The 115,343-nt window shown below is 43.7% G+C and carries 124 protein-coding genes, 1 other RNA gene and 1 riboswitch (1 of these 126 running past the window's edge); of the genes, 24 read left to right on the top strand and 101 right to left on the bottom strand.

Annotation, left to right across the window (positions count from 1 at the left end; all coding sequences use genetic code 11):
* Positions 1-516, top strand: the 3' portion of a protein-coding gene (locus EJA10_RS14310) for a DMT family transporter (protein WP_125480695.1). Its footprint begins 423 nt before the window's first position; the window shows 516 of its 939 coding nt (coding positions 424-939); its start codon lies beyond the left edge, outside the window; its stop codon occupies positions 514-516.
* A gap of 21 nt (positions 517-537) precedes the next feature.
* Here EJA10_RS14310 and EJA10_RS14305 read toward each other — a convergent pair whose 3' ends face one another.
* A complete protein-coding gene (locus EJA10_RS14305; RefSeq protein WP_246017801.1) occupies positions 538-819 on the bottom strand; it encodes a DUF6123 family protein in 282 nt (93 codons plus the stop codon).
* 54 nt (positions 820-873) lie between these two features.
* A complete protein-coding gene (locus EJA10_RS14300; protein ID WP_125480720.1) occupies positions 874-1,335 on the bottom strand; it encodes a divergent PAP2 family protein in 462 nt (153 codons plus the stop codon).
* 157 nt (positions 1,336-1,492) lie between these two features.
* On the opposite strand from EJA10_RS14300, the gene sspL reads away from it, so the two are divergent.
* A complete protein-coding gene (sspL, locus tag EJA10_RS14295) occupies positions 1,493-1,624 on the top strand; it encodes a small, acid-soluble spore protein L (RefSeq protein WP_023627620.1) in 132 nt (43 codons plus the stop codon).
* A gap of 30 nt (positions 1,625-1,654) precedes the next feature.
* Here sspL and EJA10_RS14290 read toward each other — a convergent pair whose 3' ends face one another.
* From EJA10_RS14290 to EJA10_RS14265, 7 genes are all read right to left on the bottom strand, one after another.
* Positions 1,655-2,545, bottom strand: a complete 891-nt coding sequence (locus tag EJA10_RS14290; RefSeq protein WP_125480694.1) for a 5'-3' exonuclease — start codon at positions 2,543-2,545, stop codon at positions 1,655-1,657.
* A 120-nt stretch (positions 2,546-2,665) separates the two neighbouring features.
* Positions 2,666-3,502, bottom strand: coding sequence for a sulfurtransferase (locus EJA10_RS14285; protein WP_125480693.1), 837 nt, complete (start codon positions 3,500-3,502; stop codon positions 2,666-2,668).
* Between the two features lie 18 nt (positions 3,503-3,520).
* The gene (locus EJA10_RS23410; protein ID WP_170169142.1) at positions 3,521-3,697 is read right to left on the bottom strand and encodes a hypothetical protein; all 177 of its coding nucleotides are present in this window, start codon (positions 3,695-3,697) and stop codon (positions 3,521-3,523) included.
* A gap of 11 nt (positions 3,698-3,708) precedes the next feature.
* A complete protein-coding gene (locus EJA10_RS14280; RefSeq protein WP_125480692.1) occupies positions 3,709-7,362 on the bottom strand; it encodes a dynamin family protein in 3,654 nt (1,217 codons plus the stop codon).
* A 328-nt stretch (positions 7,363-7,690) separates the two neighbouring features.
* On the bottom strand, positions 7,691-8,260 hold the full coding sequence (locus EJA10_RS14275) for an isoprenylcysteine carboxyl methyltransferase family protein (RefSeq protein ID WP_125480691.1): 570 nt from the start codon (positions 8,258-8,260) through the stop codon (positions 7,691-7,693).
* 1 nt (position 8,261) lies between these two features.
* Positions 8,262-9,347, bottom strand: a complete 1,086-nt coding sequence (locus EJA10_RS14270; RefSeq protein WP_125480690.1) for a type III polyketide synthase — start codon at positions 9,345-9,347, stop codon at positions 8,262-8,264.
* Positions 9,348-9,614: 267 nt separating this feature from the next.
* Positions 9,615-10,388 (bottom strand): SDR family NAD(P)-dependent oxidoreductase, encoded by a 774-nt coding sequence (locus EJA10_RS14265; RefSeq protein ID WP_125480719.1) that lies wholly within the window; start codon positions 10,386-10,388, stop codon positions 9,615-9,617.
* A gap of 595 nt (positions 10,389-10,983) precedes the next feature.
* Between EJA10_RS14265 and EJA10_RS14260 the strand changes: the two genes are divergently transcribed.
* From EJA10_RS14260 to EJA10_RS14250, 3 genes are read left to right on the top strand one after another with little or no spacing between them, the layout of a single operon-like run.
* A complete protein-coding gene (locus EJA10_RS14260) occupies positions 10,984-11,133 on the top strand; it encodes a cytochrome c oxidase subunit 2A (protein ID WP_125480689.1) in 150 nt (49 codons plus the stop codon).
* Between the two features lie 25 nt (positions 11,134-11,158).
* On the top strand, positions 11,159-11,635 hold the full coding sequence (locus EJA10_RS14255) for a cytochrome c oxidase subunit II (RefSeq protein WP_125480688.1): 477 nt from the start codon (positions 11,159-11,161) through the stop codon (positions 11,633-11,635).
* Positions 11,635-13,284: a b(o/a)3-type cytochrome-c oxidase subunit 1 gene (locus EJA10_RS14250; protein WP_125480687.1), complete on the top strand. Its 1,650-nt coding sequence runs from the start codon at positions 11,635-11,637 to the stop codon at positions 13,282-13,284. The genes EJA10_RS14255 and EJA10_RS14250 overlap by 1 nt, the downstream gene beginning before the upstream one ends.
* Before the next feature lie 21 nt (positions 13,285-13,305).
* Here the strand turns inward: EJA10_RS14250 and EJA10_RS14245 are convergent, their stop codons facing one another.
* From EJA10_RS14245 to EJA10_RS14235, 3 genes are all read right to left on the bottom strand, one after another.
* Entirely contained in the window at positions 13,306-14,211 is a 906-nt protein-coding gene (locus EJA10_RS14245; protein WP_125480686.1) for an EamA family transporter, read from the bottom strand.
* Positions 14,212-14,258: 47 nt separating this feature from the next.
* Complete coding sequence (locus EJA10_RS14240; RefSeq protein ID WP_125480685.1) at positions 14,259-15,767, bottom strand: carboxypeptidase M32; 1,509 nt, start codon at positions 15,765-15,767, stop codon at positions 14,259-14,261.
* Between the two features lie 125 nt (positions 15,768-15,892).
* Entirely contained in the window at positions 15,893-16,126 is a 234-nt protein-coding gene (locus EJA10_RS14235) for a DUF2249 domain-containing protein (RefSeq protein WP_125480684.1), read from the bottom strand.
* 297 nt (positions 16,127-16,423) lie between these two features.
* On the opposite strand from EJA10_RS14235, the gene EJA10_RS23405 reads away from it, so the two are divergent.
* A complete protein-coding gene (locus tag EJA10_RS23405; protein WP_170169146.1) occupies positions 16,424-16,573 on the top strand; it encodes a hypothetical protein in 150 nt (49 codons plus the stop codon).
* A 39-nt stretch (positions 16,574-16,612) separates the two neighbouring features.
* Here the strand turns inward: EJA10_RS23405 and EJA10_RS14230 are convergent, their stop codons facing one another.
* A complete protein-coding gene (locus tag EJA10_RS14230; RefSeq protein ID WP_125480683.1) occupies positions 16,613-18,976 on the bottom strand; it encodes a nitric-oxide reductase large subunit in 2,364 nt (787 codons plus the stop codon).
* Between the two features lie 220 nt (positions 18,977-19,196).
* Between EJA10_RS14230 and EJA10_RS14225 the strand changes: the two genes are divergently transcribed.
* The 5 genes from EJA10_RS14225 to EJA10_RS14205 all read left to right on the top strand — a co-directional run bounded on the left by EJA10_RS14225 (position 19,197) and on the right by EJA10_RS14205 (position 22,012).
* Entirely contained in the window at positions 19,197-19,886 is a 690-nt protein-coding gene (locus tag EJA10_RS14225) for a Crp/Fnr family transcriptional regulator (protein WP_125480682.1), read from the top strand.
* Positions 19,887-19,987: 101 nt separating this feature from the next.
* Positions 19,988-20,227, top strand: coding sequence for a DUF2249 domain-containing protein (locus EJA10_RS14220; RefSeq protein ID WP_125480681.1), 240 nt, complete (start codon positions 19,988-19,990; stop codon positions 20,225-20,227).
* 1 nt (position 20,228) lies between these two features.
* Positions 20,229-20,444 (top strand): DUF2249 domain-containing protein, encoded by a 216-nt coding sequence (locus EJA10_RS14215; RefSeq protein ID WP_125480680.1) that lies wholly within the window; start codon positions 20,229-20,231, stop codon positions 20,442-20,444.
* A gap of 5 nt (positions 20,445-20,449) precedes the next feature.
* Positions 20,450-21,694 (top strand): hypothetical protein, encoded by a 1,245-nt coding sequence (locus EJA10_RS14210; protein WP_125480679.1) that lies wholly within the window; start codon positions 20,450-20,452, stop codon positions 21,692-21,694.
* 15 nt (positions 21,695-21,709) lie between these two features.
* Entirely contained in the window at positions 21,710-22,012 is a 303-nt protein-coding gene (locus tag EJA10_RS14205; RefSeq protein ID WP_125480718.1) for a metal-sulfur cluster assembly factor, read from the top strand.
* A 90-nt stretch (positions 22,013-22,102) separates the two neighbouring features.
* Here EJA10_RS14205 and EJA10_RS23400 read toward each other — a convergent pair whose 3' ends face one another.
* From EJA10_RS23400 to EJA10_RS14170, 8 genes are all read right to left on the bottom strand, one after another.
* A complete protein-coding gene (locus tag EJA10_RS23400; protein ID WP_170169145.1) occupies positions 22,103-22,270 on the bottom strand; it encodes a hypothetical protein in 168 nt (55 codons plus the stop codon).
* A gap of 520 nt (positions 22,271-22,790) precedes the next feature.
* Complete coding sequence (locus EJA10_RS14200; RefSeq protein WP_125480717.1) at positions 22,791-23,933, bottom strand: THUMP domain-containing class I SAM-dependent RNA methyltransferase; 1,143 nt, start codon at positions 23,931-23,933, stop codon at positions 22,791-22,793.
* A gap of 133 nt (positions 23,934-24,066) precedes the next feature.
* An RNA gene (gene rnpB, locus EJA10_RS14195) (RNase P RNA component class B) lies at positions 24,067-24,455 on the bottom strand.
* An 83-nt stretch (positions 24,456-24,538) separates the two neighbouring features.
* On the bottom strand, positions 24,539-24,838 hold the full coding sequence (gpsB, locus tag EJA10_RS14190; protein WP_125480678.1) for a cell division regulator GpsB: 300 nt from the start codon (positions 24,836-24,838) through the stop codon (positions 24,539-24,541).
* A 153-nt stretch (positions 24,839-24,991) separates the two neighbouring features.
* Entirely contained in the window at positions 24,992-25,552 is a 561-nt protein-coding gene (locus tag EJA10_RS14185) for an SLOG family protein (protein ID WP_125480677.1), read from the bottom strand.
* A 108-nt stretch (positions 25,553-25,660) separates the two neighbouring features.
* Entirely contained in the window at positions 25,661-25,972 is a 312-nt protein-coding gene (locus EJA10_RS14180; protein WP_125480676.1) for a CotD family spore coat protein, read from the bottom strand.
* A 388-nt stretch (positions 25,973-26,360) separates the two neighbouring features.
* Complete coding sequence (locus EJA10_RS14175; protein ID WP_125480675.1) at positions 26,361-27,641, bottom strand: ribonuclease H-like domain-containing protein; 1,281 nt, start codon at positions 27,639-27,641, stop codon at positions 26,361-26,363.
* Positions 27,642-27,659: 18 nt separating this feature from the next.
* Positions 27,660-29,936: a DEAD/DEAH box helicase gene (locus EJA10_RS14170; protein WP_125480674.1), complete on the bottom strand. Its 2,277-nt coding sequence runs from the start codon at positions 29,934-29,936 to the stop codon at positions 27,660-27,662.
* Positions 29,937-30,133: 197 nt separating this feature from the next.
* Between EJA10_RS14170 and EJA10_RS14165 the strand changes: the two genes are divergently transcribed.
* Positions 30,134-30,826 carry a Crp/Fnr family transcriptional regulator gene (locus tag EJA10_RS14165; RefSeq protein WP_125480673.1) on the top strand — a complete coding sequence of 231 codons (693 nt, stop codon included), beginning with the start codon at positions 30,134-30,136 and terminating at the stop codon, positions 30,824-30,826.
* Between the two features lie 51 nt (positions 30,827-30,877).
* Here EJA10_RS14165 and hcp read toward each other — a convergent pair whose 3' ends face one another.
* The gene (hcp, locus tag EJA10_RS14160) at positions 30,878-32,179 is read right to left on the bottom strand and encodes a hydroxylamine reductase (RefSeq protein WP_125480672.1); all 1,302 of its coding nucleotides are present in this window, start codon (positions 32,177-32,179) and stop codon (positions 30,878-30,880) included.
* Positions 32,180-32,398: 219 nt separating this feature from the next.
* On the opposite strand from hcp, the gene EJA10_RS14155 reads away from it, so the two are divergent.
* Entirely contained in the window at positions 32,399-32,872 is a 474-nt protein-coding gene (locus EJA10_RS14155; protein ID WP_125480671.1) for an Hsp20/alpha crystallin family protein, read from the top strand.
* A 177-nt stretch (positions 32,873-33,049) separates the two neighbouring features.
* On the opposite strand, the gene EJA10_RS14150 is transcribed toward EJA10_RS14155, so the two are convergent.
* Entirely contained in the window at positions 33,050-33,592 is a 543-nt protein-coding gene (locus EJA10_RS14150) for a YppG family protein (protein WP_125480670.1), read from the bottom strand.
* Between the two features lie 192 nt (positions 33,593-33,784).
* On the opposite strand from EJA10_RS14150, the gene EJA10_RS14145 reads away from it, so the two are divergent.
* A complete protein-coding gene (locus EJA10_RS14145; protein ID WP_125480669.1) occupies positions 33,785-33,982 on the top strand; it encodes a YppF family protein in 198 nt (65 codons plus the stop codon).
* A gap of 45 nt (positions 33,983-34,027) precedes the next feature.
* Here EJA10_RS14145 and EJA10_RS14140 read toward each other — a convergent pair whose 3' ends face one another.
* The 3 genes from EJA10_RS14140 to EJA10_RS14130 all read right to left on the bottom strand — a co-directional run bounded on the left by EJA10_RS14140 (position 34,028) and on the right by EJA10_RS14130 (position 36,132).
* Entirely contained in the window at positions 34,028-34,399 is a 372-nt protein-coding gene (locus tag EJA10_RS14140) for a YppE family protein (protein WP_125480668.1), read from the bottom strand.
* A gap of 86 nt (positions 34,400-34,485) precedes the next feature.
* Positions 34,486-34,731 (bottom strand): hypothetical protein, encoded by a 246-nt coding sequence (locus tag EJA10_RS14135; RefSeq protein WP_125480667.1) that lies wholly within the window; start codon positions 34,729-34,731, stop codon positions 34,486-34,488.
* 417 nt (positions 34,732-35,148) lie between these two features.
* Positions 35,149-36,132, bottom strand: coding sequence for a DUF2515 domain-containing protein (locus tag EJA10_RS14130; protein ID WP_125480666.1), 984 nt, complete (start codon positions 36,130-36,132; stop codon positions 35,149-35,151).
* A 123-nt stretch (positions 36,133-36,255) separates the two neighbouring features.
* Between EJA10_RS14130 and recU the strand changes: the two genes are divergently transcribed.
* Both recU and EJA10_RS14120 read left to right on the top strand, forming a co-directional pair.
* Positions 36,256-36,873: a Holliday junction resolvase RecU gene (recU, locus tag EJA10_RS14125; RefSeq protein WP_125480665.1), complete on the top strand. Its 618-nt coding sequence runs from the start codon at positions 36,256-36,258 to the stop codon at positions 36,871-36,873.
* A gap of 33 nt (positions 36,874-36,906) precedes the next feature.
* Positions 36,907-39,474: a penicillin-binding protein 1A gene (locus EJA10_RS14120; RefSeq protein WP_125480664.1), complete on the top strand. Its 2,568-nt coding sequence runs from the start codon at positions 36,907-36,909 to the stop codon at positions 39,472-39,474.
* A gap of 52 nt (positions 39,475-39,526) precedes the next feature.
* Here the strand turns inward: EJA10_RS14120 and EJA10_RS14115 are convergent, their stop codons facing one another.
* From EJA10_RS14115 to EJA10_RS14025, 19 genes are all read right to left on the bottom strand, one after another.
* The gene (locus EJA10_RS14115) at positions 39,527-39,877 is read right to left on the bottom strand and encodes a YpoC family protein (RefSeq protein ID WP_170169144.1); all 351 of its coding nucleotides are present in this window, start codon (positions 39,875-39,877) and stop codon (positions 39,527-39,529) included.
* 14 nt (positions 39,878-39,891) lie between these two features.
* Positions 39,892-40,545 carry an endonuclease III gene (gene nth, locus EJA10_RS14110; RefSeq protein WP_125480662.1) on the bottom strand — a complete coding sequence of 218 codons (654 nt, stop codon included), beginning with the start codon at positions 40,543-40,545 and terminating at the stop codon, positions 39,892-39,894.
* 256 nt (positions 40,546-40,801) lie between these two features.
* Complete coding sequence (locus EJA10_RS14105) at positions 40,802-41,509, bottom strand: DnaD domain-containing protein (RefSeq protein WP_125480661.1); 708 nt, start codon at positions 41,507-41,509, stop codon at positions 40,802-40,804.
* A 216-nt stretch (positions 41,510-41,725) separates the two neighbouring features.
* Positions 41,726-43,018: an asparagine--tRNA ligase gene (gene asnS / locus EJA10_RS14100; RefSeq protein ID WP_142999675.1), complete on the bottom strand. Its 1,293-nt coding sequence runs from the start codon at positions 43,016-43,018 to the stop codon at positions 41,726-41,728.
* Between the two features lie 134 nt (positions 43,019-43,152).
* On the bottom strand, positions 43,153-44,334 hold the full coding sequence (locus EJA10_RS14095; RefSeq protein ID WP_125480716.1) for a pyridoxal phosphate-dependent aminotransferase: 1,182 nt from the start codon (positions 44,332-44,334) through the stop codon (positions 43,153-43,155).
* Positions 44,335-44,415: 81 nt separating this feature from the next.
* Positions 44,416-44,901, bottom strand: a complete 486-nt coding sequence (locus tag EJA10_RS14090; protein ID WP_125480659.1) for a cell wall elongation regulator TseB-like domain-containing protein — start codon at positions 44,899-44,901, stop codon at positions 44,416-44,418.
* A gap of 75 nt (positions 44,902-44,976) precedes the next feature.
* Positions 44,977-45,147 carry a YpmA family protein gene (locus EJA10_RS14085; RefSeq protein WP_125480658.1) on the bottom strand — a complete coding sequence of 57 codons (171 nt, stop codon included), beginning with the start codon at positions 45,145-45,147 and terminating at the stop codon, positions 44,977-44,979.
* Positions 45,148-45,399: 252 nt separating this feature from the next.
* Positions 45,400-46,230 carry a ComEC/Rec2 family competence protein gene (locus tag EJA10_RS14080; RefSeq protein ID WP_125480657.1) on the bottom strand — a complete coding sequence of 277 codons (831 nt, stop codon included), beginning with the start codon at positions 46,228-46,230 and terminating at the stop codon, positions 45,400-45,402.
* 103 nt (positions 46,231-46,333) lie between these two features.
* On the bottom strand, positions 46,334-49,123 hold the full coding sequence (gene dinG / locus EJA10_RS14075) for an ATP-dependent DNA helicase DinG (protein WP_125480656.1): 2,790 nt from the start codon (positions 49,121-49,123) through the stop codon (positions 46,334-46,336).
* 203 nt (positions 49,124-49,326) lie between these two features.
* Positions 49,327-49,713, bottom strand: a complete 387-nt coding sequence (gene panD / locus EJA10_RS14070; RefSeq protein WP_125480655.1) for an aspartate 1-decarboxylase — start codon at positions 49,711-49,713, stop codon at positions 49,327-49,329.
* Between the two features lie 23 nt (positions 49,714-49,736).
* Positions 49,737-50,585: a pantoate--beta-alanine ligase gene (gene panC / locus EJA10_RS14065; RefSeq protein ID WP_125480654.1), complete on the bottom strand. Its 849-nt coding sequence runs from the start codon at positions 50,583-50,585 to the stop codon at positions 49,737-49,739.
* Positions 50,582-51,418, bottom strand: a complete 837-nt coding sequence (gene panB / locus EJA10_RS14060; protein ID WP_125480653.1) for a 3-methyl-2-oxobutanoate hydroxymethyltransferase — start codon at positions 51,416-51,418, stop codon at positions 50,582-50,584. Before panB ends, panC begins: the two co-directional genes overlap by 4 nt.
* Positions 51,419-51,663: 245 nt before the next feature.
* Positions 51,664-52,659 carry a biotin--[acetyl-CoA-carboxylase] ligase gene (locus tag EJA10_RS14055; protein ID WP_125480652.1) on the bottom strand — a complete coding sequence of 332 codons (996 nt, stop codon included), beginning with the start codon at positions 52,657-52,659 and terminating at the stop codon, positions 51,664-51,666.
* On the bottom strand, positions 52,620-53,831 hold the full coding sequence (locus tag EJA10_RS14050; RefSeq protein ID WP_342773924.1) for a CCA tRNA nucleotidyltransferase: 1,212 nt from the start codon (positions 53,829-53,831) through the stop codon (positions 52,620-52,622). Before EJA10_RS14050 ends, EJA10_RS14055 begins: the two co-directional genes overlap by 40 nt.
* Positions 53,828-54,967 carry an N-acetyl-alpha-D-glucosaminyl L-malate synthase BshA gene (gene bshA, locus EJA10_RS14045; RefSeq protein WP_125480651.1) on the bottom strand — a complete coding sequence of 380 codons (1,140 nt, stop codon included), beginning with the start codon at positions 54,965-54,967 and terminating at the stop codon, positions 53,828-53,830. The genes EJA10_RS14050 and bshA overlap by 4 nt, the downstream gene beginning before the upstream one ends.
* Positions 54,964-55,692, bottom strand: a complete 729-nt coding sequence (gene bshB1 / locus EJA10_RS14040) for a bacillithiol biosynthesis deacetylase BshB1 (protein WP_246017800.1) — start codon at positions 55,690-55,692, stop codon at positions 54,964-54,966. Before bshB1 ends, bshA begins: the two co-directional genes overlap by 4 nt.
* Positions 55,661-56,092: a methylglyoxal synthase gene (gene mgsA / locus EJA10_RS14035; protein ID WP_125480650.1), complete on the bottom strand. Its 432-nt coding sequence runs from the start codon at positions 56,090-56,092 to the stop codon at positions 55,661-55,663. The genes bshB1 and mgsA overlap by 32 nt, the downstream gene beginning before the upstream one ends.
* Positions 56,093-56,102: 10 nt before the next feature.
* Complete coding sequence (gene dapB / locus EJA10_RS14030; RefSeq protein ID WP_125480649.1) at positions 56,103-56,903, bottom strand: 4-hydroxy-tetrahydrodipicolinate reductase; 801 nt, start codon at positions 56,901-56,903, stop codon at positions 56,103-56,105.
* A 17-nt stretch (positions 56,904-56,920) separates the two neighbouring features.
* A complete protein-coding gene (locus EJA10_RS14025; RefSeq protein ID WP_170169147.1) occupies positions 56,921-57,235 on the bottom strand; it encodes a nucleotide pyrophosphohydrolase in 315 nt (104 codons plus the stop codon).
* 364 nt (positions 57,236-57,599) lie between these two features.
* On the opposite strand from EJA10_RS14025, the gene EJA10_RS14020 reads away from it, so the two are divergent.
* Entirely contained in the window at positions 57,600-58,472 is an 873-nt protein-coding gene (locus tag EJA10_RS14020; RefSeq protein WP_125480647.1) for a YitT family protein, read from the top strand.
* A gap of 29 nt (positions 58,473-58,501) precedes the next feature.
* Here EJA10_RS14020 and EJA10_RS14015 read toward each other — a convergent pair whose 3' ends face one another.
* The 32 genes from EJA10_RS14015 to EJA10_RS13860 all read right to left on the bottom strand — a co-directional run bounded on the left by EJA10_RS14015 (position 58,502) and on the right by EJA10_RS13860 (position 87,164).
* Positions 58,502-59,176, bottom strand: a complete 675-nt coding sequence (locus EJA10_RS14015) for a zinc metallopeptidase (RefSeq protein WP_125480646.1) — start codon at positions 59,174-59,176, stop codon at positions 58,502-58,504.
* A gap of 61 nt (positions 59,177-59,237) precedes the next feature.
* Positions 59,238-60,032, bottom strand: a complete 795-nt coding sequence (ypjB, locus tag EJA10_RS14010; protein ID WP_125480645.1) for a sporulation protein YpjB — start codon at positions 60,030-60,032, stop codon at positions 59,238-59,240.
* Positions 60,033-60,101: 69 nt separating this feature from the next.
* Positions 60,102-60,707: a lipoprotein heptaprenylglyceryl N-acetyltransferase LhaT gene (gene lhaT / locus EJA10_RS14005; protein WP_484177331.1), complete on the bottom strand. Its 606-nt coding sequence runs from the start codon at positions 60,705-60,707 to the stop codon at positions 60,102-60,104.
* A 127-nt stretch (positions 60,708-60,834) separates the two neighbouring features.
* Positions 60,835-61,593 carry a menaquinol-cytochrome c reductase cytochrome b/c subunit gene (locus tag EJA10_RS14000; protein WP_125480644.1) on the bottom strand — a complete coding sequence of 253 codons (759 nt, stop codon included), beginning with the start codon at positions 61,591-61,593 and terminating at the stop codon, positions 60,835-60,837.
* 67 nt (positions 61,594-61,660) lie between these two features.
* Positions 61,661-62,335, bottom strand: a complete 675-nt coding sequence (qcrB, locus tag EJA10_RS13995; protein WP_125480643.1) for a menaquinol-cytochrome c reductase cytochrome b subunit — start codon at positions 62,333-62,335, stop codon at positions 61,661-61,663.
* Between the two features lie 3 nt (positions 62,336-62,338).
* Complete coding sequence (locus EJA10_RS13990; protein ID WP_125480642.1) at positions 62,339-62,845, bottom strand: QcrA and Rieske domain-containing protein; 507 nt, start codon at positions 62,843-62,845, stop codon at positions 62,339-62,341.
* Between the two features lie 156 nt (positions 62,846-63,001).
* Positions 63,002-63,457 carry a YpiF family protein gene (locus tag EJA10_RS13985; protein ID WP_125480641.1) on the bottom strand — a complete coding sequence of 152 codons (456 nt, stop codon included), beginning with the start codon at positions 63,455-63,457 and terminating at the stop codon, positions 63,002-63,004.
* A gap of 269 nt (positions 63,458-63,726) precedes the next feature.
* Positions 63,727-64,281, bottom strand: a complete 555-nt coding sequence (locus EJA10_RS13980; protein WP_125480640.1) for a ReoY family proteolytic degradation factor — start codon at positions 64,279-64,281, stop codon at positions 63,727-63,729.
* Positions 64,282-64,318: 37 nt separating this feature from the next.
* Positions 64,319-65,584 (bottom strand): tetratricopeptide repeat protein, encoded by a 1,266-nt coding sequence (locus EJA10_RS13975; RefSeq protein ID WP_125480712.1) that lies wholly within the window; start codon positions 65,582-65,584, stop codon positions 64,319-64,321.
* 81 nt (positions 65,585-65,665) lie between these two features.
* Positions 65,666-66,571, bottom strand: coding sequence for a hypothetical protein (locus EJA10_RS13970; protein WP_125480639.1), 906 nt, complete (start codon positions 66,569-66,571; stop codon positions 65,666-65,668).
* Between the two features lie 203 nt (positions 66,572-66,774).
* Positions 66,775-68,061, bottom strand: a complete 1,287-nt coding sequence (gene aroA / locus EJA10_RS13965) for a 3-phosphoshikimate 1-carboxyvinyltransferase (RefSeq protein WP_125480638.1) — start codon at positions 68,059-68,061, stop codon at positions 66,775-66,777.
* A 17-nt stretch (positions 68,062-68,078) separates the two neighbouring features.
* A complete protein-coding gene (locus EJA10_RS13960) occupies positions 68,079-69,185 on the bottom strand; it encodes a prephenate dehydrogenase (RefSeq protein ID WP_125480711.1) in 1,107 nt (368 codons plus the stop codon).
* Positions 69,186-69,200: 15 nt separating this feature from the next.
* A complete protein-coding gene (gene hisC / locus EJA10_RS13955) occupies positions 69,201-70,304 on the bottom strand; it encodes a histidinol-phosphate transaminase (RefSeq protein WP_125480637.1) in 1,104 nt (367 codons plus the stop codon).
* Positions 70,305-70,410: 106 nt separating this feature from the next.
* Positions 70,411-70,767: a chorismate mutase gene (gene aroH / locus EJA10_RS13950; protein ID WP_125480636.1), complete on the bottom strand. Its 357-nt coding sequence runs from the start codon at positions 70,765-70,767 to the stop codon at positions 70,411-70,413.
* Entirely contained in the window at positions 70,764-71,855 is a 1,092-nt protein-coding gene (gene aroB / locus EJA10_RS13945; protein WP_125480635.1) for a 3-dehydroquinate synthase, read from the bottom strand. The genes aroH and aroB overlap by 4 nt, the downstream gene beginning before the upstream one ends.
* 2 nt (positions 71,856-71,857) lie before the next feature.
* Positions 71,858-73,030: a chorismate synthase gene (gene aroC, locus EJA10_RS13940; RefSeq protein WP_125480634.1), complete on the bottom strand. Its 1,173-nt coding sequence runs from the start codon at positions 73,028-73,030 to the stop codon at positions 71,858-71,860.
* 509 nt (positions 73,031-73,539) lie between these two features.
* Complete coding sequence (locus EJA10_RS13935) at positions 73,540-74,313, bottom strand: CheR family methyltransferase (protein WP_125480633.1); 774 nt, start codon at positions 74,311-74,313, stop codon at positions 73,540-73,542.
* Between the two features lie 158 nt (positions 74,314-74,471).
* Complete coding sequence (ndk, locus tag EJA10_RS13930) at positions 74,472-74,918, bottom strand: nucleoside-diphosphate kinase (RefSeq protein ID WP_125480632.1); 447 nt, start codon at positions 74,916-74,918, stop codon at positions 74,472-74,474.
* 91 nt (positions 74,919-75,009) lie between these two features.
* Complete coding sequence (gene hepT, locus EJA10_RS13925) at positions 75,010-75,972, bottom strand: heptaprenyl diphosphate synthase component II (RefSeq protein ID WP_125480631.1); 963 nt, start codon at positions 75,970-75,972, stop codon at positions 75,010-75,012.
* Between the two features lie 237 nt (positions 75,973-76,209).
* Positions 76,210-76,911 (bottom strand): demethylmenaquinone methyltransferase, encoded by a 702-nt coding sequence (locus tag EJA10_RS13920; protein WP_125480630.1) that lies wholly within the window; start codon positions 76,909-76,911, stop codon positions 76,210-76,212.
* 4 nt (positions 76,912-76,915) lie between these two features.
* Positions 76,916-77,743 (bottom strand): heptaprenyl diphosphate synthase component 1, encoded by an 828-nt coding sequence (locus EJA10_RS13915; RefSeq protein WP_125480629.1) that lies wholly within the window; start codon positions 77,741-77,743, stop codon positions 76,916-76,918.
* A gap of 354 nt (positions 77,744-78,097) precedes the next feature.
* Positions 78,098-78,331, bottom strand: coding sequence for a trp RNA-binding attenuation protein MtrB (gene mtrB / locus EJA10_RS13910; RefSeq protein WP_125480628.1), 234 nt, complete (start codon positions 78,329-78,331; stop codon positions 78,098-78,100).
* Between the two features lie 117 nt (positions 78,332-78,448).
* Positions 78,449-79,015 carry a GTP cyclohydrolase I FolE gene (gene folE, locus EJA10_RS13905; RefSeq protein ID WP_125480627.1) on the bottom strand — a complete coding sequence of 189 codons (567 nt, stop codon included), beginning with the start codon at positions 79,013-79,015 and terminating at the stop codon, positions 78,449-78,451.
* Between the two features lie 192 nt (positions 79,016-79,207).
* Entirely contained in the window at positions 79,208-79,480 is a 273-nt protein-coding gene (locus tag EJA10_RS13900) for an HU family DNA-binding protein (RefSeq protein ID WP_023627533.1), read from the bottom strand.
* Between the two features lie 495 nt (positions 79,481-79,975).
* Complete coding sequence (spoIVA, locus tag EJA10_RS13895; RefSeq protein WP_125480626.1) at positions 79,976-81,454, bottom strand: stage IV sporulation protein A; 1,479 nt, start codon at positions 81,452-81,454, stop codon at positions 79,976-79,978.
* 245 nt (positions 81,455-81,699) lie between these two features.
* A complete protein-coding gene (locus EJA10_RS13890; RefSeq protein WP_125480625.1) occupies positions 81,700-82,410 on the bottom strand; it encodes a hypothetical protein in 711 nt (236 codons plus the stop codon).
* Between the two features lie 28 nt (positions 82,411-82,438).
* Positions 82,439-82,639, bottom strand: a complete 201-nt coding sequence (locus tag EJA10_RS13885) for a DUF2768 domain-containing protein (protein ID WP_125480624.1) — start codon at positions 82,637-82,639, stop codon at positions 82,439-82,441.
* Positions 82,640-82,903: 264 nt separating this feature from the next.
* Positions 82,904-83,950, bottom strand: a complete 1,047-nt coding sequence (locus EJA10_RS13880) for an NAD(P)H-dependent glycerol-3-phosphate dehydrogenase (protein WP_125480623.1) — start codon at positions 83,948-83,950, stop codon at positions 82,904-82,906.
* Positions 83,951-83,969: 19 nt separating this feature from the next.
* A complete protein-coding gene (gene der / locus EJA10_RS13875; protein ID WP_125480622.1) occupies positions 83,970-85,280 on the bottom strand; it encodes a ribosome biogenesis GTPase Der in 1,311 nt (436 codons plus the stop codon).
* Between the two features lie 200 nt (positions 85,281-85,480).
* The gene (locus tag EJA10_RS13870) at positions 85,481-85,666 is read right to left on the bottom strand and encodes a capping complex subunit for YIEGIA (RefSeq protein ID WP_125480621.1); all 186 of its coding nucleotides are present in this window, start codon (positions 85,664-85,666) and stop codon (positions 85,481-85,483) included.
* On the bottom strand, positions 85,663-86,556 hold the full coding sequence (locus EJA10_RS13865) for a YIEGIA family protein (protein ID WP_125480620.1): 894 nt from the start codon (positions 86,554-86,556) through the stop codon (positions 85,663-85,665). The genes EJA10_RS13870 and EJA10_RS13865 overlap by 4 nt, the downstream gene beginning before the upstream one ends.
* The gene (locus EJA10_RS13860) at positions 86,553-87,164 is read right to left on the bottom strand and encodes a YphA family membrane protein (protein WP_125480619.1); all 612 of its coding nucleotides are present in this window, start codon (positions 87,162-87,164) and stop codon (positions 86,553-86,555) included. The genes EJA10_RS13865 and EJA10_RS13860 overlap by 4 nt, the downstream gene beginning before the upstream one ends.
* 297 nt (positions 87,165-87,461) lie before the next feature.
* Between EJA10_RS13860 and EJA10_RS13855 the strand changes: the two genes are divergently transcribed.
* Complete coding sequence (locus tag EJA10_RS13855) at positions 87,462-87,605, top strand: YpzI family protein (RefSeq protein ID WP_125480618.1); 144 nt, start codon at positions 87,462-87,464, stop codon at positions 87,603-87,605.
* Positions 87,606-87,719: 114 nt separating this feature from the next.
* Here the strand turns inward: EJA10_RS13855 and fni are convergent, their stop codons facing one another.
* The 9 genes from fni to prsW all read right to left on the bottom strand — a co-directional run bounded on the left by fni (position 87,720) and on the right by prsW (position 95,781).
* Complete coding sequence (fni, locus tag EJA10_RS13850) at positions 87,720-88,769, bottom strand: type 2 isopentenyl-diphosphate Delta-isomerase (protein ID WP_125480710.1); 1,050 nt, start codon at positions 88,767-88,769, stop codon at positions 87,720-87,722.
* Positions 88,770-88,781: 12 nt separating this feature from the next.
* Entirely contained in the window at positions 88,782-89,921 is a 1,140-nt protein-coding gene (rpsA, locus tag EJA10_RS13845) for a 30S ribosomal protein S1 (protein ID WP_125480617.1), read from the bottom strand.
* A gap of 158 nt (positions 89,922-90,079) precedes the next feature.
* Positions 90,080-90,661, bottom strand: coding sequence for a lysophospholipid acyltransferase family protein (locus EJA10_RS13840; protein WP_125480616.1), 582 nt, complete (start codon positions 90,659-90,661; stop codon positions 90,080-90,082).
* Between the two features lie 2 nt (positions 90,662-90,663).
* Positions 90,664-91,338 carry a (d)CMP kinase gene (cmk, locus tag EJA10_RS13835; RefSeq protein ID WP_125480615.1) on the bottom strand — a complete coding sequence of 225 codons (675 nt, stop codon included), beginning with the start codon at positions 91,336-91,338 and terminating at the stop codon, positions 90,664-90,666.
* 229 nt (positions 91,339-91,567) lie between these two features.
* Positions 91,568-91,750 (bottom strand): YpfB family protein, encoded by a 183-nt coding sequence (locus tag EJA10_RS13830; protein WP_125480614.1) that lies wholly within the window; start codon positions 91,748-91,750, stop codon positions 91,568-91,570.
* Between the two features lie 63 nt (positions 91,751-91,813).
* A complete protein-coding gene (locus EJA10_RS13825) occupies positions 91,814-92,473 on the bottom strand; it encodes a flagellar brake protein (protein ID WP_125480613.1) in 660 nt (219 codons plus the stop codon).
* Between the two features lie 345 nt (positions 92,474-92,818).
* Entirely contained in the window at positions 92,819-94,168 is a 1,350-nt protein-coding gene (gene ypeB, locus EJA10_RS13820; protein ID WP_125480612.1) for a germination protein YpeB, read from the bottom strand.
* Between the two features lie 12 nt (positions 94,169-94,180).
* The gene (gene sleB, locus EJA10_RS13815) at positions 94,181-94,996 is read right to left on the bottom strand and encodes a spore cortex-lytic enzyme (RefSeq protein ID WP_125480611.1); all 816 of its coding nucleotides are present in this window, start codon (positions 94,994-94,996) and stop codon (positions 94,181-94,183) included.
* A gap of 113 nt (positions 94,997-95,109) precedes the next feature.
* Positions 95,110-95,781, bottom strand: a complete 672-nt coding sequence (gene prsW, locus EJA10_RS13810; protein ID WP_125480610.1) for a glutamic-type intramembrane protease PrsW — start codon at positions 95,779-95,781, stop codon at positions 95,110-95,112.
* Positions 95,782-95,884: 103 nt separating this feature from the next.
* Between prsW and EJA10_RS13805 the strand changes: the two genes are divergently transcribed.
* Positions 95,885-96,856, top strand: a complete 972-nt coding sequence (locus EJA10_RS13805; protein ID WP_125480609.1) for an asparaginase — start codon at positions 95,885-95,887, stop codon at positions 96,854-96,856.
* A 439-nt stretch (positions 96,857-97,295) separates the two neighbouring features.
* Here the strand turns inward: EJA10_RS13805 and EJA10_RS13800 are convergent, their stop codons facing one another.
* The 7 genes from EJA10_RS13800 to EJA10_RS13770 all read right to left on the bottom strand — a co-directional run bounded on the left by EJA10_RS13800 (position 97,296) and on the right by EJA10_RS13770 (position 103,531).
* Positions 97,296-98,267, bottom strand: coding sequence for a YpdA family putative bacillithiol disulfide reductase (locus EJA10_RS13800; RefSeq protein ID WP_125480608.1), 972 nt, complete (start codon positions 98,265-98,267; stop codon positions 97,296-97,298).
* 172 nt (positions 98,268-98,439) lie between these two features.
* Positions 98,440-99,717, bottom strand: a complete 1,278-nt coding sequence (locus EJA10_RS13795; RefSeq protein ID WP_125480607.1) for a Glu/Leu/Phe/Val family dehydrogenase — start codon at positions 99,715-99,717, stop codon at positions 98,440-98,442.
* A gap of 297 nt (positions 99,718-100,014) precedes the next feature.
* Positions 100,015-100,596, bottom strand: a complete 582-nt coding sequence (locus EJA10_RS13790; RefSeq protein WP_125480606.1) for a genetic competence negative regulator — start codon at positions 100,594-100,596, stop codon at positions 100,015-100,017.
* 65 nt (positions 100,597-100,661) lie between these two features.
* On the bottom strand, positions 100,662-101,573 hold the full coding sequence (locus EJA10_RS13785; protein ID WP_125480605.1) for a MerR family transcriptional regulator: 912 nt from the start codon (positions 101,571-101,573) through the stop codon (positions 100,662-100,664).
* Positions 101,574-101,638: 65 nt separating this feature from the next.
* A complete protein-coding gene (locus tag EJA10_RS13780; protein ID WP_211340576.1) occupies positions 101,639-102,427 on the bottom strand; it encodes a metallophosphoesterase in 789 nt (262 codons plus the stop codon).
* A gap of 18 nt (positions 102,428-102,445) precedes the next feature.
* Positions 102,446-102,838, bottom strand: coding sequence for a hypothetical protein (locus EJA10_RS13775; protein ID WP_125480604.1), 393 nt, complete (start codon positions 102,836-102,838; stop codon positions 102,446-102,448).
* Positions 102,839-102,898: 60 nt separating this feature from the next.
* Positions 102,899-103,531 (bottom strand): CBS domain-containing protein, encoded by a 633-nt coding sequence (locus EJA10_RS13770; protein WP_125480603.1) that lies wholly within the window; start codon positions 103,529-103,531, stop codon positions 102,899-102,901.
* Between the two features lie 146 nt (positions 103,532-103,677).
* Here EJA10_RS13770 and EJA10_RS13765 point away from each other — a divergent pair, with 146 nt between their 5' ends.
* From EJA10_RS13765 to EJA10_RS13755, 3 genes are read left to right on the top strand one after another with little or no spacing between them, the layout of a single operon-like run.
* Positions 103,678-103,908, top strand: a complete 231-nt coding sequence (locus tag EJA10_RS13765) for a spore coat associated protein CotJA (protein WP_125480602.1) — start codon at positions 103,678-103,680, stop codon at positions 103,906-103,908.
* Positions 103,905-104,165, top strand: coding sequence for a spore coat protein CotJB (locus EJA10_RS13760; protein ID WP_125480601.1), 261 nt, complete (start codon positions 103,905-103,907; stop codon positions 104,163-104,165). Before EJA10_RS13765 ends, EJA10_RS13760 begins: the two co-directional genes overlap by 4 nt.
* 26 nt (positions 104,166-104,191) lie before the next feature.
* Positions 104,192-104,761 carry a manganese catalase family protein gene (locus tag EJA10_RS13755; protein WP_125480600.1) on the top strand — a complete coding sequence of 190 codons (570 nt, stop codon included), beginning with the start codon at positions 104,192-104,194 and terminating at the stop codon, positions 104,759-104,761.
* Positions 104,762-104,790: 29 nt separating this feature from the next.
* Here EJA10_RS13755 and EJA10_RS13750 read toward each other — a convergent pair whose 3' ends face one another.
* The 5 genes from EJA10_RS13750 to EJA10_RS13730 form a co-directional block, all read right to left on the bottom strand.
* A complete protein-coding gene (locus EJA10_RS13750) occupies positions 104,791-105,249 on the bottom strand; it encodes a YpbF family protein (protein WP_125480599.1) in 459 nt (152 codons plus the stop codon).
* A gap of 347 nt (positions 105,250-105,596) precedes the next feature.
* Complete coding sequence (locus EJA10_RS13745) at positions 105,597-106,310, bottom strand: LysM peptidoglycan-binding domain-containing protein (protein WP_125480598.1); 714 nt, start codon at positions 106,308-106,310, stop codon at positions 105,597-105,599.
* A complete protein-coding gene (locus EJA10_RS13740; RefSeq protein WP_125480597.1) occupies positions 106,303-106,905 on the bottom strand; it encodes a CPBP family intramembrane glutamic endopeptidase in 603 nt (200 codons plus the stop codon). The genes EJA10_RS13745 and EJA10_RS13740 overlap by 8 nt, the downstream gene beginning before the upstream one ends.
* Positions 106,902-108,404: a RecQ family ATP-dependent DNA helicase gene (locus tag EJA10_RS13735; RefSeq protein WP_125480596.1), complete on the bottom strand. Its 1,503-nt coding sequence runs from the start codon at positions 108,402-108,404 to the stop codon at positions 106,902-106,904. Before EJA10_RS13735 ends, EJA10_RS13740 begins: the two co-directional genes overlap by 4 nt.
* A complete protein-coding gene (locus EJA10_RS13730) occupies positions 108,395-109,264 on the bottom strand; it encodes a YpbB family protein (protein ID WP_170169143.1) in 870 nt (289 codons plus the stop codon). The genes EJA10_RS13735 and EJA10_RS13730 overlap by 10 nt, the downstream gene beginning before the upstream one ends.
* Before the next feature lie 470 nt (positions 109,265-109,734).
* Between EJA10_RS13730 and EJA10_RS13725 the strand changes: the two genes are divergently transcribed.
* The gene (locus tag EJA10_RS13725; protein ID WP_023627496.1) at positions 109,735-109,983 is read left to right on the top strand and encodes a ferredoxin; all 249 of its coding nucleotides are present in this window, start codon (positions 109,735-109,737) and stop codon (positions 109,981-109,983) included.
* 102 nt (positions 109,984-110,085) lie between these two features.
* Here the strand turns inward: EJA10_RS13725 and EJA10_RS13720 are convergent, their stop codons facing one another.
* Positions 110,086-110,667, bottom strand: a complete 582-nt coding sequence (locus EJA10_RS13720; RefSeq protein ID WP_125480594.1) for an ECF transporter S component — start codon at positions 110,665-110,667, stop codon at positions 110,086-110,088.
* 164 nt (positions 110,668-110,831) lie between these two features.
* Positions 110,832-110,966: riboswitch (FMN riboswitch) on the bottom strand.
* A gap of 462 nt (positions 110,967-111,428) precedes the next feature.
* Here EJA10_RS13720 and serA point away from each other — a divergent pair.
* Positions 111,429-113,003 (top strand): phosphoglycerate dehydrogenase, encoded by a 1,575-nt coding sequence (serA, locus tag EJA10_RS13715; RefSeq protein ID WP_125480593.1) that lies wholly within the window; start codon positions 111,429-111,431, stop codon positions 113,001-113,003.
* A 54-nt stretch (positions 113,004-113,057) separates the two neighbouring features.
* Here serA and EJA10_RS13710 read toward each other — a convergent pair whose 3' ends face one another.
* Together EJA10_RS13710 and EJA10_RS13705 are read right to left on the bottom strand one after the other, a co-directional pair.
* Positions 113,058-113,870, bottom strand: a complete 813-nt coding sequence (locus EJA10_RS13710) for a histidinol-phosphatase (RefSeq protein ID WP_125480592.1) — start codon at positions 113,868-113,870, stop codon at positions 113,058-113,060.
* 72 nt (positions 113,871-113,942) lie between these two features.
* A complete protein-coding gene (locus EJA10_RS13705) occupies positions 113,943-114,905 on the bottom strand; it encodes a M23 family metallopeptidase (protein ID WP_125480591.1) in 963 nt (320 codons plus the stop codon).
* Positions 114,906-115,343: the final 438 nt, after the last annotated feature.

The following is a 115,343-nucleotide window of genomic DNA, read 5'->3' as shown; positions in this document are numbered from 1 at the left end:
TCGGATGTTTCCAGCTTAAATATAGGAGATGCATTTGTTTTGATCTGTGCAGCAGGTTTCGCGCTTCATATTGTCTTTACAGGAAAGTACAGCAGCAGTTATCCCACTCTGCTATTGACCACTGTGCAAATTGCCACAGTAGCCGTTTTGTCGGGACTGTCTTCCGTCATATTCGAGGACTGGAAAAGGGCCTTCAACCCTGAAGTCATTTTTTCCGCTAATGTCATCATCGCCCTATTGGTGACGTCGATTTTGGCAACGGCCCTGGCATTCTTCATCCAGACGAATTTCCAGAAACATACCACTCCAACCCGGGTTGCTCTGATATTTGCGATGGAACCGGTATTTGCCGCCATTACTGCCTTCTTCTGGGCAGATGAAAGGCTCGCGTTCAGTGCATTGATCGGCTGTGCCCTTATTTTTGCAGGAATGATTTTTGCAGAGTTGCCGCAAGGGAAACTTGAAAGCTGGTTCCGTAAAAAACTCGAAAAAAAAGAAGCTGACCTCAAAGCGTAAATGCTTTGAAGCCAGCCTTTTTTATACGGCCAATAGCTCGATTTTTTTCACAAACTGCAACGCTGCTTTGCGCGAATGAATTTTATTAGAAGCGAACGTTTCAAGCAGCGAGATAAAAAAACTTCCGTCAAAGCCTTTTTGGGCTTTAAGAGTGATTTCAATTGCTGCATTGGTGATTTCATCTGTGGAATTGGTATACTGCTGCCCAAAATAGATAAAACCGATCGCATCCTCGCCCAACTGAAATCCTTTGCCCTTCAAATGAAGCAAGTAATCTTCTACTGTCCGCACTGACTGAATCAATCCTCTCTTCAAGCCATCTTCTAGTAAAATTTTACCGCATAATTCGAGCTTTTTCTACCGTTTTTTTGTTAAATAGTAACCAGCAAATCCCATAGCCATGCCTAAAAGGGCTCCGCCAAGCACCTCTTTTGGCTGATGGCCAAGCATTTCCTTTAAAGGATCTGGCGACTTTTCCTCAAATTCAACCGGATCATCCTCATTGATTTTATCAATCAATTCATCAAGATCATTCACCTTCAATGTGAGTTCTCCCGTCTGCCTCCTGATTCCCTGGGCATCATACATAACGATCATCCCATACACAAGCGACAGGGCAAAATCGTTCGATTGGAAGCCTCTTGTAAGGCCGATATACGTAGTCAAAGACGAGACACCCGCAGAGTGCGAGCTCGGCATTCCACCTGTCGCGATGAATAAATTCGGCTTCCATTCTTTTGTTTTAGCATAATGAATCGGTATCTTTAAAGCCTGAGCCAGGCCTATACTCGAAAGTGCAATTGCCACACCTTTGTTCATCATCCGTCACCTCCATATTATTTTGAAGAAAAATGAGTGCTTTTATTCCCGGCTGCCCATAATAACCTTTAGGCTGTACCAGGCAGACAACCTATACAGGTTATTTCACAAATCTCGGCATTTTTAAACAAAAATTTTTCAGGAGGGAGCAAACAAGATGAGTAAAAAAGGCAACCGAGGAACAAAGGCGCCAGGTGTCAATCCACAGGGCTATGGACAGGATGCGGAATTCGCTGAAGAACCGAAATCAAAGCTTGAAAATGCTGCTAAGAAAAAGAATACAAAATAAAAAACGGCTGATTTTTCAGCCGTTTTCCTTTTACGCATACATCGTATCATTTTCAAACAGGCGGTGAAGACCCCTCAGTTCCACTTCCGTGAATTTGGCAAGAACCTTTTCCCTGTCGACCCTGAAAAGGGCCTCGTCTATCTTACATTCTACAGGCACATCGCATTTGATTTCAGCAAGCTGTCTGCTCATGTGGAGCATCTCCAAATCGGCTTCGATTTTGGCACGCTGAGATTTTGTCAGCAGATGCAGGTTTGCAAGGACTCCTTCCACGTTGCCATGTTCCTGCAGCAATTTAATAGCTGTCTTTTCGCCAATTCCCCGGACTCCAGGGTAGTTATCGCTCGGATCTCCCATAAATGCTTTCAAATCGATCATTTGTTCAGGCCAAATGCCTTTTTCGGCATAAAGAGTTTCACGATTATGGACAAGATAGTTCCCATATCCTTTTTGGAGCAGAATGACTGAGACACGGTCATCAATCAATTGAAGGATGTCCTTGTCCCCTGTCAGGATGGATACCGAGTCCACTTCCATAGCGGTGCGTGCAATTGTGCCGATGCAGTCATCTGCCTCATATCCCGAAAGTCCTATATTCGGGACGTCGAGCGCTTCGACGACCTCTTTGACGAGATCAAATTGCGGCAGGAGCTCGACAGGCGCTTCCGGCCGGTTTGCTTTATAATGACCGAACATTTCCGTACGGAAGGTCTTGCTGCCCATATCCCAGCATACTGCCGTATGGGTCGGCTTGAATTTATCAACCGCGGTCGCGAAGTGCTTTACGAAGCCGTGAATTGCGTTTGTGGGAACACCTTTTGAATTTATCATGAATTGTCCGGTAACAGCTGTTGCGTAAAAAGACCTGAACAGCAATGCCATACCGTCAACAAGCAGTAGTGAAGTTTTATTTTGGTCCAAGTTGAAACCTCCAATTGAGATTATTTGAGCACGAGCTGCCCGTTTTTAATCAACCTAAACATTATAACATATCTAAGAGCTCACCTTGATAAATTCCAAAAAAACCAACCCAAATGGAAATTATTCACCTTTTTCTACAGGGTTTTCCTCATATGAGACCCAATCGCTGTAGCTGCCAGGATAAAGCCTGACATTTTTAAAACCGGCTGCCTTCAAAGCAAGGTAATTTGGGGTCGCTGTGACACCCGATCCGCAATAGACAATGACTGGGCGCTCCTTATCCAAATCTGCGAACCTCTTCTCCTGTTCCGCAGGGGATTTGAAATATCCATTTTCCATTCCTTCCATCCACGGCTTGTTGATGGCTGTCGGTATATGTCCTGCAATTCTGTCAATGTGCTCCTCGATCCCCAGATAGCGCCTGCTTTCACGGGAATCGATCAGGATGGCATCCCCGCTTTTTTCAAGGGCAATTTTCCTTACTTCGTCATAGGATGCAAGCATTTCCTTATTTTCCGAAATGGTATACTCTGTTTTCTCATAGCTAGTTTCTGCCCTATCGACAGGATATCCTGCCTTTTCCCAAGCTTCAAAGCCACCATTCAAAATATAGACTTGCTGATGTCCTGAATAGTTCATCAGCCACCAAAAACGCGAAGCAAATGCCCCTTCTTTTGCATCATAAGCTACCAGAACCGTATCTTTTTCGATTCCAGCCTCTTCGATCCTTTTCTTCAGTTGGCTGGACTCAGGAAGCGGGTGCCTGCCCCCATGTTTTTGAACAGTCCCGGAAAGGTCTTTTTCAAGGTCAAAGTAGACTGCCCCTGGAATATGGCATTGCTCATATTGCCTTTTGCCAAAACCACCCTCCCCCAACTTGAAACGGCAATCGACAACCCTGACATTCTGATTTTCGTAATGTTCTTTAAGCCATTCCGGAGAAACAAAATAGTGCAAGGAAACCACTCCTCATGATTATTTTTTTGCGATCAGTTTTTTCACGTTCTCTTTAGGGTCCCAACAATTAAACTTGTAATGGCTCTTCGTTTCGTAACCAAGCCTGCCGCACCAGTACTTCATCTTGCCTCCCTGCTTTTCAGCCTGAAAGTTGATGCATGTCGCACATGCATGGAATCGGTTCCTGTTCATCATCCTTACAACCTTTATTGGTAGTTTTTAATTTTAGACAAAGCCGTTTTAACAGCATCGATCGAAAAGTGATCTTCCAGTGCTGAAGTGATTCCTTCAAAGTACTCAGTGAGTTGTTCAGAAAGATCCTGGATGACTGCTTCAAACTCACTGCTCAATTGCGGCAAATAATGCTCTTTCAGCCTGGAATTTTCGTCTTCAAGATACGTCCCTGCTGGTTCAAACAACAGTTTTTCCAGTTCTTCTGCCATCAGCTTCTTTTCATTCTTTTCAAAGAAGGATTTTGGATTCTTGAACATGGCCAGTGCTTTTTTAAACAAATTACGGTCCATGTTCTGGAAAGCTGTTTCAAAATCAATCCCCTCAATTGCGCCATTGTCGGTAACTGTGATTGAAACAGCAGAATTGACTTTTAACAGTTCAGCAATCAACCCTTGCTGGTATTCCCTTAGGCTCCGTTCCACAAAAGCTTCCATCCTGAGTGATGTCGCCCTCATCTCTTGAGAAAGGTCAAAACCTATGCTTTCAAGGAGCTCATCCAGAGCAGATTCCAATGCCTTTTTCAGGTTACGGCCATCATCCTTAAGAAGAGCAGGATTGAAAGACTCTCTGAAAAACTCCCCAAAACGGATGAATACGCGCTGGCGGATATAATAGGTCAGCTCATCAGCCTCCTGTATGAACCGATCTTTCAGGACTTCTGCATTCTTTTTTGATAGAATCTGCAGCATCTCGTCCCGTTCGGAAAGGAGTTTGCCCCTTTTCGCGGCCTTTGCTGCCTTGTCTTCCACAGCAGAGGCAATCATTTCCTCAATCACATGGACAGCCTGGCGCCATTTAGTTTCAGCTGCCTCTGCAGCCATGGTCATCAGATCATTGGCAATAAAGGAATAGAACGCCTGTTCAAACCTGCTGAAGAACTGGTCACCTTCAAGCTCACCATTCAGCTTGGCATTAAGCCCCTTCAGACTTGATACCGGGTAAAGATGCGGTTTTCTAATCCCGTATTGAACTAGCTGGTCCTCTACATATTCGAGGACAGCTGCCTGCTCTTCTGGAGAGTTGGCTAAATCTACGGCATTTACGAGGAAGAACATTTTATCGAGTTCAAAGGTGTCCTTCACCCTTCCAAGCTGGATCAGGAATTCCCTGTCCGCTTTTGAAAATGCATGATTGTAGTAGGTAACAAATAAAATTGCATCCGAATTCTTGATATAATCAAAAGCCACACCTGTATGCCGAGCGTTGATGGAATCAGCGCCAGGCGTATCAACAAGTGTGATTCCTTCTCTCGTAAGCTCGCAATCATAGTAGACCTCGATCCATTCGACGAAACAGGATTTTTCCTCCTCCGCCACATACCCTCGGAATGACTCCAAATCTACAGACAGCACTTCCCCTAATTGTCCTTTAAATTGGCTGTAGCCCTTCAAAAAGGCCTGGAGGAATGAATAGTGGGTTTTTTCAACCGCACTGTACCCGCTATCCTCCCATTTCAACGTATTGATCTGATTGATCGCTTGCTCAAAATCAGTTGTTGTTTGCCCAAACAATCCTAAAGAACGTTCCAGTTCTTTGAGCAGCTCCTGCGCATTCTTTATTTTTACAATGACGGTTCCGTGTTGATGCTCGGCAGTTACTGGTTTGATTTTATTGATAGCAGCCGTCGTAGGGTTTGGAGATACAGGCAAAATCCTCTCCCCTACCAGGGCATTCGCAAAGGAAGATTTCCCTGCACTGAAGGCACCAAACAAAGCGACCGTGAATTCTCTTTCTTTCAATCTTCCTGCCTTTTCCTTCAGTTCGCGTGAAATCTTTCTTAATCCAGGCAGGCCTTCAATTTGTTTCGATGTGAAATTCAGCTTCTGGATCAATTGCTCCTGTTTTTCATGATAATGTACTCTATCTGTGACTGGCTGTTCATCAGAGGCTTCTACAGATTCAGCACCCTTTTCTTCTGCCTTGCTTGAAACCACAGTCTCAACGTTGGTGATCACTTCAGGTTCGTCATCTACAGAATGGAAGATTTCAAAGTCGGACTCGTCGTACTTAATCTTTGAATCTCCATACAGAATCTCGGATACCTTTCTCCTTTCGTTATCAAGATGATTCTGGATGAGTGTCAAGCCATCCCATGCATCCACAAGTTTCTGGCGCTTTTCTTCCTCGTCAAGCAGATGTTCAAGCTCTTCATCATCATTCATTTGTACGTGCTCAAGAAACTGTTCTTTCAAGAGTTGCAGCATCCTTCTCGCAATGTTTTTCAGGGCTTCTGCAACGTCATTCGTGTAGTTCAATACATAATCGCCTGACAGCCTTGCTCCAGGTTTGACTGCATTTTCGAGCAATTCTTCTCCAAAATCAATTTTGAATCCATTGGCGGCGCTCTGCAATTCTGCCTGCGTAAGCTGGTGCTTTCGGAACAGCTTTGTTAAGAAATCTTTGATATGCCAGTTTAGCTGGGATTGTACCTTATCCTCCAGATCACTGTAGAAACGATTTAGCCGTGCAGTCTTTTCCTGCTCGGTTTTTTGCTTCGAGAAGAACAAGCCGACCTTGAAATCGGGTTGTCTTGCCTGCAAATAGGCCTCTGCCAGTTCACGAGTCTGGAATGGCATTAAATAGGCATTCTTAAGAATTTCATTAATGCCCAGTCGGAATTCTTTCTCCGGATCGCGCTCATCCTGGATTTTTTTCTTCTTTATCCGGATATCTTCAAGTTGGGACGCAAGATGCTTCCTTTCCTGTTCCGGAATCTTTTCGAGGATGCTTTCCAGATCACTTACTTTTTCTGCTTCATTTTGCTGGAGATAGCTCAAATGGTCTTCCGCCAATTTTTCCATCGACTTGAAGACAGAAACAGGCAAAATTTCTTTCCTTTTGCTTTTCCGCTCTGTGATAAATGCGCGCAGTTGCCTGAATTGGTTGTGCTGATATTCCTCATTTTTTAATGATGTGTAAAAAATGCCCTTGTGGTTGACTCCCCAATCAGCAAACGAAGCCTCGACACTTTTCCTGAATTGTTCAAAAGACAGCTCCGCATCCTGGTGTTTATCAATTTGGTTTATGATCAAATATAGTTCTTTACCGGCATCCGTCAGCTCTTTGGTGAATAAAAAGTTCAATTCAGACTGTACATGGTTATAATCCATCATATAAAAAACGATATCTGAAAGATGGAGTGCTGATTCAGTGGCAATTCTGTGTGCATCGTCAGTAGAATCAATTCCCGGTGTGTCCATTATGACAGCCTCTTCAAGGAATTCAGCTCCCTGATGACTGATCTCAATCGCCTGAATCTGATCTCCATCCTTTGCGTATGACTTTACAGTTTCATAGTCATATGGTGCTGGATAAAGCCTGGATCCGCCATTCTTAAAGATTACCTTTGCATATTCTGCGCCAGATTTGATCCTCACTAAATTGGCGCTGGTGGGAATAGGGCTGGATGGCAGGATATTGTCGCCAATCAGCCTGTTGATCATACTCGACTTCCCTGCGGAAAAATGTCCGCAAAAAGCAATCGAAAATTCCTCTTCAACCGACTTCCTTCCCAGCTCCTTAACTTTTACAGCTGTATCTTCATCATGATTGGCAAGCATTAAATTATAAAGTGATCGTACTTTCCCAAGAAGGATTCGATCTTGTTGCGCAACAGTCTGACTCATTATTTTTACCCCTTGTGACAAAATTGTGAATGACTTTATTTTATATGATTTTTCGGTTTATTCCTATTATTTCATTTTCGTCCGTAAAAAAAAGAAAAGCCCGGACCTGTGTCCGGGCTAATCTAAATGAGAATGTATTTTTTATTGAGGCTTAAGTACATTGTTCAAAACATATTTCATCACTAAAGCATAAGCAGCTACAGTCGACACAACCATCATGGAAACCATTGATAGAACACCATCCTTGCAGTACTTTAATTAACTGAGAACTATTTTCATCTCTAAGGAAAGTGTAGCACTACTGATTATCATTTTCAATGGATTCTCTTTAATTGTCACACTTATTTAACAAATTCGGTACGAAGCGGCCTTGCTGATGAAATGCTGTTTCATATTTTGTCAATTCTCTTAATGCTTTTTCCTCTGCCGGTATTCTGATCGATAAAATGATGATATTCAATAGAGTGAAAACAATCATCGTGATATAGGCGTTAAACATTAGCGGGATGACGATAAACTCGACTGCTACGATCAAATAGTTTGGATGTTTAATGATTTTATAGGGTCCTTTTTTAACCACATCTGCTCCTGGCAGGATGATGATTTTTGTATTCCAGAACTTACCGAGTGATGACAAGGCCCATACCCTCATGGCCTGTGTAAAAATGAACACTGCCAGCAGGATCGGCCAGTAGGAAGAAAGGCTTTTATCAAAATAAATCACCTCAAAGATGAGAAAGATGAAAAAAGCCGTATGGATTGTCACCATCGCTGGGTAATGCCCCTTGCCGAATTCGATTGCTCCCCTTTTCTTCATCCAGGATTCATTTCTTCTGGCAATCACAAGTTCCATCAACCGCTGAAAAATAATCACTCCAACAAAAATATAAAACAACATGCTATTCCCACCTCATCAACAGCAATTCCGAACTAAAGCCAGGACCGAGTGCTGCCGCAAGACCGATGTCCCCTTCACCGGCAGACTCCATGAACCTTCTCAACACATAGAGTATGGTCGCAGAAGACATATTCCCATATTCCTTCAGCACCTCCAAAGAGGTTTGTGTCATACTTTCAGGAAAATGGAGAGCCGAAACGTATGCTTCGAGCACCTTTTTACCGCCAGGGTGAGCGATAAAATGATTCAGGTCCTGAACGTCCAGTCCGTTTGAATGCAAAAACCGGAGGACATTAGGCTGAAGCCAATTTTCAATGATGGAAGGGATATCTTTTGAAAAGATGACAAAAAGCCCTTCATTTTTGACATCCCAACCCATTACATCCAGCGAGTCAGGCATCGTAGTGGATTGTGTCCCAATAATGTTGGGCGCTGCCTGCCTTTTCATGAATTTTTGATAATCCGAATCATCTCCGCAGACCAAAGTACATGCAACCCCATCAGCGAACAGAGATGTCCCGATTAAATTGCTTTTGGAGCGGTCATTTCGCTGGAAGGTCAAGCTGCAAAGTTCAATAGACAGGACAAGAACTTTGGCTTTTGGAAACGCTAAACAATATTCATAAGCACGGGATAAACCCGCTGCCCCTCCGGCACACCCCAATCCCCAAATAGGAATCCTTTTAGTATATTGAGATGATGGAAGGATATTCATGATTCTTGCATCGATGCTCGGCGTCGACAAACCTGTGGTACTGATTGTGAAAATCGCGTCGATGTCTTCAAAATGGACCTCATTCTTAAGGAATGCATCATTTTTTAAACAATTGGAGATTGCTTCGGCCCCAAGCTTCACCGCAGTTTCAATATATGCATCATTCTTTTCCTCAAAGGTATGGTCCTTCTCGAACCATTCTAGATCCTTAGCAAAATGACGCTTCTCTATTTGCCCGTTCTGAAAAACAGTCAGCAGCCTGCTTATATCTTTGAAAGACTCACTGAATAGTTTTTCAGCGAAATCCATAACTTTGTCCTGTTCGATCGCGAATGGCGGAACAGCTTCTGCAGTCGAAATGATTCTTGGCATGTCTATACTCTCCTCATCTATATGTACGGTTACTTTTTCCATTTACCCGGAGAGTATACGGTCAAACAATGGAATGAAAAAAAGACTTTCCCCATAGAGGAGAAAGCCTAACGTTTTGAAGGAGTTGCTGTGCAGTTTCATTATACAATGCAGCGGTTGCTTGTACACTATAAAATCTTTACCAGTTGACACCCAGACAACCTTCTCGCGGCACAATTAAATTCTTGATCAGATTACGTTGCTGATGAGGAAAGTTGATGATTCAAATCAAAATCCATGAATCGTCATCCCGCCGTCAACGAACAAAGTTTGGCCTGTCATATAGTTCCCGGCATCCGAACTCAAGAATACGACTGGACCAACTAGTTCTGGCAATTCACCAATCCTCTTCAATGGCGTTACTGAGAGGATATCGTTTACATAAGCTTCATCAGCCAAGAGCTTTTCAGTCAGCGGGGTCTTGAAATACCAAGGGCCAATTGCATTCACATTGATGCCATACTGTCCCCATTCCATTGCGAGGACTTTTGTCATTTGCATGAGTGCTGCTTTTGTCGCGGCATAGACAACACCGGTGCGAAGTGCGACTTGACCGGCGACAGAGGCAATGTTGATGATTTTGCCGCCCCCCACCTGATCCTTCATCATTCTCCCGGCTTCCTGGGACATCATGAAGGCAGACTTCAGGTTGGTATCCATGATAGTTTGCCATTCTTCATCCGTTACTTCCAGGGCTTTTGAACGGATATTCATCCCTGCATTGTTCACAAGAATATCAATTTTTCCCCATTCAGCTTTCACCTGTTTAATTGCGTTATGTACTTGTTCTCTTTTGGTCACATCAGCAGGAATGATCAATGATTTTCGGCCAACTTCAGCCAGGATTCCAGCTGTCTCTTTCAGGCTTTCTTCTGTTCGTCCAAGCAAAGCCACATCAGCACCAGCTTCCGCTAGTCCGATGGCAATTGCCCTGCCAATCCCCCTTCCTGCTCCTGTGACAATCGCCGTCTTTCCTATTAGTTCAAATGAAGGCAAAAACATGGCCATCAGTCCTCCTTTTATTGATGCATTTATTTTACCATAGGTTTTCTTCCAGTCCTGCAAACAGGAAAAGCACCGTTCATCTCCGGTGCTTTTTTACGGGATCATTTTTCGCCAGACTGCTTTTGGACTTCGATCCAAATTTCCTTCTCCGCCTCACTGCCGCAATTAGTGCATATCCTCATTTCATCATAAATCTGACGGCAATGTTCACAATAATATTTCTGCATGAAAGTCACTTCCTGAAAAACCATTTTCTATTATTCTATTGTGAATTGGTAAAAATGGTGTAACCCGTTTTTACTTAATAATAAAAAGTCAACACGATTCGTCACACCTTATTCTCTGTCCGTTTAATATGATCAATATTTCACATGCTCATTTTCACAGATTATTCACATTTCCCCCATGTACCTTGTGACTTAAATCACTGTGATGACGCGTTTTCACCATTAACATAGTAAATATAGCAGGTATGAACAATTTGTGAACTGACTGAAACCATATTTACGTTTCCAAATTGTTTTGTATGATGAGAATGTACTTATCAAAAAAATTAACTACCGACTTATCTATACGAAGGGAGTGGACCGGGATGGCACAGCCTGAAATCGGTAAGAAAACGAATACGAAAGTAGAAGACCAATCTTCTCTTAAAGGAACACTTGCATCCGTTTTCTTATTGGGGTTCTTTTTAATCATTACTTGGGTAGGCGTATACTTTTTATTTTTAGATCGTTTCTAAGAGAGACCAAAAGGGGAGAAAAAAGATGCACATTCATAAGTTTGAAAAAATTTGGCTGATATTCGGCATCACGACATTACTCGTTTTCCTAACAGTCGTTGGCGTGAGCGCATTTTACATGGGCAATCAGCCTCCAAGCTGCCTGGCAACGATCAATCCGGAAAAGGTGGACACAACTGCTCCTTTCGACGAGCCAGGATTAAAGAAGGTTGAAGGCAAGGAATGGGATTATGAACTTATTTTCGTTGCTTCAGCTTTTGCTTATAACCCTGGACAGGTAGAGGTACCTAAAGGAGCCAAAGTCAAGGTAATCGCTACCACGAAAGATGTCATCCACGGTTTCGAAGTAGCAGGTACGAATATCAATATGATGCTTGAACCGGGATATATCAGTGAATTTGTCACTACTTTTGACAAAGCTGGCGAATACCTGATTGTATGTAATGAATATTGTGGTGTAGGCCACCACATGATGTCTTCCAAGATTGAGGTGGTAGAATAATGAAAAGCGTAAATACGATCGTTGACCGCCGAGATGGCAAGCTGGTAATGGCTCACTTTTATGTAGCGTTCATCGCACTTGCGATTGGTGGTCTTGCTGGTTTACTTCAGACTCTTGTCCGTTCTGGTAAATTCGAATTGCCTTCATGGACTGGTTATTATCAAATCCTGACGATTCACGGCGTTGTTCTGGGGCTCGTCTTGACTACTTTTTTCATCATGGGCTTCCAGCTTGCACTAGTAAGCAAGACGTCAGGAACATTAACCGCTAAGCAGCGCAAGACCGGCTGGATCGGGTTCTGGACAATGACGGTTGGTACAGTCATGGCAGCAGTCATGATCCTTATGAACGAAGCTTCTGTCCTTTATACATTCTATGCACCGCTTCAGGCACACGCTTTATTTTATATAGGCCTTACTTTGGTGGTTGTCGGAAGCTGGATCGATGGTGCTGCACTGATCATGGCATATGCTTCATGGAGAAAAGCGAATCCTGGCAAACCAAGCCCGCTGTTGACTTTCATGGCAATGGTAAACACGCTGATGTGGATTGTCGCGACAATCGGTGTAGCTGCAACAGTGTTGTTCCAGCTGCTTCCATGGTCATTGGGCCTTGTTGAACGCGTCGATGTTCTGGTCAGCCGTACTTTATTCTGGTACTTTGGACATCCGCTCGTCTATTTCTGGCTTCTGCCTGCTTATATGGCATGGTATGCAATTGTGCCAAAGATCATTGGCGGGAAGATTTTCTCTGATTCATTAGCAAGGATGTCATTTATCCTGTTCTTATTGTTCTCTATACCAGTAGGTTTCCATCATCAATTGACGGAACCTGGCATTGATCCAGCATGGAAGTTCCTTCAGGTTGTCCTGACATTCCTTGTTGTTATTCCATCACTGATGACTGCATTTTCTTTATTCGCTACATTCGAGATGTACGGACGTTCCAAAGGTGCAACTGGCCTATTTGGCTGGTTAAAGAAGCTGCCTTGGGGTGACGCACGATTCGTTGTACCTTTCATCGGGATGCTTGCATTTATCCCTGCTGGTGCCGGTGGTCTTGTTAACGCATCTCACCAGTTGAACCAGGTTGTCCATAACACAATCTGGGTAACAGGACACTTCCATTTGACATTGGCAACATCCGTCGTCCTGACTTTCTTTGGAATTTCCTATTGGCTGGTACCTCACCTAACAGGAAGAGTACTGACAAAGGCAATGAACAAGCTGGCAATTATCCAGGGTGTTGTATGGGCGATCGGTATGACATTCATGTCAGGTGCGATGCACGCTGCGGGTCTTCTGGGAGCTCCACGCCGTTCTTCCTTCTCTACTTACGGCGGATCAGAACAAGCGATGGAATGGATTCCTTACCAGGTTGCCCAGGCAGTCGGCGGATCAATTCTCTTCCTTGGAATTATCCTGATGCTGTACATCTTCATCAACCTTGCGTTCTTTGCTCCAAAAGGTGAAGAAGAGTTCCCTGTCGGAGAAGTCTCTGATGCAGCAGAAAAAACTCCTATGGTTTTCGAAAACTGGAAGCTTTGGATTGGTATTACAGTCCTGTTGATCCTCTTCGCATACACGATTCCGTTTATCGATATGATTGAAAATGCACCAATCGGATCGAAGGGTTATAAATTCTTTTAAACGCAAAAGCACTTCTCTCTTTCAAACAGGGAAGTGCTTTTTTTGTTCCCTTTTAGGAAGTGTTATATTTACAGCGATCACAGAGATAATGATCATGGCTGATCCAAGCAGCTGGAGGCTGCCAAGGCGGTCTCCATACACAATCATACCCAACATCGTTGCAATGACGGGTTCGAGAGTAGCCACGACTGCAGCTGTACTGCTCTCAGTTCTTTCCAGTCCCCAAGAGTAGGCAAAGTACGCGAGGACAGTCGGAAAAATTCCGAGTCCTATCGCATACAGCCAAATGTCCCCGGTGAAAACGCTCGATGCCTTACCAGCAATACCGGTAGTAGGAACAAGGGCTGCCGATGCAACAATAAAGGTATACATTGTTACTGTGAAAGGATGGTAACGTCTTAACGCAATCTTGCCAAAAATACTGTACAGTGCATAACCGAAGCCTGCTCCGAGGCCAATCAGGATACTTGAAACGGAGAATGTCGCCCCTCCCTTTCCCGTTATCCCAGCAGCCAATGTACAGCCAATGACAGTCAGCACAATCGCCAGGAGCTTTTTCCGATTAATGCTTTCCTTGAGAAAGAGAAAAGACAAGATTGCCACGAATGCTGGCGAAGTATACAGCAAGGCAACAGCAATCGGGATACTCAATAAATTAATCGCAGTAAAATAGGACCAATTGAAGAAGACGATGCTTAAAATTCCTGTGCCGACAAATAGATATAAATCCTGCAAGCGAATCTTTAAGTGATTACGATAATACACTATTCCAACCAGGATCAGGATAATGGCTGCAGTAAGCACGCGGATTGCCACGATTTCCATGGCACTGAATCCCGCAGCCGTAAGTCCTTTTACAAAAAAGCCGATAAGGCCCCACATTGCGGCCGCAAATGCAATCATAATATAAGGTAATTTACTGGTCATATACTCACCACACAGAAAAGATGGCAGAAGAACTGCCATCTGTATTTTTATACTAAATTATATACCTTATTGTATTTTTCGTATAAATAATCTACCAGGTATTTCGCGTTTAGTCCTTCCCCTGTTACATCTGTTAAAATCTCCAGAGGTTTCTTAATTTTTCCGTGCCTGTGGACCTTTTCGGTCATCCAGTCCTTCACAGGCTGCAAGTTGCCTTCCGCAAGCAATTCTTCGTAGTTCGGCAAATCCTTCAGCATCGTATTTTTAAACTGGGCCGCATACATATAGCCTAATGCATATGAAGGGAAATACCCGAAGCTTCCACCTGCCCAGTGGACATCCTGAAGCACACCTTCTGCATCATTGCCTGGCCGAATCCCCAGATATTGTTCGTATTTATCATTCCAGATTTGCGGCAGGTCCTTCACTTCGATCTCATCATTGAACAAACCTTTTTCAATTTCGTATCGAACCATAACATGGAGCGGATAGGTCAGTTCATCTGCCTCAATTCTGATCAGACTTGGCTTGGATTCATTGATGGCACGGTAAAAATCATCCACTTCAACCCCGGAAAATTGGCCAGATGAGTATTCCTGAAGCAGACTGTAATTGTGCTTCCAGAACGAAAGATTCCGGCCAACAAAGTTTTCATAGAACAATGACTGAGATTCATGGATTCCCATGGAAGTGCCAGAACTCAAGGGAGTGCCGATCAGCTCTTCAGAAATGTTTTGTTCGTATAGAGCATGGCCTCCTTCATGAATCGTTCCAAAAACTGCTGTCCTGAAATCCGACTCGTCATATTTGGTCGTAACCCTCACATCTCCTGGATTAAGACCCATGGCGAAAGGGTGAACCGTCTCATCAAGCCTTCCTGCGTCAAAGTCATATCCCATTTGTTTCAAGATTTCGAGGCTGAACAAGCGCTGCTGCTCTTTAGGGAAATGTTTGAACAAGAACCCAGTCTCGGGCTTGTCAGCAGAATTTGAGATTTCCTGAACGAGAGGGACAATCTTTTCACGAAGGTCGCCGAATACTTGATCCAACACTTCAACAGTTACCCCCGGTTCGTACATATCAAGCAGGGTATTATATTTGTTGTCTTCATACCCCCAATATTGGATGAACTTCTTTGTGATTTCCACCAATTTTTCAAGATAAGGTCTGAACATTTCAAAATCAGACCTTGCTTTCGCTTCCTCCCATACCGTTTCGGCTTTTGACTGGAGGATCACAAATTCGCGGTACTCTTCTGCCGGTATTTTTTTGTTACGGTCATAGTCCTTCTTGCATTCTTCAAGAGTTTTTCTTGTAATTTCTGATAATCCAGGTTCATTTGATAGTCTCGCTATGTAGGATGCCATTTCTTCTGAGGTCGACATGTTGAACACTTCCGAGGACAGGACACCAATTACCTCTGACCGCTGTTCTGCTCCTTTTCTTGGAGCACCAGTCCTTAAATCCCAGTAAATTAGGGACAGCGCTTCTCCATATGCCGCCATTTTCTTTACATAATCCAAAAATCTCTGTTCTGCCTGCTTATAATCACTCATCCATCTTCACCCCAATTTTCTCATTCACCACCATCTTATCATATTTTTCTGATATTTTGGTTTACGAAATAGAAAAACAGCAGGCAAACCTGCTGCTAGGGAGAATCAGAGGGTATTAAGTATATTTATTTCGTCTTCCCGATCGCTACTCTCCAGGTTTCAGGTCCTTCTTCAAGGTACTCCCAGGAGAAAGTTTCCGGACGCTCCATCATAAACTGATATTGAAGCGGCCTTGGATCATGGTCATTTACAATTTGCATGAATTCTCCTGGTGCAAGAGAATCGAAGTTCTTGAATATAGTAGGGTGTTTTTCCCGCGGTGCATAATCAGGTACATTGATCACAACGTTAAAAGTCATTTCACTCTCTCCTTTACGGAACTTATTTTCTTTACACTATTATTATAGAATCGGATCCATCCAGCAGTAGTGAGCCGGGTCACAGTTGCGCTATGATATTGTTTGTGAATAGATGCAGGAAATGATTCGACTGGTACTTTTCTTTTGGTGTGCCTGTCAAAAACTCTCCTATTTCAGGCAGCTTTGGGAACTTCCCTTGCTAACTTGTCCAAAGGTACACCTGCTTCGGACAAGTTCCTATTCTTGAAAGGAACTTCCAGGCATTATCCCGAACTATAAAACCAGGAGGGGATCAACATGAAAGAATTTGTAGGCAGCTGTCATTTGTGCGGCAAGGAAATTTTCTGCATGGATGGCTTTTTAAATGGGATACATACAAAAGAAGGAAAAGTACTTTGCTTTGATTGTGATGTGAAAGAGAACGATTACAAAAACAAGGAAGCATAAAAACCGCAAAGCGCTGTCGCTTTGCGGTTTTTTTATCGTTTATTCTTCATCAACAGCAAGATCGATAACCGGAAGCTTTTCTTCTTCTTTATGAGTGACCTTGCGAAGATTGAACAGTGCCTTGATGCTGAAGATTGCCAGAGCAGCTACGCCTATCAGGAAAATGGTGTCTGGAATCGCCCTTAATGTCAGCAGCATCTCGACTGTTTCCTGCTGCAGGAACTGTGATGAACGGGAAGCTGCATAGCCGTTGAAATAAGCTTCTTTAAGCTGAAGGTATCCAACTGGGATAAGCGACAGGAATACCATGCCCGCCAAGCCAACATTAAGCATGATGACAATGAATTTTACCCATTTGTCACTCCACTTCTCAGGTGAGACGATGTTTCGCAGTGAGTAGACGAGCACCGCGCCTGCGAACATTCCATATACGCCCATCATGGCTGCGTGTCCATGTGCTGGTGTCAGGAATTGGCCGTGCTCCAGGAAGCTTACTGCAGGCAGGTTGATCAAGAAGCCAAGTACACCTGCTCCCACAAGATTCCAGATGGCTACAGAGATGAGGAACCAGAATGTGCCTTTGTAAGGGAAATTCACGCCCCCGTCTCTCATCATTTTAAATTGTTCATACGCTTCAAGAATCAGCAGGGTTAACGGAATGACCTCGAGAGCCGAGAAGACAGAACCGAGTGCGATCCATACTTCTGAAGATCCGTTGTAATAATAGTGGTGGCCAATTCCGATTACCCCAGCTCCCATCAGGAGGATCAGCTGGAAGTATAATGCTTTTATTGTTGATTTTTTTGTAACAAGCTTCATTTGTACCATCAAGAAACCTATGACAACCACTGCGAAAACTTCAAAGATTCCTTCAACCCAAAGATGGATGATCCACCAGCGCCAATAGTCGGCAAAAGTATAATGCGTTCCAGGATTGATCATGAAAGCAAAGAAGTAAAATGCTGGTACCGCAATGGCTGAGTAGAACAGCAGGTGAATCAACCCGCCTTTGTCGGATTCCCTTTTCAAGCCGCTCTTGATGCCTCGGAACACGATAAACAGCCAGATGAGCATGCCGGTAGCGAGGATGAACTGCCATACTCGGCCCAATTCAAGGTATTCCCAGCCCTGATGTCCTAATAGGAACCAATTGTTTCCGAGGTAGCCATTGGCACCAAGCCACTGGCCGGTCATGCTTCCTGCCACCAGCACTACTAAAGCCCAGAAAAGGATATCAACCAGCAAACCCTGGCGTTTCGGTTCATGCCCGCCCACAAGCGGAGCGACGAAAATGCCCATTCCTAGCCAGGCTGTAGCAATCCAGAAAATTGCCAGCTGAAGGTGGAACCCTTTCGTGATGTTGAATGGCAGGATATCGTGAACCCACTTCATCCCGAAGAAGCTGTCTGGCTCAATGTAATAGTGGGCAAGCAGCGCGCCGAACATAGCCTGGACAAAGAATAGAACAGATACAACCGCGAAATACTTACCTGTTTTCAATTGTGAAGAAGTAAGCGGCAGCTTTCTTAAGTCAATGTTAGGGAAATTCCCTTCTGTATATGCCTCTTGCATCCCCAGGTGATAACGGTAGAAGACAAACAGGATCAGGCCAACAAACAAGATCAATATGGTCACACTGGCACCGCTCCACCAAATAGCCGAGAATGACATCGTGTTTCCAGCGTCTTCATAATATGGCCAGTTATTTGTATACGTGATATCATCATCGGGTCTTTCTGTACTGGATAACCATGCAGTCCAGAAGAAGAAGTCAGCTATCTGTTCAATCTGGTCGCCTTTTGAAACCCAAGCCCGAACACCATCTGGCATATGCTTTTCTTGAATCAATCCGGGTTTGAGGCCCCACTGGTCACCCTCCGTAAAAATCACATGGTAAAAGTCCCTTACTTTGTGATGTCCGTAAACCTGGGCATCTGTCAGTACCAATTGATCAGCATCTGCCTCGTAACGGTTTTCCCGCATTTCCTTCATTACTTGATCACGGATGATTGTCTGATCATCTACGGTCAATGCTTCAAAATTTTTCTGATATTTTTCCTGTGCCTTGAAGTCTTGCATTCCATCTGTATAAATTTTCAAAGCTTCTGCCGTGTAATCTGGTCCCATATACGAGCCGTGGCCCAATACAGTACCATAATCCATCAAACCATATTTCTGGAAGACCGCCTGTCCCCCCATGATGCTTTCTTTTGTTAAAATAATCTCCCCTTTTTCGCTTGTGACCTCAAGCGGCCTGGGAGCCATGTCTTTAAAGATCCAGTATCCGCCTGTGAGCAGTACTGTGAAGCTTAATAATAGTGTAATGATAAGTACGGATTTCAGCAGTGAGTTCCTATTTCTTTTTACCACTGCTTTTGTCGATGTTCCATGCTGGATTTCCATCTTCCATACATCCCCTTCCCTGATTGTTTTACACACTAATCATAAGGGTAGGCGGATTCGAACATTGTGAAGTACCTCATTTGTCAGGTGTGATATTTCACACAGGACTGAGAATTATTTTCAAAAAATCGTCAAAATATGATTCAGGTCACTTAGTCCTTTACATACGGTTGATAAAATTTAGCTATAAACTTAATTCGTATATAGAGGAGAAGATGATATGCATATTACCCAGATCAGACATCAATTGAAGGCTGTGCCGATTTTCAAAGAATTATCTTCAGAGGAACTGGATCCGATCGTTGAAATCGCCCAGCCAAGATTTTTTAAACACAAAATGTACGCTTTCATGCAGGGTGACACGCTAGATCGTGTTTTCTTCATCCATTCAGGAAAGGTGAAGATCTACAAAACAGATTCTTCTGGAAGAGAACAAATCGTCTCGGTCCTGGACGCTGGCGAAATGTTTCCGCATGCCGGCTTTTTCCGAAAAGGACAGTACCCTGCCCATGCTGAAATGATGGAAGATACACAGATGATTGTCGTTCCTATTTCAAAGTTCGAGGAAATTCTTGTTGCCTATCCGGAGCTTTCCATTAAATTATTCAGGGTCCTCGGAGAGAAAATCATCGATTTACAGGCTCGTCTTGAGGAGCAGATTCTTCATAATACGTACGAACAAATCATCATGATGCTCTTGCGCCTGTGCAAAACCAATGGAGAAAGGAAAGAAGACGGCTTTAAACTGACAACCCATTTTACCAACAGGGAATTCGCCAATATGATCGGAACATCTAGAGAAACCGTCAGCAGGACAATCAATTATTTAAAAAAGAAAGAGTACTTGAGTGTCGATGCTGATGGCTGTTACCTAATCAACCACGAAAAATTGCACCAGGAGTTGTTTTAATTTCTAATAGAGCTTACTAAGTGATGAGCATCACGGACATATCTACTGAAAATGATTGTCATTTAAATAGACAAGCAAACAGTTATAAGGAGCTGAAGAAAATGGAATTTAAAACAGTGGAATTAGATGTAAGAGAAGATATCAACAACAAGCTTGAACCATTCCAAAAAATCATGGAGGCCATTTCCAATCTGCAAAAGAATGATGTGCTGATCCTCCATGCACCCTTCAAGCCTGTTCCATTGTACGGGGTCCTGAAGGCAAAGGGATTTGAGCACGAAGCAGAAAAAATCGAAGCAAAACATTATCGAATCACTTTTACCAAAACAGGAGGGAAATAGGATGATCCTTGACAACCGTGGACTAGAGCCTCCCCAGCCAATGATGAGAACGCTGGCTGCACTGGAAGAATTGGACGATGGCCAGACGCTGGTAATCATTAATGACCGGCGCCCCATGTTCCTGTTTGAACAGCTTGATGAGTTGGGCTATCTGTACCTTACGGAGCAGCAGGAAGATGGAAGCTATCGAGTGACGATTTCCAAAAGAGCGGGGTGATTTCAATGATTCAGCCAACTAAAGGGAACGAGACGAACATAAAGCTTCCATTCTCGTTCATTGCCTTCAGCATGATTGCATTGATTTTATCTCAGTTGCTGATTTTGCTAAATGGAGATTTGCTCATTACAGGTACATTTCGTTTGCCAGCCATCTGGTCTGCCGCACACCTCTTTGTACTTGGCTGGGCCCTGATGGTCGCAATGGGAGCAATGTATCAACTGGTGCCCGTCGCTTTCCTGACCCCGATTTGGAATGAACGGTTCGGGTTTTGGCAATTTGCTCTCACGTCGATTGGGATTGCTTCTTTTGCGGCCACCCTTTATATCAATCCCCAGGACGCCCTTATTCCAGGGTTGCTGACATTGGCGGGCATATTGATGTTCCTGTTTCAAATGTTCATGACCTTAAGAAGCCAGGCAAAGCCGAATATTCTTACCTTGTTCGTCGGGACTGCTCTTTTTTCTCTCCTGTTGACCATTGTACTCGGCATCACGCTTGTCCTGAGCATGAATACAGGCTTCGCCTCAGCTTATTATCATGCAGTTTTTAAAACTCATATCCTATTAGGGACAGCCGGCTGGTTTTCGTTACTGATTTTCGGCTTTTCTTATAAAATGGTGCCGATGTTCTCACTTGCTCATGGTTATTCCATGAAGCCTGCTAACTATGTTTTTACTGTGTATTTTATAGGAATCATCCAACTGGTCTTTTCATTTATAACCAAGATCCAGTTACTTGAAATAATCGGCACCTTCTTCCTTTCCGCAGGTTTTATGGTTTTTGCCTGGCACGTCAAAAAAATCATTGATAAGCGCGTCAAAAAGAAACTCGACCGTCCGTTTATGTTTGCGTTATTGGCGATTGGTTTTGGGGCTGTCATTCATTTGGCCGCGTTTGCCGGCAGCCTGGCTGATCGGCTTCCAGTCATCATCGGACCGCTTCTCATTTCTTATCTGATCGCCTGGATCGCCTTCAGCATAATAGGCTATTTATATAAAATTGTCCCCTTCCTCTGGTGGACACACAAATACAGCAAGGAGATTGGCAAACAAAAAGTACCATCACTTAAAGACATGATGGATGAAAAGTTAGCATTGCCTCTCTTTACACTTTTTATTGCCGGGACGTTATTCCTTTTACTGAGCTTCTCCGTAAAGCTCTTGCCCGTCTTTTACCTGGGGCAGGGATTGAACGTAGTAGGAGCTGTGTTGTTCAGCTATATCATTGCAAAAGTTGTCATAAAATAAGGAGGGCTTAACATGATGGAACTAAAGGAAAAAATTAGGGAAAATTTGAAAACGGTATATGACCCTGAGTTGAATATCAATGTAGTTGATCTTGGTCTAATCTATGACATCGAAGTTCCTGAACCTCGTACGGCCAAAGTGATCATGACTTTGACGACTCCGGGCTGTCCGCTTCATGACAGCATTGCGAGCGGCATCAAATATTGCGTGCTTGGCATGGAAGAAATCGATCACGCAGATATCCAATTGACTTGGGAACCCGCCTGGACACCTGACCGGATGACTGAGGAAGGCAAAAAGCAGCTGCAGGGATTTTAGAATAATAAAAAGAAACGCTTGAGTCCAAGCGTTTCTTTTGCTTTTTAGGATTATTTAACCTGAAGCTGCTAAAATGGGCAGGTTATGCCATTATTTTGGATTTGACAAGCCAAATGACAATGCCTGGCGAAAGTTGCTTTCTGCTTCCTGCAATTCAGCCAGCTGGTCAACATCTGCCTGAAGTTCACTGCGCAAAGCTTCAGTACTAGAAGTAAGAGCTTTAGAAATTCTATGAAAATCGATATAAGAATAATTCATTGCCATCCCTCCACTCAATAAAGATAAAACTAGTTTATTCCTGAACCATTCCATTTATTCCTGGAAGGTGCTTTACACAGCAATGTTTTAAATTTGGACAGCTTTGCACTAATATCCTCTCTCCCAGTCCTTTTGGCAGTCCCTCACGGACAGCTTTGTCCCTTTTCCTCCTCAACCCGTCCTTTTGAACAGCCTTCACGGACAGCTTTGTCCCTTTTCCTCTTCAACCTGTCCTTTTGAACAGCTCTCACGGACAGCTTTGCACCTTTTCCTCCTCAACCTGTCCTTTTGAGCAGCCACTTACGGACAGCTTTGCACTAATATCCTCTCTACCTGTCCTTTTGACAGCCCCTTACGGACAGCTTTGCACCTTTTTCTCCTCAACCTGTCCTTTTGACTGCCCCTTACGGACAGCTTTCCGCCTGGACACTTCTACCCTTTCCATTTACTGACAAAAAATTCTTTCAAAAAGAGCAAAGAAAAAAGCCACATTTTATCATGTGGCTTTTTTTGCACTGGATTATTGTTCTGTCCGAGGCGGGCGTTTTCCCCAGTACTGATAGTAATCTGTACGGATGAATCCGTTAAATAATTTTCGTTTTTTGGTCGCTGGCTTTCCATACACCTGCTCGAAATTCTCGTTGGATGTGAGGATGTAAATGGACCAGGTGTCAAGGGATGCAAAGGTACGGCCCATTTCACTGTACATGTTTTCCACGGCTTTTTTCTCTCCTAGTCTCTCTCCATATGGAGGGTTTCCTACAATGACGCCATATTCTTTAGTTGTCGTGAAGTCCTGAACACGCATTTGCTTGAATTTGATCAAATCGCCAAGTCCTGCTTCAAACGCGTTTTCCTCGGCGATTTTAACTAGCCTGTGGTCGATGTCCATTCCGCTTATATCAAGTTGCTGGTCGTATTTTGCCAGATCTTCCGCTTCCACCCTGACTTCATCCCAAACGGAGTCAGGGATGATTGGCCAGCCTTCGGAGACAAATTCACGGTTGAATCCTGGTGCAATGTTCTGGCCGATCAGCGCAGCTTCAATCGGAATCGTCCCGGACCCGCAGAATGGGTCGACAAAAGGCTTGTCCGGATTCCAGTTCGTCAGCATGATCAAAGCTGCAGCCAAAGTTTCCTTCAGTGGCGCTTCCCCCTGCCCAGTTCGGTAACCGCGCTTATGAAGCCCGCTTCCGCTTGTATCGATTGTAATCGTTACAACATCTTTAAGGAGTGCCACCTCAATCTTAAATAAAGGACCGTTTTCCTCAAACCATGAAGTCTTTTTATAGGATTTCCTCATTCTTTCCACAATTGCCTTCTTCACAATTGCCTGGCAATCCGATACACTGAACAGCTTGGATTTTACGGATTTTCCGGATACCGGGAACTCGGCATCCTCCGGTAAAAACTGCTCCCACGGAAGAGCCTTCGTTTTTTCAAACAGCTCGTCGAATGTATAGGCTTTGAATTCGCCAACCTTGATTTTTACTCTGTCGGCAGTCCTGAGCCACATATTGCTTCTGGCAATGGCCCAGGCATCTCCCTTATAACTGATTCTCCCGTTTTCGACCTGGCAGTCATATCCCAGGTCACGGACTTCCTTGGCAACGATCGCTTCTAGCCCCATTGCCGAAGTTGCGATTATATCAAAATTCTTCATCATTTCACCCTTTATTTCAAGTATACTTATGTATCCATTATTACATTGCCCAATAACACTTAATATACATAAAAAAAGCTCTCCTGGCAAAAGGAGAGCTTTCATAAACACTCATACAAACCCATTAATAACGTTCTGTAAGCCATGTTTTGTACCATCGTACTGCAAACGACCAAAAGTCTCGTACTCCGGCGGTAATCATCTATCTACAGATGATGACTCATCTGTCCTTCCCTTTGTTCAGTTCCTCCAGGAAGGTGCCCCTACCATCGTTTGGGTTTCTCGCTCGTGGGGTTTACCTCGTTCCACCCTTCCAATTTCTTGGAAGGCTCCGTCACTGTGGCACTTTTATAGGTATTCATGCCATATCGTTACCGACTTAGGCATTTTCCCGGCCGTCAGCCGAGCGTGAGCCCGACTGCCCTGGCTTATGAATTGGCCAGGCACGAACACTACAGGCATCTCAGCCTGTGCGAGCATGGACTTTCCTCTGCAGCAGAGCTGCAGCGATTACCCGAACGTTATTAACAGCTACAAAAATTATTATATGGAACTTCGTTATGAAAAGCAATGGTAATACATTTCAAAAACTAGCAAGAAATGGATTAATCGTACAGTTTGTCACCAAACACATGCTTTTCAAGGTTGGACAGTCTTTTCAGGATGTCAAAATTCGTCGTTCCTGCAGCCTGCGTGCTTGGGCGGCGTGAAGCCTCGTCAAGCTGTTTCTTCAGGCGGAGATTGTCCTGTTGCAGCTCTTCAATCTCTTGCTGCATTGCTTCATAATCCTTAATGATCATATCAAGAAATTTATCTACATCTTCGGGCTTGTATCCACGCATTGCTGTCTTGAATTCTTTTTCTAAAATATCTTTAGCAGTTAATTGAATTTTATCTGATAGCATTCCATTCACCTCAATATACCCCAATCGTCACATTCATTTTTTCAAAAACAAGACGATTTGTCAATTTTCTTTTCTTTTCTGATTCTTTGCTTTTTAAGATGTCCATGATTTATGGTTTAGACGATAGCACGTTATTTAAAATATCTATTACCATTAAAACCCCTGCTGCTTCAACTGTTCTTCTTCTACGACTTCCTGCAAATCATATAAGGTGATCAGTTTTAATTCATAATTACTGGATTCATGCTGTTTTTTTGCTGTTTCATAAATGAACTTAGGACTGCCTTCCTTTTCAGGATCATACAGCAGAATCATTACATCGCTTTTTTCTACGAAAAATTGATTCTTAAGCTTGAATTGCCATGGATTTTCGTAAGGCTTCCGGGTTATGGAATCCACATGGTCTGCGCCAGCAAGCACAGATTCATACCATTCCTTGTTGGCCTCTTTCCAAGCTTCCTCCTGATTCAAGAACGGTGTGAATACGGACAGCTTCAGATCTGGGAATTCTTCCTGCAAATCGAGTACAGCCTCTCCTGCCCATAACTCAACACCAAGCTGACCACTGATCATCACCCATTCGAGACCTTCATCAATTAAAGGCAGCAAGCTTTTTTTTATAGCGATTTTTATGTATTCTGCCGCTGGATGATCATGCTGGAAAATGCCGAGTTCAAAAGGTTTGTAACCTGATATCGCAGCTATTTTAGCCATATAAACCCCTTCGCGAATTTTTTATTGCGTTATTCAATGCCTGAAAGTCGGGCTGAAATCAGACCTGTAAAAAAACAAGGGCTTTTTATAGCCCTTGTTGCCTTCATATTATCGACCAAAGCCCATTCCTGGACCAGGTCCAAAGCCCATTCCCGGACCAAATCCTGGGCGCGGTCTAGGACCGACAGGAGCAACTCCAGGAACCGGACCAGGACCGCCGTAATGGTTCTGGTGTGTCACCTGGTTCACTGTTGACTGAGTATGCGGGAAATAATGAACATGGTCGTAGTTGATGTGATTAACATTTGTTGTATGTGTTGGATGAACATGTGGTACGACGTTGTTGACAAAATTATGGTTCACACAGCATTTTGTAGGGTGTACCACAGTCGGTAATACATGTGTTGGTTTGCAATGCATTGTGCATAACTCCTTTCCTCTAGACTTATTGTTTACATTATCAGCCTATGAAGAAGTCATGCGTCTTGTACTAATGAAAACACCTATTTTTCAATAGAAACTTTAATTCATCGGTTGCCGTCCAGCTTAGAGGAATGTGTAGAAGTTGTCCTTCAAACCGCTGAAAATAACCGCGATGAGGGTGATGACAACAAAATAAAGAACCAAAACCGCTTTATACAATCTTACCAGCCCCGTAAATAATTTGATTTTTAAAACACCATACAATTCTACATTTTACAATGTCCCAAACCTACATACAACAGGATATTACAGGATTTATGCTGGTAAATGTTAAAATTTTGTTACAATTAAACAGAACCTGACGAATCTTGGCAAAAATACAGTTTCAGTTTGACGAATCCTGCGCTTGCCCGGGAAATTGTTTCCGGGAAATCCTCTTCAATCTTTTCTCTAATTCCACGGTAAGTTTCATGTCTTTTTTTGTTGAGCGGTGATTATCCTTATGGATATTCTCTGCCAATCGGCAATACCTCAGAGCAATTTCCAGATTCTTTTCCCGGTGTTCATAGTGCTTGGCAAGCTCAATACTCGCTTCAAGCCGTTGGATCGCGCTCCCCTTCTCAGTACATTCCTTCCAAAGGGAAACGGCTTCCCCCCACTCCTTTTGGCGCTTATGTTCAAACGCAAGGGCGTGCTTAGCTGATATTTCCTCTTCATTTCCTGCATTTAAAAGTCCGCTGAATGTTTGCTTTGCCTTGCCTGATTCACCAAGATAGGAAAACCAGCGTCCAACCTCAAAGGTTTCCTTTGCTGATCGGGATTGATCTCGGCCAAGAAGCTGGAACGATAAATGGGTATACAATGTCACCAATGAAAGGATATCCGTTTCATTGTGTTTGATCACGCCAAGAAGCCCTTCCGGATTCTTCCGTTCCAAAAAATCAAAATAAATCATAGGGGCCAAAAATCCAGGTATGTCATCCTTTCTTTCAAGGCCCAGCACTTCCTGTTCAACTATGCTCAGTTTCATCCGTTCAATCTTATGCTTCCACATCCGCCTTGCAGCGTGGTATAGATCAAAGTGTCCATAAGCAGGAAGCTTAGGCACATGATCCCTGACGAGCGTATGCCGCGTTTTAACCTGGGGCCAGTCGAAAGCCTTGCCATTATACGTTACAAGAGTGGTGTAATCTACATTTTCCAAAAAACTCTGGTATAAAGCTACTTCTGAACCAGGTCCCGGAAGAATATGCTGTTTCAGGTTTAAAGAACTACCCGAGATGCTTGCATGCCCCAAAAGAAAAATTGTATTGCCTGCTCCGCCGCCAAGACCTGTTGTTTCCGTATCGAAAAAAATGAGGTCACCAGGTCCATGCCCTGCAGCTGAAAGAGGGTGCAGCGTTTTCTCCCGGTTCCATAGTGAAACAGCTTCCAGCAAATCTCCAAACTGATAATCGCCATGCTGATGGTCCAATGGATAATTGACTTCCCTCACAAGACAGTACTGGCCGTCAAAATAGAAGGGGGAAACCTTTTCTTGTTCCCAAACTTCCCGAAACGGAATCTCTGGTGTTTCTTCCGCTTTTTTTAACGGCTTCCCCTCAGGCTTTTCCCTTCCACTCGATATATGCGGTTTCAGGCGGTTCAACTTGTTTTTGAGGCTCATCTTTTCCCCCTCCTCTCTTTACATAGCTGCTTTTAGGAATAAATCCAGTATTTTTACTACATCCTTTTTTGAATGAATCGATGTTGTATCCGTTCCAATACACGATGGGCACCCTTCGGCACACTGGCAATTCTTGACCATTTGCTTTGTCTGGCTAAGAATTTCCTCGAGACCTGAATAGATTTTTTCGCTTAGCCCTATTCCTCCAGGATAACGGTCATAAAAGAAAATGGTCGGTTTTTCATTATGGGCAGCTTTTACCTGTGGAACGACATGGACATCCGAAGGGTCGCACATCACGAAAAGCGGAGCAATATGCTTTAACGCCTGGGAAGTGCCGATCAATCCTTCTTCCAGACGGTCGTCACCAAACTCGGAAAGTTCTTTGTTCAAGGAAATCCACGCCGAACTCGTATGCAGTTCCTCCTCGGGAAGAAAAATCGGCCCTGAACCGATATTCTCGTGGGTTTCAAATCTTATTTTCTTGAAGATCGTGGCCATCGCCCTGACACTGACATCCCCAAAACCGATTTCTGTATCTTCATTCCCGCGATGCTTATCTTCTTCCAGCACGCTTAGCTGTACAGCAAGATTTGCATCTGTAAAATAATCCACATCAACTTCTCGAACGAATGCTTTCTTTTCCTCCCAATCCAGCTTTTCAACCTGGAATTGAATGCCCTGATGAAGATAAATAGCTTCCTCATGCAATAAAGTCATAGCCGAGAATGTATCCATTTCTCCAATTACCCGGACATTCGCGACATCGGATTGGTCGATGATGACCACATTTTCCTGGGATGCGGAGCGCAAGCTGATATTGTGAGCCGGAAAGGCATCATTCATCCAGTACCATTTGTCGCCGTTCTGGTGAAGGATTCGCTCTTCCGTCAAATATTCGAGTATTTCTTCGATTTCGGCCGCACCAAAAGTCTCTCCTTTTTTAAACGGCAATTCATAGGAAGCACACTTGATATGATCGATGAGAATGATCAGGTTATCAGGATTAATCCTTGCTGTCTCGGGGCTTCTATTAAAGAAATAATCCGGATTTTGGATAACGTACTGATCAAGGGGACTTGAGCTGGCTACCATGATCACAACTGATTCCCCATGACGGCGGCCGGCCCTGCCCGCCTGCTGCCAGGCACTGGCAATGGTCCCGGGATACCCGTTCATGATGCAGACCTGAAGCTGTCCTATGTCTACCCCCAACTCCAGGGCATTTGTACTGACGACTCCATATATATCACCTGATCGCAGCCCTTTCTCGATTTCACGTCTCTCTGTCGGGAGATAGCCACCCCTGTAGCCTCTGATCGCTTTCGGGCCAAGTTTATGTTTGACGAGCTCCTGAAGATACGTCAGCAGGATTTCGACTCTGACCCTGCTCCTTGCAAAGACAATTGTCTGGATCTTATTTTTCAAGAACTCTCCTGCAAGCTTCCTTGTTTCCAGCGTCGCACTCCTGCGGACATTTAGCGGGATATTGACAACTGGCGGATTATAAAACAAAAAGTGCTTCCTTCCTGAAGGAGCGCCATTATTATCGATCAGGACCATTTCTTTTTCGGTTAGTCCTTCTGCCAATTCCAGCGGGTTGGCAATTGTTGCGGATGTACATACAAATACAGGGTCACTTCCGTAATAGTTGCAGATCCTCTTCAATCTTCGGATAACATTGGCGACATGGCTGCCAAAAACGCCTCTGTATATATGCAGTTCATCAATCACGACATACTTCAGGTTCTCAAAAAGGGATACCCACTTTGTGTGATGGGGAAGGATAGCTGAATGAAGCATGTCTGGATTTGTAATGACGATATGCCCCGCCCTCCTTACCTTCTGGCGGATATTTGATGGAGTATCACCGTCATATGTATAGCTATTGATCGCAAGCTCTGCTTCCTGGATCAATTCGTTGATTTCACTCTTCTGATCCTGGGCAAGCGCTTTAGTAGGGAACATATACAATGCTCTTGCGTTTGGATCATTAATGATGGATTGAAGAACAGGCAGGTTATAGCAAAGTGTTTTCCCGGAAGCGGTCGGTGTAACCGCCACAATGCTCTGGCCCTTCATGATTTGTTCATACGATGACTTCTGGTGGGTATAAAGGCGGGAGATCCCCCTCCGCTCAAGGGCACTTCGCAAAATTTCACTCAAGTCTTCCGGCATATCTTTTGTCAATGCTTCCTTTTCCTCGATTGTATGCCAGTGGACAATATTCCTCTTCACCGATTCACTTACCTTTAAATCTTCTAATATCTCCTGCATACTTTTCCGGACTTTCATATCGTTCACCTCGTTATCCCTATTTTAGCGAATAAACGTTCGTTACAAAAGAAAAATATACAATTTATACATCTGCTAGTTTTTGGCATCAACTAGTCTGATTGAAAATGATTAAATTTGTATTTACCCTACGTACTGTCTGGTTTTTTGTTAAAATGATAAAGACAGATAAACCGCTTGATACTGGGGTGTTTCATTTGAATAAAAACGAAATCAAAGAGGTATTGTCCAAGTTCTCTCTGTTCAGGGACCTGGATGATTATGAACTAGGAAAAATTGTTGATATATCGATTGCCCGCGAATGGAAGAAGAACAGCCATGTTTTCATGCAAGGTGATTCCCTGGAAAATGTGTATTTCATTCATGAAGGAAAAGTGAAAATTTACAAAAGTGATGCGAATGGCCGGGAGCAAATCGTGGCGATTTTAAAGAAAGGTGAAATGTTCCCGCATGTCGGTTTCTTCCGCAAAGGCGGATATCCGGGCTATTCAGAGGTTTTGGAACAGGCAAGCCTGGTGGTCGTTCCGATTTCACAGTTCGAGAAGGTGCTGGTTGAAAATCCGCACCTGAGCATTAAAGTTTTCAAGGTGCTAGGGGAAAAGATTGTTGACCTCCAGGAAAGGCTGGAAGCCCAAATCTTGAACAACACATACGAACAAATCATCAAACTTTTGATCCGGCTCGGTGAGCTTCACGGGGAAAAGCAACAAGACGGCACAATCTTCCTAAAAGCGGACTTCACCAACAAAGATTTGGCAAACATGATTGGAACAACCAGGGAAACTGTTAGCAGGACGTTAACAAAAATGAAAAAGGATGAACTCATCGCTACAGACTCTGATGGCAATATGATTCTGGATCTCGATGTCTTGATGGATGAGCTGGTTTAAGACAAATTTAAGCCCGCAGCGATTGCTGCGGGCTTCTTTCTTTTCCTGATCTTATACTGTCTTGCTCAGTTCCATCATTGTTTCAAGATCTTCCTGTGCTGATGTAATGAGTTTCAGTCCAAAAGTTTCCTGCAGGACTTCCATCACGCCATCAGAAATGAATTCTGGCGGCTTTGGCCCAATGCGGATATCCTGAATGCCGAGGCTGAACAATCCAAGCAGGATCGCTACGGCCTTCTGTTCAAACCATGAAAGGACAATGCTGACAGGCAGCTCATTGACATCACATTCAAATGCATCAGCTAAGGCTTTTGCGATTTTCACCGTGGAAACAGAGTTGTTGCACTGTCCTAAGTCTAGGTATCTCGGGATATTCGTTCCAGGTACTACCCCATAGTCCACATCATTGAAGCGGAACTTACCGCAGGAAGTTGTCAGGATGACAGCCTCTGGAGGCAAGGAAGTGGCAAGTTCACGGTAATATTCCCCGCCTTTTCCTGGCGCGTCACAGCCTGCAATCACGAAGAAGCGTTTGATTTTTCCTGTTTTCACAGCTTCAATCACTTCCGGTGCCAGCCCAATGACAGTTTCATGGTGGAAGCCTGTCACCAAAGTATCTTCGGATTCCATGTTTGCCTCTGGAAGTTCAAGTGCCTTTTCGATTAACATCGAGAAATCATCGTTTTCAATCTTCCTTACGTTCTCAAGGCCTGCTACTTCGTATGTAAACATACGATCTGCATACGTTCCCTTGATTGGCATTACACAGTTTGTCGTTGCCAGAATCGCTCCCGGAAATTTTTCGAACAGACGGCGCTGGTCGAACCAGGCCTTCCCGATATTCCCTTTCAAATGCGGATATTTCTTCAATGCTGGATAGCCGTGTGCCGGAAGCATTTCAGAGTGTGTATAGATGTTGATGCCTTTACCTTCCGTTTGTTTCAGCAATTCTTCCAGCGCGAACAGGTTATGCCCTGTGACCACGATGCTCTTACCTTCAATTTTGTTTTGGCTGACTTTTACTGGCTGTGGAATGCCGAGACGGCTTGTATGTGCTTCATCAAGCAGCTCCATTACTCTGACAGCTGACTGGCCAACCTTCATGGCCATATCAATATGTTCCTGGACGTTAAAGTTTGAGTTCGTCAATGTCATATATAAAGCTTCATGCGTAGTCGCATCAACAAAAGGGTCTGTAAATCCGAGCTGATTGGCATGCGTCCTGTATGCCGCAATTCCTTTCAGCGCGAAAATAATCGTATCCTGCAGACTTGCAATTGTTTCATCTTTCCCGCAAACTCCTACTACCTTACATCCGCCAGTTGGCGTTTGTTCACATTGATAACAAAACATATGTGAATCCCTCTCTTCAGCTTTATTTTCTGTTCTCAGCATACAGAGGTTCACGGGGCTCTTATGTGACCTAAATCACACTAAAGGCACTTTTCACAAAGTGTTCAAAAAGCCAAGGCGGCCGAATAAAGTGAAAAACAGCCTCTTTACTGCAATTAACAAGGACATTCCCCATCACATATCCTATTATAAGTATTTTGCAGAGGAGGATGTGTACAGATGGCAACCAACCATCCTGATCGCCCAAAAAGACATGAAGCACTTGAACAATGGTTCAAATCCATGAATCAACTAATGCAGGAGAAGCCTGTTAAAGGTATACTGCAAAGCATCGATGATTTTTTCAGACAGCCTTTTCCCCACTCCCATTTCAATCTTGATATCGAGGAAACAGAGAAACATTATATTGTGACAGCAGAACTTCCCGGGGTAAAAAGAGAACAAATCTCCATTGACGTAATTGATAACACCCTTACGATCATGGTAAATAAGACCGACTTGACTGAAGAGATCAATGAGGTCGCCAGGACCCACAGGCAAAGGGCGGCGGTGCAAAGACTCAGCAGGACGATCCCTTTCTCCCATCCGATCAACGAGAAAAAAACCCGTGCATCCTATCGTGATGGACTGCTTGAAATCAGACTAGCCAAGAAGCAAGGAAAGAAAATCGATATTTTGATAGACCAGGAATAGGAAAAAGCAGGCACTTTGCCTGCTTTTTTTCATTGCTTTTATGCAATATACAGCTGCAAAATGCAGCCCCCATTTAGATGTCCTTCTCAATTCTTTCTTCTTGGGCAAAGAACAAGAGCCCGGCTGCCAGGCCAGGCTTTTAGACCATTTGTTCAATCATAGCAACTCACTTGACTGCTAGACCTTGAACATTCCGCCAAGACCTTTTACAAGAGAAGATACCTGGGTTACGGCATTCATCATTTGACCGGCGGTATCCACCATCTTATTGACATCGAGGCTGCCATCCTGCCCTTTAAAAGAGTTCATGATTGATTGCATGCCAGAAGGCTGCTTTGGCATGAAAGCATATTGAGGATAAGGGTTAAAGTTCTGGTAATCTGCCTGCGGGTTATAATACCCATAGATTGGGTCATCTTCAGACTGCAGCGGGTTTTGGAAAAGCATCTTTGCGTAATTATTTTTATGATCAGCCATCGGGTAAGCCTGATTCATTTGAGGCATGCCCTGCATATAAGGGTTCATTGGGTAGCCCTGCTGCATATATGGAGTTTGCCAATTCCCCTGCATCGAACCCCCGTAGGGATTATATTGTTGAGGGAGCGGCTGCTGCCGGTTCAACCCTTGGTTATTCCCGTTGAGCAAATTCGAATCTAGAAAATATTGATTTTCCCACCACTGCGGCTGATAGGCATTCATCTTATTCCTGCGGCCAAACATGGGCGAACATCCTCCTCCAATTATTCATTACGATATAATATGTTGCTTCCGCCCAGATGGTGATTGGATTGGAAAGGAATTCCGATTTTGTCTAATGGTGAAATATATTGTCGGAAGTTTCAATTTTTGAAAAACAATTGACCAATATGTTTTCGTGGTAACATTGTTTTAAATGATGGAGGAGGATGAAAAATGAACGTTCACGAACTGAAAAATCTGTTTGCCCAGACAAAGGAATACACTCCGGAACATGTTAATGAATTACTCGATTTCACAAAAAAGTCGTATATTCAGAATGAAATCACCATTCTTGAATACCGGAACCTTGTTCGTGAGCTGGAATTGCAGGGTGCCTTCATTCCCGAGGATCAAAAAGAAATTACTATCTAATGAAAGTTGAAGCACCAGATCTCTCTGGTGCTTCTTTTCTGATGACTATTCTCTCTTCTGATCAACAGCCAGGATCATACTGTTCAATATGAATTCAACTGACTGAAGCTGGTCAAGGAATCTCTTTTTGCTCGTTTCCGGAAAAAAGGCCTGAACCGAAATAACTTCCAGGTAATCTGCTGCTGTCTCAATCTGGTTGACATGCAGGTTCCTTGGCCTGTTATCTGTGAGCCATTTTATTGCCGCTTCTCTCCACAGCTCTGCCGCTTCCTTCACTTCGTCAGCAAATGGTTTGACCTCCATATGGAAATCTCCCCTTACCCCTTCTTGCTTTGCAGTCTGGAACCGTTCAGCGGCTGCAGCACTATATTTTAAAAGTTTCCTTGATAAAGTTATGATTTTATCTTTCTGTTCCATCCAACCATCCCGCTTTCTGTAAATCCTCAAAATAAAAAGTAGCCTTGTAAAAAAGCTACCAAAGAATGAGTCTATTCTATTATAGCTTAAAAACTTAATTCAAGTTTTAAAGCGGAGGTCTCTTGCTTGCCGCTCGTCGCCGCCATAGGCATTTTAGCTTCCATCCTATCGACAAGCACTCTTAATTCTTCCAATCTGAATGCATGTGATTGGCACATCTTCACACGCTGCACTTGCATGGATCCATGCATGTTCATATCTGTCTCATCGAGGCTATGGGCCATCTTGGTCAACAACCTTAACATCTCTTCCTTCTCAATTCCTGGCTTCATTTTAATCTCTCCTAACATCGTGTCATGTAAGATCTCAAAGCTTGGGACCTCTCCTGCAAGAGAACCAAATGGCATACAACACAGTAATCTATACACACTAGAATTCTACCTGCCATTAAATCCTCCTTCATGACTGACAAAACTAGAAGGAATTCGCCAAACAAAGTGTTTTTCAGCAGGAAGGGTTTCATTCTTCGACAACCGATTCGCCGAATGAAAAATACAATAATGAACAAACTAATCTCGGGAGGTGTTCAGATGAATAAAAAACAAAATAAAACTGCCAAGCAGCCGAATAACAATACCGAGAAAAAAGTAGGTTATGGAGACAAAAAGCTTGAAGGACCTAATCGTCCTGCAGAATGAGGCAAAAAGCAAGGGATTCCCTTGCTTTTTGTTTTGCTCGAATCCTGTTGCTCAGGTGTTAAATAGATCCTTTAAGGCGATCAAGGCATGCAGCTGCTTTTGCTTCTGCTCGTGCCACTTTGTTAAGTGGGTTGGATGCCTGTGTTCCACATCAAGCTTGATCCATTCCCGCTTAAACGTTCTCTCCTCATACCAGTCCTTCTGCCCCTGGTCATGATGACTGATGACCGGGTAGGTCGTTCGCAAAAATGGAGTATCCCTTTTCTTATGGACAGGAAAGTATTTTTCATAATCATGCCTTGATGCGGTGTGCTCAGTGTTAAGCGCAAACTCAAGGAAATACGGGTAAAGCCCCGGATTGAACAGAATGTCTGCAAGCCTCTTCCCTAAATTGATCCTTTTGCTGATCGACCTGAATCCATTCACACTCGCCCCAAACAGTTCCCCTTCACAAGTTGGAAATAGCACCGTACTAAAATGCAAATAATCCTCAAATGAAAACATGAACGTATTGAACACCCGCTTTTTATAGACAGGGTGCTTGATTACCGGTTTATGAATTACATTTTGTTCGTTTATGATCAGTGCTGTCATCAGCCGTTTCTTGTTGCCTCTTTCCCAAAACAAGCTCCATTCCGCCTCCATGAATTGCGAGACATCCAGGAATTTCAGCAAGTGAAACATTGGAGCGTTTTTTTTCGTCGAATATGAGTATAGAAGGAGTTGAGAAAAAGCATCACGGAAAATTAGCCAATTTGCCCTTTCATAAGTCAGGAATAACCGGTGCCTCAAAGGTGCCTCAAGCATCTTAGGAAACCAGTCTCCTTCCAGGTCACACATGTTATAGCCGCCGTTCCTTGAAACCATGCTTGCCAGGAACGACCAGATCATTTCGGGATATTCAAGATAAAAATCCAGGTAGGCTTTTGTTCTTGAGATATTGTCCAGATTTTTTTTGTCCGTCTCAAACTTGATCTTTTGGATGATTTCCGCCTCATGATCCGGGAGTTGTAATAATTGAGGATTTTGGGTCATTGACACACCTTTTCACTTCTTATTCTATAGGTTCTTTTTAGGTTGATTTGAAATGGGGCTTTTTATTCAACCCAAAGGGCTTCATATTTGGTATGATATAGAGTAGTCTGCGAGGTGGCCAACTTGATTTTTAATTATCCAAACGGAAAAAAATATATCGCGAATGCGAACACGGACCAGGTCAATAAGGTCAAAAAAAACAAGAACGCGGCATACAGCAACAGGGGGATGACGCTCGAAGAGGACCTGAATGTAACGAACTCCTTCTATCTGGACCGGGGAGTGGCGGTCATCCACAAGAAGCCTACGCCTGTCCAGATCGTCAATGTGGATTATCCGCGCAGGAGTGCAGCCGTCATTAAAGAGGCATACTTTAAACAAGCGTCTACTACAGACTACAATGGGATTTATAAAGGGAAATACATTGATTTCGAAGCAAAGGAGACAAAGTTCACAACATCATTTCCACTGAAAAACTTTCATGAACATCAGATTGCCCACATGAAAGCCGTCCTGAACCAGGAGGGTATCTGTTTCGTCATCCTGCGTTTTTCAACGGAAGAGGAAGTATATCTTCTTGAAGCGGCCCATCTGCTCACATTTTGGGAAAGGATGGAGACTGGCGGCAGGAAGTCAATCACCAAAGAAGAAATCATGGAATACGGCCACCGGATCCCGCTCGGACTTCACCCGAGAATTGACTATATTAAAGTTATCGATTATCTTTATAAACTTAGCTAGCTTTTTTTACTGCGAGAAAGGAATGAACTATATATGGCACAGAAACCGCAAACAAGAGAGGAGCGGCGCAGACAGCAGGCAGCCAAAAACAAAAAGCCTGCAGGCAAGAAAGCCAAAAAAGGAATGTTTAAGAAAATCTTCCTGGCGCTGATCGCCCTTGGCATCATTGGCATGCTTACTGGAATCGCTACCTTCGCTTTTATGATACAGGATACGCCAAAGCTGGATGAATCCTTACTCAAAGATCCGATCTCTTCAAAGATTTATGATATGGATAAAAAACTCGTTACAGAAGTGGGCTCCCAGAACAGGGACTATGTCTCCTATGAAGATATACCGAAGCTGGTCGAAAATGCTTTTCTGGCAACAGAAGACGTCAGATTCTATAAACATAACGGCATTGATATTATCCGCCTTGGCGGAGCCGTCATCGCCAATGTCACCGAAGGCTTTGGTGCTGAAGGAGCTTCGACGATCACCCAGCAGGTCGTAAAGAACTACTTCCTTGGATTCGAAAAAACCCTTTCAAGGAAAGCACAGGAAGCATGGCTTGCCTACCAGCTGGAGCAAAAATATACAAAACAGCAAATTTTTGAGATGTATGTAAATAAGATCTATATGTCTGAAAACATGCATGGTGTCCTAACGGCTTCGAAGACTTACTTCGGCAAGGATGACCTGAGCGAGCTTGAGCTTCATGAAGCTGCCCTGCTTGCAGGCATGCCGCAAAGCCCTAACAACTATAATCCTTTTACAAACCCGGAAAAAGCGGAGCATCGCCGGAACGTCGTTTTATCCTTGATGCACCAGCATGGGTTCATCACAAAGGAAGAAAAAGAGAATGCACAGAAGATCCCTGTTACGTCCACCCTTGTAAAGGAAGAGGACCGAAAGAACAAAAAAGAAGAGCCTTTTGATGCCTTTGTTGATATGGTCATCGAAGAGGTTACCGAAAAAACCGATTTTGATATTTTCTCCGACGGATTGGAAATTTATACGACACTCGATCCTAATGCACAAACACATGTTGAAAGCATCCTGAATACTGACGCTGCAGTCCAGTATCCAAACGATGACATGCAGGCAGCCATCACACTGCTTGATACACAGACCGGCGAAATCCGCGCAATCGGCGGCGGCCGCAACCAGCAGGTAAAACGTGGATTGAATTACGCTATTGATGAGAAGAGGCAGCCAGGTTCCACCATTAAGCCGATCCTCGATTATGGTCCGGCCATCGAGCATCTGCGCTGGGGAACCTACCATATGCTCGAAGATAAGCCAATGACATATACAACCGGTGAGCCAATTCGAAATTGGAATAATAAGTACAATGGCGTCATGACAATGAGATCAGCCCTTGCAAAATCGATCAATATCCCTGCGCTTCAGGCATTCCAGGCCGTCGGCGCGGAAAAAGCAAGGGAATTCGGAGTTAATCTTGGCTTGACTCTGAAGGATCCAATTTATGAATCAGCTTCAATCGGCTCGCATGAAATTGCACCGATTGAAATGGCTGGTGCTTATGCAGCATTCGGCAATAATGGATTTTTCACTGAACCATATTCTGTCAAGAAAATCGTTCTCCGTGACAAGACAGAGATTGATCTGACTCCTGAGACAGAAGTTGTCATGAAGGATTACACAGCGTTCATGATTTCCGACATGCTCAAGACTGCGATCAAAGAAGGTACCGGAGCAACATACGCGAATATTCCTAGACTCCATGTGGCGGGAAAAACCGGAACAACCAACTACACTAAAGAGGAAATCAGCGAATATGGCATCCAAAACGGAGGCGTTCCCGATTCATGGTTTGTCGGCTATACAACCAGATACACGGCTTCTGTATGGACCGGCTATAAAGACAGGAGAACAGCTCTTTATGGTAACGAACAAAAGATTTCACAGATGCTCTTCAGGAATTTGATGACGCATGTCTCAAAAGATGTCGATACACCCGATTTCACCGTTCCGAAGAGTGTAGAAAGAGTACAGGTGGAAAAAGGAACTATGCCTGCCAAGCTTGCAAGTGAGTATACTCCAAAGGACCAGATTCTTTACGAATGGGCAGTAAAAGGCAATGTTCCAAAAGAAGTCTCCAAGAAGTTCGATAAAATCAAAACACCTGGCAAACTTGAAGCAAAATATGATGAAAAGAAAAACGAAATCATCCTTACCTGGGAATTTGATCAGAAAAATACAACGGATATCAAGTTCGAGGTTACCGCTTCCCTTGATGAAGGACCTGAACAGCCACTGACCACGACAACTGATACTGGATTAAAAATTGCCAATGCTGTTCCAGGCGGAATCTATTCGTTCAAGGTTACCGCTGTCAGAGGTGAACAACGTTCTGATCCTGCGACTATTAAAATCCAGGTACCAGAGCCTGCTCAGCCTGAATCGGATGAAAACGAAGATGAAGTTGAAACGGGCAATGAGAATGGAAATGGCAGGGGCAACGGCAACGGTAATGGCCAGGGAAATGGAAACGGCCAGGGTAACGGAAATGGCAACAGTAACGACCCTGCAGATGCAAATGATGCAAATGATGGAGATGATGGAGATGATGGAGACGAGGAAGGGGATAATGAATAACTCCTCCACTCTTCCCATCGGATCATCCCTATAAAAAAGAAACGTCCTGAATTTACTCAGGACGTTTCTTTTTTGCTTTACTCAAGGCTTTCTGCTTTGCAAACTGCTTCTCTTGCTCTGCAAACAATTCAGAGAGCTGGATGTATGAATGATATAATTTCGGCCTGGATGAAATGAAGTCGATTCGTTCCCGGAGATTGACAGGCTTGGCCTTACAATCATCAATGGCGCACTCTTCAGGATCCAGTCCATTTGTTGTGAATAGCAGCGCTTTAAAAAGTTCAATTGCCTTTTTCATTTCAGGCTGAGCCTTCTCGATATTCCTGGTCTTATAGTACTCTGCAAGTTCGTTTCTGCACTGATTCCACTGACCTAAGATTGCTTCCACTTCGTTCTCATTCAAAAATTGCCTGTCCCTCATTGTGTCTTACCCTTCATCCGTTTTTTGCCTTCCCTGCACACTTCAAGCAAAGGACAAGTCTCGCACTTCGGATTCTGTGCCTTGCAATGGTATCGTCCAAAGAAAATCATTCTGTGGTGGGTAATGGACCATTCCTCTTCGGGAATTTTCTTCATCAATGTCTTTTCAACCTCGAGCACGGAATCCTTCCATCGGCAAAAAGCCAGGCGCTTGCTGACTCGCTCGACGTGGGTATCAACAGCAATCGCCGGGACGCCGAATGCAACGGACACCACGACATTTGCTGTTTTACGGCCCACTCCTGGCAGCTTGGTCAATTCATCCCTGTCAGCAGGAACCACGCCGTCATAATCATCAATCAACATCCTGCAAAGCTTTTGAATATTTTTCGCCTTGTTCCGATACAATCCGATTGATCGGATGTCCTGCTGGAGTTCTTCAAGTGAAACACTTAAGAAATCTTCAGGGGTTTTGTATTTTTGGAACAAGTCTTTTGTCACTTTATTGACCAATGCATCTGTACACTGCGCGGAAAGAGCGACAGCAATAACCAGCTCAAAGGGATTGGAGTGCACCAGTTCGCAATGTGCTTCCGGGAACATCCTTCCCATTTCATCTAGACAAAACCTGATTTGCTGTTTATTCAGCATGTTTTTCACCACATTCCTAATGAACTATATTTTCTTAAATTCTGTTTTCCCATTGATTGTTGCTTTTCGTATTCTACACTTTACCGCATTTTGTAAGGCTTCGGGACTCTCTTCTTACTGCACCTTAACCAAATAGGCTTTAATAACCCGTAAAAAACCCAACCGATTTTTACTTTTGTGTCAGGAAGGGACAAAGTTTACGAAAAGAGCTTAAAATAGCTTAAAAAAAAGAGAGAAATGAATTCTCCCGTAGCGATTATTGTTCAAGCCAATTATAGAATGGAACTGGATTCGCCGATACTTTCGGTTCCTCTTTCGCAATCCTGGTTGTGTTCTGATGCTGCCTGAATTTCCGTCCATAGCTTTTGGCCTGTTCGATCGTCTTGATCCCATTCTTCTTCCATTCAAAAAGAATTCGGTCTATGTACCGAAAGTTCAATTTTCCCGAAATGACAGCTTCTCTTAAAGCAGCCTTGATAATGATTGGGTCGTGGTGGTCATCGTCCATCCACATGGCAAGGGATTCGCATTCAAACGGTGATAATGGCCGTCCGAATTCTCTTTCAAAGGCTGTATACAGGTCGGTTTCTTCCTTCCTGTCCAATTGCTCTTTCTCTTGCTTCCGCTTAAGCATGAACTGGTCAAAAAGCCTTTCCCAAAGCGGCTCGAGAGAATATTTTTCATATCTGATCCCATCAGCTGAATCTCCATCATTTATGGAAATAAATCCTCTTTGAATGAGTGCGCGGAGCAAATCTGTGCATTCGAATGCTGATATAGTCATGCGGGCTGCAAGTTCTGTAGGGGTAGGAAATTCATTGCCTTTTTCCGAAAAATAGAAGACATGGAGCAGCAAAGCTAGTTCTTGTTCATTCAATCTCATTTCTTTGTACTGTGTCAGAAGCACAGCGGGAATCGTCACATTCCCTTCTTTCAGCCAATCTAACATATCTGCTTTTTTCATTCCGGACACCTCTTTTCATAGTATAGCATGAACAAGCCCGGCTGGTAATAAAATAGAAGAAGATTAAAAAGGGAAATTAGTCGAAAAATAGCGATAAATGTTCCTGGCCATTATATGTTTTGGGCTCTTAATAAACTATATTTTAATGGTTGTGAAATTTCCCATCGTTACGAAAAAAATACAAGGCCCGTAAATAATTTTACGGGCCCTTTATTTTTAAGGATATAGACGGTTCAGCAAACGCGGGAATGGAATCGATTCACGTACGTGCTCAACTCCGCTGATCCAAGCTACGGTTCTTTCGAGTCCAAGACCAAATCCTGAATGCGGAACAGAGCCAAATTGGCGCAGCTGCAAATACCATTCATATGATTCTAAAGGCAGGTTGTGCTCTTCAATGCGCTGCTTAAGTAATTCATAATCATGGATACGTTCAGAGCCACCGATGATTTCTCCATAGCCCTCAGGTGCGATCAAGTCAGCACATAGCACGACATCATCACGATCTGGTGCCGGCTGCATGTAGAACGGCTTCAGGGAAGTTGGATAATGGGTAATGAAAACCGGTTTTTCAAAGCTTTCAGCAATGGCCGTTTCATGAGGCGCACCGAAGTCGTCTCCCCATTGAATATCATCAAATCCTTTTTCATGAAGGAACTTAATCGCATCATCATAGCTGATGCGCGGGAACGGAGCCTGGACCTTCTCCAGCTTGGTAACATCACGGTTTAATGTTTTCAGTTCAATCTGGCAATTTTTCAAAACTGACTGGACAATGAAGGATACATACTCCTCCTGTACTTTAAGGCTGTCTTCATGCTCGTAAAAAGCCATTTCCGGTTCAATCATCCAGAATTCGATCAAGTGACGGCGTGTCTTCGATTTTTCAGCACGGAATGTCGGCCCGAATGAGAACACCTTGCCCAATGCCATTGCAGCAGCTTCCATGTAAAGCTGGCCGCTCTGTGACAGGTATGCATCTTCATCAAAGTATTTAGTGTGGAATAATTCAGTCGTTCCTTCCGGAGCACTTCCTGTTAAAATTGGCGGGTCCACTTTTGTGAATCCCTGCTCGTTATAGAATTCATAAGTCGCACGAATGATTTCGTTACGGATTTTCATGACAGCATGCTGGCGTTTCGAACGCAGCCATAAATGGCGGTGGTCCATCAGGAATTCCGTTCCGTGTTCCTTCGGGGTGATTGGATAATCCGTTGCCTGCTGGATGACTTCAATTCCATTCACCTGAAGTTCAAATCCAATCGGTGACCTTTCATCTTTCGTGACAGTCCCTGTCACATACATGGATGATTCTTGTGTAACTGATTTAGCAAGCTGGAATACTTCTTCGGCTACCTCGCTTTTGACGACGACTCCCTGGATAAAGCCTGTCCCATCACGAAGCTGAAGAAAAGCGATTTTGCCGCTTGATCGCTTGTTAGCGAGCCATGCGCCAATCTTCACTTCTTTGCCTTCATATTTATGGACTTCTGCAATTGTAGATTTAATCACTTATTGTTCCCTCCAAAACTAAACAAAGCTGGTAGTATGTATTGTTTTCATTATACATTTGCCTTTTGGTACAGGCAACAGTGAAACTTGATAAACGGAGAACCGTCAACCGATTCTCCGTCCATGGATTTTTACACACGGCTTTTGATAAATTGATCGATCCGGCTGATTGCCTTCTCCAGCTGGTCGAGCGATGTCGCATAAGAAAGGCGCATGTAATCCGGCGCTCCGAACCCTGAGCCTGGAACAACTGCGACATTTGCTTCTGACAGCAATACTTCAGCAAACTCGTCGACATCCTTGCATCCTGTCATCAGAGCGGCTTCCTTTGCGTTCGGAAAAAGATAGAATGCTCCCTGCGGCTTGATACAGTTAATGCCAGGGATATTATTGAGTTTTGCATGGATGATTTCTAGCCTTTCCTCAAAAGCGGAACGCATCGTCTCTACCGCTTCCTGTGAACCGGAGTAAGCGGCAATGGTCGCATATTGTGCCGGAGTGGTAGGATTGGATGTACTGTGGCTTGCCAAATCGGTCATCGCATTGATGATTTTGCTGTTTCCTGCAGCATAGCCAATCCTCCAACCAGTCATGGAATGGGACTTTGACACACCATTAATGATAATCGTCTGTTTCTTTAAGTCCTCTGAAAGTTCTGCGATCGAAACATGTTCGGCATTTCCATAGATCAATTTTTCATAGATCTCATCAGAAATGATCAGGATATCCTGCTCCAGGCAAACCTGGCCCAATGCTTGCAATTCTTCACGGCTGTAAACCATCCCAGTTGGATTGCTAGGGGAATTGATGATGACAGCCTTTGTTTTGCTTGTGATCTTTTCTTTCAGCTGGTCCGGCGTAATTTTAAAGCTATTTTCTTCCCGGCCTTCCACATAAACCGGATTCCCTCCAGCCAACTTTACTTGTTCTGGATAGCTGACCCAATAAGGAATGGGGATGATCACTTCATCACCTTCATCAAGCAACACCTGAAAAAGTGTATAGAGACCATGCTTCGCTCCACTCGTAACGATGATTTCATTTGGCTGGTAATCAAGCCCCTGATCTTGCTTTAATTTAGCCGCAATTTCTTTCTTAAGCTCTGGAAGCCCTCCAGATGGGGTATATTTGGTGAATCCCTCATTCATTGATTGTACAGCTGCATCAATAATATGCTGAGGCGTATTAAAATCCGGCTCACCTGCACCCAGGCCGATTACATCTTTCCCTTGTGCTTTTAATTCCTTTGCTTTGGCTGTGATGGCCAATGTTGATGAAGGAGTGAGTGCTCCCACCCTGCTTGCTAACTGGATCTCCATCCCTTTCCCTCCTGTGAATGATGAATTTCATATTCCTATTTGACCTAATTTGTTGATAGCCAGACTGCGACAACTTTATAAGTTATCTATAGCTCTTAACTTTTCACCTGTATCGAAATCAACATAATAATAATTGATGGTGTTGTTCTTGTTGCGATAATAGATTTCCCAGGCCGGCCTGTCCGTCTTTTGAATTCTGGCCATACCCAGTCTTACTTCAATAATTTCAGACGGATTTTTTTCCTGATATAGTTTATTTAAAGCTTCTTTTTTCGTGATACCATTTTTTACATTTCTTGTTATTACTTTACCGGTTTCTTCATTTACCCAAATGTACACATCATCCTGTTTGGCATTTTTCCCGGTCATGACATAGTAGGTCTCTTCGCCGCTATACAGGCTGAAATCACGGAAATCAGACAGGTTTGTTTCTTTCAATGCCATTTGTACTGCTTTCTTTTCTGCGGCTTTTACAGGTTCTACCGCATTCAAATATACGTTTACCAGGATTCCCGTCACAATGGCGATGAAAAGAATACCGAGCATAATCCATTTCTTCATATGAATCCCTTCTTTATGTAAGCTCATTTTCCGATTTTATAGGTTTTTTACAAAAAAACCTATAACCATTGGAAATCATGTACGATAAATAGTGAAAATCGCTTTTTCCCGGTCGTCCTGGTCCAATGCAAGTCCAAACATAAGGTCATCTCGTTTCAATGTCCTGTTCAAGGCGTCCACAATTTTATACAGATCAGGACTATTCTGAACCTTGACCGTAGAGACGATTTCGATTTTGCTTTCCATGCCCTTTCCTCTCCTTGCACAATTTTTGTCATTTATAGTTCAGCTCAAAGCTGGCAACAATACAATTAACACCACTCATTATAGCAGGTGAAGCACCTCACAGGTAAGGATTTACCCACACAACAAAAAAACATTTCTAGTCCACACACATAAATGGCTGCGCAGCTCATGCGCAGTTTTTATTATGTTTCGTTTAGAGGCATATTTCTTTTTTAATTCGGTCAGATGAGGGATAAAAGAGCAGATCATTTATCATTCCTTGCTCATAATTGTAATGACGTCGTAGTTTGAATCAGTAAGCTTAATTGTAACAGTACCATGCTGTTTTGTGAAATAAACATCAATCCACGCTTCGTGGAGCATTTCTACCAAATCGGGATCAGGCTTGATGGCAGAAGATTTGAAAATAACAGCCAGCTGCGGATCCAAATGCTCGATCAGCAGGTCGGAGAAAGTATTCTTTGCAGCATAATGAGGCAGCTTGATGATATTCACATTTTTCAATGGTTCAGCAAGGAAGTACTGTTCGGAATTATGACTTGCCGAACTTATATAAAAGATTTGATGATGGAAAAACTGAAAGGATACATCGGTTCCTTCATTTTCCTCCATCCCATCAAAAATCACTTCTGCATTCAAGCCAGGCATCAGCTTCACTACATCTCCCTGCTTCCACCCCTTCCATTCAATATCTGATGGAATCATCTTGTCAGCAAGCCCCTGAGTTGCAGAGCCTCCGGCCAAGACCTTGCGCACATGGTAGGTAGTGATGACTTCACTGAGATTTTCCAGCCCCTCCTTTGAGGTTATAATAACTGTCGAAATATCTCTGACATGAAAAAGGGTGAGCAGGCGTTCAAGCTCCTTCATCGTACCCTTGCCTCCGGTATTCACCAGGATATTTTCTCCATTGGCGTGCTGGATCAGTGCGGCCTCTCCATCGCTTAATGCCAGGAAGGTAAAAGCTAGTTCATTTCTCTTCAGGTTCACGTCTACTCCTTCCACCTCGACAGGAGCAGAAGGAGATTCATACGGAATATAGTACCAGTTCATAAAAGCAAGGATAACAATTAACAGCTTCATGTACACTCCTCCAATTACTTCTAGCTATAGAGTGCGTCATTTAGCTGAAAATATAAAAGGCTTTTCGAAAAACCATGATGTTGGGCATAAAAACACCCATCCCTCAAAGCCATTCATGGATTGAATCAACTATTTCGGAAATCGAACCCTTCTCGACCGGTACATCCGGTATCGATTTTAAAAATGCATAACCATATGATGTCGTAAGAAGCCTTCTGTCAAAGACAAAGATCAAACCACGGTCTGTCGATGTCCTGATCAGCCTGCCGAAACCCTGCTTGAAGCGAAGAATCGCTTCTGGCAAGGATAATTCAGAAAAAGGATTTCCTCCTTTTTCTTTGATCAACTGGCATTTTGCCGCAGTGAGAGGTTCATCCGGCGGCGAAAAAGGGAGCCTTACGATGACGAGGCAAGAGAGATCTTCACCCGGGATATCAACGCCTTCCCAAAAACTGCTGGTTCCGAACAAAATCGCCTTATCGAAGCGCTTGAAGTTCCTGGTCAGCCTCGTCCTGCTGCCAGCTGTGATCCCCTGTGCAATCAGGATAAATTCCTCAAGCAATCCGCTCTCCTTGATCAATTCATAGGTTTTTTTCAGCATTTCATGCGATGTGAACAAGATTAGCATGCGGCCTTTCGTTGCTTCTGCGATCGAGATGATATGTTCCGTGATCGCCGCCACATAATCATCATTTGATACCGATTTTATATCCGGCAAGTCATCTGGAACGACAAGCTTTAACTGTCTTTTATATGAAAATGGAGATGGAATCTGACTTTCACACAGGACTTGCTCAAGTCCTAACTCCTTTTTTATGAATCCAAATGACTGGTTAACAGAAAGGGTCGCCGAAGTTACCACTACGCTTTTCTTTTTAGCGAAGAATTGCTGTGACAAATAGTCAGCAACATGAACAGGACGAGCGAACACAGTTGTAGAATTCTGCAGGGCCCTTGTATCTGCCTCAATCCATCTTACATAGTCGCTGCTCTCCATGAATAGAACCCTGGCAGTACTGCGAATCTTTTCGAGATCTGAACGCAACTGCACAACCTCCTCTAACAATGCCTGCTCCTCCATGGTGTATTTACGTGAATTGCGCATTGCTTCCGAGAGCCTTTGTTCGAGTGCGGTACTCAGGTCTTTCACAAGAAAGTAGAAGCGTTCGGCGGTTGTTTTCAGAGCCGTCCAATAACGGTTGTTCCGATCAGCAGCCAGGCCGGCATGGATTTTGCTTCCTGATGGTTTGGATTTTATTGATTTCCTCGCATAGGTACCAGCCAGTTTAAATAATTCGTCCGTTTCATATACGAGATCTGCAATCAACTGGTTGATTTCAAATGCATGCGGTTGGTCTTTCTGCATACTTTCCTTTGGCAGCATTTTCTCAAATTTATAAAACAGCTGCCCCTGGTCATATTGTCCTAATTGATTGAGTACAAGCTTTACGGCCATAAAGTCGAGCGATTCCCCAAAATATCTTCCAGCGGCTTTTTCGAATTGATGGCCTTCATCAAGAACTACATACTGATACTCTGGCAGCATACTGTTATCTGAAGTCAGATCCGCCAGCAGCAAAGAGTGATTCGTTATTAAAATGTCAGCTTCCCTGGCCTTATCAATCGCTCGTTTGTAAAAATCATAGTCATCCCAATGCCTGGTCTTCAGGAACATGGATGGTTCATTTTTCACCTTGTTCCAATAAAGATTTCCCCCGCTTGATAAGTTGAGCTCGTCATAATCGCCAGTCTCTGATTGTGTCAGCCAGACAAGGATCTGCATTTTTGTAAGGGCCGTATCGTAATTCTCCTCGATATCCCTCAGCGACTGTTCAAATCTTGCCATGCTGATATAATGGCTTCTTCCTTTTACCAGTGCCGCCTTCATTCCCATTCCCAGCATTGCTGCCAGTTTAGGTACATCATTTGTTAATAGCTGCTCCTGCAGCTGTGTGGTATACGTACTGATAATCACAGGGACTTGATTACTCAATGAATATACCGCAGCCGGAACAAGGTATCCAATTGACTTTCCAACGCCTGTACCCGCTTCGATCAATGCGTGGCCATTGCTCGAGAATGCTTTATAGACAAGATCCATCATCTCGTATTGGCCTTCTCTAACCTCAAAAGCCGGAAAAGACTGTTGCAACAACTGCCTTTTTTCTTCCACCGAAGCCGGATAGTTTATTGAACATTTTACTTTATTGCCAGTTGGCATCTTTCTTTTTAGAGCAATTCCCCTGTATATTTCTAAATCGTCCGGCAGGACCTCAATCCTGCTCTCTTTCTCATTCAATGCATCCTCGAAGATTATATGCAGGTCGCTTTTCAACCCTTCAGAAAGCTTAGCCAGTTCTTTAAGGGTGACATGCGGCAGATGATGAACCGCACCAAGCATGATCAATAGCAGCTCTGCCGTAACTTGCGCATCACTGTCCGCCTGATGCGGCCTGTCATGGCTTAAGCCTTCTTTTGCAGCCAAATCTCCTAGCTTAAAGCTGTCTGCTGTCGGATAAAGAATCCTTGCCAGTTCGACCGTATCAATAACAGGACCATAAAACCCTTCGCAGCCGGCCTTTAATAGTTCTTCTTGCAGAAACGAAAGATCGAACAGAACATTGTGAGCCACAAAATATGCGTCTTCCAGCATACTGGAAACATGGGGAGCAATTTCCTCGAACAATGGGGCACCTTTTACCATAGAATCCGAGATGCCCGTCAGCTCTTCAATGAATGCAGGAATTTTCTGCTGAGGATTGACAAGTGACGAAAATCGCCCTGTAATTTTCCCCTCTTCAATGATGACTGCCCCAACTTGTATTATTCTGTCTCCCTTTTTAGGGGAGTTACCCGTCGTTTCCAAATCGATCACTACAAATTTTTGGCTCATTCCAATACACCTCTACCATTCAGTCAAACAAAACCGTAACACAAAATTTATAAAAGAGAAAGCGGAAGGCCGACTTGAATCATAACCATATGACTTTAACGGTCGCACACGCTGACCTCATGCCTCCGACTATGCTTAGTCTTAAAGTTTCCCGCTAAGGATATGTATGAAAAAACTCCCGATGAATCGGGAGTTTTTTGGCGTTATAGATAAACCGTTCTCTCAGGTTCAGCATTCAGCATTTCAACGATGCGGTTATTCTCATCCATCAATGCTACTTTTGGCTGATGAGTGGCGATTTTCTCTTCAGAAACCATAGCATAAGAGATGATGATGACCACATCTCCTTCATGGACAAGGCGGGCTGCTGCTCCATTCAGGCAGACAACACCACTGCCTCTTTCCCCTGGGATGATATACGTCTCGAAACGGGCGCCATTATTATTATTTACAATCTGGACCTTTTCATTGGGTACCATCCCAACGGCGTCCAAGATCTCACTGTCGATGGTGATGCTGCCAACATAATTCAAATTTGCCTCTGTGACTCTAGCTCGATGTATTTTAGCATTCATCATGGTGCGGAACATAGATTGTATTCCCCCTATAAAAGTTATTCTGCTTCTAAAATAATATTGTCGATCAGCCTTGCTTTTGAAAACTTGACTGCAAGGGCAATGATGATTTTCCCTTTTATTGTTTCGAGCTCCTTTAAATCAGGGTATGAATAGATTTCAATATAATCAACGGCCCCTGTTGTGTGATCATTAATATGTTCAGCCATCAGGCGAATGAGTTGCCCGGGGTTGCGTTCTCCGCTTTCGATCGCTTCCCTTGCTATCTGCAGACTCTTGTTCAGCTCTGGTGCCTGCTTTCTTTCTTCCTCACTAAGGTAAACATTCCGTGAGCTTTTTGCAAGACCATCTTCTTCTCGAACAGTATCCACCGGTACAAGCTCAATCGGGAAGTTAAAATCTTTTATGAGTCCGTCAACGACAGCAACCTGCTGCGCGTCCTTTAATCCAAAGTAGGCACGTGTCGGCAGTACAATATTGAACAATTTCATCAGGACTGTTCCTACTCCGTCAAAATGTCCCGGCCTGGACTTGCCGCATAAAACATCTGTCCGCTCTACTACAGAGATTGAGATCGACGCCTTTGAAGGGTACATTTCTTCTGCAGATGGGTAGAAAATGATATCCACTCCCTCCGCCTCGGCCACTTGATGGTCCCTTTCGAAATCCCGGGGATATGCATCGAGATCTTCGTTCGGCCCAAATTGAAGGGGATTCACGAAGATGCTCAGGACCAAAATGTCATTCTCAGGACGAGCCTTCTTCATCAATGACATATGTCCTTCATGCAGGTAGCCCATGGTAGGCACATAACCAATGGTTCTCCCATCAGATTTCAGCCTTAGCATTTGCTGCTGCATTTCTGCAATCGTAGTTATGATCTTCATTCCCTGCCTCCATATAATGCCTGCAATTCTTCTTCCTTCATGGTAAAACTATGTTTATCTTCAGGGAACGCTTTATGTCTCACTTCAGCAACATAAGCATTCAACCCTGCAGTAATTTGCTCATTTACATTAGTATATTGCTTGACGAATTTCGGTACCCGGTCTACTCCATAGGTGATAATATCGTGGTATACAAGGACCTGGCCATCCACCTCTGCTCCGGCTCCAATGCCAATTGTCGGAATTGACAGGGCCTGGCTTACATGTTCGGCCAGCTGTTTCGGAACACATTCCAGGACAATGGCAAAGGCTCCTGCCTCTTCACATTTCCTTGCATCCTCCATCAGTTTTCTAGCGGCATCCGCACTTTTCCCTTGGACTTTATATCCTCCAAGGACACCTACTGATTGCGGAGTCAGCCCAAGATGCGCCACGACAGGTACACCAGCATTCGTTAATGCCTTAATATGATCAATTACATCATCTGCACCTTCGAGCTTAACAGCATTTGCTCCGGTCTCCTGCATGATCCTGGCTCCGTTCAAAAGCGTATCTCTGATGGACAGGTGATAACTCATGAATGGCAAATCGACTACGATGAATGTACTGCCTGCACCGCGTCGTACGGCTTTGGAATGGTGAATCATATCCTCCATCGTCACAGGTACTGTGGAATCATAACCAAGTACAACCATGCCCAGGGAATCTCCCACCAGGATCATGTCAGCCTCTGCTTGTTCAGCATGTTTAGCTGAAGGATAATCATAGGCTGTCACCATGACGATCTTGCTGCCGTTTTGCTTCATTTTTAAGAAATCAGTTGTTTGTTTCATTTTCGTTCCTCCTTTTTGTGAAGAGGCGATAAAACAATCCATCAAAGCCACACACTAAAAAAGGACCCATCTATGCCAGAAGGACCCTTTGAAGCCTGTTCTTGTTTCATCCCTCTGTCCCAGTCCGCTGTCGGATCCAGGCAGAATTATTTTATTATCTTGCCAAACAATAAAAGGTGCAGTTCTTGCGATACCGCCCAGATAAGATTATAGCAAATCACTATTATTTTGGCTACCTGACGAATTTATTCTTCAATTCTGATATCAGCAGAATAGATATTATGAATCTTTCCTTCGGAATCCTCAATCAATAATACTCCATCTTCCGTTATTCCGATGGCTTTTCCTTTGATTTCACCTGTAAGAGTGCGGGCAGTAATATTTTTGCCAATGCTTACTGCATAGCTTTCCCACAACAGTTTAATCGGGAAAAACCCTTGCTCGAGATAGACTAAATAAAGTTTTTCGAGCTTTTCTAAAATCGTCCGGATCAGCTTCTCCCTGTCAACAGCCTGGCCAGATTCAATTGCCAAAGAGGAAGCAATCTTTCCAATCTCCTCCGGAAAATCTTCTTTCTTTGTGTTCACGTTGACACCAATTCCGATAATGATGGAATTGATTCGGTCAGCTTCAGCTTGCAGTTCCGTAAGGATACCTGTTATTTTCTTCCCATTGATCAATATATCATTGGGCCATTTGATTTCAGGCAAAAGTCCAGCTACTTCCTCAATTGCCTGAACAACACCGACAGCTGTAATCAAGGTTAACTGCGGTGCTTTGGGAATTGGGATCTTCGGGCGAAGGATCAAACTCATCCAAATTCCAGTGTATTTCGGGGAATGCCATTTCCTGTCCATCCTCCCCCTGCCTGCAGTCTGTTCCTCTGCGATCACGACTGTTCCTTCTTCAGCATGGTTATATGCAAGCTGGTAAGCAAGTTTTTGGGTGGATTCAATACTGTCGTGATAATGTAAATTACGGCCTAAAAATGCTGTCTTCAATCCCAGATTAATTTTATCAGCCGTCATTTGGTCGGGGATGGACACAATCTTGTACCCCTTTCTTCTCACTGCCTCAAACTCAAACCCTTCACTGCGAAGGTCTTCAATATGCTTCCATACGGCAGTTCGTGAACAGCCAGCAATGTCAGCCAGATGCTGGCCAGACAGATATTCCGATTCATTATTGGTAAAGGCATCTATTAACTTTTTTCTGATTTCCGATTGAGCCCGTTCAGCCATACCTTAATTTTCTCCTTGTCATTTGGTACCTTGCCATTAATCACTGCTCTTTCAACTTCCTCAAGCACATCACGAAGCCATGGTCCTGGCTTTTCGCCCAGCCATGACATGATATCATTTCCTGACACCATCAGTTCCTGCCTATTTCGGATCGGCAGACTTTCATACAGATGAATGATCCTTCTGCTTTCATCCTTCCCAGTATGCAGGCACGTGAATACCTTTTCAGCACTCAGGGCAATGTCTATGCCTGCCTTATATACAGTTTCCACGGTCCAGCTCTGGCCATTGTTCCGTTCCAGTACCCACGAGTAAATGAGCTTGTACCTTTTGATCGTTTGGACTGGAAGCTTCCAGGATCTCAGGAATTCTTCCACTTCCTTCCCCTTAAGTTCCAAATGGAATAACAGCAAAACCCATGCTTCACTAATTTGAAGGTCTTTGAACAAGCTAACAGAAAACTGGAATAATGGCTCTGTATGATTTTTCAGACCCGGCAAATACTGATGCATTCCACTTGAAGCCAATAACCGGATGGCCTCGTTCCTGTTCTGCCCCTTCAGCATTTTTTCGAATTCTACTGTTTTCCGTTCAACGGCGATATTATCCAGAAGATGGCACTGTTTTACAAGCGAATCATAAGTCCGCTTTTCTATCGAGAAGCATAATTGGGAGAGGAACCGGACAGCCCTTAGCATCCTTAAAGCATCCTCACCAAAACGCTCCTCAGGATTGCCTACTGTGGCAATTTTCTTCTGCGAGATTGCCTCTACCCCTGAAAATGGGTCAAGGATGTTGCCTTCTTTATCCATCGCAATGGCATTCATCGTAAAATCCCGGCGCTGAAGATCATCTCTCAGCGACCGGATGAACGATACTTGATCCGGTCTGCGAAAGTCTGTGTAGCCGGCTTCGGAACGAAATGTCGTGATTTCATATGATTCGCCTCTGTAATGAACGAGTATTGTCCCATGTTCAATTCCGAGATCAACCGTTTTAGGAAAAATCTCTTTCAGTTCATCCGGCAGAGCAGAAGTAGCAATATCGACATCCGAGATTTCACGTCCAAGAATGTGGTCACGGACAGACCCTCCGACAAAATAGGCTTCAAATCCGGATTCTTCTATTAGTTCCAATACTGGTACAGCCTGAAGGAAGGGCTTCGCGATCATTGCTCATCCACCTTAACAAGGCTGTAGTAAATATCTTCGTATTCAGAAACGATTTGCTCAGCGCTGAATTTCGTTAATGCCCGTTCAACTGAGTTCATCGAGAAACGTTTGTGGATGTCAGGATTTGAGAGGATCTCCACTGCCTTCTTCGTAAACTCTTCTATATTCCCCAGTTCACAGATGTAGCCAGTTTCACCATCAACAATCACTTCAGGAATACCTCCTATATCTGTTCCGATACATGGAACCCCACATGCCATTGCTTCTAACGCGACCAAACCAAAGCTTTCTTTTTCAGAAAGCAAGAGCATCAGATCACTCAGTGAATATAACTCCTCGACTCTTTCCTGTTTGCCCAGAAGGAGCACCTGGTCACGTACACCAAGCTCACTTGCCAGACTGCAGACCCCCTTCATCTCAGGACCATCTCCGACAAGTAAAAGTTTCGCCGGCATTTGCTTATGGATTCCGGCAAAAGTCCTGATGACATCTGGAACCCTTTTGACAGGGCGGAAGTTAGACACGTGAATGATCACTTTTTCATCAGGGAGGATCCCATATTCCTTTCTGAGCTCTGTGGAGTCCGTACGTTTGTTGATCCGGCTGTCAATGAAATTGTAAACACAGCCAATTTCCTTTTTAGGCTTGATTAAATCGTGAGTTTGCTGAATCAGAGAGTTCGACACAGCTGTTACACAATCCGATTTCTCAATGCCAAAGCGAATGGCATCCGTCAGGGATGGGTCATAACCTAGTACCGTGATATCAGTGCCATGGAGTGTTGTCACGATTTTCAGGTCCCGCCCGCTCATCTGGCGTGCCAATATTGCGCAAACGGCATGAGGGATGGCGTAATGAACATGGAGGACATCGAGATTCTCCAGAACGGCCACCTCAGCAATTTTGCTGGCAAGAGCAATATCATATGGAGGATATTGAAAGACAGAATACTGGTTCACCTCTACCTCATGCGAGTAGATATTGCGATACACCTTTTTAAGGCGGAATGGAAGACTGGAAGAGATAAAATGTATTTCATGCCCTTTTTCTGCCAGCAGCTTCCCAAGTTCTGTAGCGACTACCCCTGACCCGCCTACCGTCGGGTAACAGGTAATCCCGATTTTTAATTTCTTCATTTTCCTTCCCCTAACAGATCCCTATGGATTAACAATGGTTTTTTGGACAAGAAGCCTTCTGCGTATGAAACACCGACTTCCTTGCCAAATAGCTTTTCACGAGCCTCCACCGTTTCGATATAACCGTTCACTAGCGGTGTGTCGAAAGTGCCTGCACCTTTTGAAAATTGACTTTCGTAGGCGTTAAGTGAGGCGATTTTTTTATCTATATGATTAGAAACATCAATCACGAAATCTGGTTTATGAAATCCATTGATCATATAAAAATACAAAGCTGCAGGCCTGTGGGGACTCAAGCCGCTGTCCTCATCAAACTTCCGGACTGCCGCCGAAAAGACCGCCTCCTCGACAAGGCGGGAACAGCTGCCATGGTCAGGATGACGGTCGTCAAAATATGGCGCGAACACTAGATTCGGACGATAGGTCCTGATGACTTTTACGATTTCTTTTATGTATTCTTCTTTTATATACAAGCCTCTGTCAGGAAGGTCCAGGGTGACCCTCGTATGGATGCCAAGGATTTCAGCTGCGGTTCTTGCTTCATGCCCCCTTGATTCGACCGTGCCATTCGAAGACATTTCTGCTTTCGTCAAATCACAGATTCCTACTTTTCTTCCTTCAGCGGCATACTTAGCAATCGTTCCGGCCATGCCAATTTCAACATCATCAGCATGGGCGCCAATAGCCAGGATATCAAGCTTCATTGCTTCCATTCGTATCACCATGTTCCTCTTTCACAATATTTCGCCATTCGAGGTCGCCTCTTTCGATCCCTTTGATCAGGACCTCTGCTGTACCCATATTGGTCGCAAGCGGCACGGAATATACATCGCAAAGGCGGACCAAAGCAGTTACATCCGGTTCATGGGGCTGCGCAGTAAGCGGATCCCTGAAAAAGAATACTGCATCCATTAAATTATTTGCAATTCTTGCTCCGATTTCCTGGTCGCCCCCGAGCGGTCCAGACCGAAATCTTTCCACCTTCAAACCTGTGGCTTCCATTATGCGCAATCCGGTTGTACCGGTAGCAAATAATGTATGCTGTTCAAAAATCTCCTTGTAAGCCACTGCAAATCCCACAAGGTCATCTTTCTTTTTATCATGGGCGATTAAGGCAATATTCATTGTTTCTCCCCTATTCAATAATATTCTCTAATCCGTATACAAAGGAGTCCATTTTCATGACTGTGTCAACGGCAAGCTTTACACCGGACATGAAGGAGTTCCGGTTGTATGAATCATGACGGATTGTAAGTGTTTGTCCGTCTGCACCGAATAAGACCTGCTGATGGGCAATCAAACCTGGAAGTCTCACCGAGTGAATATGCATCCCCTCATATTCAGCCCCGCGTGCTCCCTGGATGGTCTCCTTCTCATCCTTGTGTCCTTGTTTTTTAGATTCCCTGACATCGGCAATCATCTGGGCTGTTTTCACTGCAGTTCCCGACGGTGCATCCAGCTTCTGGTCATGATGCAGTTCAATGATTTCCACGTCGCTGAAATATTTAGCAGCCATTTGCGAGAACTTCATCATCAATACAGCGCCCACCGCGAAATTAGGAGCGATGATACAACCTGTTTCCTGTTCCTGGCTTAACTGTTCAAGCTCCGCCAGGTCTTCTTTACTGAACCCAGTGGTTCCAACCACCGGCCGCACTTTGTATGTAAGAGCCGTTTTTGTGTGGTACATTCCGACTTCAGGAGTCGTCAAATCGATCAGCACGTCCGGTTGAACGTCCTGAAGACATTTCTCGAAGTCCGTGTAAATCAATGCATCACTTTCCGGGAAACCGTCGATGTCGCCTAATTTCATTCCTTCATACTTCCTGTCGACTACTGCTGACAATTCGTATCCTTCCGTTCCCAGCACCAGATTGACTGCTTCCTTCCCCATTCTTCCCCTTGGCCCTGCAATGACAATTTTTACTATATCCATCTTTCCGTCTCCTTTAATTAGCTGTCTTTTCTTGTCCAGCGATCCTTATCCCTGGTATTGAACTTATTCATTACCCTGTTATGGGCTTCTTCGAGGTCAATATTTAATGAGTTGGCGAAACAAATCATCACGAACAGCATGTCACCAAGCTCTTCCTCTATCGTTTTCTCTTCTTCATCACTCTTTTTTGGCTTTTCTCCATAATGATGGTTCACTTCCCTTGCAAGCTCCCCAAGTTCCTCAGTCATTCGTGCCGTCAATGCCAGCGGACTGAAATAACCTTCTTTGAATTGGCCTATATAATCATCCACTTCCTGCTGAAGTTCTTTCATCGTTTTATGTTGACTCACATGACTCACCCTACCTTAACTATGTATGGTTATCTATATCGATGTTAGCTTAATGCAAAGGCTTTGACAAATATTTTTATTTCAAGCTAATTCCTCACTCCTAAATATATTATGGCCAACTCCCTCCATCAATCTGTCATCGTATTCCTTTCTCAATGGACTTTGCGTTCATTAAGAATAATACGAATATTCCCACTCTTTACTGCGATTCTGTAAAAGATTGCCCTTGTTGGGTATATTTTATATAATGGCTCTGTCTGTATAACCTTTTTGATTCCAAAAGGGCCCGCCACTTGGAATTAAATGAATCAAACATCGTTTACTTGAGCTTCTGGGAGGAATAATCTTGCTGTTTGGCCTACGAATAAAAAATATTTTCTTCATTTTACTTGGTGCCGCGATCTTTTCTTTTGGCCTGGTTCATTTCAATATGCAAAACAACCTGGCAGAAGGCGGATTTACGGGAATCACCCTTCTTCTCTACTTTGTTTTCGGCTGGTCCCCTTCAATTACGAACCTTTTGCTGAATCTGCCGTTATTTTTCATCGGCTGGAAGCTGCTTGGCCGGAGTGTTTTTCTTTATACAATTATCGGAACGGTTGGTGTATCCATTTTTCTGGCCATCTTCCAAAAGTATCAAATCGAGATGCCTTTATATGAAGATTTATTTTTAGCCTCATTATTTGCAGGTGTCTTCATTGGGATTGGTCTCGGCATCATTTTCCGATATGGCGGGACGACAGGCGGTGTCGATATCATCGCGAGGCTGGCCCAGAAATACTTTGGAATGTCAATGGGCCGTACCATGTTCATGTTTGACTTTGTCGTCATTACCTTATCCCTGATTACATACCTTAATTACCGCGAAGCGATGTATACGCTCGTCGTTGTATTCGTCGGAGCAAGAGTCATTGATTTTATGCAGGAAGGTTCATATGCAGCAAGAGGAGCGATGATCATTTCTGATAAAAATGATGATATTGCCGCAAAAATCATGAAGGAAATGGACCGGGGAGTCACCAGCTTGAAAGCCGTCGGTTCGTATACGAAAGCAGAAAGAGATGTTCTATACTGCGTAGTGGCGAAAAATGAGATAGTCCGGCTGAAAAATGTCATCAATTCGGTTGATCCTCATGCCTTTGTATCTGTTAGCGTCGTCCATGACGTCTTAGGGGAAGGCTTTACCCTTGATGAAAACAAACTTCCTTTGGAGAGATAAAAAAAATCCGGACTTTTGTCCGGATTTTTTTATTCCTCTCTTGTCATTCCTGTATAAATCAATACCAAGCGAACAAGTTCAAGGACTGCTACGGCTGCAGCGGCAACATATGTCAATGCAGCGGCATCGAGCACTTTCTTCGTTTCCCTTTCTTCATCATTCCTTATGATTCCTGCAGACACCACTTGTTCCATTGCCCGGTTGGAAGCATTGAACTCTACTGGCAGCGTAATGACCTGGAAAACGACCGCTGCTGCCATGAACAGGATACCGAGTAACAGCATGCCGCTCAGGTTGGCGAAAATACCGATGAGAATCAAGATCCATGAAAAATTGGAACCCAGGTTGGCAACAGGAACCAAAGCATGGCGGAAGCGAAGGAATGAATAGTCCTCTGCATCCTGGATCGCATGGCCTACCTCATGGGCAGCAATTGCGGCTGCAGCGACTGAATGGCCGAAAAAATTATCTGATGACAGGCGAACAACTTTTGAACGAGGATCATAATGATCACTCAGATATCCTCTTGTTTCTTCAACACCGACATTGTAAAGCCCATTATCATCTAAGATTTTTCTTGCGACTTCCGCACCCGTCATCCTGGAAGAAGACGCGATTTGTGAATATTTTTTATAAGCTCCTTTGACCCGGAATTGTGCCCAAAGCGGGATCAAAATGATAATCGCAAAGTAAATTAAAAACATTGAGAACCTCCTTACAGCTCATGATGTGTTAATTCTATTGTATAAAGGCTGAAAATTGGTGTCAATTTTTTCGCTCTTTTTGTACATTCTTCGTTTTTTCGCGATCTCCTTTATATTTTCTCCAGCCAACATAGGACAATGTAAGAATGATGACACTTCCAGTAGAAATAATTACCCACCATAAAGAAGGGTCTGCCTCATCCTCCGTCATTTCATCAAAGATATTCTGAAGGTCAGACTCCAGTGTTTCTAACTCTTCCTGGCCAGACGCTTCAGTCAAGACTTGAGGGCGATATTGATCGATAAAGCTTACCCTGGCATCAATTTTCTGGATCGTTTCAGGATTGATATCAATTTTCAAGCTAGGATATATCACATTATATAAAGACAAGAACGAATTTAGGTTGGAATGGAATTGGTCATTGTTTCCCTCAAATGCCGCCGTTTTCATCTCACTGAAAACGGTCATGATCGGACCTTCCATTTCTGTCCATAAAGGCTGATGGGTTGAGGAAATTGCATCGATGACCAACCTGAATTTTGTTACCTTGTTCATTCTTTCTGCATGTCCCATATCAGCATTGGCTACCGCTTCAACGGCTTCATCATGCGCTACGGTTATGATGCGCAGCTCATCCATGGAAAAAGGCCTGCCATCACCTGTGATTGTCAGGAATTCCTCCGAAAAATGCTTCAATAGCCTGTCCGCATCTTCGTAACGCTGAAGCTTCACCATTTGCAGCGCTTGATCAGATATATTGTCCAGCTCTTCCACAGGCGACGTTGGTTCTGCGAATGCTGCAAACGGCGCCATAAGCAAGAGCACCGAAAATAATAAAAGAAATTTAATCCTCATTCCTGTCCCCCCTCTAAATACTATTAAAATGTATGAGAGGTGGGACAAGGTTAGACCAAATTTCCTCGCTTACCGGTATGTTTTTATCGAAAGGCTGAACCTGCCTGGACGCAGCGCAAAATAATAACCGACGCCAACAGAAGCAATGCTGAGCCAAAATGTGAAGTAGCCGATTTGATCCATGTATAAATCCAGTGTATGGTACCTCGGCATCATTTTGAATACATAATCAATGATTTCATTATGAAGCACCACAATGGCAGCAATGATTAAATGCCAGGGTTTGATGCGGTAAAAAGGGGCATACAGGACACCCTCTACAGCCATGGCAAAATGGGAAGCCATGAGCATGATGCCGATCCAGTCAAGCTGGCCTGAAACGAAATACACCATCAAATTCATCACTACAGCCCAAAGGCCATATTTAACCAGGCTTACGATTGCCAGCGCCTCCATCAAAGGCCAGTTCTTTCCAAGGAGGAAGGCACCGAGAACAAATACAAAGAACAAGCTGGCAGTTGGGCTGTCAGGAACAAACAGAAGGAACCTCGGAGGAGTATCAACAAGCTGCCATTTATACCAATAGTACCCATAGGCAGTACCTAACACATTCACCCAGAATAACAGCCACAGAACCGAACGGTTGGCCAGCAAAGGATAAAGATTTCTGATCATCATATTTATCTCCATTCAAAGTTTTCTATCACTATTATTGCAGTTTCTAGCAGATAATCCAAGGTCATCCATAAAAAATGAGCATAAAAAGAGAACCTGCAAGTTCCTTGCAGGTTCTCTCATTGCATTATTCGTTTAATTCGACGATAAACTCAGCAAGAGTCTGAAGTTCTTCGTCTGTACCCTTGAACACTGCAGGCATGCTGCCTTTACCATTCTTGGCAATGTCAGCGATTTCCTCAGCAGTCAAGTCAAGTTCAAGCAGGCTAGGTGCCGCCGCACCGCCGGCAAGTTCCCCGCCATGGCAGGAAGTACAAGTCTGTGCTTGTGCAATCTTATAGCCATCAGAGTTTTTATCAATCTCAACGTCCACAATCGCACCTTGCTTTTTCGCTGCTTCCCAGTCATGGTGAGCAACAGATTCCCAAGTAAGGTAAAAGACTGAAGCGATTGACAACAGCATAAAAGCAGTTGCAAGCGGTCGTTTTGATGGTTTGCGCTCAGGTCCGCGGTCAATGAATGGTGCGAGCATCAATGCCCCAAATGCAAGACCTGGAATAACGAGTGCTCCAATGACAGTATAAGGACCAGAAGCATAAGAATATTTCAGCAATTGATATAAGAATAAGAAATACCAGTCTGGCAGCGGAATATAAGCCGTATCTGTCGGATCGGCAATCCTCTCAAGCGGTGGCTGATGAGCGATAGTCAGGCTCAAGAAACCGATCAGGAATACAGCTCCAACCATCCATTCTTTTAACAGGTAGTTTGGCCAAAACGCTTCCGTTTTGCCAGGGTATTCCGAGTAATCTTTCGGAATATTAGGCTTGCGCTCAGCAGGGACACGAGAGTCGCCTACGAACTTCATACCTTTACCACGATGCATCGAGCAATCCCCTCCTTTTTCCGTATCGTTGAGCGATTATGAAACGCCCAACATGATCATTCAAATTTTACAATGGACCAGAAATACCTTGCTTACGAATCATCAGGAAGTGAGCTCCCATCAAGCCCAGCAGTGCTGCTGGCAAGAAGAACACGTGAATCGCAAAGAAACGAGTCAAGGTCTGTGCACCAACGATCGTTGAATGCCCGGAAAGCAGGACTTTAATATATGGTCCAATCAAAGGAACCGCTTCTGCGATCTGCAGGGTAACCTTAGTTGCGAATAATGCTTTCATATCCCATGGAAGCAAATATCCAGTCAGGCCAAGGGCTAGCATTACGAAGAAAATTAAAACTCCGACAATCCAGTTCAGTTCACGAGGTTTCTTATACGCGCCCTGGAAGAACACGCGAAGCGTATGTAAGAACATCATGACGATTACAAGGCTGGCACCCCAGTGGTGCATACCGCGGACAATTTGTCCGAATGCTACTTGGTTTTGAAGATAATAAACAGACTCCCATGCGTTTTTGATGTCCGGAACATAATACATTGTCAGGAACATCCCGGATAGGATCTGGATGACTGTGATGAAAAACGTCAGACCGCCGAAGCAATACACGAACGCAGAAAAATGATGCGCCGGGTTAACGTGCTCAGGTACCTCATGGTCCGCGATATCCCGCCACAAAGGCGTAATATCCAAACGCTCATCTACCCAATCGTAAATTTTGTTTAACAAGGATTACGCCCCCTTCCGTGGTTCGGCTTTTCCTACATATAGGAACCCGTCTTTTTCTCTTGTTGGATATACATCCAATGGTGCCAATGGCGGTGTGCCTGGCACGTTTGTTCCGTCCTTTTCATAAAGGCCGTAGTGGCAAGGACAGAAGAACATATTCGGATTTTTCTTATCCGTATTCCAGTCTACAACACATCCAAGGTGCTTACACACAGGAGAAAGTGCGACAATCTCCCCTGCCTCATTCTTGAATACCCAAGCTGTTCCTGTTTCTTCGGATTCATACCATGCATCTTTTTGAGTGAATGAAAAGTTTACTTTTTGCGGCTCAGCCGTGATATCTGCAACTTTCAATGGAGTCGCGATAAAATCACCAGCATCCTCTGCCTTAAGCATAGGATCAACGGCAAATCGAACCATTGGCATCAGCATACCTGCAGCCATGAAACCGCCTACACCTGTTAGAGTATAGTTTAAGAATTGACGTCTTGAAACACGATGCTTACTCACGCTATTCCCCCCTCTATTGCCAAGTTAAGTCCCCAACGGACATAATTTAAACACAATTTAAAACTAGGACATAACCATGATATATCAATCTGATTACAAAATCAATATAATACTATGTTGAAAACATTTTTCGCAGTGATATAAATAACAGCTTATTTATCCCTCCTGCCATTTCTCGGTGAATAGTGATAAAAGCTGCTTCACCTGGTCATCTACCAGAGAAACCTTCTGCTGGTCCGGCAAGTTGTCCAGCGACAGCGACGGAAGCCAGAGCAGGCTGCCTCCAAGCCCCTTTTCATGCTGCCTCCAGCTAATGTCAGAGGTAACGTAAAACACATGTTTGAACTGCTTGTCCAATAAAGTATTTTCCCAATTCCGAAGTCCTTCCAAGCTTCCTTCATGCCCCTTGAAGTACACGAATCCCGGCATAAGGAATATCCGTCCTCTGAATTGTTTTTCAAGCTGTGTTGTCAGGATCCCAGCAAACTCCGCCATTGTGGCATGCTGTTTCATGTCATCGCCAAAAGATACCGGCATGAGCGGGATGACAGCGGTATCCACATATTCAGCTGCCTTTTGGTACATCTCCACATCTGCAGCCATCCATTTCATTTTACCAACTCCATCTATCTGGGATGTTCCGAATCGCTTAACAAGAAGAGCTTGCAAACAGACATTCTCTATAACATCCTCCTATTTAATCCAATTTCTATCATATCATTGAGGTGAAATCAGAGGCAAAAGTTTGAGAGAAAAATTTATATTCTTTAGGGTCCAAAAAGATATTGTATGTATTTTAGAAATCTATGTTCTTATTTGTTTTTGCACAGGAGAAAACGCCGAATTGCAAACAAAATAAAAAGCCTGCTGTCAAGAGCAAGCTATAATGTATTTACTGCACTTATTCTTTTTAATTGTTCTGTAAGGTATTCAAATGCTTCCTGGTCCTGGCTGTCCAGCGCCTCGTCGATCAAGGTGAGTAGTTTGTCTTTTTGGAACTTCTGGATGCTCTCTTCGAGGAATCGTTCTGCTACCATTTTGTCACTCTCGCTGATTTGGAGCTGCCCTGGCATGTAAGGATTTTCTTCTAGTACGGCCGCAAACTGATGGGCCTTATTTGAAGCGTGGAAATTCAATTGGATATAAATTTCCTCTTCCCTGTTCAGGCGAATGTCATGAAAGGACTTTTCAGCATCCGTTGTCATGACATTTTCTTTAAAGAAACGGAAAGGCACTTCATCAACACAGTGGGTAGACATCACCAACCCCCTTGGGCAGTATTGTGCATTGTCTACAAAGTGTACTTTTTCCATCAGCTGGTCATGGCTCATCAAATAGTTTAGGATCCAAACACATTCCCGCCTTTTCAGCTGATAGTGGTTCAAAAACCAGCGGATAAACTCCTTTTTCTCGTTGACAGATACAGGGGTTGTCATTTTTGAATCCCTCCTCTGCATAACTCAATTTTTTTGATCACCGATTCTCCGTCATACGCTCCAATAATTCACGGAATTCTTCATTGCCAGGTTCTTTTTCAACTAACTTACTAAAAATTTCGGCAGCCTCGGCCATTTTTCCTTCTTCAATTAAAAAATATCCATAATCCGTCAAAAATTCTTGGTTGTCTTTAAAGAAAGTATATGCCAGTTGGTATTTGTTTAATGCCTGTGAAAAATGTTCAATCTGCTGGTATGCAACTGCTTCATCCCAAAGCAGCTGAGGTTCTTCTTCCTCCTCATTTATATCGGCTTCCCTGATCAGGTCCAGCACATCTTCATAACGTTCCTGTTTAATCAGCAATTTGTTCAGGACGAGTACTCCTTCAGTGAAACCCGGGTCGACGGCAATTGATTCCCGCAACAACTGTTCGGCCGCTGCCTCATCCGGGAGTTTGAGAGCCAATTTCCCGCCATAATAAAACAAATCCTTGTTGAATTCATCCTGCTCTATTCCAAGCTTAAATGCTTCAAAAGCTTCTTCAACCATTTCTTCACGCTCATATGCCTTTGCCAGGTAAAGATAAAGTGAATGGTATTCAGGGTCCAAAGCCTTTAATTCTTCGAACTTTTCGATAGCTGTTTTATTATAGCCTGCCTGCAGGGCAGTAAAAGCAAAACCGAATAATGTATTTATTTCCAGCTTCTGTTCAATGGCTTTTTCATAGAATTCCAATGCTTCTTCAAATGATCCTCCAGCACTTAACGTTTCTGCCATCCTCTGGTTGATGTTCACTCCGCCAATTTCTTCATGATGTTTCAGGACGGCTGTATAGAATTCGATTGCTTCTGCAAGTTTTCCTTGATGTGCATATAATTCCCCAAGGGCAAAATCAATGACTGTTTCATCTGGAAGCAGCCTTTTTGCCTCAAGCAATTTGTTTTCACTCACCTCAAACAGGCCTTCCATTTGATAGAGGTCTGCCAGCAGCAGCAATGCCTGAGGAAACGAAGGGTCCGCCTTGTCCACATTTTCGAGAGTAAGCATCGCTTCTTCTTCCCTGCCCAGCTCAATTCTTGTTTCGGCCAGCATCACGTGCAGCTCGCCTTCCTCAGGATATCGACGCAACAGATTTTCCAACAGAGCTTCAGTTTCTTCCATGAAACCGAACCGAAAGAGTTCCTCTGCAAGCGTAAACTTTTCCTCATCGCTGCCTTTATCCATTATTCCCTGATAGGCGGACATTGCCTTTTCAAGTTGTCCATCCTCAATAAATTGTATTATTTCCTCTACTCCAACCATTACGATCATCCTATCCTTGAATTTAAGCTTTCCTTTCTCTTCGCTGCATTCAAGAACTAAACGCAGCATGGGAAAAGCGCTTCAATAATTTTCGGTAAAAAAACCTGGTGTCTTGATTATAACATTCTCTCCCTTCCCGGGACGATAATAAACCTCTGAGCCTGCCCGGAGGACCTTCCCCTTGTCCACTGTCACAACAAGATGCTTTGATTGGTAAAACAGACCTCGTTCATCCCTGTGTGTCGTCTCTGCATTTTTTTTGTAGAGGTTATAGCTTAGTTCGCCACCGCTCTGCAGGTTGGATTTAAGTGGAAAAATCCCTGTCTTTTTTAAGATAGACTTGGAAATTGGGACTGCCTCATCTAGATCCTCTGGAGCAGATGGTACCTTCTCTTTTTTCATCAATTCGCTCCATACGTTGATTTGGTACATGCGGTCTTTTTTGCCGCTGCTTTCAGGAAAAATTGGTATGAGTGGACAATTGTAAGGAAACAATGCTTCCCTGATCCAGCCCCATGGCATTTTGCCCAATTCACTTATATCCTGGATTTCCAAAAAGATTGCCGGTACCCGTGCACGTTTACACTTCCGGATAAATCCAGGAGTCAGGATCCTTGGCGGAATGCTTACAGCAAGAACGAAATCAATCGGGCTATCGATTAAATCGCTTTTAGCCTCCTTGAGTTTTTCTTCGAGCTCCCTTTCAAAACGGACGGTCACAGTCGTTAAAACAACCGTACTCCCCTTCATGATGAAGTTCCTTAAGTAGTATTCTTTCCTTTCCTTGAATGAACCTGTAAATGGAAGATTGGGATCAAAGAGGACATGAGTCGGGGTCATAATATACTCATCTGCATCCATGCGCAGATAATTATATCTGTTGAACCCAGATTTGGATGCTAAAATCCGTTGACCTTCAACAAGCATGCTGGTTTCTGTTAATGCTTGTCCCTTCATGAGGTGGACATTGTCTATAATGTAAGCCATAAAACCACTCCTTAATTGGTCTTATGACAAACTATGCTGGATTTCATGGATTATAACGGGAAGGCGTAACTACTTTTTTCAGTGACAGTTTTTAAGCATTAATGAATTGCATATTTCCTGCATGTGCTTCAGAATCAAAATGACCTTTAACAAAAAACATAAGGCCATCCTTGTTCCAGGATTGGCCTTTTAGAGGTTTAGCTTTAAGCTAATGAATACAAGACATCAAAGAATCCTGGATAAGAAACCGCAACAGATTCACTTTCTTCCAAGGTTACGTCGGATTCACAAAGAAGGGCGGCTATTGACAGCATCATGCCGATACGGTGATCGCCGTGAGCCGATACTGTTCCTCCATGGAGGTTCACTTTCCCTTCTATGATCATGCCATCCTCCGTTGCTTCGATTTTGGCACCAAGTTTATTTAATTCATTGACGACTGTATCAATACGGTTTGTCTCTTTCACCTTCAACTCAGCAGCATCTTTAATGACTGTTCTGCCTTCTGCCTGGGTTGCCAGCATCGCAATGACCGGAATCTCATCAATCAGGCGCGGTATCATTTCCCCTTCGATCGTTGTTCCTCTCAGTTCTGAGTACTTAATTGTGATATCTCCAGCTGGTTCTGAAGCTCGATCGCCATATTGTGCAATTGTGATATCTGCCCCCATAGAAGTGAGGACATCGATGATTCCTGTCCTGGTCGGATTCAACCCGACATTCTTGAGGAGGATATCACTTCCGGGAACCACTGCTCCTGCAGCGAGGAAAAAGGCCGCCGAAGAAATATCTCCTGGCACCGTGATACTTGCGGCCATCAGCTTCTGGCCGCCTTTTACTGAAATGATATCTCCATTACGGTCAACTTCCCCGCCAAATTGCCTGATCATTCGTTCGGTATGATCTCTTGTTTTGACAGGCTCAATTACGGACGTTATCCCATCAGCCTGCAGACCCGCAAGCAGGACTGCTGATTTCACCTGCGCGCTCGCTACAGGCAGTTCATATGTAATTCCCTTCAGCTTGTTTCCTTTTACGATCAGAGGAGTATACTCCCCGCCATTCTTCCCGGAAATATCCGCTCCCATTTCGGTTAACGGAGCGGTTACTCTTGTCATTGGCCTCTTGGCAATTGAAGCGTCACCTTCAAGGCGTGATTCAAACGGAAGTCCCGCTAAAATCCCCATCAACAGCCGGATGGTTGTTCCGGAATTCCCCACATCCAGGATTTGCTCTGTTCCTTTCAACCCTTCCGTTCCTTTACCAATGACAGTCACATGGCTGCCATCCTGGAGGATCTCAACCCCGAGTTTGCGGAAGCAGGAAATTGTACTAAGGCAATCTTCTCCCGGAAGGAAATTTTGAACCTTTGTGACACCATCCGCAATTGAACCAAACATGACGGCCCTGTGGGAAATCGATTTGTCTCCAGGCACTTGTATTTCACCTTTCAAAGAGGTGGTCTTGGTCGTAAGTTTTTTTGCTGACATCCTTTTTCTCCTTCAGTCTACTCTGCAACAGACGTTTCATAGTCTGTCAGGTTTTCGATAAATTGCCTTGCCCTGGCTCGGTCTTCAGGTGTTTGAAAACTAATCACCAGCACCCCATAAATATCTTCACGAGTTTCTATGATCCTAATATTCGTAATACTGATTCTTTCTTCAGCAAGATATCCTGTAATCTCGGAAATCACCCCTGGATAATCCGGAACATCGATGAATAGATCATAAAAGCTGGGAATGGCTCCTTTTTCCCGGGCAGGGAGGCCGTCCCGAAACTTTTTTGCCGAATCGAAGAAATTGTAGATAAGATCTTCATCTCCTCCGCTGAGAAGATCTTTCACCCTGTCCATTTCCCTCTGCCATTCAACCACAAGGGAAATAAGGACATCCCGATTCTGGATAAGGATATCCCGCCACATCCGGGGATTGCTCGAAGCGATTCTAGTAATATCCCTGAAGCCTCCTGCTGCCAGTCTTGATACTAGCGCATTCCCTTCGTTGGCTTTCTCGGCCTGGTGGACAAGGGAAGCTGCAATAATATGAGGAAAGTGGCTGACTACACCTGTCAGGAAATCATGTTCATCTCCATTTACATGAAGGAATCTCGCCTTCGTTCCCTTGAGCCAGATTGTTAGCTGCTGTACGGCTTCTTTACTTACTCCAGAAGCGGGGGTAAGCAAGTAAAAGGCATTCTCGAACAGGGTATGCTTTGCAGCAGCCACTCCGCTTTTGTGGGAACCTGCCATTGGATGGCCCCCAATGAAGGGAACCCCTTTTTCCGTCAGGCAGTTGGCTCCCTCCATGATCAATCCTTTCGTGCTTCCGGTATCGGTAATGAGTACACCTTCTTTTAAAGGCAATTCTGCTAACAGACTCATCATTTCCATAGCAGTTTTAACAGGGGTTGCAATAATGATTAAATCAGCTGCCACAGCGCCTTCCACTATGCTATCTGCAGCTCCATCTATAATGCCAAGCATTTTTGCCAGATCCACCTGATTCTGATTTACATCGAAGCCAATCAACTCGGATTCAGGATGGGCACCCTTGATGCAAAGTGCAAGGGAGCCTCCTATCAATCCGAGGCCGATGATCAATACACGGCCCTTCAAAATAACCACACGCCCTTAATTAGAAATGGGGGTATGAACCCGCAAATATTCTTTTATTGCTTCAATGACGCCCGTATTTTGTTCCATGGACCCAACCGTAATCCTTACACAGCTAGGAAAGCCGAGCGCCTTCCCCGACCGGACAATATATCCGCGTTCAAGAAGGAATTGGAACACATCCTGACCGTCAGCGTTAAAATCGATAAGTATGAAGTTTCCCTGGGATGGGTAATATTCCAACCCCGCCTGATCACAAAATTGATAGAATTGCTGTAACCCTGCACTGTTAGCCATTTTACATTTCTCTATGAACTCCTGGTCATCCAGTGCAGCAATAGCTGCTGCCTGGGCAAGGGAATTTACGTTGAACGGCTCTCTGACAGGCTCCAATGCTGCAATCGTTTCCTCATTGGCAATTCCATAACCAACCCTGAAGCTGGCGAGTCCATATATTTTGGAAAAAGTCCTCAAAACGATCAGGTTCTTATACCGATTAAGCAGCTGGAAAGAGTCATGGTAATCTTCCGCAGTCACATACTCAAAATACGCTTCGTCCAGTACGACGAGTACATCCTCTGGGACTTTTGCCATAAAATTTGTAAGCTCTTCATCGGTTATATGAATTCCTGTAGGATTATTTGGAGAACAAAGCCAGACAATTGAAGTACTTGCATCAATGGCAACCGCCATCGCCGCAAGGTCGTGTGCGCCATTCACCAGCGGGATTTCCTTAATATCACAACCCTCAATAATTCCATTGTGTTTGTACTGAGGAAATGTAGGTACAGCCATTACTGTATTCGTACCAGGGGAAAGCAGCCCTCTGGCAATCATCTGGATGATCTCATCTGAACCATTCCCTAGAATAAGCTGATTTTCCTTTACTCCAAGGTGATTCGCCAATTTGCTCCGAAGTTCTGTAGCATATCCATCAGGATAAATTGAAAATTGGCCATTAAAATCTGCAATTGCAGTTTTTACTCTATCTGAAGAACCAAACGGATTCTCATTGGAAGCCAGTTTTACGATCTCTGCTAGACCGTACTGCCTCTTTACTTCGTTAATTGATTTGCCAGGCTGGTACGGTTTTAGCTCTAGAAGCTGCTCTTTCCATCTCATCTTTTATCCACCTCATCTGCCATACTCTTTAATTCTCTATCTAATTAAAGTGATAAAGAATCTATAATCATCATACACCGTTTGACACTTCAGAAAAAGTATAAAATTATAAATCTGGTCTCAATCCAGCTGCACCTTCAAGATACACATGCTTTATTTCAGTTTGTTTTTTTTCCGTGTTCACATGGATCATGATCCTGATACATTTTTGAAGTGAGCCAGGGACATCCAGCTCCTGCATGCACATGACTGGAACATACGTCCAGCCCTCAATATTCCTTAACGCCCTGGCTGGAAAGGCTGCATCCACGTCTTCCGTTGCGGAAATGAAAATTGAGGCAACGTCATCCGGAACAATTTCGTTGGCACTGATTGTCTCGCTTAAGAGCCTTTCAGCTGCCTCAATTATTTCTTTTTCATCATTTTCGTTAACTGTTATTGCTCCTCTTATTCCCCTGATCATGTTCTCCCCTCCTCTTCAAACTTTTTAAGGTTCTTCATCAGGATATCTTCCTCGACTTCTTCAAGGACCGGTGACCCGACCTCTGACAAAAGCACAAAACGTACTGTGCCTCCGACTGATTTCTTATCCTGCTTCATTCTAGTGAGGAGACGTTCTGCTGAAAGGCCTTCTGGAATAGAATTCGGGAAGCCCAGACTTCCCAGCCAGCTCTTGAACATTTCAATATCAAACGCCAGGCCCTTCAGTTCGCTGCTCAATCGAAGCGCAAAGAGCATTCCGATGGCTACTGCCTCGCCATGCGTGATTTTTCCATAACCTGCTTCTGCCTCTATTGCATGGGCCAGTGTATGACCGAAATTCAAATAGGCCCGTACGCCCATTTCCTTCTCATCTTCCGAAACGACCTTCCCTTTAACCTGAATTCCTTTCGTTAAGCATTCAACTAATAAGTGATCTTCTATCTGCCGCAATGAACGTATTTCATTTCTCAGCCAATCATAAAATTTCACATCACTGATCAGGGAATGTTTAACCACTTCAGCGAATCCGGACCGTACTTCTTTTTCAGGCAGAGAAGATAAAAAATCCATGTCATAGACGACCGCCTCTGGCTGATGGAAAGCCCCAATCATATTTTTCCCTAAAGGATGATTGATTGCGACCTTTCCCCCAACCGCACTGTCATGCGCCAAAATGGTAGTTGGGACTTGTATGAAACGTATTCCCCTCATATACGTAGCTGCTACAAAGCCGGCCAAATCACCAACAGCGCCGCCACCAAAGGAAATTATCAGCGATTTCCTGTCGAGTTTATTTTCAAGTGCAAATGACAGACAGTCATAATAGACATCAAAGGTTTTAGCTTTTTCCCCTGAAGGAACGACTTTTACTATCAAGTCATTGGACATTCCCGATTGTTCCCGAAAATAGGAAAGGTGATGCTTGGCGACTGTTTCATCGGAAATCACCAAGGCTGTGGTGTATTCCACTGCGTTTTTTTCGAGGATTTCAGCCAAATTCTTGATTATTCCTTTTCCTATATGTACAGGATAGGTTTTCGAGTCAGTATGGATGGATATTTCCTGCATTGTTAAGATTCCCTCGCAGAACTTCTCTGTTCCTCGATTGATGCCTTGAGTGTTTCGAAGCGATCGGAATAAAATTGTTCGACCAGAGCAGAAGCAAGTTCCCAGGCCACTACATTTTCAGCGACTACGGCGGCGGCTGGCACTGCACAGCTATCTGATCTTTCAATACTCGCAGCGAAAGGTTCCTTGGAATCAATATCCACACTCATCAAAGGTTTGTACAGGGTAGGAATTGGCTTCATGACACCGCGGACAATGATTGGCATTCCTGTAGTCATGCCTCCCTCAAATCCCCCCAGGCGATTGGTTTTGCGGTAGTATCCCCTGCCTTCTTCCCAGGCAATTTCATCATGAACTTGACTGCCCGGTTTCCGTGCCGCTTCAAATCCAATGCCAAATTCAACACCTTTAAAAGCATTGATGCTGACAATAGCCGCAGCCAGCTTTGAATCGAGCTTCCGATCATAATGTACATAGCTGCCAACACCAGCTGGCATTCCCTCGGCAATGACTTCAACAACTCCTCCAATCGAGTCGCCGTTTTTCTTTGCATCGTCAATTGCGGCCATCATCTTTGCGGCTGCGTCAGGATCGTAGCAGCGGACAGGAGATTCTTCCGTTACTTCCCGCAGCTGCGATAATGAGCTGAATTCCAGTTTTTCAGCTTTCACCCCGCCAATCTCAACAACATGGGCCACGATCCGGATGCCAAGCAATGACAGCAATTGTTTGGCTGCAGCCCCGGCTGCCACTCTTACGGTCGTCTCTCTTGCTGAAGAACGTTCAAGTACATTCCGCATGTCCCGATGCCCATATTTGATTGCTCCATTCAAATCGGCATGGCCAGGCCGCGGACGGGAAATCTTCCGTTTGACTTCATCCGAAGTAAGATCACCCAGGGGCTCAGGTCCCATGATTCCTGTCCAGTGCTTCCAATCGTTATTTTCAACTACGAGCGCAATCGGTGATCCAAGCGTCATTCCATGCCTGATACCGGAAGTTATCTGAACCTGATCTTTCTCGATTTGCATTCTTCTGCCACGGCCATAGCCCTTTTGTCTGCGGCTAAGCTCCTGGTTAATGTCTTCTGCTACAAGCGGCATGCCGGCTGGCATACCTTCAATAATAGTTGTTAGCTGTGGGCCATGTGACTCTCCCGCTGTTAAATATCTCATACACTTTCTCCCTTCAACTCGCTAAAGGATTTGTTTTACTATATCACACACTTCAATAGAAAAATAGCAATAAATTTAATTATTTTGAAATTTATATTGAACCCTTTTAAGAATGAAGTCATTTTATCATGAAGGAAGGTGTCTCGCAAAAATTCATCGTCCTGGTTCAGATTACGATCCTCATGCTGGTATAAATTCTTCATTTATGAATTCGCACAAAAGAAAATGCTCTGTTAAACATAGTGTTGATTTTCTTTCCAGGCGCTTCGCTCTCCGCGGGCAGTCGGGGAGCCTCCTCGGCGCTTTTTGCGCCTGCGGGGTCTCCCCATGACATGCTCATCCCGCAGGACATTGAGTAAGCTTCCTCGAACCTGCCCACGCACGATGGAAATGCGGTAGCATTTTCGGAGGAGTCCTCGCGCCTTCCACTACAATCAACAGGTCTTTAAAACAACATTGGGCTTTAACAGAGCCAAAGAAAAAAGGAGCACGGGCATCCGGCTCCTGCTCTATTTCTTTCTGTAGAAAAAAGTATCTGCTGTTTCAAAATCGTATGTAGCAGGATTGAAAATCTGTTCGGTGCTGCCGACAAATAGAATGCCGCCTGTCCGCAATGCGCCGCTAAACTTACGGTAGATGCTTTCCTTTGCATCCTCTGTAAAATAAATAAGGACATTCCGGCAGACGATCAAGTCAAACGGACCGCCAAAATTGTCTGCAAGCAGATTTTGCTTCCTGAACGTCACCGTTTTTTTTATTTCATCTGCCACGGCAAAATAGGCTCCATCCTGTTTAAAATACTTTTGGACCATTTCCTTTGGAACTTCGTTGAGAGAACGTTCAGAATAAACGCCAAGCTTTGCTTTGGCAATAACATTCTCATCGATGTCCGTTGCCACGATCTGGACTCTGGACAAAGGCATTTGCTTCGAAAGCACCATGGCCAATGTATATGGCTCTTCTCCCGTGGAACAGGCAGCACTCCAGATTTTTGGATTCGAATTTTTCCTCAGCAACTCTGGCAGAATCGACTTTTCAAGAACTTCCCACCTTTTGGCATTTCTATAAAACTCAGATACGTTGATGGTCATCCTGTCCAGAAATTCATTCATAAGCTGTTGGTCGTTGTTTAGTGCCTGAAAGAACTCCTGGAAAGAGGAGTAGCCCTTCTTTTGATAGAGTGAAGTCAGCCTTCGCTTCATTTGGGCTTCTTTGTAAAGAGCAAGGTTAATACCCGTCTTTTGATAGATTTTCGAGATGAAGTTTTCATAGTCTTGCAGCATTTTTTTGCTCCTTATTCTTAACTAGAAAAAGTTGGACAATTTTATTATAGCGAAAAATGGTGAAACGGTAGAGTGTTTTTTTAGAACGCTGCTTTTTAAAAGAAAAAAGGCTGTCTATGGTCATTGACATGACCTGATAGACAGCCTCCATGTGGTTTTTAGTTAACCCACTCATTGATTAATTTGCTGTATTCTGCCAATTCTTCTTCTTTGAAGAAAAGTCCGATTTCGCGCTCAGCGCTTTCCGGAGAGTCAGATCCGTGAATGACGTTCTTCCCTACCGTTACACCGAAGTCTCCGCGGATTGTCCCAGGAGCTGCGTCCTTAGGGTTAGTAGCACCCATCATCTGGCGGGCAGTTGCGATTACGTTCTCGCCTTGCCATACCATTGCGAATACTGGGCCAGAAGTGATGAAATCTACTAATTCGCCAAAGAATGGACGCTCTTTGTGTTCGCCATAATGCTCTTCAGCAAGTTCTCTAGGGATGTTCATTAGTTTTGCGCCAACAAGCTGGAAGCCTTTCTTTTCAAAACGGGCAACCACTTCACCAATCAGGTTACGCTGCACACCGTCAGGCTTGACCATTAAATACGTCTTTTCCATGAGTTCCACTCCTAATTCATATATGTATGTGAACCGCTTACAAAAGCAACCCTTGAAAATAGTATCATTTTTTTGAAAAATTCGCAACTTGCTAATACTTGCGTTTGCCAATAAATTTAGCGATATCGCGCAATGACTTTTTCGCCTTGTTTGGCGGGAGTTCGTCCAGGATGGCAAGTGCTTTTTCGAGATAGCGGTCGCTGATTTCCAGGGACTTCTCGATGGCTCCTGACTCCAGGATCAATTTCAGGATATAATCAAGTTCTTCCCTGTCCATCCCTTCGTGAACTGTTTTGATTCTACTCCTGATTTGTTCATCCTTCATTGCATACAGTACAGGGAGTGTGATATTTCCCTGCAGGAGATCTCCGCCTGCTGGCTTTCCGAGCTCCTTTTCTGTACCAGTGAAATCGAGAACATCATCAGTAATCTGGAATGACATGCCCACATAATATCCGAACTTATACAGCTTTCGGTGATCCTTTTCCGATACTCCCGATACAACCGCTCCCAGCTGGCAGCTTGCCGCAATCAAGAGAGCTGTTTTCCGCTTGATCCTCAGCAAATAGTTGCGAAGATTCTGGTCAAAGTGATATTTGTCCTTGATTTGCTCGATCTCTCCAACACTCAATTCCACGATCGTATCCGATAGGATCTGATGCGCAACCGGGTTATTAATTTCTGTCATGAGTTCAAGTGCTCTCGCAAAAATATAATCCCCTGTATACATGGCAATACGGTTATCCCATTTAGCTTTGATGGTCGGCTGTCCCCTGCGCAGCTCGGCATCGTCAATCACATCGTCATGCACCAATGAGGCCATATGGATCAATTCAAGAGACACAGCAACGTTCTTGATGATATTTATATCGTATTCCCCAAACTTTCCCCCAAGCAGCACAAATACGGGCCTGATCCGTTTGCCTCCTGCTTTCAACAAGTGAAGACTTGCCTGTCTGAGCAGTTGGGAATCAGCCTGGATTGTCTCCTCCAGTTCTTTTTCAATAAGTGTCAAATCTGAATTCAAATATGTATATAACAGCTTCATTTTCATTATTATCCACCCAGCTTTTGCGTCCTGTACCTTATTTCGGAGCAACGGTGCAATCCATATACAGGAGGGAATTTTTCTGCTCGGGTTCACCGCGAGCTTCAATGTTCGTTTCCTATTACCATGGCGGCCAGGGTCAAATATGCAGGCAGCCATGGTAATCACGAGTCAAGCAAAATTAAAACAGGCCGACCTTCCTTGCCGAGCGAATAAGAAAAGGGCAGCCAGGGTCTTCTATTATTATTTACGGCCGATATGGACGGCAGCCACTCCGCCGCTATATGGTTTATATTCGACGTTTTTGAAGCCAGCATCCGAAAACATCTTTGCAAGTTCCTTCATAGCCGGAAAATCCTTTGCTGATTCCTGGAGCCATGAATACTCATCATAACTTTTGGCGAACAATTTGCCAAACATCGGCATGATGAACCTGAAGTATAAACGATATGCCTGTTTGAATCCTGGCATGGTAGGCTGGGATGTTTCAAGGCAAACTGCCATCCCCCCTGGTTTAAGGACTCTGTACATTTCCCTGAGCACCTGGTTGTAATCCGGGACATTCCTCAAACCGAACCCAATCGTCACATATTCAAAACTGTTATCTTCAAAAGGAAGTTCCATTGCATTTCCATGGATCAACGAAGCCTGTCCAAGCTCCCGGGCTTTCAGTTTTTCTTCACCGATTGTCAGCATATTCTTGCTGAAATCAAGCCCGACGACCTTCCCCTCTTTACCAGCAGCCTCTGCCAGCGCGATTGTCCAGTCCGCAGTCCCACAGCATACATCGAGTGCGCTTGCTCCATTTTGGACGTTCATTTTCTTCATAGTGTCATTGCGCCATTTTATATGCTGCTGAAAACTGATGACAGAATTCATTTGATCATAATTTTTATAGATCTTCTCGAAAACTCCATGAACTCTTTCTTCTTTCGATTGCTGCATTGCATTACCCTTCTTCCGCGAATTTTTTAGACATTGATTGGTGCTGTACGTCAATTAGCTTGATCCGATCTGCCAGCAGCTGATTCATACCCGGGAGATTCTTTAAAGCTTTATTGATGTTTGTCATGGAAAATTCAATATATCTCGCACAAATCGTCAATAAGTATTTTTGCTGTTCGGAAGATAGCTCTGCTGTACTCTGATCCAATTTTGGAAGTGCAATTTTTTTCAATGCATTGAACACCAGCGAGTTCCCGTTTTTCATGAATTCCCTTTCTTCCGAAAGCAGCCTTTTGACAAAAAGCCAGTTAGCAGCTATCTCATGCCAATCTGATGCATCAACATGATCCGCTACTTTCCCTACAAGGGTCGATTCAATCCGTTTCACAATTTGCATCAATTTGTCGATCGCTTCCGCATCTTTTTGATACAGTGAAATTTTAAGTTCATTGACTTCCTTTACACCGGCAGCCAGTTTCTTGATCAATTCAATATCATCCGTATCGGCCAGCAGCTTATAATATAGGCCGCTGAAATATATGCCTGCCAGCACTGTCAATTGACGGCGCTTATGGCTGTCATCCTCTTCACCTGGCAGTGAATTCTGGACATTCTCATGGGTATCAAGGGCGATTTGCAGGAGCATTGTAGTGATGGTGAAATTCACTGCTGTTTCTTGCTTAACCCCCCGCTGCCCAAGCAGCGAAATGAGAAGCAAGAGTCGATCATCGTCTATAACAGGAGATTCTACATGCTCCAGCAAATATGGATGCGAAAGTTTTTCGAGAAGAAGCTCTCTGATGCCATCTAATTTGTTTTGTAAATCTAGCAAAATAAATCACCCTTGTTCCCCTTATTTATGGTTGGATTGCCGGCGTGGGCAGAACAATTGAAAATTTAAAGGCTTTTTCTTAACTGTGATGCTCGAAAAAAAATCGACCGATTTCCGAACAACCGCATGGAAACCCAGAAGGCCTTGCCAGCGAAGGTTTTTGAGGAGCTGGTCAAGTTAAAACAGAACATAAAAAAAGCGCCTAAATAACTAGTTTGCAGTTTTACCGAACATTCCAAGGCAGTGACAATTATATCACAAATGATGTTAGCATGAACGCGATAATGAAAATTAAAGACTTTTTACAAGATTTTCACCGGATTTTGTAACAAAATAGTTGAATTTTGGCACCATCTATTTTTTCTCGCTCTCAATTTCCCCGAACGGTGTCACAATCTTCGCATGGCCTCTGATTTTTATTGCTGATGTATGTTCCGTAAACTGGGCGATCATGACTTCGCCCTGGTCAAGCTTTTCAGAATGGTGGAATCTCGTGTCCGTCCCTCTAGTCAGGCCAATCACATTCACTCCATCCTCAATCGCCTTAATCACGACAAAATCTGTATTCATACTAGATTTCTTATCCATTATTATCCCCCTTGCAGGATAGATTATGTCTGCCGCATCATCTCCATGTTACCGGCAGAATAAAGGCCAAAAGATACGGCAAAAGGCTAAAAGTATCCCTTTCAGCCCTGAAAAAAATTATGACTTGATTAATGACAGGATTTCCGCTCGTGCATTCACATCTTCCGCCAGTGTCCCTCTTACTGCCGAGGTGACAGTTTTAGAACCTGGCTTCTTTACTCCGCGCATGGTCATGCACATATGTTCTGCTTCCACGACGACCATCACTCCATGAGGATCAAGCTTCTCCATGATTGCATTCGCAATGGTTGAGGTAATCCGCTCTTGCAGCTGTGGCCTTTTAGCAACAGCTTCCACTGCCCTTGCAAGCTTGCTTAAGCCTGTTACCTTCCCGCCCCTAGGAATGTAAGCAACATGGGCTTTGCCGAAAAACGGCACTAAGTGATGCTCACACATTGAATAGAATGGGATATCTTTTACCAGGACCAATTCCTCATGATCCTCACCGAAAATGGTCTCGAAGTATTCTTTAGGGTCCTGGTTCAAGCCTGAGAAAACTTCCTCGTACATCTTAGCGACTCGCTTGGGTGTATCCAGCAGCCCTTCCCTGTTCGGGTCTTCACCGACCGCTTCCAATATTAAACGTACCGCCTCTTCAATTTGGGCACGATTGACGTTTGACATCTGCGTATCCTCCTATGTTCCACCAATCTCATTATAACCCTGCATACAATGGCAACTATTTGATTATAATATTTTCATCTTAGCATAACCATTTCCACGCAAGCAAAACTTAATGTTTTGCGCATGGAAAAAAGGCCGCGAACGGGTCGCGGCCTTTTTGTTTTAAGCATACGCTCAATGCGTCGTATGTAATTATTTCACTGCATCCTTAAGCGCTTTACCTGGTTTGAAAGCAGGCACCTTGCTTGCAGAGATTTCGATTTCGTCTCCAGTTTGTGGGTTGCGGCCTTTACGGGCAGCACGCTCACGAACTTCGAAGTTACCAAAACCGATCAACTGTACTTTGTCCCCATCTTTAAGTGCATTTAAGATTGAATCAAAAACAGCGTCAACTGCTTTTGTTGCGTCCTTCTTTGAAAGCTCGCTCGCTTCTGCAACTGCATTGATAAGTTCTGTTTTGTTCATGCCATTCACCTCCTCCCAAAGAGATCCCATTGCTCAGAAATTAAGCATCTTTACTACATTTCTAAACAAAACATATGAATTCTATACGTTGTTGAAAGATTTTATTTCCATAGTTTGCAAAAAACTATGGAAAGTGAACCTAAAACCGCCAGAACGCCTGTTATATAAGGGTTTGACAGCCACAACGCTAATTCTGTTAAAAGATTATCATAATGTTTTAGTCTTATCAAGATAATTTCAATAAATAATGGGAATCTTTTCTTCTTTGAAACATATTTGTAATATGTTAACCCTTTTTACATACCCGAGCCCTGTAAATTCAAACATTGTCAATACATTTTAAGGCTTTTTTACTGTCTGGCTCTTCCTTCTGAAACTGCCTGATTACCTAGAGAAAATTATTTTAGAAGATTTTTACGATAAATCCATGACTATCCTGGTTCGATTCTCCAGGAATGAATGTACAAAACAAAAAGACTCCCATAAGGAGTCCCATTATAATATGATGGCAATCAGGCCGCCGGAGCCTTCGTTTATGATGCGTTCCAGCGTTTCTTTTAGTTTGTAACGTGCATTTTCCGGCATCAAGCTTAACTTGGCTGAGATCCCTTCTCTTACGATGGAACTCAAGCTCCTGCCAAAAATATCTGAATTCCAGATTGATAGCGGATCGTCCTCGAAGTCCTGCATCAGATAGCGGACCAGTTCCTCGCTTTGCTTTTCTGTTCCGATGATTGGCGAGAATTCTGATTCAACATCCACCTTGATCATATGAATGGATGGTGCGACTGCTCTTAAGCGAACACCGAAACGTGCACCCTGACGGATGATTTCCGGCTCCTCGAGGCTCATATCAGTCAGTGACGGGGAAGCGATTCCGTATCCTGTCTGCTTAACCATCTTCAGAGCATCAGATATCTGGTCAAACTCCGCCTTAGCATATGCGAATTCTTGCATCAGCTCCAGCAAGTGATCTTTGCCGCGGATCTCGACACCGACAATTTCCTTCAGAATATCATCATAAAGATCATCTGGCGCGTAGAGATCAATTTCAGCAACGCCCTGGCCCATTTCAATGCCTGCGAGGCCTGCACGGTCAATGAACTCAAAATCGCTGAATTGATGGACAACTCTGTCAACATCACGCAGCCTCTTGATGTCTTTGACTGTCTCTTTGACTGCTTCCTGGTAGCTCTCACGCAGCCAGTGATTTTCGCGAAGCACCATCACCCAGCTTGGCAGGTTGACGTTCACTTCAAGGACAGGGAATTCATACAACGCTTCCCTCATCACATTCATGACATCTGATTCTCTCATGCTTTCAACACTCATCGCGAGGACCGGAATATCATACTTATCAGCTAACTGGGAACGCAGTGTTTCCGTATTAGGATGATACGGCTGGGCACTGTTTACTACCATGATAAACGGCTTGCCGACTTCTTTAAGCTCTTCGATCACTCTTTCTTCTGCTTCAATGTAATCCTGTCTGGGGATTTCCCCAATTGTCCCATCCGTCGTAATAACGACACCCAGTGTAGAATGCTCCTGAATAACCTTCCTTGTTCCAATTTCAGCTGCTTCATGGAAAGGGATTGGTTCCTCATACCAAGGTGTGTTGATCATTCTTGGCCCATTTTCATCTTCATAACCCTTTGCTCCCGGAACTGTATAGCCAACGCAATCAACGAGCCTAATATTTACATCCAGACCCTCATCCACATGGACGGTTGCAGCCTGGTTCGGCACGAATTTTGGTTCAGTTGTCATAATAGTTTTACCTGCTGCGCTCTGTGGCAGCTCATCAAGCGCCCGAGCCCTTTCAGCTTCATTATTGATATTAGGTAAAACCACCAGCTCCATAAACTTTTTGATAAAAGTGGATTTTCCGGTACGTACTGCACCGACAACCCCCAGGTAAATATCGCCGCCAGTCCTCTCGGCGATATCCTTAAAAATATCTACCTTTTCCAAGTGATCCCCTCCCGATCATAGAGTTAGTGGGAATAAATTCATCCAAATTAGTAATCTGGGACAATATATATTTATGATGTTGTCCTATATCAATATGACAATTTTTTATATTTTTACCTCCTTAATTTTTTTATTTCACAAATAAAGACTCTTACAATTCCCTTTTATGAGAACAATTGATTTCTGTTTAAAGGCAAAAAAATAACCCTTCTTCTACAATATATTTTGCAGAAGAAGGGTTATGACTATTTTGCTAAAAACACTGGCTCTTTAGTAGACTTGTCAATGGTATATGGCAGAGAATAGGCTGGGACGAACATGGAGCCGTCAACGAGGAGGCCGCGGATATCCTCGCCTTCCTTGAACTCCCGATCAGAGTTTTGCAGTGCCCTGTACAGGTCGCTTCTGTAGTCCACATATATTTCCCCATCCGTCGAGAGAATGAAGTGCAGATTCTGGTTCGTGAAAGGACTTGTAACCACTGGCTCCTCTTTATAACCTATTTTCTTGAAATCAATCGTATAAACATGATCCGCGATTTTTTCCTTGTACGGAGGATAGCCTGTTGCATTGATCCTCATTTTTATTTCACGGATTGTTTCCGCCATTCTTAAATCAAGCAGCTTCACTGTAGGATTTGTCTCCACATCTACCAGGACATACTGAAACAGCCCGCCATTTTCATAGGCGTTCCCGGGAGCTTCGGAAAGATACCTTGGAACAATCTTCTTGAAGTCTATAGGATACTTCTGATAAATCGGTGTCTCAGCATCTTTCGTTTTGATTGGCAGGAGTCCGCCATTCGCTTCCTTGTATTGATTGACAGCAGATTGAACACTGTCAAGCTGGTCTTTATAAGGCACCTGATTCTGGACAAGTTTTTCTTCAGGATACATACAGCCAGTCAATGTCACTAAAACGAGTATGACTGACAGGTAAAAACGTACTTTGTTCATTGACCCCAACCCTTTAATCCTATGTATTTTATTCACTTGTCGGGCCGCTGAACACAACCAAAAAGATAATTAACCCGGCTGTGATCATCAACACGTAGGCAATGATTGCCGTCGCTACTTTGAAAAATCCCTTCAGCTTGAAGCGGCTTAAGTAAATCGCAAACAATGATGCAATCATACAGCCCATTCCAAAAAAAGATATATACATTTTCATTAATGCGGGTGACAAACTGAACCCCTCCCTTTTCCGAGAAGTATTATAACATAAGCAAGCAGTACTAATGCAATTTTAGCACAAATATTTGCCGGTCCAGGGCAAAAAAAAGCTGAAGTAAAGAAGGGGCGGTCAACTTTACTTCAGCCTATATTGACTAAATACCCTAACACCCAGTTCAAACCACCAGTTTGCTTCGTTGCATCTTATGCAAGCATGGTCGAACTCGCATCCTCGAATGCCTATATTGACAGCAATAATCTTGAGAAAATTTTTTCTTTAGTCCCTGCTTCCAAGAATATCAGCCAAATCTTCCATCTCATGGGTTTTATCCCTTGACATCAGCCCATCCACTGCATCTTTTGGATTGATGCCGTTAAAGAGAATATTGTATAGAGCATTGGTGATCGGCATATTGACTTCGTATTTCTCCGCAAGCTGGTAAGCTGCTTTCGTTGTCCGGACTCCTTCAACGACCATTCCCATGTTCTCAAGGACTTCCTCCAGATTCTGTCCCCTGCCGAGAAGATTTCCTGCACGCCAGTTCCTTGAGTGGACACTCGTACAAGTCACGATTAAATCACCAATCCCAGTCAATCCGGAGAAGGTCAAAGGACTGGCACCCATCTTGACTCCCAGCCTGGCTATTTCAGCCAATCCCCTTGTGATCAAGGCAGCCTTGGCATTATCTCCATAGCCAAGACCATCCGAAATCCCAGCTGCCAGTGCGATAATATTTTTTAGCGCACCGCCAATTTCCACTCCAACCAGATCCGGGTTTGTATATACCCTGAAATTGTTGTTGATGAACAGATCCTGGATTTTTTCTGCTTCTTCCATGTTTTTTGATGAAACAGTAACCGTTGTCGGGTGGCGGAGACTGACCTCTTCCGCATGGCTCGGCCCGGAGAGGACCACGACACTGTCAAGAAGGTCCGCAGGCATTTCTTCTTCGATCATTTCAGAAATACGCAGCAAGGAATCCGGCTCGATTCCTTTGCTCACATGCACTACTACCATAGGTTCCGAGGTGACTTCAGACATACTTCTGATTACTTCCCTGATGGCCTTGGTTGGTACAGCCATGATCACAGTCTTGATGCCTTCCACGGCCTCTTTCAAAGAAGAATAACCAATGATGGTTTCAGGCAGGGCAATTTCAGGAAGATATTTCTTGTTGGTATGTTGTTGATTGATCTCATCAATTTGGACAGGGTTATGCCCCCATAAACGCACCTCATGGCCATTGTCAGCGAGGACCATTGCCAAAGCTGTACCCCAGCTTCCAGCACCAATAACAGCTACTTTCTCCCTCTTCCTTTCCATTCAAACCACAACCTTTACCTTATTTTCTTTGTCTTGCGAAAATCTTGATCGGTGTTCCTGTAAAGTCAAATGCATCCCTGATTCTGTTCTCGAGGAATCGCTCATAGGAAAAGTGCATCAATTCAGGCTCGTTTACAAATACAACAAACGTAGGCGGCTTAACTGAAACCTGGGTTGCGTAGTAGATCTTCAGCCTCTTTCCTTTATCCGTCGGTGTTGGGTTCATGGCTATTGCGTCCATGATCACTTCATTGAGGATATTCGTTTGAACCCTCATTGCATGGTTCTCGCTCGCCAAATTGATCATTGGCATCAAGGTATGGATCCGTTTCTTTGTTTTGGCAGACAGGAATACGATTGGCGCATAGCTAAGGAATTGGAAATGCGCCCGGATTTTTTCTTCGAACTCCTTCATCGTTTTCTCATCTTTCTCGATGGCATCCCACTTATTGACGACAATGATCACAGCTCTGCCCGCTTCTTCAGCGTAACCCGCAATATGCTTGTCCTGTTCAATGATGCCTTCTTCTGCATTGATGACCACAAGGACGACATCAGAGCGTTCAATTGCCCTTAACGCCCTCAATACACTATATTTTTCAGTGGTTTCATATACTTTGCCTTTTTTGCGCATCCCGGCCGTATCGATAATGACGTACTTTTGGCCGTCATATGTAACCTGGGAATCAATCGCATCTCTCGTCGTGCCGGCAATATCACTGACAATGACCCGTTCCTCACCAAGGATGGCATTCACCAGGGAGGACTTGCCAACATTCGGACGGCCGATCAGCGAGAACTTAATGGCGTCTTTATCATACTCATCTTCCTTAGCTTGCGGGAAGTGCTTGGCCGCTTCATCAAGCAAATCTCCAAGCCCCAGTCCGTGCGATCCTGAAATTGGCATCGGTTCGCCGAATCCGAGAGAATAAAAGTCATAAATCATTTCTCTCATTTCCGGATTGTCAATCTTATTTACTGCAAGTACGACAGGTTTTTTGGAGCGGTAAAGGATTTTTGCCACTTCCTCGTCAGCAGAGGTAACACCTTCTCTGCCGTTGACAATAAAAATGATCACATCCGCTTCGTCAATCGCAATTTCTGCCTGCTGGCGGATTTGGTCCAGGAATGGCTCGTCTCCTAAATCAATTCCCCCAGTATCAATAATATTAAAGTCATGTGTCAGCCATTCAGCCGAACTGTATATACGATCTCTCGTTACTCCCGGAATATCTTCAACGATCGAAATACGTTCACCAACGATTCGGTTAAAAATCGTAGACTTGCCGACATTCGGACGTCCAACGATTGCTACCACTGGTTTCGTCATGAACTTCACCCTTTCAAATTCTATTAATGCAGGTCACAGACCTGGCCATAACCATTTCAAACTTTCCATGTTTTCATCGTTAATTTCAGGTCACTCACGAGGAGGACGCTTATAAAATAAACCCTTCTTGGTATACAGAAGGGTCTGGCTTAATCAGTTTATCAAAAGATGCCGTAATCAGGCAACGAAAACATTTAATGTCAATGTTTTACGATGATCAAAAGCTCCTCGGTCAGCGCGTGGGCAATTCCATCCAGGATGGCTTCAAGATTTGCGGCCACCGTTTCCATTTCCTCCTTTGAATCACAATGGAAAACGGCCGTTCCGGAAGGGACTTTCTTGGGGTTGGTGGTTACGGCGGCAAGGACGAATTTCTCGAGCATCATGCACCCGCACCTCCTTCATTGTTTTTCTTCTCTGAAGGCATCCTGATCGCATTCTCAAGTGTTGGGACATCACCAATAACCGTAATCGCACGTTCAATATCCCGTTCCTGAGGGAGCACAAATATGCCAACTCGGCCATCATCAAGATCTCTCTTAGCCAAAGGGACCAGGGCGGGGGTCCCGGAATCCCGATATACCCCAAGAGCCGTCGATAAATCATGCAGAACGGCCTGCCTTTGGCCCAGGTTCGCAATCGTTGTACGGGCGTTCATATTTTTTGGTTTTAAAATAAACCCCATCCCATAACGCAAGACTTCTTTCTGCCTTTCGGGCAGCCCAATATTCATGATATAAATATTATCTACATACAGGCCGGCACCATCAAATCTCGGCTCTATATATTCAATTTCAACAAGATCCTTCAGCTTTCCGCCAGACATGAGTCTATGGGAAATCAGCAGCGCTGCTATAGCAGCAATGATCCCCACCCATATATTGAAGATCAGATAAGCAAGAGTACTGATGAGTGAAGTGAAAATGACGAGATAATTTCGGCTTTCAAAAGCGATCGCAATTCCTTCTATGTATGTTTTCCCTCTGGAAACAAGCTCATAGCTGTCCAATTCGGTAAGCGTATTTCTTTCCATATTCCTGACTTCCCTGAACTGTGAAGCAGCAAGAGTCAGGAAGGTAATGGCCGTGAACTCCTCTTCCATTATCGCAGGTCCTGCCACTGTTCCAAGGCCAGCTGCAATAAAACCAAGGGCAACATGGATAATCTTCCCGTGCAGGTACGTTGGATATTGTCTGTAATCCGTCCTAAGCATAGATAACCTTGTCAGCGTCCCTGTCATGAGCCCAAAAACAATTGGCAGTGTGTATTCATTCATGATGTTTTTTGTTCCTCTCCTTCTGCGTGGGTTATTGTATTTTTTGACATAAAGGAAATCACAGTTTCAACCGCTGACCATAATACAAGCATTGCCAAAGATATAAACAGGATGTCCAAAAAAGCGAGTGACGCAACAGGATATGGGAAATGAAATTTGGCTAATATCACCGAATACATAATGTCCCCCAGCAAAAAGCCTGAAATCAAGGATAACAAGCGGTTATGCCTGTCCTTATGCAAAAGGACTGCTAAATAGAATCCCAATGCTCCCAGCATGATTTTACGGTCGAATAAGACCCAGATGGGATCGAACAATTCGAACATTAAAAAACTCGTATAAGCCAGCATAATGATGAATGAAGATAAGAACAGATACAGAAACGAGCCCGTTTTTTTTCGCTGTGTGGAAAAAAACAGGAACAAGGCAATTCCGAAAGCAGCTAAGCTATATTCCCCCATCAGAAACTCAACTTCAAATGGTGCCAAAAGGATCACGGACAAAATAAAGAAAGATAGACTATGCCTTAATGGATGGTTTTTATCCATCATAAAAGTTGTCCAGACCCAGCTTATCCAGGCCAGCCAATAAAAATAAATCCCTTCCATTCAACCCCTCCTATCATTTCCATTATGGGAATTGCTTATGTAATTTAATCTTTTTTGCATAAACTTTTTTACCTGTTCCATGTTAAGAAAAAGCGGAAGGAATCTTTCTGGGTAATGACCGTAATTTAAAGAATGGATAACCACCAGCCACGGCTCATTCGCAACCGCTTTTTTCAAACTTTTCCCGTGATATTTGCTTCTGCATCACTTTATCCTCATGGGTCCGGAAAAACTGAGTAAATGGATGAATGAGATAGCAAGAATCCACGGGATATAACCACATTAGGAGGTCTGGATATGGGAAGAGACAGACAGGAAAAAAAACTTAAAAAGAGCGGCCGAGTGGAATCTGACCGCGATCAAGCATTGCATTATCCTGGGGCAACCAAATTGCAAAGCCCTGAAGAGGCTCGCTCTTTAAACGATGGCAAGTATAGCTAAGCGGAATATTCTTCACAAGGCACCATTCAGTTATTTATTGTAGCCAGTACAAAAAGCCCCCTGCACGAAACATGCAGAGGGCTTTTATTATCATGATTTTTGAAAAATTAAAGTTTACCTTTGGGCAAATGCGGAGGGATCGATCCCTCTCTGGTTAAGCCAATGATACGTATCCCCGGATACTACCAGCGGGACTTTTTGGAGACCTTCAGGCTCATGGACTCCTAAGGCCGCCATAAGAATGGCTATTTCATTTTTTACTGTTTCAATTTCTTCAATCAATCCGTCTGTTCCTTGTTCCATCAGGACCTTTAATAAAAAACCCGCCAAAGCAGCAGCATCGGCACCTAGAGCAAGAGCTTTCACTATGTCAGCACTCGTCTGAATTCCACCTGAGGCTATAACCGCAAGTTCCCGGCAAGCTGTTTTCGTTTCAATGATCGATGCTGCCGTAGGGATACCCCAGTCTTCAAAGAATCCCAGAAAGCGCTCCCTGCGTTTATTCTCAATAGCAGCAAAATTCGTGCCGCCAAATCCCCCTACATCCAGATGGCGAATTCCTGCAGAATAGAGCTCAACTGCCGTTTCAGAACTTATTCCAAACCCAACCTCTTTGACGATCACTGGCACACCTGCACTATGTGCAATTTCCGCAATTCGTTCAATTGCACCTTGGAAGTTCCTGTCACCCTCCGGCATCGTCAGTTCCTGGATGACATTCAAGTGAATCTGCAAGCCACTTGCTTCGATCATTTCAACTGCTTTTTTTGCCTGATCGACCGTTGCTTCGCTGCCCAAGTTGGCAAGGATGATTCCTTTCGGATTCATTTCTCTCACTACCTGATAACTTTTGCGCTCGGAAGGATCCTTCAGCGCTGACATCTGTGAACCTACTGCAATCGCAGTTTCTGTTTCTCTAGCGGCTATTGCCAGTTCCCGGTTTATACGATAGGTTCTCTCCCCGCCGCCGCCCGTCATTGCATTTATAAAAATTGGCGAACTTAAAGAAAGTTCGCCAATTTTAGTCTGCAATTTAACTGAATCAAGATTCGAACCAGGCAAGCTTTGGTGCACAAACTTAATATCGTCAAAACCTGTCAGCCTTTTCTGGCCTGTTTCAAGGGCATATTGGATATGATCCCATTTCCTTTTTGATCTTGACACCATTTATCACCATTACTGTTTCAGATTCTTAAGCTTGTCTCCAATCATATCACCAAGGCTGAAGCCTTTTGATTCTTCCGGAAGCTCGTAATCGATTGCTTCATTCGATTCTCTTTCCTCGAACTCCTTCATGCTAAGGGATAATCTTTGGTCAGCCTTATTTACATCCAGCACCTTTACTTTTACAGTCTGCCCTTCTGAAAGAACTTCATGCGGTGTGCCGATATGTTTGTGAGAGATTTGCGAGATATGCACAAGCCCTTCAACACCTGGGAAAACTTCAACAAACGCACCATAAGATACAAGGCGCTTCACTGTTCCTTCTAGTGTGCTTCCCTTTGGTGCTTTTTCATCAATGTCAGACCAAGGTCCAGGCAATGTTTCTTTGATGGAAAGAGAAATGCGCTCATTGTCGCGATCCACACTCAGGACTTTCACCTTTACCTGCTGCCCTTCCTGGACAACATCTGATGGCTTTTCCACATGCTCATGGGAAAGCTGTGAAATATGGACAAGACCATCGACTCCGCCGATATCAACGAATGCACCAAAGTCAGTGATTCTTTGGACAGTACCTTCGATTACCTGGCCTGGCTGGATAGCAGCAAGAAGATCCTGCTTTTTCTTGCCCTGCTCTTCTTCCACGACGGCGCGGTGTGAAAGAATGAGACGATTTTTCTCTTGTTCCAGCTCGACAATCTTAAAGCTTAGTGATTTCCCTTTATAATCTGTAAAATCCTCGACAAAGTGAGATTCTACAAGGGAAGCAGGAACGAAGCCGCGGACGCCCAGGTCTACTACCAGACCGCCTTTTACGACATCTTTGACTTCTGCTTCGAAAACTTCTCCGCTTTCGAATTTCCCTTTCAGTTCTTCCCAGGCTTTTTCAGCATCTACTTTTCTCTTTGAAAGAATTAAAGCTTCCTCTTCTACTTTTTGGACTTCCAGCTCGAGTTCATCGCCTACAGAAACAGCATCTTCGGCTTTTTCAACATGAAGGCTTGATAGTTCACTGATTGGAATGATACCATCCAGCTTGCTGCCTTCAATATCTACCAAAACTTGCTTTTCTTCCACCTTTGTTACCTGGCCTCTGACGCGGTCTCCAGCCTCAAAATTCTTTACCTCGATTTGGTTCATATCTTCTGACATATGTACTCCTCCTTAATCCATGACTGCTGCAAAATATATGCTTTGTGGCATTAATCGCCACTTAGAAAACACCATAATTTAGATACTAAGTGAAAATTCTAAAAATATCTCTTCTTAATAACTTCTTACAAACAGGCATTTTTGTCAAGCAAGAAACATTACTTAAATTGGTTGATCAACTTCTGGATTTCACCCATGATAAAATCCGTTGTCTCCTCGGCATTCAGCTTTTTTTCTTTAATCGATGCCATATCAATAGGCTTTCCATAAACAACCTTCAGCTTGTTGAATGCTTTATAAGGACCAATGATTGCGCAAGGTACGACATGTGCTTCAGAACGAAGAGCAAAGAAGCCTGCTCCTGCGAGACCCTTTCCTATTTCCCCTGTCTTGCTTCTTGTTCCCTCTGGAAACAATCCTAAAACATTTCCATCCTTCAAAATTGCAAGGCCCTTTCTTAGGGCTTCCCTGTCGCTCATTCCTCGCTTTACAGGGAATGCATTCAAGTGAGGAACAATTTTCCCAAGTACCGGAACGGAAAAAAGCTCCGCCTTAGCCATGAAATATACTGGCCGTGGCGCAGTGATACCCACCACTGGCGGATCCAGGTTATCAATATGATTGGCACACAGCAGGACACCGCCATCGGCAGGTACATTCTCCCTGCCAATGACTTCAATCCTGTAAATTGGTTTTAAAACAGTATTTACGACATTTCTAGCGAATGAATAAAACGTCAATTTCACCCGATCCTTTCAAGCGCCAATGCGAGGATTTTTCCAACTACATCTTCGATGGACAGCGATGTCGTATCAATCTCAACAGCATCCTCAGCTTTTTTAAGAGGTGCGACTTCCCGTTCAGAGTCAATCTTGTCCCGTGTTGCAATCTCTTCTTTCAGCTTTTCCAAATCTGAAGGGAACCCTTTCTGGATGTTTTCAGCATGCCTTCGCTGAGCTCTTTCCTCGACGCTGGCCAGCAGGAATACCTTTACCTCTGCATTTGGCAGTACATGGGTTCCGATATCCCTGCCATCCATGACAACTCCGCCATTCCTGGCAAAGAGCTGCTGACGCTTGACCATTTCTTTTCTGACTTGTTCATGGATCGCCACAAAGGATACCTGGTTCGTTACCTCTGCACTCCTGATTTCGCCGGTAACTTCCTGGCCATCCAAAAACACCTTTTGCCCCGCTTCTCCCGGCATTAACTCAATAGTTGTCTCATTAAGGATATTCAATAAATCCGCCTCGTCATCCAGGCTGATCCCCTGATTTATAGCCTTGTATGTAAGCGCACGGTACATGGCTCCGGTATCAATGTATATATACGTTAGTTTCTCGGCTAAAATCTTCGCAACCGTACTTTTACCTGCAGCCGCAGGACCATCTATCGCAATCGATATTCTTTTTGTCATAATTCCTCTTGGCACTCCTTGCTGTATCTGATTATTCTTGGCATTCTTCGTGTTCGTTCCTGATTTATGGAACATCTATTGTTTACGAAAAAAGCTTTATTCTTTTATATTTTAACACAAAAGTGATTTAATCCTCTTCTATCCTTTCTTTTTTTAAGGCAGTTTTTCAAAAGTTTATCTTTTTATCTCAGATCTCCGCTAAACAAAAATAAGCAGGCTCTACACCCGCTTACTCTTTGCTTCTTATCGTGTTCAGTACTTCAGAATGATTGTTGTCTGTGACTCCCTCATATTGCGTAATCTGCTTCAACTCCGGAAAAGCATTGAATTGGTGAAAAAACAATTGGGCAATGATGAGGAAGACAAATTGGATGATCGCAATCTTAATTAATATTCTTTCAAAGGTTTTCATTGGTAATGCTCCCATTTATAGTTTTTTTTCTATTATTGGAGCAAATAAGGGGATTTATTCCATCTATACCGGAAGTCCTTTTTTCTTCATTGCCAGCTGTCGTTCAAAACAGAATCGCAACAGCAGTTGGCGGTCAGTACCGGAAGAATCATAGAATTGGACGGATGCTTTATTCATATGTCCCTGCCCTTCGATGATCCTTACGATTGTGCCACGGAATTTCCGATATTCATTCTCGCCATTTTGCATCGGCAGAGCTAACCAGCAATCGAGCTCCATCCCCTGCTTTAAACTGCTGCTCTTGTCAATTAACAGCGCGGCCCCGCCGGCACTGATATCATCAGTAACAGTAGTGAAAGGGACGAATTCTCCTTTCGCCGAATGCACAGCTACGTCAACAGACGTCTCAACCCTCACGAATTGCCTGCGCTGAACCTTAATGAGATGATCTTTCCCGGGATAGGAAAGAATCACCATCGGAATATTGAGCTTAACCCTGCCCTTTACTTCAGTCTCAAAGAAATAATTAATACCAGATTCGGTTGTGAAAGTAGCCTTCAAAGGAGTTCCTTCCAATAGGAAGACAGTACGATTGGTACTTGTATTTACAGGATAATCAATATATAGATCATTGCCTCTCTGTTCAACAAGTTTGCATTTATATTGCTCATAACTTTCAGAGTATTTATGTTCCAAAACAATCATATTGCCGATTTTTATCATAGCTAGCCTACTTCCCCTTTATTGTATCTATGGCATATTTATGATCTGAACGTGCCAGATAATATTGGCATTCAAGCCCTCCAGGATTTTTCCATATATCTTTTTATCGGTTCTGTTCACATTATTTACAGGAAAATTTTCTTACAACAACGTTCTCTTTACTTTTTAATTAATGGCCTTCTTATTTAGAGGCTCTGTTGAAAGTCCTCGAGATTATTATGACACGGGATAATCGACGATGGCAATAGAAGCTTATGGATTAATTTAACAGAACATATAACTTTATACCTACCCAGCCTTTTTACCCTTTTACGAAAAAAAGAAGAGGAAAGCGTTATGCTCTCCTCATACAACATCTTCATATATCGGTTCTGCATTCTGCAATTTTTCCACTTTCTCTTCTGTTCCATCTTCAGCATTGATATAGATTCTGAAGGTGTCCTCACCGAGGACCCCTGAGAATTCATGGCATAACACTTCTTCATTTAAGTCGTTCATAATGATGGCTTTTTTCTGGTCCATAATCTTAAGGTTAGGATTTACCTTTTTCTTTGCTTCTTCGATGGTAATTCCCGGCTGAGGAATTTCTCTCGCCTTATGAGATTTTAAGTAATCCTCCGCAGAAAAGCCGATTATTTCTCCATTGTCCAAAGCCACTTTCATATTAATTGCATCAGGATAGATTCTAACGTCGTCTTGGACCGCCACGAAAGTAAAGACCCCAATATTATCGTATTGCGCGCTTTCAAAAAGATCAAGGCCCTCAAAATCGTGTTCCTTCAAGAAGCTTATCGCCTTATTCGATGCATCATTTAAACTAATCTTTTGCTTATTTACCTCTCTGTCAAGCAAGAACCAGACAGGATATCCGCCTTTCTTGGTAATATCCATGTTCGCTTCAAGCTTTGTTCCCGGATCCTTGATAGAAACGCTATAGAATCCATAATTTGATCCCTTGCCGTTTTCTGTCACCCTGACTTCGCCGCCGTTCTTTACAGGCGCATAATTCCTGGTGATCCGGACCGCTTCTTCTTTCGAAATGTTTTTGCCAGGAAGCTTTTCAAAGTTTTCGTCTTTCTTTTGCAAATTGACAGCAGCTGGGCCAAAATCAGTCTCTGTATAACTTTCCACTGTTTTTTCTACCGTTTTGAAGCCATCTATGATGGTATTATCCGATTGCCCTTTTTCTGTTGCCAGGGCAAGTTCTACATCCATCCATCTCAAATTGTTCTCCAAAACCATATGCTGAACTTTTCTAAGGTCCTGCTGAATTTCTCCGGATTGTTGATATAACGTCTTCAATGTTTCATATTCCTTGTCGTTCAGTGGTTCTTTGTCCAGATCTCGAACGGCTGTCTTATAACTGAAGTTTCCGATATTCGCTAGGAACTCTTCTGTTTTATTGAAGGGTAAAAGAGTCAAAGGAAGCTGTCCAACATCACTATGTGCCTGCGAAGTGATCTTCCATACCTCTGCCAGCTGTGGTGATAATGAGCTTCTCGAATTCATCGCAAGCGTCGTTCCAATCTTGTCATTCAGCAAATCCATTTGATATGTCAAGTCATGGAAGGCTCTTTGGTAATTATTTTCCGCGTTAATGAGTACGGCTGTCTTTTCCCTGTGCTCCTGGTAACCCCAGAATGCAGTTCCTGCTATTCCGATCACCAGGATGGCTATGGCTATTCCTCTTAGCATATTAACTCACCCCTATTTACAAAAAATATGTTTTCCGATCTTTTTGATCTGTGGTCGCGTCCAAATCCATGCGCTTGTGGCAGTATCGGGATTAAAGTAATATAAAGCATTGCCAGTAGGATCCCATCCATTGATCGCATCAAGGACAGCTTTTCTTGCAGTTTCATTTGGTGTAAGCCATATCTGGCCATCCGCAACAGCAGTGAAGGCCCTTGGTTCGAAGATGACCCCTGATACCGTATTCGGGAAGGTTGCGCTGTCCAAACGGTTCAAGATGACCGCCGCTACAGCTACCTGCCCTGTATATGGTTCACCTCTTGCCTCTCCATAAACTGCATTCGCCATTAGCTGGATGTCATTCTGAGAAAAACCATTCGGCGTATTTGTTGCCGTTGCAGCAGGTTTAGGTGCCGCAGGCTTAGCGGTAGCTCCGCCACCCGCGGTTCCGCCTCCTGTTGTTCCTCCTCCAGTTTTTCCACCTCCGGCCGTTTCACCGCCCCAATAAATCTTGGCATTAGGCGTGGCTTTCGTAAGCTTAATCTTTGTTTGCCACCCGGCAACCCCGTCGACCTTCAGGCCGAATTCATATTGGAAGTTTCTAAGAGCCCAATAGGTCCCCCAGCCGAATACACCATCAACTTTCCCGGTATAAAAGCCAATATGTTTGAGTCGTGATTGTAGTTCATTGACATCCTCACCTACAGCACCATGCTGCAAAACCTGATCAGTAAACGCTTCAGCACGCTGATCAACCTCGCTGAAATGCGCGAAAGATAAAATCAGCGCCATTGAGGCTAATACTTTCAAGATTGACCGAAAATTTTTCATCTAATGCAACCCCCAAGATGTAAACTTATAAGATTAAACCTATTTTTTGTTAAGTGCTGTCTTTTATTCCATAAAACAAAAAAACCCTCCATTTTTTATAAATGAAGAGTTTTTTATATAGTGTATTGTTTTTCGATGTGCTGCAGTGTCAGCACCCTGGCTTTCTTTACTTTTCTCAGACCGAGCCACCACAGGAAAATCATGAATGGAATCATCAAAATCATCCAGTCTTCCCTTGTCATCAGAATGAAGTCATACACTCCATGGAGCAGGACGGGGACGCTTAACGAAAGCAATACCCATTTTTTTGGTGAACCAGCTGAAAACTTTGCCTTTCCAATATAGTACCCCATGATGACTCCAAAAAGTGCGTGGCTGGAGACTGGAAGCAGTGCCCTTCCAATTGCATCCTGCACTCCGTTTGCAACTAGATAAAGTATATTCTCTGCCGATGCAAACCCCAGCGAGACGGATACACTGTAAATAATCCCATCATATGGTTCATCAAAGGAAATATGCTGAAAAATCGTGTAGTATAAGATAAACCACTTAAAGAATTCTTCCAACAAGCCAACTGACCCAAAGGCTTTCGCAAAATTCCCCTGGAGGATTCCTTCTGCAGACAGGACGTATTGAATGAACATGAGCGGGAATACAAGAAGCGCGCCGAAAATGAACATTTTGAACACTAAAGAAAGGGGCTCTGAACCGTATTGGTCCTTCAAGTAAAAATAGCTTAATAACGCCAGACCAGGTGCCAGACCGGCAGTAACTATTCCCAGCATATGCTGTCCTCTTTTCAATTCGTTTCTTTAATCGTATCATGTAATTAGAAGAAAGAAAATGGATTATTCTTCTTTCTCACTGGTCTTTTTGGAGGTATTCAACATGAAGAAAAATATTTTATTGATTCATACAGGCGGGACTATATCTATGAGTGAGGACACAAGCGGGGCAGTCAAACCCGGTGAAAAAAATCCCCTGACCCAGGGGACTGAGCTACTTTCCAGCCTTGCCAACCTTCACGTCGAGGAGCCATTCAATCTGCCATCACCACATATCACCCAAAAAGAGATGATGAAGTTAAAACTCCTGCTTGAAGAATATGATCAGCAAGGAAACATTGATGGAGCTGTCATCACTCACGGAACTGATACGCTGGAAGAAACGGCTTATTTCCTTGACCTTACTTGCCAGGCAAGTTTCCCGGTAGTAGTCACAGGAGCAATGAGGTCCAGCAATGAAATTGGATCGGACGGCCTTTACAATTTAATTTCGTCTATAAGAGTGGCCTCCAGCGAGGATGCGAGGGGACAAGGTGTCCTCGTAGTCCTTAACGATGAAATCCATACTGCCTTGAACGTGACCAAAACACACACAAGCAATATATCCACATTCCAGAGTCCCCAGTATGGGCCTATCGGGATCGTAACAAAAAGGGGTGTGCTTTTCCATCATACTCCAACAAAGCACGAAACATATCCCGTCCAGGTTATCGATAAAAAGGTACATTTGTTAAAAGCGCATGCCGGGATGGATTCTTCCCTCCTTAAAGCGATGCTTTCCATGGAGGTCGATGGCATCGTCATCGAAGCACTGGGACAAGGCAACCTCCCGCCTTCTGCACTCGAGGGAGTTACAGAATTCATCAAGAACAATATCCCTGTTGTGATCGTCTCCCGCAGCTACGCCGGAATCGTTCAGGATATATACGGCTACGAAGGAGGAGGCAAGCACCTTAAGGAGCTAGGCGTCATATTCTCCAATGGATTAAATGGACAAAAAGCCCGGATTAAACTGCTTGTAGCCCTGGCAAATACAAACCGGATGGATGAATTAGAAGAAATGTTCATGTTTTAACCAAAAAGTAAATATGTTATCATTTAAAAATTCTTTTAATGCGGCTTCTTTCGAATGAATTCGTTAAGGATAACAAAATAGGGATTTTGTTGTTTTTATTTTGCATTTACAAAAGTTGAAACAAGAAACCTGAGTTGATTGGAGTGTAAGGCGCGAAGACTCCTGCGGGATCAGCTGGACAGGTGAGACCCCACAGACGCCAACGGCGGCGAGGAGGCTCACCTCCAGCCCGCGGAAAGCGAAGCGCATGGAACGGAAATCATCGGATCGAATTTCAAACTACCAAAAAACAGGAGGTTGCCCAAAAGTTTTATCTTTTGAGACAACCTCTTGACTGTTAGTTAATGAAAAAAAATTAACACAAACCTAAAAACTGGATAATACAAGAGAAAAGGCGACTCACAGGTTAAGTTATTCAACCTTTTGAGTCAGCCTTTTTTTATCCTTGGTTACTATTCGCAATAGCTTCTGCAATCAGGCCTCCATGGAACCGTCCATTTTCAATGAAAATTTCATTCGCATTGTTTCCTGCGGCTATTACTCCAGCGATGAAGATGCCCGGCACATTCGTTTCCATTGTATCAGGGTTAAAATGTGGCCGACCTGTTTCCTCCTCGATTAAAACACCCATTTTTTTAAGAAACGCATGGTCTGGGCGATAGCCAGTCATTGCAAAGACATAGTCATTTTTCAGCTTTTCAGACTGACCTTCTCTTTCATATATAATCGATTCCTCGGTAATCTCTGTTACCACAGCATTAAATACCATATTCACCATCCCCGTCTTGACTAGCGCTTCAAACTCCGGAAGCACCCACGGCTTGATGCTCGGTGAATATTCGGAACCTCGGTAAAGCACGGTAACTCTCGCTCCAGCCTTAACCAATTCAATAGCTGCATCGACACTGGAGTTTTTCCCGCCAATGACTGCTACATCAAGATCAAAAAACGGGTGGGCCTCTTTAAAATAGTGTGATACTTTTGGCAATGATTCCCCTGGTATCCCCATATTGTTAGGATGGTCATAATACCCTGTAGCAATGATGACATTCTCAGATGAGTATTGAAGTTTATCGGTTGTGACTATAAAGCCGGCATCGCCTTTTTTTGCAACATTAGTTACCTTTTCAAATTTATTGATCCGCAACCCTTCTCTTTTGACAACTTCACGGTAGTACACAAGTGCCTGATTCCGTTTAGGTTTGTGGTTCTCGGTAATGAATGGCACATCACCGATTGCTAGCTTTTCACTGCTGCTGAAAAAAGTCTGGTGTGTCGGATAATGATAAATCGCATTCACAATATTGCCTTTTTCAATAATCAAGGGATTTTTACCATGTCTCTTCAGGGCAATTGCAGCTGCCAAACCACATGGCCCTCCGCCCACTATGACGATTTCTTCCTTATTCATCTATGCAAACTCACTCCTTATGGATCAATAGGAAACATATTGTTGATGGATCTGGATAGCAATTCCATTTCAAAGGGAATAGAAAAAACCCCTATCCATTGTATGATAGGGGATTTTTTCTTAAGATTCAATGAAGAACCCTTTATTCCTGTATGGCCACCAGACCAGGTACTTAAATCCAGCCTCTGAAGCGGCTGGCTTCAGCCATTTTTCTGACACCGACCATGTATGCAGCAAGACGCATGTCTACTCTACGGGTTTGGGCAGTCTCATAAATGTTGTCAAAAGATTTGACCATAACCTTTTCAAGTTTTTCCTCGACTTCTTCTTCAGTCCAGTAATAACCCTGGTTATTTTGAACCCATTCAAAGTAAGAAACTGTTACGCCGCCCGCAGAAGCGAGTACATCCGGCACAAGCAGGATGCCGCGTTCTGTAAGGATTTCGGTCGCTTCCAGCGTTGTTGGTCCGTTAGCGGCTTCAACAACGATGCTTGCCCTGATGTTGTGGGCATTTTCTTCCGTAATCTGGTTCTCAATCGCTGCCGGAACAAGGATGTCACAATCCAGTTCCAATAATTCTTTATTTGTAAGTGTATTATTGAATAATTTAGTTACTGTTCCAAAACTGTCGCGTCGGTCCAGCAAGTAATCGACATCAAGCCCATCGGGATCATGGAGAGCACCGTATGCATCTGAAATTCCAATGATCTTCGCACCAGCATCATGCATGAACTTGGCCAGATAGCTTCCTGCATTACCAAATCCCTGTACAACGACTCTTGCGCCTTCCAGCTCAATTCCCTTTTTCTTCGCTGCTTCGCGGATACAAATCGTAACCCCTTTTGCGGTTGCTGATTCACGACCATGTGAACCACCGAGTACCAGCGGCTTGCCTGTAATGAATCCTGGAGAGTTAAATTCATCAATACGGCTGTATTCATCCATCATCCAAGCCATAATCTGAGAGTTTGTGAAAACATCAGGTGCCGGGATATCCTTTGTTGGTCCTACGATCTGGCTGATCGCGCGGACATAACCTCGGCTCAATCTTTCCAGTTCCCTGAATGACATATCACGAGGATCGCAAACGATCCCGCCTTTACCACCGCCGTACGGCAGATCGACAATGCCACATTTCAAGCTCATCCAGATTGATAAGGCTTTTACTTCTTTCTCCGTTACGTTTGGATGGAAACGTATTCCTCCCTTTGTTGGACCCACTGCATCATTGTGCTGCGCCCGGTAGCCAGTAAAGACTTTAACAGATCCGTCATCCATTCTGACAGGAATTTTCACTGTCATCATCCTGAGCGGCTCCTTTAAAAGCTCAAAAACCTCATCTGGGTATCCGAGTTTTTCCAAAGCCTTGTGAATAACAGTTTGTGTAGATCGTAAGACGTCATGTTTGTCTTCTTTATTTGGATTTTCATTACCGTTTGCGGCTACCATTGATAAACCTCCTAAATCACTTTTGCGGATGTTGTCTGCTTTCATGGATTAGTATACACCTTTGGTTATTTTATGCAAGAAGAAAAAAACAGTTTTCCGCATTTTTTGATTATTGAATGTAAACGCTACCAACCAAGTCCTTATCACTATTGCCTTATGAATAAATTGACTGAATAATAAGACATTCCCTGCTGTTTATCTGTTTCTTTTAGTTGTTGATTTTCGAGTCAGGAACAACAATCACCACCTGCATAATATATCCCTCCCAAATAAAAAAGCCGAAGCTCTAATCCATTATTATTTAAAATAATGGATTAGCGTTTCGACTGCGCGTTCTTCCATAATCTCCTTGCCATATTCGAGCAATCGATGGATGCTCAAGATGGAAGGAACTCCATATTCCGCCATAAGAGACACTGTTTTATCCGCCTCTTCCGGTCGTATTCCATTCATAAGCAGATAATAGCGATTGTTCATGAAATGCAAGCTTCCCCCGGCGATGCCGGCATGGCTTAGCCGGTTGGCCAGCTGGATTACGTCTTCGATATTATCGAATTCAAACAGTATATCCTCTATACCGTCAACCGTGACCTGCATTTCAATAATGCCATCATCAAATTGCTCTTCATCTTCATCCTGTTCGATCATCGTGACAATCATCACCATACCCTGTGCTTGCAAAGAAAATATCTCGACAGCGACAGACCCGATGATGTCCAAGTCAAATTCTTCGCTGGCTTCTTCTAGCATATCGTGAAAAAGCTGATGCCACTTAAGGGAATCCTTCCAAATATCCTCCTTAGTCAATCCCCTGTCAGAGAGGTCATCTATTGTCAGGAAAATTTTTATTTTATTGTTTGTTAAGCGTTCCAAGCGCATAATCATGCCCCCTGCCATCGACGAAGCTCTTGTTTTAGTTTATGAAAATATTGCAGGTTGGTGAGTTATTTCAATGAATCAATGCGCTTTTTCAGCCAATTTTCCCATTCCATCCTCGTCAAGCCGACAATGAGTTCCTTGTACTCCTGTCGCTCGTGGTCCGGGATGGAATCAATTCCTATGCCTCCCAACCCAATGGAGAGCTGCGGATAGTCCTTTGTCATCCTATCTGCTAGCTCCAGGGTTGCCGGCCTGTTTTCTTCAAGTGTGCAGGATAAGAAGAGGAATTTTGGTTTCACCTTATCAACCACTACTTCCAGATCATCCTCCGCAAGGCTAGTGCCGAGAAAGACGACTTCAAATCCTTTACGCCTCAGGTACATCGTGAAGATCAACAGCCCCAGTTCATGTCTCTCTCCCGGACCGCAAACCGCGATGGCCTTCGGAAGGAACGAACTGTGTGGGATGGAATTTGACAAACCCTCAATTCTGGAACGTAAAAATGAAGAAGCAAAATGCTCATGTGCAGTCGTTATACTACCCTCTTCCCATAAATCGCCTACCTTAATCAGGATCGGACCCAATAAATCGATAACAGTCTTGTCAATCGTATATAAACCAAAGGCCTCATTGACTAGCTCATGAGCTTTTGAGCCGTTAAAATCAAGAAGAGCGGCCAGCAGCTTGTCCCTCATCTCTTCAAGGATGTCCCTTTTTGGCAATTCAGCAGTCTCAAAAGGCGGTGAGGTATTCTCCAGCAAAGAAACAGCCTGGCTGATCGTAAAGCCTTCATTCACCTTTGAAATCAGCCACCTCAAGGTTTTCACATGTTCATCTGTATACAAACGGTGGCCGGATTCATTCCTGACAGGAGCGATCATCTGGTATCTTCTTTCCCAGGCCCTTAATGTCCCAGGCTGGATTCCAAGCATATTGGACACTGCTTTGATATTAAATTTCCCCTCGCCGTTTCCCATCCTCATTCCTCCGTTACTTCCATACACTACCGATTATAAATATACTGTTCTCTCGTTGTAAAACTTCAATCTGCTCCTTCGGTTTCCGGCAGCAAAGTGATGAGATGCGCCTCCGCTTTTGCTCCTAATCTCAACGGCACGCCAGTAGTTCCGTAACCATTGCTTGTCAGTACTGTCGTACCATTCTTTTTTTTGATTCCGCCTAATTCATATGGGCCAAAGCCGAATATCCTGATTTGCCCCCCATGTGTGTGGCCGCTGAGGACAAGGCTGATACCATGTCCTTCACCAAAGTCCTTAACGATAAAGGGACTATGGCTGATCAGTATTTTAAACCCTTCCTCTCCTGCATCCTTCAATGCGAGATCCAGCCTGCTCTTTTCAGTTCCATAATCATCAACACCCAAGATAAACAATGGATCACCGGCCCTGGATTCAAACTTTACCGCCGTATTATCCAGGACCTTGACTCCTGTATGGTATAGTAGCTGATCGAGTTCATGTACGTTAAATTCGTAATCATTATTTCCCCATACGAAAAATACAGGGGCAATGGTTTTCAATTTTTCAATGTTTGCCGCAACCTGTTCAAGCGAAACCCCTTTTTCTGCCAAGTCTCCTCCAATGATAACGATATCGGCATTTCCTTTTGCTTCATTTATGATTGAATCGGAAATGATCCTCTTGTGGATATCTGAAATGAAGAAAATCTTCACCGATCCGAAACTCGGAGGAAAATCCTTGAACCGGATTTCCTGTCTCAAGACTCTGTCTGTAAATGCCTGCCTGTACATATATAATAAAAGGAAGCTGCCAATCAGCAGCACACCAAGTAAAAAATAGACGATTTCCATTTTTGCCTCCCCATAAAACTATTTCCCATGATCTTTCTCCATCTTGTATGGACTAAAAGAAATCATACCATACAGCAAACAGAAACCGAAAAAGACGCTGGTCTGCCAGAATCCATATTGAATCAATAGAGAGAAGCAGCCAAAACATCCGATAGCAAGAATTATATCAGAAACCACTACCCTTTTACCTTTAAATATGTTCATGAAACTCCCAAGACCTTCTCTTAGCAATCCGCCGATTGCATACATGCCAAAAACAAGCGCCATCGCTCCCGCAAAAAATTCAATCGGGTGGAGAATGAAGTCACTCACAAACTCTTCTTCATGGCGTGGTTTGAAGTCCGGCAGCCAGTTCACCACCAGGTAACCGCATAACAGTCCAAAAAACAGCCTGAAAACTTTCCAAAGCATAGAAAAACCTCCCATACACAATGTATGAAAGGCTCTTGTCCTTATTTCCATATAGAAAAATCAAACTTCATGAATATCAAGAATCCGGAAGCCCGAATCTTCCAATTTTTTTATGAAACGGTCAATATTGTCCTTCTTTTCAATCTTCATGACGATTCGGCGAACCAGTTTATCCGTCTCATCGAAGGTGACAAGGGAAATGATATGCTCATGGAACTGGTGGGCAATATCTGCCAGCCTGGCGATCCTACCTTCTGTTTCCACGGATGTAAACGCAATCCTGACCCCTTCCCTATGTACTCCGAAAGCGCTTTGGAATTGATCAAGAGCGTCAGAACGGGTTACAATCCCCTGAAACCTATCATATTCATCAATTACCGCCATGAGCGGAATATCCTTCAGCTTAACAAACGTACTTTCAAAAATCTCACTGCCATGCAGGATTTGTTCCTGCAGAGTCAAGATGTCTTTAGCAGTTGTATTCTGAAGAAATTCATCTTTATTATTCCCTGTCTCAAAATATTGCTGATAAATACCGTGTCTTGTTACGACACCGACATATTTGTCACCATCCAGAACGGGGACACCATCGATTTCGTTTCCATCCAACTTTTCCAGCACACTATGCAAAGCTTCATCCTGCTGCGCGGTTACACACTTATACCTCGGAATCATGATACTCTTAACAAACATTCAAATCACCTCTGGTTTTAAAATACTGCTTATGACTTATATAATTCTGCATATTTATGAAATTCCCTGCACAGCCAGATAAATTTAACATGAAATAAAATTCTGCTCATAAAATGAAATGAAGTTTAATTAGAGGAGGGCTTAGTTTGTCTACACATAGAAGAGTATGGTACCCGTACGCCAGTCCCTTCGACCCATGTCCGCCAATCACGGCGAAAACCTATTCGACACCACCCAATCTATTCCTGGGATTCCAGCCGCCAAACCTTGAACAATTCACACCGATGCAAGCATTAAGAACAGGTACACTGTGGAAGGTTTTTTATGATCCCTGGTATTCCCCTTACGAAGCTCCAAGGGATGGTGACCACATATGAAACAGCTTCCGCAGGAATTTTACGCCACGATGGAACAGCTGCAAGCGGTGGATTTTGTCCTGGTTGAACTCACTTTATACTTAGACACCCACCCGGATGATTATGAAGCGATTAATCAGTTTAATCAGTTTGCCAAAGAACGGAAACGGCTGAAAAAAGTCATTGAAAGCACGTATGGACCTCTTCAGCAGTATGGCAACAGCTACTCGGGTTATCCATGGAATTGGAATGACGGTCCTTGGCCATGGCAGCTCTAAACTGAAACTAGGAGGGGGTAAGGAACATGTGGCTATACGAGAAAAAATTGCAATATCCTGTAAAAGTAAGCACCTGTAACCCCATGCTCGCTAAATTCCTCGTCGAACAATATGGCGGGGCAGATGGAGAACTCGCAGCAGCATTGCGCTACTTAAACCAGCGATACACAATCCCAGATAAAGTGATCGGCCTATTGACGGATATCGGTACTGAAGAGTTCGCTCACCTGGAAATGATCGCTACGATGATTTATAAATTGACGAAGGATGCCACACCTGAACAAATGAAACAGGCCGGTCTCGATGCACACTACGCAAACCATGACAGCGCCCTTTTCTACCACAATGCTGCCGGTGTTCCTTGGACCGCGTCCTATATCGCGGCAAAAGGAGACCCGATCGCCGATTTATATGAGGATATCGCCGCCGAAGAGAAAGCACGGGCAACCTATCAATGGATTATCAACATGAGTGATGACCCTGACCTGAATGACGGATTGAGGTATCTACGCGAACGCGAAATCATCCATTCCCAGCGCTTCCGCGAAGCAGTCGAAATACTTAAGGATGAGCAAGGAAAAAAGAGAATATTCTAATACGAAAGAAGCATCCCGTCTGGATGCTTCTATTTATTCTCATGGTACAGGTTGATATCAAACTTTTTTTTCATCATATCAAAAACAATATGGCGGTTCTTCCACTCCTCTTCCCTCTTCCACAAATCCTTGCTGCGATCGACGATTTCACAGCGGAGCGCCTGGTATTCTTTCTCAGCCTTTTCCCGTTTTTCTTTCAAAAGGACCATCAATCCATACGTACCGACCGTCACAATCAAAAAATACAGATTGGCAGAATTCTGGACATATACAGAAAAAATCTCTGCAAACGAGTAGGAATAAGGCTTCATTATGGTTACATAAAGGTAATAGAAATAAATTGATATAAGCCCAATGGTCACCCAAACAGACAAAAGGTGCCTTGACTTAAAACGATCAAACTTCTTCTTTCTGTCTATTAAATTTTGAAGCATCCTTTTGGTTGCAGGATCTGTTTTTTCATCCAGGTTCATGATATCCGGTTCCATGGCAAGCCCTCCCCTATGTAAAAATAGTATGAGCTTGTCCGTGAAGTTATGATATTGTCATTAAAAAATGTAAATAACCACTTAAAAGAAGTACTATTAATCTTTTTCTGCTGGATTTTTCCGAAAATGTCGATTATGTTCCCGCTGAGTTGATGAAATCTCTCAGTGCAGGTGCTTTATTCCCCGTTGGGCCAACTTTATTCCCCGTTGCGGACGATTTATTCCCCGTTGGGCCCATTTTATTCCCCGTTGCAGACCACTTATTCCCCGTTGAGAGTAATCAGCAAAAAAAAGCTGGGCCAATTGAATTGGCCCAGCTTTGAAACTATATGTTCATTTATAATAGACTAATTTTTTACAGGGATTTTCAGCACTTGCCCTGCCTGGATTTCATTGCCCTGAATATTGTTGGCTTTCTTGATGATTGGGATTCCGTCCTGGGATTTAAAATACATCATCGATACCCGGTACAGCGTTTCACTTGGTTTTACCGTATGGTAGATAATCTTTTCGTCCTTGTCTTCACCCTCGGCTTCTGGGGCGGCAGTTTCCTCTGCGGTTTCAGCCTCTTCTGCAGGTGGAGAGGAAGCTTGGACAGTTTCTATTTCTGCTTTTTTCTCCTTCTCAGGAGCAGAGTTTTCGGTGGTATCTTTATCGCCACTGCTTGAAGGAGCCGGGGCGGCAGATACAACCTCTACTTTTTTTGCATCTTCAATTTCCTCAAAGACTGGAGCTGCATCGTCCTCTTCTTCCTTTTCACTGTTCTTTTCAACATTGATCAGTTCCACACCTGCACGTTCCAACGTTTGTTTCAAAGGTCCTTTTGTACCCTCCAGATAAGAAATGACGCTAAAAAAAGAGATCGGCAGCAAAATGAAAAAGAGTGCCATCAATCTGATGACGGGGTATTTCACTTTCACTTTTGTCTTTTTCTGTTTTTGCCGGTGGAGTGAGCTCCTAGGTGGCAGTGTTTCTTTTTTCTCAACTGCATGATCAGTTTTTCGTTCAACTCTTTTTCTCAGGCGCTCTGCCTGATCTCTGATAGGTTTTTCTTTATTCAACGTCAGTACCCCCAATTGCTGCTCGTGCTTTGAATTTAATAATCAATCCTAAAAAGAAGTCAATGAAAAAGTGCATGACAATCGTCACTGCAAGATTTCCTGTCACTGCATATATATAACCAATCAAAAAGCTTAAAACAACAATATTCATGAACAAAAACCAGTTGAATAAATAGCGGTAATGGACTACTGCAAAAATGATGCTCGAGATGACCAATCCAGTATGTGTCTGGATGATTCCCCGGAAGAGGACTTCCTCGCTGACGGCCACCATGGCAGCAATCAATGCGATTTGCAGCGTACCCCTATTGCTGAAAATCCGCTCATTCAGTCCCCCATCATCATAATAAGAACGAGGAAGGTATTTCATCAGCAAAAGGTCAACAGCTACCACCAAAGCTCCAGCACCGAGCCCGTATGTTAGGATCCTTCCATCATCCCAGCTGAAAATCTCCAGAAATTCAGATACACTATCAAACAATATCATACCTAAAATGGCAGAAATCGTTAATAGTAAAATTTGAGTAGCAATCAAATGGAAAAGCAGTTCTTTTTCAGTAAGTGCCGCAACAGTTTCCTTATATCGATCCTTCATTTTATCCGCTCACTTAATAATAATATGGAAGCAAGGTCCTGTTTCCAGTCCAGCTTTATAAGCATTTCATTATCGCCAGGTTCCATCTTCTTATAATGGTCCATGTCAACGCCACAAATGCTGCAGCAATACTCAGGCCGCTTTTCAGGCTTCTCATTAAAAGCTTTTAAAATCACGGATCTTTTGCATTCTTGAGCATGCACGTACTCTATCATTTTTCTGACTTTTCCATTCTTGACTGCCAGCCGCCTTTCAATCATTTGGATTAAGCTATGCGAATCAAGGTCCAAATCAGTATGCGATAGACTCGATAAGTATTCTTCAACAATTCTCCATTGAATTTCGGTAAAACCACAAATTCTGATTAGGTCTTCTGTATACTGCGCAAGTTCTTTATATCCTAATTTATGATCCTTCAGATAGGCAAATAGCCGTTCAATCTGATAACGGTCAGGCAGTTCTCCCTCTGCCAGCTGAAAGGCTAGCTGTTCATCTCCTGGAGAATAAATCAAAATAGCAGTTGAATCCTTGCCATCCCTTGCCGCACGGCCAATTTCCTGGAGGTATGATTCAATTTGCAATGGCATATGAAAGTGGATGACAAACCTGACATTTTCTTTATTGATGCCCATTCCAAAAGCACTCGTAGCACAGACTACATCGAGCTGGCCGTTGATGAATTGCTGTTGGATCAGGATCCTGCTTTCAGAATCAAGTCCGCCATGATAGGCCATCACCTTGCGCACACCATTTTCTCTCATGTATGCTGCTGCTTGTTCAGCAATCTTTTTGCTAGAAAAATAAACTATTCCAGGCCCCTGTAAAAACTTCACTAGCTCAACAGTTCGCTCAAGTTTTTCCTGAAAAGTGTCCGCATGCTCGATAACCATTGAGATTGTAGGACGGTCCACAGAATAGACGACCTCTTTCCATTGATCAAGACAGAGCTTTTCGGCGATGTCTGCCCTAACTTCCCTCGCGGCTGTTGCCGTCAAGGCAAGAGTCAGAGGCTGTCCAATTTGCTGCCGTAATTCACCAAGCCTCAGGTAATCAGGCCTGAAATCATAGCCCCACTGGGAAATACAATGGGCTTCATCGACAACGAAGAGAGAGATTTTCAGCTTCCTCAAGCTAGCCAGCACGAAATCCATTCCGAGCATCTCCGGAGAGATGAAAATAAATTTATACCGTTCAAGTTCCGTTAGGGCTTTCGCTTTTTGCTGAGGTGTCAAAAATGAGTTCAAAGCGATCACCCGCTTCTCTCCCATTGCCATCATTTGCTCTACCTGGTCCTGCATAAGTGACAGCAAAGGCGAAACAACCAGGATCGCTCCATCCAGGAGATAACCTGGCAGCTGATAGCAGAGGGACTTGCCCGTTCCCGTAGGCAGCATGGCAATCGTATGACTCTCTGTTAGGACTGATTCAATCGTTTCCTGCTGCCCCGGCCGGAAATCATCAAATTTAAAAAATCCATTTAAATATCCCTTTAATTCCATTGCTCCTCACCATACTTGGCCATCACTAGCCTGATTTCAAAATAGGTTGCATCAGAGACCCGTTCTTTAATTTGCTTTAACTTCCTTGCTGAATTATCCCTGGCTGCCTGGAGAATTTTCTTCTGCTTCTCAGGAGACACATAGGCATCAATGTTGAAGCCTTTGATAGATAGAACAATTTCCACTACATGGTCTTCAATTGTGCTTTGTTTCAGGTTCCTTGCGGCGGCAATTTCTTCGAGACTATAACCTTTCTGGATCAGCCCGTATGTTTTATCGGTCGATAGTGTCAAAGGAACCTCTCTTTCTCCCTGACTGACCAAGCCAGAAAGCAAGGGATAGTCAGATGCCTTTTCAAGAACGGTATCCAACATTGCATGCAAGGTGTTCAGAAATTCAAAATGGTAATGTGAAGGTTCCAAACCTGCCATTTCAGCTGCCTGAGTAATCGTCAAGCCTATTTTTTTGTATCCTGTCAGTCTCAAAACGACCAATTCAGGTCTGGTATTTTCATGATCAAGAGCTGACGCCAACTCCATGTAAAGTCTTTCAGCAAGTATGTAGCGGTTAATGCCTTGCTTACTTATATACTGTTTCACCCAGAAAAGGGTATCTTTCTTATTCCTAACCGGAATATAACTGCTTTCATGGTGTACAAGGTTTGAACAAACCTGGACCAGAAGCGTAAGCCTTTCCCAGAATGGTTCTGTTGTCTGGTGATACTTCCATCCATTCATAAACACAGGAAGCGGTTTTTCCTTCAGGCTTCGTTCAAGCGTCTCCATACCATATTCAGTCACGATCACTTTAGATTCAGCCGCTTCCTTTACCAGGTTCCTATCTCTAAGGCTTTTCACCATTCTCTCTAGGCTCTCCCTGGTAACACTCGGAAAGACTTGAAAATATGGCGTGATCTGATACAGGTGCGCATCCTGGATTGTCTGCGAAGATCGTTTTCCCTGGAAAAGATGGTATAAGGAATAAATGGTCCTTTCACCCTTTATTGTTTTTAATAGATACAGGACAACTGATTCTAAATAGGTAACGCCCATAAAATCACCCTTGATAAAAATCAATGAATTGAGCCTAAAAACGGCCGGTATCTCTTTATAGCAGAAAAATTATATAATTTTATTTTACCATGAAAATCACTGCCAAAATGTTTTATTTTCTTGGGCAAGAGCACGCAATGCCTTGTGTGATAAGCATTCTCAATACTTTTTTTATTGAAAAGTTGGCCATACAGTTTTACAATAGGTATGAGGAATACGTTTTCACTTTTTTTGTGAAGACAGCATACTATTGTTAAACACTTGGGAGGAATTAGATCATGGCTAAGTATACGATTGTTGACAAAGAAACTTGTATTGCATGCGGAGCTTGCGGTGCAGCTGCTCCAGATATCTACGATTATGATGATGAAGGCATTGCATTCGTAACACTTGATGAAAACGAAGGTATTGTTGAAATTCCGGATGTTCTAATTGACGATATGATGGATGCTTTCGAAGGCTGCCCAACTGACTCAATCAAAGTTGCAGATGAGCCGTTCAACGGAGATGCAACTAAATTCGAATAAGACCCTACATAATTCCCGCTCTTTGCGGGAATTTTTTTTCTGGAAAAATGAAAAGCAACGGTGCAGGCCGTTGCTTTTTGTATATTTTCTCATCTGAGTGGATTATGCACTTTTGAAGGATTGCTGTTTCTCAATCCAGGTCTTCATTCTTGAGAACATAAGCATGAATACAACTGACATCAGAATGCCCTTAAAGAAATTGAACGGCAGGATACCGGCTACGATAAACTGTCTGGCTTCCGGACCTGACATCGCAGGCATGTTCAAGAACATGGTGTAGGCAGGAAGGAATACATAATAATTCAGTACACTCATCAGGATTGCCATACTGATTGTTCCGGCCACAAGGGCGAATGTCATGCCTTTAGTTGTTTTAAGTCGCTGGTAGATATAATAGGTTGGCAGGATGAACAGCACTCCTGCAGCAAAGTTGGCTGCATGGCCAACTGGAACCCCTGTTTCGCTGCCTGTCATAAAATAATCAAGCATATTCTTCAATAACTCTACCAAAATACCGGCTGCCGGCCCAAAAATCAACGCAGCAATCAATGCAGGAATATCGCTGAAATCGACCATCAAGAATTTTGGAAACGGCGGCAGCGGAAAGTTCAGCAGCATCAATAAATACGATATGCTGCTCAGCATTCCAATTGAAACCATTGCTTTGACACTAAATTTTTTCATTTTTCCTCTCTCCTTATAGAGATCCATCTCACATAAAGAAGAAAGATTCAGCAATCACATACCCATAACAAATAAAAACCCTCAAGTTATACGCTTGAGGGAGATTTGTGAAAGGCATGCTTAATAAACGTTCAAAACCTGCATTTTTTGAACGTCTGCAGAACCTCCATCTTCTCCCATCCAGACTGTACTGTCGGCTTTGGAATCGCACCAAATCCTGCCCCAAAAGGCTCGCGGGCTTAGAGAAACATCATCTCATCACCGCCGGTCGGGAATTGCACCCTGCCCCGAAGATAGACCATATTTAATTTAACAACTTTATTATACTGAAAAAAAGAAAATTTGTGAAGGTGTATGCTTGTGACGTTTTTTTGTCATCGATGTAAGGAGTGCTCATCATAAATAATTGGATCCAGAGCGAAGTTTAAAACTTTTTTTCGTAAGGTAATTAATCAGCCACAATTTCCATCCTATTCCATCTTTCTCCGGAATATGAATAGGATAACGGCTTTTGTTTAATAAGAAGGCGCACCGTTACCTGAGGAATAATTGGTTTGTCCCGCGGAAAGCCAACCACATCAAAACCAAATTTAAAACAGCCAATAAAAAAATTCGGAAAAACGGTATGGTTTTAACAAAAATATACGTATTCAAGTAAGCGTTTTCAAACAATCATGAACATTAAGAAGGATTTGACAAAAGAATATTCGTCTTGTAAAATAATCAGAAAATTATTACTTTATGGCAGGAGTGAGCATTGGATGTTTCACGTTTTAGCAGTTGATTCGATTAAAGAAGAGGGTTTGCAGCCGCTGTTAGAGATGACAGAAGCACAGGTACATATGGGACGAATTGAGGATGATGCCGTAGATTTGAGTAAAGTAGAAGCTCTTCTAGTAAGGAGTGCAACCAGTGTGGATGCTGACTTGCTGGATTCTATGCCTTCGCTTAAAATCGTTGCCAGGGCAGGCGTAGGAGTAGATAATATCGATATCACCGAAGCAACCAAGAGGGGAATTGTAGTGGTTAACGCACCTGATGGAAATACGATTTCCACAGCTGAGCATACTTTTGCGATGATGGCCTCTCTTATGAGAAATATTCCCCAGGCTCACTCATCTGTCAAGAGTGGTGAATGGAAGCGAAATCAATTCATTGGAAATGAGCTGTTCGGAAAAATTTTAGGGATCATTGGAATGGGCAGAATTGGGTCAGAGCTGGCAAAGAGAGCAAGAGTTTTCGGTATGGCTGTCAAGGTTTTCGACCCTTTTCTTACCAAGGAACGTGCTGAAGTTCTTGGCGTACAATTGTCCACATTTGAGGAAGTTCTCAGCGAAGCAGATATCATCACAGTCCACACTCCGTTAACAAAGGAAACGAAAGGGCTGCTAAATGAAAAGACGCTGAGCCAGACGAAAAAAGGGGTTTATCTTTTAAACTGTGCAAGAGGTGGAATCATTGATGAAGCTGCCCTTGCCCATTTCATTGAGAAAGGACATGTCGCAGGTGCAGCATTGGACGTTTTTGTTAGTGAGCCCCCTGGTGACAGCCCTTTGCTTCAGCTGGATTCTGTCATCGTCACCCCGCATCTAGGAGCCTCCACAAAAGAAGCACAGCTAAACGTTGCCACCCAGGTTGCACAGGAAGTCAGGACATTCTTCGAAAACAAGCCTGTAGCGAATTCAATCAACTTGCCCGCCATGTCAAAAGAACTTTATGAAAAAATACAGCCGTTCCACCAGCTTGCCAAAGAAATGGGCAAGATTGTTTCAGAATGCCATAATAAGGGAGTCAACGAATTGACTGTCACCTATTCAGGCACAGCTGCTGAACTGGAAACATCTTTTTTGACAAAAGCACTTTTGGCGGGTTTTTTTGATAACCGGATTGATAAAAAAGTTAATGAAGTAAATGCTATCCATATCGCAAAAGAACGTGGCATTATGGTTGGCGAAAAGGTGACCGGAAACTCTTATGGCTATGCCAATACCCTTACAGTCACAGCTCGGGGGGACGGTGAGTCCTTTACCGCAAGAGGCACTTACATCGACCATTATGGACCAAGGATCGTCAATCTTGACGGATTCAATATTGACTTCCATCCTTCAGGCAACCTCCTCTATATCCAGCATATGGACCGTCCAGGTGTCATCGGCCACGTAGGGAAGATTCTCGGTGATCATGGTGTCAACATCGCAACCATGCAGGTAGGCAGGAAAGAAGCGGGAGGAGAAGCAATCATGGTTCTCTCCTTTGACAAGCCGCTTGAGGAGAAAATGATTGAAAAACTTGAAGCATTGCAGGATATCGTTACAATCAATGGGTTTACCCTTTAACAACGCGAAACAGGCCTTATTACAAGGCCTGTTTTTTTATTCACTTATCTATTGCTAACCTAAAGGATGTGCTCTTCTTTCCCCTTTTGAGAAAGTCATGATTTCTTGATAGCCCACTTCCCTGGCAAGTGATAATGCCTGATCAAAATCCGCACCAACATGCTCCGGAACATGCGCATCTGATGACAAGACAATTGGGATTTTCTTATCAAAACACATTTGGAGCAGTCTTTTATCCGGGTAAAGCGTCTGTGTTGGCTTTCTTAAGCCTGCCGTGCTAATTTCAACACATGTCTTCGACTGGGCCAGTGCAGTCGTCGCCCTGTCATATTGTTCAAGCAGGAAGCTTTCATCTTCTGGAACATACTTAAATATTTTAACAAGATCAATATGCCCGATAATATCAAACAGGTTGGATTGAGCAAGAGTCTCTACTTGATCAAAATAACTGCTGTAGACTTCATAGATATCCCGTCTATCCCATTCTTTTCGATACTCAGCCAGATCAATCCCGAAATCCCCGATCCAGTGGATGGAGCCAATCACATAATCAAAATCATAGCGATCAATGAAAGATGCCATTTCACTATGTTTCCCAGGAGTATAATCCATTTCGATCGACATTTTCACGTCGATGCCATTCCTCCAAGCTTCTTTAAAAAGGTTCACATAGTCATCCATATCATAAAATCTGCGTTCATCGACCCAGGGATTGCGCAAAATATCCTCAGTCTGATAGAAATGGTACGCATGCTCAGAAATACCGAAATGCTCAATTCCCTTTTTTTTGGCTGTATCAGTAAATTCCTTCAAATAATCAAGCGTTAACGTTCCTCTTTCGAGATGATTATGGTAATCTGTCAGCATAAACTCCCCAGCCCCCAATTTGATTGTTTTCCCTATTATACTGTCGGGACTTGTCAGGGGACAAGAAATAGATTATCGAATAATCAGAATTTGTTCCGGCTGGATTGTATCAGATTTCAATTGATTCAAAGCCATCAATTCCTGCACTGAGGTATTAGTCTTCCTGGCAATTGAGTGCAGCGTATCTCCTACAGTGACGATATAGCTGTTTCCTGAAGCTTTCTCAATAGTCAAAACATCACCAGGAGCAATATGGTTGTTCTTAAGGTTATTATTTTCGGTAATCGCTTTTACCGAAGTCTTATATAGTTTGGCGATTGACCAGAGTGTATCACCTTTTTTGACAATATGTTTCTTCTGACCAGTTTCTTCACGTTTATCTGCTGCTGTATTTTGATTTTGACTTTCTTTTGACTTGTTTTCATCAGCATGCGCTCCGATAGAACGATCGTCAATCAAGCGTAGTTTTGCAATGGTTTCCATTGATATTTCGTCACCAGTTTTGCCAAGTGCCAATACAGGCTGCCCAATTGCCGCTTCCCCAAATACATTATTTGGATCGACCGCATTCTCTTTTCCATATGTCCATTTTTCTTTATGAATTTCAAAATGCAGATGTACGCCAGAGGAATCCCCGGTATTCCCCATAGTTCCAATGACATCCCCTTGCTCTACAACTTGTCCTTCCTTCACATGTCTCTTTGCCAGATGAGCATAAACGGTTTCGAGATTGTTATCGTGCTTTATAAATACGACATGGCCATAAGAGCCGGAGTAATAGGATTTGGTCACGATCCCTTTATCTACTGTATGTACAGGTGTCTTATATTCACCCGCAATATCCATTCCTTTATGATGGCCGTGCCGAGTGCCGTAGAGATCTGTCACAATCCCCTCAACCGGCCAGACCCAGTGAGAAGTCAATTCTTCTATATCCAGCATTTCTGCCTGAGAGTGCTTTCCCCCGAGAAATAGCAAGCTGATACAGAGTGCCATTAACCCAGCAATGAGTAAACGCTTTATGTAATCCTGCATTGTCTTCCTCCTTAATTTTGTACTCCCTCTCCATCCCTATGACAGCCCGTACAAGAATAGAACCGTTAAGGGAGGAAAAGCAGCAGCTAAAAAAGCACATTCGTTATATTTGGTGTGTTACTGCTTTTTTATGCAAAAGAAGGAAAAATAATTGGAGAATGCTGCACTGCAGCACGAGGATATTTGCGAAAACACAAGACTTAAAGTCGTTATGGTAAAAAATGGGCGATAACCTTAACTGGCAGCAAAATTAGTCCAAATCTGACTCTGCTTCGGACATTTTACGGAGATGGACCTCTGATTTTGTCCGAAGTTGCACCTGCTTCGGACATTTCACTGAGATGGACCTGCGATTTTGTCCGAAGTTGCACCTGCTTCGGACATTTTACGGAGATGGACCTCTGATTTTGTCCGAAGTTGCACCTGCTTCGGACATTT

This window comes from Mesobacillus subterraneus (assembly GCF_003937825.1).
Classification (GTDB): Bacteria; Bacillota; Bacilli; order Bacillales; family Cytobacillaceae; genus Mesobacillus; species Mesobacillus subterraneus.
This window is presented reverse-complemented; position numbering and strand designations above follow the sequence as displayed.

Coding starts and splice junctions, on each gene's coding strand:
- EJA10_RS14300 (WP_125480720.1), bottom strand. CDS start 1,335: ATGAACAAAGGTGTGGCAATTGCACTTTCGAGTATAGGCCTGGCTCAG.
- sspL (WP_023627620.1), top strand. CDS start 1,493: ATGAGTAAAAAAGGCAACCGAGGAACAAAGGCGCCAGGTGTCAATCCA.
- EJA10_RS23410 (WP_170169142.1), bottom strand. CDS start 3,697: ATGATGAACAGGAACCGATTCCATGCATGTGCGACATGCATCAACTTT.
- EJA10_RS14280 (WP_125480692.1), bottom strand. CDS start 7,362: ATGAGTCAGACTGTTGCGCAACAAGATCGAATCCTTCTTGGGAAAGTA.
- EJA10_RS14275 (WP_125480691.1), bottom strand. CDS start 8,260: ATGTTGTTTTATATTTTTGTTGGAGTGATTATTTTTCAGCGGTTGATG.
- EJA10_RS14270 (WP_125480690.1), bottom strand. CDS start 9,347: ATGCCAAGAATCATTTCGACTGCAGAAGCTGTTCCGCCATTCGCGATC.
- EJA10_RS14265 (WP_125480719.1), bottom strand. CDS start 10,388: ATGTTTTTGCCTTCATTTGAACTAATAGGAAAGACGGCGATTGTCACA.
- EJA10_RS14260 (WP_125480689.1), top strand. CDS start 10,984: ATGGCACAGCCTGAAATCGGTAAGAAAACGAATACGAAAGTAGAAGAC.
- EJA10_RS14255 (WP_125480688.1), top strand. CDS start 11,159: ATGCACATTCATAAGTTTGAAAAAATTTGGCTGATATTCGGCATCACG.
- EJA10_RS14250 (WP_125480687.1), top strand. CDS start 11,635: ATGAAAAGCGTAAATACGATCGTTGACCGCCGAGATGGCAAGCTGGTA.
- EJA10_RS14245 (WP_125480686.1), bottom strand. CDS start 14,211: ATGACCAGTAAATTACCTTATATTATGATTGCATTTGCGGCCGCAATG.
- EJA10_RS14240 (WP_125480685.1), bottom strand. CDS start 15,767: ATGAGTGATTATAAGCAGGCAGAACAGAGATTTTTGGATTATGTAAAG.
- EJA10_RS14235 (WP_125480684.1), bottom strand. CDS start 16,126: ATGACTTTTAACGTTGTGATCAATGTACCTGATTATGCACCGCGGGAA.
- EJA10_RS23405 (WP_170169146.1), top strand. CDS start 16,424: ATGAAAGAATTTGTAGGCAGCTGTCATTTGTGCGGCAAGGAAATTTTC.
- EJA10_RS14230 (WP_125480683.1), bottom strand. CDS start 18,976: ATGGAAATCCAGCATGGAACATCGACAAAAGCAGTGGTAAAAAGAAAT.
- EJA10_RS14225 (WP_125480682.1), top strand. CDS start 19,197: ATGCATATTACCCAGATCAGACATCAATTGAAGGCTGTGCCGATTTTC.
- EJA10_RS14220 (WP_125480681.1), top strand. CDS start 19,988: ATGGAATTTAAAACAGTGGAATTAGATGTAAGAGAAGATATCAACAAC.
- EJA10_RS14215 (WP_125480680.1), top strand. CDS start 20,229: ATGATCCTTGACAACCGTGGACTAGAGCCTCCCCAGCCAATGATGAGA.
- EJA10_RS14210 (WP_125480679.1), top strand. CDS start 20,450: ATGATTCAGCCAACTAAAGGGAACGAGACGAACATAAAGCTTCCATTC.
- EJA10_RS14205 (WP_125480718.1), top strand. CDS start 21,710: ATGGAACTAAAGGAAAAAATTAGGGAAAATTTGAAAACGGTATATGAC.
- EJA10_RS23400 (WP_170169145.1), bottom strand. CDS start 22,270: ATGAATTATTCTTATATCGATTTTCATAGAATTTCTAAAGCTCTTACT.
- EJA10_RS14200 (WP_125480717.1), bottom strand. CDS start 23,933: ATGAAGAATTTTGATATAATCGCAACTTCGGCAATGGGGCTAGAAGCG.
- gpsB (WP_125480678.1), bottom strand. CDS start 24,838: ATGCTATCAGATAAAATTCAATTAACTGCTAAAGATATTTTAGAAAAA.
- EJA10_RS14185 (WP_125480677.1), bottom strand. CDS start 25,552: ATGGCTAAAATAGCTGCGATATCAGGTTACAAACCTTTTGAACTCGGC.
- EJA10_RS14180 (WP_125480676.1), bottom strand. CDS start 25,972: ATGCATTGCAAACCAACACATGTATTACCGACTGTGGTACACCCTACA.
- EJA10_RS14175 (WP_125480675.1), bottom strand. CDS start 27,641: ATGAGCCTCAAAAACAAGTTGAACCGCCTGAAACCGCATATATCGAGT.
- EJA10_RS14170 (WP_125480674.1), bottom strand. CDS start 29,936: ATGAAAGTCCGGAAAAGTATGCAGGAGATATTAGAAGATTTAAAGGTA.
- hcp (WP_125480672.1), bottom strand. CDS start 32,179: ATGTTTTGTTATCAATGTGAACAAACGCCAACTGGCGGATGTAAGGTA.
- EJA10_RS14155 (WP_125480671.1), top strand. CDS start 32,399: ATGGCAACCAACCATCCTGATCGCCCAAAAAGACATGAAGCACTTGAA.
- EJA10_RS14150 (WP_125480670.1), bottom strand. CDS start 33,592: ATGTTTGGCCGCAGGAATAAGATGAATGCCTATCAGCCGCAGTGGTGG.
- EJA10_RS14145 (WP_125480669.1), top strand. CDS start 33,785: ATGAACGTTCACGAACTGAAAAATCTGTTTGCCCAGACAAAGGAATAC.
- EJA10_RS14140 (WP_125480668.1), bottom strand. CDS start 34,399: ATGGAACAGAAAGATAAAATCATAACTTTATCAAGGAAACTTTTAAAA.
- EJA10_RS14135 (WP_125480667.1), bottom strand. CDS start 34,731: ATGAAGCCAGGAATTGAGAAGGAAGAGATGTTAAGGTTGTTGACCAAG.
- EJA10_RS14130 (WP_125480666.1), bottom strand. CDS start 36,132: ATGACCCAAAATCCTCAATTATTACAACTCCCGGATCATGAGGCGGAA.
- EJA10_RS14120 (WP_125480664.1), top strand. CDS start 36,907: ATGGCACAGAAACCGCAAACAAGAGAGGAGCGGCGCAGACAGCAGGCA.
- nth (WP_125480662.1), bottom strand. CDS start 40,545: ATGCTGAATAAACAGCAAATCAGGTTTTGTCTAGATGAAATGGGAAGG.
- EJA10_RS14105 (WP_125480661.1), bottom strand. CDS start 41,509: ATGAAAAAAGCAGATATGTTAGATTGGCTGAAAGAAGGGAATGTGACG.
- EJA10_RS14090 (WP_125480659.1), bottom strand. CDS start 44,901: ATGAAGAAATGGATTATGCTCGGTATTCTTTTCATCGCCATTGTGACG.
- EJA10_RS14085 (WP_125480658.1), bottom strand. CDS start 45,147: ATGGAAAGCAAAATCGAAATCGTCTCTACGGTCAAGGTTCAGAATAGT.
- EJA10_RS14080 (WP_125480657.1), bottom strand. CDS start 46,230: ATGAAGCTGTTAATTGTTATCCTTGCTTTTATGAACTGGTACTATATT.
- dinG (WP_125480656.1), bottom strand. CDS start 49,123: ATGAGCCAAAAATTTGTAGTGATCGATTTGGAAACGACGGGTAACTCC.
- panD (WP_125480655.1), bottom strand. CDS start 49,713: ATGTTCCGCACCATGATGAATGCTAAAATACATCGAGCTAGAGTCACA.
- panC (WP_125480654.1), bottom strand. CDS start 50,585: ATGAAGATCATAACTACGATTGCAGAAATGCAGCAGCAAATGCTAAGG.
- panB (WP_125480653.1), bottom strand. CDS start 51,418: ATGAAACAAACAACTGATTTCTTAAAAATGAAGCAAAACGGCAGCAAG.
- EJA10_RS14055 (WP_125480652.1), bottom strand. CDS start 52,659: ATGGCTGAACGGGCTCAATCGGAAATCAGAAAAAAGTTAATAGATGCC.
- EJA10_RS14050 (WP_342773924.1), bottom strand. CDS start 53,831: ATGATCGCGAAGCCCTTCCTTCAGGCTGTACCAGTATTGGAACTAATA.
- bshA (WP_125480651.1), bottom strand. CDS start 54,967: ATGAAGAAATTAAAAATCGGGATTACCTGTTACCCGACGGTAGGCGGG.
- bshB1 (WP_246017800.1), bottom strand. CDS start 55,692: ATGGTGATACGAATGGAAGCAATGAAGCTTGATATCCTGGCTATTGGC.
- mgsA (WP_125480650.1), bottom strand. CDS start 56,092: ATGAATATTGCCTTAATCGCCCATGATAAAAAGAAAGATGACCTTGTG.
- dapB (WP_125480649.1), bottom strand. CDS start 56,903: ATGGATATAGTAAAAATTGTCATTGCAGGGCCAAGGGGAAGAATGGGG.
- EJA10_RS14025 (WP_170169147.1), bottom strand. CDS start 57,235: ATGAAAGAACTTCAGCAGGAAGTGGATGATTATATAGGCCAATTCAAA.
- EJA10_RS14015 (WP_125480646.1), bottom strand. CDS start 59,176: ATGTTTTTAATTTACTTTGCGATTATCATTTTGATCCCGCTTTGGGCA.
- ypjB (WP_125480645.1), bottom strand. CDS start 60,032: ATGAGGATTAAATTTCTTTTATTATTTTCGGTGCTCTTGCTTATGGCG.
- lhaT (WP_484177331.1), bottom strand. CDS start 60,707: ATGATCAGAAATCTTTATCCTTTGCTGGCCAACCGTTCGGTTCTGTGG.
- EJA10_RS14000 (WP_125480644.1), bottom strand. CDS start 61,593: ATGCATCGTGGTAAAGGTATGAAGTTCGTAGGCGACTCTCGTGTCCCT.
- EJA10_RS13985 (WP_125480641.1), bottom strand. CDS start 63,457: ATGAAATGGATGGCTGCAGATGTGGAGATGTACCAAAAGGCAGCTGAA.
- EJA10_RS13980 (WP_125480640.1), bottom strand. CDS start 64,281: ATGACAACCCCTGTATCTGTCAACGAGAAAAAGGAGTTTATCCGCTGG.
- EJA10_RS13975 (WP_125480712.1), bottom strand. CDS start 65,584: ATGGTTGGAGTAGAGGAAATAATACAATTTATTGAGGATGGACAACTT.
- EJA10_RS13970 (WP_125480639.1), bottom strand. CDS start 66,571: ATGGCTTACATTATAGACAATGTCCACCTCATGAAGGGACAAGCATTA.
- aroA (WP_125480638.1), bottom strand. CDS start 68,061: ATGTCAGCAAAAAAACTTACGACCAAGACCACCTCTTTGAAAGGTGAA.
- hisC (WP_125480637.1), bottom strand. CDS start 70,304: ATGAGATGGAAAGAGCAGCTTCTAGAGCTAAAACCGTACCAGCCTGGC.
- aroH (WP_125480636.1), bottom strand. CDS start 70,767: ATGATCAGGGGAATAAGAGGAGCAATAACAGTTAACGAAAATGATGAA.
- aroB (WP_125480635.1), bottom strand. CDS start 71,855: ATGCAGGAAATATCCATCCATACTGACTCGAAAACCTATCCTGTACAT.
- aroC (WP_125480634.1), bottom strand. CDS start 73,030: ATGAGATATTTAACAGCGGGAGAGTCACATGGCCCACAGCTAACAACT.
- EJA10_RS13935 (WP_125480633.1), bottom strand. CDS start 74,313: ATGCTGCAAGACTATGAAAACTTCATCTCGAAAATCTATCAAAAGACG.
- ndk (WP_125480632.1), bottom strand. CDS start 74,918: ATGGAAAAGACGTATTTAATGGTCAAGCCTGACGGTGTGCAGCGTAAC.
- hepT (WP_125480631.1), bottom strand. CDS start 75,972: ATGAAAATGAAGCTGTTATATACATATTTGAATTCAGATTTGACACTT.
- EJA10_RS13920 (WP_125480630.1), bottom strand. CDS start 76,911: ATGCAGCAATCGAAAGAAGAAAGAGTTCATGGAGTTTTCGAGAAGATC.
- mtrB (WP_125480628.1), bottom strand. CDS start 78,331: ATGGATAAGAAATCTAGTATGAATACAGATTTTGTCGTGATTAAGGCG.
- folE (WP_125480627.1), bottom strand. CDS start 79,015: ATGTCAAACGTCAATCGTGCCCAAATTGAAGAGGCGGTACGTTTAATA.
- EJA10_RS13900 (WP_023627533.1), bottom strand. CDS start 79,480: ATGAACAAAACAGAACTTATCAATGCAGTTGCAGAAGCGAGCGAGCTT.
- EJA10_RS13890 (WP_125480625.1), bottom strand. CDS start 82,410: ATGAACAAAGTACGTTTTTACCTGTCAGTCATACTCGTTTTAGTGACA.
- EJA10_RS13880 (WP_125480623.1), bottom strand. CDS start 83,950: ATGGAAAGGAAGAGGGAGAAAGTAGCTGTTATTGGTGCTGGAAGCTGG.
- der (WP_125480622.1), bottom strand. CDS start 85,280: ATGACGAAACCAGTGGTAGCAATCGTTGGACGTCCGAATGTCGGCAAG.
- EJA10_RS13870 (WP_125480621.1), bottom strand. CDS start 85,666: ATGATGCTCGAGAAATTCGTCCTTGCCGCCGTAACCACCAACCCCAAG.
- EJA10_RS13865 (WP_125480620.1), bottom strand. CDS start 86,556: ATGAATGAATACACACTGCCAATTGTTTTTGGGCTCATGACAGGGACG.
- EJA10_RS13860 (WP_125480619.1), bottom strand. CDS start 87,164: ATGGAAGGGATTTATTTTTATTGGCTGGCCTGGATAAGCTGGGTCTGG.
- EJA10_RS13855 (WP_125480618.1), top strand. CDS start 87,462: ATGGGAAGAGACAGACAGGAAAAAAAACTTAAAAAGAGCGGCCGAGTG.
- rpsA (WP_125480617.1), bottom strand. CDS start 89,921: ATGTCAGAAGATATGAACCAAATCGAGGTAAAGAATTTTGAGGCTGGA.
- cmk (WP_125480615.1), bottom strand. CDS start 91,338: ATGACAAAAAGAATATCGATTGCGATAGATGGTCCTGCGGCTGCAGGT.
- EJA10_RS13830 (WP_125480614.1), bottom strand. CDS start 91,750: ATGAAAACCTTTGAAAGAATATTAATTAAGATTGCGATCATCCAATTT.
- EJA10_RS13825 (WP_125480613.1), bottom strand. CDS start 92,473: ATGATAAAAATCGGCAATATGATTGTTTTGGAACATAAATACTCTGAA.
- ypeB (WP_125480612.1), bottom strand. CDS start 94,168: ATGCTAAGAGGAATAGCCATAGCCATCCTGGTGATCGGAATAGCAGGA.
- sleB (WP_125480611.1), bottom strand. CDS start 94,996: ATGAAAAATTTTCGGTCAATCTTGAAAGTATTAGCCTCAATGGCGCTG.
- prsW (WP_125480610.1), bottom strand. CDS start 95,781: ATGCTGGGAATAGTTACTGCCGGTCTGGCACCTGGTCTGGCGTTATTA.
- EJA10_RS13805 (WP_125480609.1), top strand. CDS start 95,885: ATGAAGAAAAATATTTTATTGATTCATACAGGCGGGACTATATCTATG.
- EJA10_RS13800 (WP_125480608.1), bottom strand. CDS start 98,267: ATGAATAAGGAAGAAATCGTCATAGTGGGCGGAGGGCCATGTGGTTTG.
- EJA10_RS13795 (WP_125480607.1), bottom strand. CDS start 99,717: ATGGTAGCCGCAAACGGTAATGAAAATCCAAATAAAGAAGACAAACAT.
- EJA10_RS13790 (WP_125480606.1), bottom strand. CDS start 100,596: ATGCGCTTGGAACGCTTAACAAACAATAAAATAAAAATTTTCCTGACA.
- EJA10_RS13785 (WP_125480605.1), bottom strand. CDS start 101,573: ATGGGAAACGGCGAGGGGAAATTTAATATCAAAGCAGTGTCCAATATG.
- EJA10_RS13780 (WP_211340576.1), bottom strand. CDS start 102,427: ATGGAAATCGTCTATTTTTTACTTGGTGTGCTGCTGATTGGCAGCTTC.
- EJA10_RS13775 (WP_125480604.1), bottom strand. CDS start 102,838: ATGCTTTGGAAAGTTTTCAGGCTGTTTTTTGGACTGTTATGCGGTTAC.
- EJA10_RS13770 (WP_125480603.1), bottom strand. CDS start 103,531: ATGTTTGTTAAGAGTATCATGATTCCGAGGTATAAGTGTGTAACCGCG.
- EJA10_RS13760 (WP_125480601.1), top strand. CDS start 103,905: ATGAAACAGCTTCCGCAGGAATTTTACGCCACGATGGAACAGCTGCAA.
- EJA10_RS13755 (WP_125480600.1), top strand. CDS start 104,192: ATGTGGCTATACGAGAAAAAATTGCAATATCCTGTAAAAGTAAGCACC.
- EJA10_RS13750 (WP_125480599.1), bottom strand. CDS start 105,249: ATGGAACCGGATATCATGAACCTGGATGAAAAAACAGATCCTGCAACC.
- EJA10_RS13740 (WP_125480597.1), bottom strand. CDS start 106,905: ATGAAGGATCGATATAAGGAAACTGTTGCGGCACTTACTGAAAAAGAA.
- EJA10_RS13735 (WP_125480596.1), bottom strand. CDS start 108,404: ATGGAATTAAAGGGATATTTAAATGGATTTTTTAAATTTGATGATTTC.
- EJA10_RS13730 (WP_170169143.1), bottom strand. CDS start 109,264: ATGGTGAAAAGCCTTAGAGATAGGAACCTGGTAAAGGAAGCGGCTGAA.
- EJA10_RS13725 (WP_023627496.1), top strand. CDS start 109,735: ATGGCTAAGTATACGATTGTTGACAAAGAAACTTGTATTGCATGCGGA.
- EJA10_RS13720 (WP_125480594.1), bottom strand. CDS start 110,667: ATGAAAAAATTTAGTGTCAAAGCAATGGTTTCAATTGGAATGCTGAGC.
- serA (WP_125480593.1), top strand. CDS start 111,429: ATGTTTCACGTTTTAGCAGTTGATTCGATTAAAGAAGAGGGTTTGCAG.
- EJA10_RS13710 (WP_125480592.1), bottom strand. CDS start 113,870: ATGCTGACAGATTACCATAATCATCTCGAAAGAGGAACGTTAACGCTT.
- EJA10_RS13705 (WP_125480591.1), bottom strand. CDS start 114,905: ATGCAGGATTACATAAAGCGTTTACTCATTGCTGGGTTAATGGCACTC.